Genomic DNA, 115,343 nt, shown 5'->3' with positions numbered 1-115,343 from the left:
GCGTATCGCGCTGCCGAAAACCATACCATTCCATCAGATCGCCATATTTTGGGCGACCCAGCTTTTCGGATTCGGCAACCAACCCTGCGGCACTCAGCCCTTCGCCCTCCATAAAGCGCACATATGCGTCCGCAATGCTGCCTTTCTGCATGTGCGACAGGGCATCGTGATCGTCCAGTATCGATGGAAGGTAAGGTTCTGCAGCGCGCAACTCATCGCCCTGCCCGCTCAACGTGAAACTATGCGCTCGCGAACGAAAATTTCGCGATGGTAGCGCGTCGTAAATCTCGAAGACGTGACAGGTATCCTCTTTGTCTTTGATCAGTTCACGAAAATGGTGAATGGCCTTCGCGATGTCACGCCTCGGCTCCGGCCGTCGCGGATTGCAGAACAGGGTGCCATCCGATGCCCGATCACCGCCAGGGATAAGCTTCGAAATTGGCTGGTGCTGTGTCATCGTGCATCGTTCTCCGCAGCAATATCAGCACCATAACATTGCAATTAGCAACTGAAAAGATCAACCATGAGAGGGCGCAACCCATTCATCGCGCGGGATACCCAGAAGATCGAGAATCGCGGTCAAATCCCCCCGATTGATAGCGCCATCCGCTGCAGCGCGCGCCTTGGGCTTCGCACGATACGCTATGCCCCATGTAGCCGCGCGCAGCATCGGGATATCGTTCGCCCCGTCCCCGGCAGAAAGACTGACCGCACCCTCTCCAATCTTCGCAGACTCATCACGCAAAACACGTTCTTTTACCGAACTATCGACAATAGGCCCGGCCAGCTCACCCGTCAGCCTGCAATCGGTCACTGCCAGACGATTGCCAACAACATGATCGAACCCAAGCTGCGCAGCGATCGGGTCAGCAAAATGATGAAAGCCCCCGGTTACCAGCACAGTGCGGCACCCTTTGGCGCGCAAGGTGGCCACCAGTTGCTGCGCCCCTGCCATCGGGCGGATACGATCCGCCAGACAGGTATCGATTGTGGCCTCCGGCATTCCCGCGAGAAGGCCCACCCGTTCCACAAGGGCACTGGCGAAATCGAGTTCGCCCTGCATCGCCCGCTCCGTGATGGCGGAAACCTGATCTTTCAGCCCTGCAAAATCGGCCAGTTCATCAATGCACTCCTGCCCGATCATGGTCGAATCCATATCGGATACGAACAACTGCGGGATACGAAAGTTGACTTGCGAAACCAGTACATCCGCCGGGGCGAAATGTTCGTCTATCAGCCTTCTCACGACCCCGGCATCGCCGGCTGGCAACGCGATCTGAAGAACGTCGCCGCAAAAATCGGTCATTTGCGCCAGCGCGACATGCATCCCCTCGCGCTCCAGCGCGGCGGTTACTGCATCGAGACGTGTTTCCAGTCCGTCAGGGTCTGCTATCAGTCGAGCGATGAGCAACGAGAATTCTCCGCAAATGTTCGGTTCAGGTCCGCCGGTCGCGCTCATTGCAGGGCCAACCGCCAGCGGCAAGAGCGATCTCGCCGTTCAACTGGCCAAAACGCGCGAAAGTCGCGGATTGCCATCGATCATCATCAACGCCGACAGCGCTCAAGTCTATGCCGATTTATCCATATTGAGCGCCCGCCCCACCGAAGAGGAGATGGCAGGTATCCCTCACCGTCTGTTTGGCGCGTGGGATGGTGCAAGTGCATGTTCGGCAGCTGACTGGGCCGTGGCCGCAAAAGCGGAAATCGCGCATGCTCACATAGCAGGCGCATTGCCGATTTTGGTGGGCGGCACAGGACTGTATATTCGCACCTTGCTCGATGGGATCGCCCCAATTCCCCCTATCGATCCGGTAGTACGGGAAGCCGTTCGCGCTTTGCCCGTCGCGGAAAGTTACGCGATGTTGCAGGTGGAGGATCCGGGCCGCGCTGCCACGCTTGCCCCAAACGATGCCTCGCGCATTGCGCGCGCGCTTGAAGTGATCCGCTCGACAGGAAAGCCGCTCGCTCACTGGCAGGCTCACAAAACGGGAGGAATCGCGGGTGATGTTTCGCTCGCTCCGGTTATCCTCACGGCCGACCGCGCATGGCTCTATGAACGATGCGATCGGCGGTTCGTGCATATGATGGAAAACGGCGCGATCGATGAAGTGTCGGCGCTGTTAGCCAGATCGATCGATCCGGCAATGCCGGTCATGCGCGCAATTGGTGTCCCGGAAATTGCCGCGTTTCTGCGCGGGGAGACAGGCCACGCAGACGCCGTGGCATCCGGACAGCAGGCCACGCGAAACTACGCGAAGCGACAGTTCACTTGGTTCCGTCATCAGCCCCCCACGCAATGGCCACGCACGCCATCAAATCATTCCGAAATACCGCATCAATTTGAAATATTATTCCCCAAATTGCTATTGACATGATATTTCATAATTCATAGGAGCCTATCAACGCAATATGAGAGGAGACCCGGCGCGCCTGATCGCGCCGGGTCGATTTTTTGAAGCAAGACGCTTAGTGCCATTTCAGGCACCGAATGCAGAAGGATGAATGACGTGGAAGAGCGCAGCGGCGCAAACATACTAGTCGAATGCCTTGTGAAGCAGGGAGTCGAATTCGTTTTCGGCTATCCCGGCGGTGCAGTGCTGCCAATTTACGATGAACTGTTTTCGGACCAGCGCATTCGTCACATTCTGGTACGTCACGAAGCAGGCGCGGCCCACGCGGCAGAAGGGTATGCCCGCTCAACGGGTAAGCCGGGCGTTGTGCTCGTCACCAGCGGTCCGGGCGCGACCAATGCGGTGACGGGAATTGCCGATGCCTTCATGGATTCGATCCCGATGGTGGTCATCACCGGGCAAGTTGCGACGCCGCTGATCGGCACTGACGCCTTTCAGGAAGCGGATACCATTGGCATCACGCGCCATTGCACAAAGCATAATTATCTCGTGAAAGACCCCTCTAAGTTGCGTGGGATTATCGAAGAGGCATTTCGTATCGCGACCAGCGGGCGCCCCGGCCCCGTGTTGATCGATATACCTAAAGATGTGCAGGTCGCTCTCGCATCGTGGGACGCACAGCCAGATACAAAGCCGGCCTCTGCGCGCTACGCACCGCCTTCGGTCGCGCCGCTCGATAATATTCTCGAAGCAGTCGAAATGCTGGCAGGTGCCGATTGCCCGATCTTTTACACGGGCGGCGGCGTCATCAATTCCGGCCCGCGCGCCACTGAACTAATGAGGCAACTGCAATCGCTGACCGGGGCGCCGGTGACCAGCACACTCATGGGTCTGGGCGCGTTTCCGGCGGATCATCCCGATTGGCTGGGTATGCTGGGAATGCACGGGACATTCGAAGCCAATATGGCGATGAACCGTTGCGACGTGATGGTTTGCATCGGAGCGCGGTTCGATGACCGGGTGACCGGCCGGCTTGATGCGTTCAGCCCGGACTCGAAGAAGATTCATATCGATATCGATCGGGCCAGCATTAACAAGACGGTGGCGGTCGATCTGCCGATCATCGGTGATTGCGCTGCCGTTCTTGAACAAATCATCTCGGTATGGGGCGATCGCAAGGTCAGGGATCTGAGCGAGTGGAAAGCACGCATCACCGGCTGGAAGGCTCGCGAAAGCCTCGCTTATCCCGAAAGCGACTCTGAAATCATGCCTCAGAAGGCGATTGAACGGCTGTTCGCGCTGACCAAAGATGCTGATCCGGTTGTCACAACCGAGGTTGGCCAGCACCAGATGTGGGCCGCGCAATACTTCGGCTTTTTCGGCCCTAATCGCTGGCTCACAAGCGGCGGATTGGGCACGATGGGATATGGCCTGCCTGCGGCAATCGGCGCGCAACTGGGCAACCCCGGCCGACTGGTGATCGATATCGCAGGCGAAGCCAGCATCCAGATGAACATCCAGGAACTAGGCACCGCCAGTCAGTACAGGCTGCCTGTCAAGATATTCATTCTGAACAATGAATTCATGGGAATGGTGCGTCAGTGGCAGGAATTGACGTATGAGAGCCGCTATTCCAACTCATATTCCGAAAGTTTGCCTGACTTTGTGCGTCTGGCGGAAGCATATGGGTGGAAGGGCATTCGTATCGAAGACGAGAGGCAGCTCGATGCAGGTATTCAGGCCATGATTGATTACGACGGCCCAGTGATCGTCGACTGCCGTGTCGCTAAGGAAGCGAATTGCTTCCCAATGATCCCAAGCGGTGCGGCGCATACCGACATGCTGCTGTATGGCGATATGGTCAGTGGCACGCTCGACGATGAAGCCAAGGCACTGGTGTAAGGGCATATGGACATGAAAATTCGTCAAGCCGATCCTGAGCGTCACGTTCTGGCAATCACTGTCGACAACGAAGCGGGAATTCTCGCCAAGATCGCAGGCCTGTTCACAGCACGTGGATACAATATCGATAGCCTGACAGTGGCTGACATTTCCGAAGATCACGCGGTCAGCCGGATCACAATCGTCACCAACGGTCCTCCGCCGGTAATCGATCAGATCCATGCACAGCTTGAACGCCTTATCCCTGTCCACAAGGTAACCGATCTCACCGCGGAAGGGCCCCATGTGGAGCGCGAACTGGCGCTGGTGAAGGTCGCTGGTACCGGCGAAAAACGGGTTGAAGCCCTGCGTCTGGCCGACATCTTTCGCGCACGCCCGGTCGACACGACAACAGAGAGCTTCGTTTTTGAGATCACCGGCCCGCCGGACAAAGTCGATAGCTTCATCGTGTTGATGCGCGAGCTTGGCCTGGTCGAAGTTGGGCGCACCGGCATCGTCGGTATGATGCGTGGGGCCGCAGCAGCTTAAGGCGACCTTAGAAAAATTCCGTCGCCCCTGTGTGGCGAGGGGCCTACGGGCCGGATATTCACTTTGAGGCAACTACATTTCTACTCCGTGCTTTGGCCGGGGATGAAGAGGGAACAAACATGAAGGTTTATTACGACGCCGATGCCGACCTCAATCTGGTCACCGACAAGAAAATCGCGATCGTCGGTTATGGCAGTCAGGGCCATGCCCATGCCCAGAACCTGCGCGACAGCGGCGTAAAGGAAGTCGCCATCGCGCTGCGCGACGGTTCATCCACGCGGAAAAAGGCGGAAGAGGCTGGCTTCAAAGTGATGACCAACACCGAAGCTGCCGAATGGGCCGACGTTCTGATGATCCTCGCGCCGGACGAACATCAGGCCGCAATCTGGAGCGACGATCTGGCTGGCCACATGAAGCCAGGCAGCGCGCTCGCCTTCGCGCACGGTCTTAATGTCCATTTCGGCCTGATCGAACCGCCGGCGGATATCGACGTTATCATGATCGCGCCCAAGGGTCCCGGCCATACTGTGCGTAGCGAATATCAGCGTGGCGGGGGCGTGCCTTGTCTGATTGCCGTGCATCAGGATGCCACTGGCAATGCTCACGATGTCGCCCTCGCCTATGCCAGCGGCGTTGGTGGCGGACGTTCAGGCATTATCGAAACCAATTTCAAGGAAGAATGCGAAACCGATCTGTTCGGCGAGCAGGCCGTGCTCTGCGGCGGGATCACTCACCTGATTCAGGCTGGCTTCGAAACGCTGGTCGATGCCGGATATGCACCCGAAATGGCCTATTTCGAATGTCTGCACGAAACCAAGCTGATCGTCGATCTGCTTTACGAAGGCGGCATCGCCAATATGCGCTATTCCATCAGCAACACCGCGGAATATGGTGACATCACCACCGGTCCGCGGATCATCAGCGATGAAACTAAAGCGGAAATGAAGCGCGTTCTGGCGGATATTCAATCGGGCCGCTTCGTGAAAAACTTCGTGCTCGATAACCGCGCGGGCCAGCCCGAACTGAAGGCAAGCCGCAAGGCGGCCGAAGCGCACCCGATCGAACAGACCGGCGCCCGCCTGCGTGCAATGATGCCATGGATCGGCGCAAACAAGCTGGTCGACAAAGAGAAAAATTGACCTTCCGCTGTTGGGCGGGCACCAGCATCGCGTGCCCGCCCAACGCATCCTGATCCCGTTTCACGATTTCTCCGCTGGCGGGACGGAGCTGATTGCTTTTCGCCTGGCGAACGCGTGGGTCGAAGCAGGCCGTACCGTCAGCTTTCTGGTCGGTGCAGATAATGGTCTGATGCGTGAGAAAGTGCCCGATGGCGTCTCGGTCAGAATCCTTTCGCCGGAGCGCCCACGATCGACATTTTCGCGGATACATCTTGGGCACCACATGGTTGCCGATGCAGTTGCCTTGGCTCCCGATGTAATCTTCATTCCCGGCAATTTCCATTTCGGCCTTGCACGCGCGATGAAGCAGGCTTTGCCGCGCACCAGAATCGTCGCGAAAATCAGCAATCCATTGATCGGCCCACCGTTCGATCACGGGCTGGGGGCAAGGATAGCCCGCCCTGTGTTACAGGGCATAACGCGAGGCATCGATTGGTTTGCCGCAATGTCGCAAGGGCTTACGCATGAGGCGCGGCTCCAGCTCGGCCATGACCGTGTAGCGACGCTTTACGATCCCAATATTGCCGACGACGTAACGCTGGATTTCGAACAACGACCGCCCCTAGCGCCCGACGCCCCCATCCACTTAATTGGAGTGGGCAGACTGGAGCCGCAGAAAAACTGGCCCCTCGCTTTTCAGACCGTGGCCGAAATACAAAAAAAGCGCACCGCCCGCCTCACTATCTATGGCGAGGGTTGGCAGCGTGCCGAATTACAGAAAAAAATCTGCGATCTGGGTTTGAACGACAGTATTACTCTGGCCGGTTTTTCCAAAGATCTGGCTCACACGATGAACGATGCTGACTTGATGTTGATCTCATCCCGTTATGAAGGGGGCCCGGCTGTTGCAGTAGAGGCACTGGCGCAGGGATTGCCATTCGTCAGCACCGATTGCTCGCACTTCCTGCGAGAGTTCACGATAGATCAAACCTTTGGGACTCTTGTCAAAAATGCTGATCCAGCCATTCTCGCGAGAGCAGTGCTTAAACAGCTATCAAGATCTGGCCCGGCACCTTCCACCGTTGCGAGCGCGTTGGCACCGGTACGCATAAATGGTGCGGCAAATGCCTATCTTGAATTATTCGATCGCCAGTTCGGCACCCATTCATCATTTCCCGAAACGGGTAGATGAAATGAGCGGGTGGACAAAAGCGGCGCCGACGCCCATATCGCTTGGACAATGATGAATTGGCTCGCCCTACAGCTTATTCGACTTACGCGCCCTTAGGCGCGACCTTCGCCGTGCGTCGTTTGACGGCACGGCACCCGCCTAAGGGCTTCAATCGAAAATTTGACATCCCCAAGACGTGCAGCGGTTGCGCTGCACGCATCAGGCGATAAGGCACCAGCCATCATGACAATGCTCTCCGACCCGAGCCGCAAGTACCGCCCTTTCCCGCAAGTCGATCTGCCCGATCGAAAATGGCCGGGCCGCACGATCACAACCCCGCCCCGCTGGCTCAGCACAGACCTGCGCGATGGCAACCAGTCGATCATCGATCCGATGGATGCGGTAAAGAAAAACCGGTTCTTCGACATGCTGGTGGAAATCGGCGTGAAGGAAATCGAAGTCGGCTTCCCCAGCGCAGGTGCAACCGAGTTCGATTTCATCACCGGCTTGGTCAAATCGGGCCGTATTCCCGATGATGTTCTGGTCCAGGTTCTGACGCAAAGTCGGGAAGATCTGATCCGCACGAGTTTCGAAAGCCTTGAAGGCGCACGGGCAGCCATCGTCCATCTCTACAACGCAGTCAGCCCGGCATGGCGGGACATCGTATTCCGCATGAGCCGGGACGAAGTGCGCGAAATCGCCATCGCCGGTGCCAAAATCATGCGTGACGAGGCCGGAAAACGCCCCGACACCGACTGGCATTTCCAGTACAGCCCGGAAACCTTCTCCACTGCTGAACTCGATTTCAGTCTGGAGGTGTGCAGCGCAGTGATGGATGTGCTGCAACCGACGCCCGACCATCCAATTATCTTCAACCTCCCCGCTACAGTTGAGGCGGCAACACCCAATATCTACGCCGATCAGATCGAGTATTTCTGCCGCAACATTCCCAATCGCGACAGTGTGGTGGTAAGCCTGCACACACATAACGATCGCGGCACCGGGGTCGCCGCAGCAGAACTGGGCATGATGGCCGGGGCCGACCGTGTGGAAGGGTGTCTGTTCGGGAACGGCGAACGCACCGGCAACTGTTGCCTCGTGACAGTAGCGCTCAATATGTACACGCAAGGGGTCGATCCTGGCATAGACTTTTCCGATATCGACCGGATCATCGAGACAGTGGAATACTGCAACCAGATACCCGTGCATCAGCGCCACCCATATGGCGGTGAACTGGTGTTCACGGCCTTCTCCGGCAGCCATCAGGACGCCATTAAGAAAGGTTTTGAAGCGCACGGCAGGCAGAACAACGAGCAGTGGCGCGTACCCTATTTGCCGATCGATCCCGCCGACCTCGGTCGCAATTACGAGGCGGTGATCCGCGTGAATAGCCAGTCGGGCAAAGGTGGCTTCGCATGGGTTCTTGAGCAAGATCAGGGCCTGAAACTGCCCAAGAAAATGCAGGCCGATTTCAGTCGCCACGTACAGCGCGTAGCCGACGAAATGAGCCGCGAGCTGAACGCCACGGATATCTGGGAAACCTTTCGTCAGGCCTACCATGTGCAAATCCGGCCCAAACACTTCCAACTGGTCGATTACGAGGAAGGTAAGGCAGCCGACGGCACCCGTGTATTTGCCGGGACGATCGAAGTGGATGGGAAAGCGCAATCGGTTTCCGGGCGCGGCAACGGTCTGATCTCATCGGTCCTCGCGACATTGAAAGAGGCATTCGGCGTCGATCTTGAGGTGACCGATTATACCGAGCACGCACTGGGCACTGGCACCAACGCGCGCGCCGCCGCCTATCTCGAATGTCAGGACAGTGCCGGTACCACTATCTGGGGCTGCGGCATCGACGAAGACATCGCAACTGCCAGTGTGCGCGCTGTGCTGAGCGCGGCGAACACCGCCGTTTCGAAGGCAGGATAGGCAGCAAATATCTCCCGATTGAGAGCTGCGTCTCCCCCCTCTCCTTTTCACGATGTGTTAGTGGGGAGGGGGTGTGAAAACAGGTGAGTAGATAGCTACAGCCGCGCAACGCGAATCTCCGTAGATTTCAGTTGCAGTCCGCCACTCTATATGGTCCACCTTCCGGTAAAATTCCGGAGAGAGCCAATGCCTGCTGAAGATATCCTCGAACCCGATCTGCCGATTATCGATCCCCACCATCACCTGTGGGATTTGCGGCCACTTCTCGCGGTGTTCCCTCAGCCTTACCATCCATTCATCGCTGCGCTGGTCGATGCGGCGTACTACACATTCGACCAGCTACACGCCGACACGCACACCGGCCATAACGTGATCGGCACTGTATTTATGGAATGTGGCGCTTTCTACGACGCAGCGCGCGATGACGCGACCAAATCGGTGGGCGAAGTGGAATTCGTCAACGGCGTCGCCGCGCAAGGGGCCAGTGGCATTTACGGCAATTACCGCCCCTGCGCCTCCATCGTCGGTCACGCCGATCTGCGATTGGGGGCGGCAGCGGGAGATGTGCTTGATGCTCTGATGGCTGCTTCGTCGCGCTTTGTCGGAATTCGCCATGCGGGTGCGTGGGATAGCGATCCCGAAACGCTCGGCCCTCCGTTCCATCATCCCGAAGAGCTCTATCGCGACAGCGCTTTTCGCGAAGGATTTGCCGAACTGGGCAAGCGTGGTCTTACGTTCGACGCATGGGTGCTCGAACCGCAGCTGGGCGACGTGATCGATCTGGCGCGGACGTTCCCTGATCAGACCATCGTGCTGGACCATTGTGGCACCCCGCTCAACATCGGGCGATGGAAAGGTACATTGGGCGATCATTTCGGGCGCTGGCGGGACAATATCCGGGCCTTGGCAGAATGTCCTAATGTGTCTGTGAAGCTTGGCGGTCTGGCGATGGCCTTCTGCATGATGCCGGAAAAAGGCCCCGCCGCCGGGATCGGATCGGAAACGTTGGCGGAAATGTGGCGCCCCTATATCGAAACCTGTATTGAGGCGTTTGGCCCTGCGCGGGCCATGTTCGAAAGCAATTATCCTGTCGACCGGTGGGGGGCAAGTTATCCCGTTTTGTGGAATGCCTTCAAACGCATCACCGCTGGCGCATCGGATATGGAAAAGCGCCAACTCTATGCCGGGACCGCAGCGAAGGTCTATCGCCTCGAACATCTGTTGGACGCGGGCTGACCACCCCCTCTCGACACCTGCCTTCCCGCTCGCTAGGCGAACCTAAAGTTTTCAACTGCCACGGAGTTTCGTATGGCCCTTCCCGCCCCGTTCGACCGCCTGCGCCTGCCGGTGATCGGATCGCCGCTGTTCATCGTATCCAGCCCGGAGCTGGTTATTGCACAGTGCAAGGCGGGTATCGTCGGATCGTTCCCCGCACTCAACGCCCGCCCCTCCGGCGTATTGGACGAATGGCTGCATCAGATCACTGAGGAGCTGGCCGTTCACAATCGCGACAATCCCGACCGCCCGGCCGCGCCGTTTGCTGTGAACCAGATCGTCCACCGGTCCAACAACCGGTTGGAAGAAGACATGAGCGTCTGCGAAAAATGGCAGGTTCCTCTCGTCATCACGTCACTCGGCGCGCAGGAAGACGTTTTCAAAGCCGTTAAGAACTGGGGCGGCATCACGATGCACGATGTCATCAACCAGCGCTTCGCCCATAAGGCGATCGAAAAAGGCGCGACTGGACTTATTCCTGTCGCTGCCGGTGCAGGTGGCCATGCGGGCACCCAGTCACCATTCGCGCTGATGCAGGAAATCCGTGGCTGGTTCGATGGTCCGGTGGCATTGTCGGGCTCGATCGCGCACGGACGCTCCGTTCTCGCGGCACAGGCACTGGGGGCGGATTTTGCCTATATCGGCTCGGCGTGGATTGCGACGAAGGAAGCCAATGCCGATACGGCGTACAAGCAATCGATTGTCGATTCGCAGGCGGCGGATATCATTTATTCCAACCTCTTCACCGGGGTGCACGGTAACTATCTGCGTAGCTCCATCGAAAATGCCGGGCTCAACCCTGACGATCTGCCAGTCAGCGATCCCAGCAAGATGAACTTCGGATCGGGCGGCAACACCAAGGCGAAGGCGTGGAAAGACATCTGGGGCTCTGGTCAGGGTGTCGGCGCTATCGACGCGGTAGAAACAGTTGCCCAGCGCGTGAATCGGCTCGAACAGCAGTATCAGGATGCAAGAGTCGCACTCGAAGCAGCGATGTTCTGAGTAGCACCCCAGAGACTTTCCGCCATTGCATCGAGATCGGTAAAATCGAATCCGGTGCCGACCGGATCGTGCCGATTAAGGCGGAAAGGCTTGCCAGCTGGGTTGAGCAGACGGCGCCGTAACGCACGCTGAAGCAGGGCAAGCCGCATTGCGGCTTCCGCATCTGCCGCGTTTTCCGACCGCATGCGATGTGCGGACCAACGCGCTTCGATCTGCCCCACGCGCTCCATCACCAGAGTATTGTATTGGCGATGGGGTCCGCGATGAAGCGGCAAGGAAAGCCGCAGTGCCGCGCTATCACGCGCGGGTAGCAGTAAGCCATTGCGTCGGAAATCATCAAAGCCGATCAGCGCATACCCAAGACGCTCAAGCATCTCTGCGAATGGGCGAAGAGAAAGCACTTGCAACGGCAACAGATGATGTCGTTGCAACGAAGGGTCGTAGTCTGGCGATTGCGGACGATTTACACGACGAAATGGGATAGAGGGCCGACGGCAAAATGAATTTTTACAATCGGCAAAAAGCCGTTCACGCACGCCGAACGCGAATAAATCGCTTGTTGATCGAAGGCTCCATCAGCAACCGCATTCCATCGGGGGCAACAATTTGCTGACGCGCTTCCATTCTCCCTTCATATACCAACTGATTGATCAGTCGAACCGCCAGTTGAGCAGCCAGCATCCTGTCTTCAGCCAGTTCGGGCTCGACCCGTAATTCTTGCCCGATGAAGTAAGCCAGCCCTTCGGAATGAAGGCCGCCATCGGGGGCAGTCGCCAAACCGGTTAAACCCAACGCGGGAAAAGGACCGCCGCCTATCCAGTGGGAAATTGTGTTGCAGAAGAATTCGACTCCCACCAGGCTGGATGCAGGTCGCCATGCAAGCGCGCACAAATCATCCAATTCGCGCGCTAAAGCGCATGCGAGGTCCATCATCACCCTCACAACCGGCAAGCTATAGGCCCCACCCTCCAGATGCGGTCCCGGCCGAAGAATCAGCGCCGCTTTTCGGGTTTCAATCAGATCATCAGGAACGCCGTAACGATGGCGGGATTGTGGCGGCTCTGGTGATGGCCCCGGAGCCATCCCGATCAGATCAAACGTCATGCCATCGCGCAACAATTCAAACCCAGCGGCGCGCCCACCAACAGCAGGCATTTCGTGAGTAACGGCGATCCGCTCTGCATTATCGCACTTAGCCCGAATCGTAGCTGAATCGGGCTCCCTGCCCCTGGGAAAGAGCAAAAAAAGGTCTCCGATCCGTGACCAGCGATCTTTTTGTGTGCGGTTAACTATGTTCGACCCTTTCGATCAGGCCCTTTCTCCATGTAATTGCTCGAAAATCAAGCAATACTTGCTTGAGCAAACAATCATGCCACATGTTAATTCAGTAATGTTCAGAATATCCCGTCAGCCACCCCTCGCGACAGCGCTGCACCGATTTCTTCCGCCTGACGCAGTTGCTCTCCGGTCAGAACTTTCCGGGCGAGAATTTTTTCCGCTGTCTGAGCGTGCGTCAGAACAATAATCGGTTCTGCTACGCGACGGAGCCTCCATCCGGTCGCGATTCTATCTATCTGGCGTTGAGCGCCCTCCCCATCCGAGCCGGCAGTAATAATGCTGGCGTAAGGACGCCCTTCAATCTGGCCAAGCACCGGATAATAGCACCGATCGAACATCTCTTTCATCATCCCGCTCATGGATGCGAGATTTTCTGGACAGACGAACAGATAGCCTGCGGCATCCAGCAGATCCTCCGGATCGATTGCCTCCGCAGCGATGAGTTGCACCGAGCGGCCTGCGCTATTGTATGCAGCACGAGCCAACGCCTCGCTTGATCCCGTTCTGCTGTGCCAGATGATGAGCAAATGTGGAGCCATGGCAACGTAGCATCGGGGGCAATGCCGGAATGTCAATCGAGAGGGCTTTGCGAGGTTGCCTGTACGCAGCTATGGCAACGTCATGGCCTCCAGATCGTTATCTCCCGTTTTTGGCGTCACCCAGTCGCTTGCCGGGCGCACATGGCAATGGCGCGGCGGGAATATGGAACTGAACGACCCATCTGGCGCAATGGATGACATTGTCACGCAGTTACTGCTCTCTCGCGGTGTCGCTCGCGACGATCTTACAAGGCATCGCAATCCGACCCTGCGCGAATTCCTGCCCGATCCATCCACTTTCCGGGATATGGACAATGCGGCGGAACGGATTGCTCATGCGATTCTCGCTAGCGAAACCATAACGATATATGGCGACTACGATGTAGATGGCGCGACCAGCGCAGCGCTATTAGTGCGTTTGCTACGCATGTTGGGGCACGAGGCGCAGTATTACATCCCCGACCGCCTGCTCGAAGGGTATGGCCCGAGCGGCGAGGCATTGGTCCGCCTCGCAGAAGAAGGTTCGAGCCTGATCGTCACAGTCGATTGCGGTGCAATGGCGTTCGACGCGCTCGAACAGGCGCGCAAGGCCGGTGTGGATGTCATCGTTGTCGACCATCACAAATGCGCTGCGGAACTGCCGTGTGCGCTGGCACTGGTAAATCCAAACCGGCTTGATGAAAGCGACGAAGGGGCCGCGCATGGCCATCTGGCTGCGGTTGGGGTGGCGTTCCTGCTGGCCGTTGCGCTGGTGCGAACCTTACGTCAGCGCGGGTACTTTGCCCACCGTAAGGAGCCGGACCTGATGGGGCTGCTCGATTTGGTGGCACTGGGCACGGTGGCCGATGTTGCACAGATCAAAGGACTTAACCGAGCGTTTGTGGCGCAAGGATTGAAAGTCATGGCGCACCGCGCGAATATCGGCATGGCCGCGCTGATCGATGCCAGTCGGCTGAAGCGCAGCCCGCGATGCAGTGATCTGGGCTTTGCGCTGGGTCCGCGAATCAACGCAGGAGGCCGCGTGGGAGAATCGACGCTGGGGGTACGCCTGCTCACCACCGAAGATCACGATGAAGCCGCTAGCATTGCCGCTCAGCTATCGGCTTTGAACGAAGAGCGCCGGGCAATCGAAGCGGAGGTGCAGGCAGAGGCCGAATTGCAAATCGACAGCCAGCATAACCGCGCAGTGCTCGTTCTTGCCGGGCGTGGATGGCATCCGGGTGTAATCGGGATAGTTGCCGGGCGCGTGAAGGAGAAGACCGGCAAGCCCGCGCTGGTGATCGCGCTCGATGACGACACAGGCAAAGGTTCGGGCCGTTCGATCACCGGGGTCGATCTGGGGGCCGCGATCATTGCCGCGCGGGAAAGCGGGCTGTTGGTGGCGGGCGGTGGCCATGCCATGGCCGCTGGCCTGACGATCGAACCCGACAAAGTCGATGCATTGGCCGAATGGCTTGACGCGCGACTTTCGCGGGCGGTGGCTCAGGCGAAGGAAAACGAAGTTTTGCCGCTCGATCTTGCATTGGCTCCGGGCGGCCTAACCCCAGACTTGATCGAAACACTCGACAGTGCCGGGCCGTTCGGCGTTGGCTGGCCCGGCCCGAAACTGGCGGTCGGCCCCGTGCGCCTGATAAAATGCGATGTTGTCGGCAACGATCATGTTCGCCTGATTGCGGCGGGTCAGGACGGGCGCAGTTTCAAGGCCATTGCCTTCCGCGCCGCAGAGACTCCGATGGGACAGGCCCTGCTTCACGGATCGCGTGGACGACGCTTATGGCTGGCTGGCCGTGCCAAGGTCGACGACTGGGGCGCCCACCCTGCGGCGGAGCTTCATCTGGAGGATGCAGCATGGGCGGATTGATCGGTGAATTGCGATTTAGCGAAAAATAGCATCGCGTCAGGCTTGACCGCATCACAATGCCCCCGTAAGTGCGCCGCCACGCTTCCGGACGTGGCCCCATCGTCTAGCGGTTAGGACGCGGCCCTTTCACGGCTGAAACACGGGTTCGATTCCCGTTGGGGTCACCACCGGAAGCAGCGCCAAGCACACAGGCGCGGCCCCATCGTCTAGCGGTTAGGACGCGGCCCTTTCACGGCTGAAACACGGGTTCGATTCCCGTTGGGGTCACCATCACGGTGGCAATTGCTTCTCCTCTTTTCATTTTTACACATCGCACAACAGTGGCAGTCTTCCGTGCGAAGCCATGGCGAAAGCGGGAACCCGCCTTGACGCGACCGCGCGCTATACCTCCCACCGGATCATACCGTGCACACCCGATCTCACCACATTGCAGCCTTACCGCTACGCAACAATACTGACATCGATAGCTGCCAGAGTGAAAAACATCATGCAGGCACTGGCGCTTGCAGAGAGGCATAGCTAAGCGCGCGAAGCATGAGGCAGGAACGCCCCATCCCCTGGCCCGGATTCGTTCTGGCACTAGTCGGCACGTTGCTTGTCGTTATCGGCGGTGTAACGCCGTGGCTTGGCGGTGCCTTGCTCCTGCTGTGGCTCGGATCATTGTGGTTGGCCAGCGATCGGCCACCGCCACCTCCACCGCGGCAGGTTTCCGGCACGTTCAGCCGGGAAAAGCTCGGTGAAATGATCGAGCATTCGGGCACCCCCCTGATGATGACGGAACGCAATCGCGTGATCATCGCCAATGAAGCGGCGCGCGCGGTTTTCGGGGCGCATATTCTGGGACAGGATGTTCGTGTCGCCCTGCGCCAACCAGAAGCGATTGCCCTGATCGACCGCGACGAAGGTGGTGCAACCTCAGTGCGTGGCCTCGCCCGTAGGCGCGACATCTGGCGCATCAGCCGTCACCCGATGGATGGCGAAATTGCGATGATCGAATTGATCAATCGCACGGCAGAGGCCGACATCAGCCGGGCGCACACCGATTTCGTCGCTAACGCCAGCCACGAACTTCGCACTCCGCTGGCATCGATTATCGGTTATGTCGAAACTCTGGCCGATGGCGATGCGGATAAAGCCACAACGACCCGGTTCTACGACACAATTCTGCGCGAAGCACGACGGCTGCAACACCTTGTGGAAGATCTGATGTCGCTTTCGCGGGTGGAAGCGGAAAAGCACGATCAGCCAGCTGCTTTGATTGCATTTTCCGCGCTGGTCGAACGCGCCGCGCGCGATGCGGCGGGGCCGGATCGAACCGATCGTATCGCGCTCGAATGCGCGCCCGATATTGCCATCAAGGGCGAGCAGCATCAACTCGAGCAGCTTGTCCGCAATCTGGTGGATAATGCCCTGAAATATGGTGCTGCCGACGAAGTTGTTCAGGTCACCCTTGACCGCACCCTCAACCACGAAGCACGGCTGACTGTGACAGATCGCGGAGAAGGAATCTCGGCCGAACATTTGCCGCATCTCACTCGCCGGTTCTATCGCACCGATCCAAGCCGCAGCCGTGCATCGGGCGGAACCGGGCTCGGCCTTGCAATCGTCAAACATATTGTCGAACGCCATCGCGGGCGTCTCGACATTGCCAGCAAAGTCGGACAGGGCACTACCGTGACTGTGCGTGTCCCCCTTACGGAGGAAACGCCACCTCTGGAACATACCGGTCCGCTGGAAAACAGGCAGACAAAAACGTCATGAAAGTGTCACAAAACTTACGCATTGGCCCGTTCGACCGAGCGGCGGGAGAGTGTTTGCGCCGCGATATGCCCCTCCAGACGGATACGTTTGCCTGATGTCGATGGCTCTGCTGCTATTACTTGCAATCGGCCTCGGGCTTGCCGGATGGCTGGCTGCCCGCGCCCGTGCGTGGAGCTTTCGCCGCTCCGGAACGGAACGGCTTGCCGCCCTGCCCAGCTATCATGGCTGGTACGTCGCGCTTTGGATTGTAGTGCCGGTGCTGATCTTCATCATGATCTGGAGCGCGATCGAGCCCGGCCTCGTTCTGCAATCGGTATTGGCCGATCCGGCCGCGGCCAATCTGCCAACCTTCGATTTTCAGCGTAACGCTCTGTTGGCAGAGGCGCGGAATGTGGCGACCGGCGCGGCGGCTGGAGTTTACAATCCCGCCGCACAACCGCTGGTCGAACCGTTCCGCACCGCTCTGGCCGAATTCCGCTGGATCGGAGCGATTGGAACATTGCTGATCGGCTTTGCCGGCGGGGCATGGGCTTTTTTGAAAGTGAAGCCCGACTTCGCCGCCCGCACCAAGGTGGAACGCATTGTCATGGCAATGCTGTTGCTGGCGTCGCTGGTGGCTATCCTGACCACGCTTGGCATCGTGGCCAGCCTCGTGTTCGAAACCGTGCGGTTCTTTGGCATGGTTTCCCCGATCGATTTCCTGTTCGGGCTTCATTGGGGGCCGGATCCGATGGCAAATGCCGCCAATCCCGATCCCACGCGCTATGGCGCGCTGCCGTTGTTCTGGGGCACGATCTTCATCGGGGCGATTATTGCCATGATCGTGGCGATCCCGCTGGGCCTGATGAGCGCGATCTACCTCACACAATACGCTCACCCGACATGGCGCAAATGGCTGAAGCCGCTGCTAGAAATTCTCGCCGGGGTTCCCACTGTCGTTTACGGATATTTCGCTGCGCTGACGGTGGCCCCGTGGATCCGCGACGTGGCGCAGGCAGTGGGCATTACCAACGCCAGTTCGGAAAGCGCGCTTGCCGCGGGTCTTGTAATGGGCGTGATGATTATTCCATTCGTGTCCTCGATGGCAGACGATTCCATTGCCGCTGTTCCGCAGGCCATGCGCGATGGGAGCCTGGCGATGGGCGCGACCAAATCCGAAACGATCCGCAAAGTGTTGGTTCCCGCTGCGCTGCCGGGGATTGTTGGCGGTGTCATGCTGGCGATCAGCCGCGCCATCGGTGAAACGATGATCGTCGTTATGGCCGCGGGCGCAACCGCTAATCTGACGGTGAACCCGCTGGAAACGATGACCACGGTTACGTATCAGATCGTTGCCATGTTGACGGGCGAAGGCAGCTTCGATCATCCTGCTACTCTGAGTGCGTTTGCCCTCGGGTTCGTTCTGTTCCTCGTAACGCTGGCGCTGAATATCATCGCGCTGCGCGTCGTAAAACGGTTCCGCGAAGCTTATGAGTAACACGCCCCTCATCGATAGTGCCGCCACCCAGGCATCCCTCGGTCCGACCCGTTCGGCCGCGTTCGAAGCGCGCCTGAAACGGCGTTACCGTGCTGAGAAGCGGTTCAAGGCCATGGGACTGGGGGCGATCCTGTTCTCCGTCGCGATGCTGCTGATCCTGCTGGTCACGATGGTTGGCAACGGCATTGGTGGGTTCAAGCGCGCCGAAGTTCAGGTGCCGGTCGATTTTGCTGCAGTTGGCATTTCCGCGACACCTGAAATGCTCAACCAACCAGGGGCGATGGAACTGCTCCGCGCGCAAGGCCTGCCAGAACTGGTTGAGTTTTCAGCAGAGCAGGCGCTTGGCCCGGTCGCAGCAGCCGATCTCTCGCCAAATGCATGGCAGGATGTGGGCAATGCCATTATTGCCGACCCGTCCCGCGCGCAGGGCAAGCAGACATTCTGGATTCCCGCCGGGGGCGATCTGGCCAAGGCATATTCCGGCGACGGTTCGACAGAGGAAAAGGCGCTCGCCGCCAAGCTCTCCGACGAAGGCAAACTGGCTCAGCATTTCGACGGTGGGTTCCTGACCCGCTCTGACGCAACCGACCCGCAGGAAGTGGGGATCTGGGGCGCGCTCAAGGGATCGATACTGACGATGATCGTCACGCTCGCGCTGGCGTTTCCCATCGGTGTGCTAGCCGCGCTTTATCTGGAAGAATACGCGCCGAAGAACCGCTGGACCGATCTGATCGAAGTATCGATCAACAACCTTGCCGCGGTGCCCTCGATCATTTTCGGGCTGCTGGGGCTGGCGGTGTTCCTGTGGCTATTTCCCGATATGCGCTCAGCCCCGTTGATCGGCGGCATGACGCTGGCTCTAATGACGATGCCGGTAATCGTGATCGCCGGGCGCAACGCGATCAAGGCCGTACCGCCCAGCATTCGCGATGGTGCTCTGGCCGTCGGCGCATCGCCGGTACAGGTGGTGTTCCATCATGTCCTGCCGCTTGCCCTGCCCGGAATTTTGACGGGCACGATCATCGGCATGGCCCGCGCACTGGGTGAAACCGCTCCGCTGCTAATGATCGGCATGCGGGCTTTCGTCGCCTCGCCGCCCGATGGCCTGACATCGCCCGCCACAGTTTTGCCAGTGCAGATTTTCCTCTGGTCCGACGAAATCGACCGTGGCTTCGTGGAACGGACATCTGCCGCGATTATCGTGCTATTGCTGTTCCTGCTGGCGATGAACGGCCTGGCAATTTATCTTCGTAACAAATTCGAGAAAACCTGGTGACCGTAGTCCATCCCAACCTCGACGAAACCAAGGCCAAGATCAGCGCACGCGATGTGTCGGTGTTCTATGGGGACAAGAAAGCGATCGACGGTGTGTCGATCGACATTCCCACGGAATATGTCACTGCGTTCATCGGCCCTTCCGGCTGCGGCAAATCGACCTTCCTTCGCACGCTCAATCGTATGAACGACACGATTGCCGCCGCTCGGGTAGAAGGCGAAATCATGCTCGACGGGGAAGACATCTATCGCTCCAAAATGGATGTTGTGCAGCTCCGCGCCCGTGTCGGCATGGTGTTTCAGAAGCCAAACCCGTTTCCGAAATCGATTTACGAAAACGTCGCCTACGGCCCCCGCATTCATGGGTTTGCCGAAAGCAAGCACGATCTCGATGCCATCGTCGAAAAATCGTTGCAGCGCGCTGGTTTGTGGAACGAAGTGAAAGACCGGCTGAGCGACAGCGGCACCGCGCTTTCCGGCGGGCAGCAACAGCGGCTGTGCATCGCCCGCGCCATTGCGGTCGACCCAGAAGTGATCCTGATGGACGAGCCGTGTTCGGCACTTGATCCGATTGCCACCGCAAAAATCGAAGAACTGATCGCGGAACTGCACGGGCGCTATGCCATTGTCATCGTGACACACTCGATGCAGCAGGCCGCGCGTGTCAGCCAGCGAACGGCCTTTTTCCACCTCGGCAAAATGGTAGAGTACGGTCGGACCACCGATATATTCACCAATCCGCTGGAAGAGCGGACCAAGGATTATATCACCGGACGGTACGGCTAAGGATATGAATATGGGTGCAGAACACACCGTAAAGGCATTTGACGAGGACATTACCCGTCTGCGCGGGCTGATCGCGGAAATGGGCGGTCTGGCCGAAGCCGCCGTGACCAACGCGATGGACGCGCTCGTCAAAGGGGATGACGCGCTGGCCGATCAGGTTATCAAAGGCGACAAGCGTATCGACGCGCTTGAATCCGAAGTGGACAAGCTCGCCGTTCGGATCATTGCTCTACGCGCGCCGATGGCGGATGATTTGCGCGAAGTGATCGCTGCTCTGAAAATTGCCGGCGTGGTGGAACGGATCGGCGATTATTCGAAAGCCATCGCCAAGGCGGCGCGCAAGATAGACAATCGCAAGAAATTCGAACCGCTTACCCTGCTGCCGGCGATGGGTGAACTGGCGGCGGAAATGGTCCACGATGTGCTGACCGCCTATGCCGCGCGCGATGCCGGGCTGGCCCGCGAAGTGATCGTGGCCGATACCAAAGTGGACAATTTCTACGATTCGATTTTCCGCAATTTCGTCAGCCATATGGTGGAAAATCCTGCGACCATTTCTACATCGGCCCAGCTGCTGTTCGTGGCCCGCAATATAGAACGGATTGGTGACCACGCGACCAACGTGGCCGAAATGGTCCACTTCGCCGCCACCGGCACTTATCCGGCAGACGACGATGGCGAGCCTTTGCATCAAACTGGCGATTGACACGTTTTTGTCGTGAAAATGTAACTTTGGCGGTGTCATAGAGGCGCAACAAGGGAAACATTGTCATGCCTGCTGCCAAATTACTGCTCGTGGAAGACGATCAGGCGCTCTCGGAGCTGCTTGAATATCGCTTCCACAACGAAGGCTATAACGTGCGCGTCACCGCCGATGGCGACGAAGCGCTGGAAATGGCGGCGGAAGAGGTGCCTGATCTCGTCATCCTCGACTGGATGATCGAAGGCACCAGCGGGATCGAAGTTTGTCGCCGGCTGAGGCGCGACAAATCGACTGCTCACGTTCCGATCATCATGCTCACGGCGCGCGAAGCGGAAGACGATCGCATTCGCGGGCTGGAAACCGGGGCAGACGATTATCTGACCAAGCCATTCTCCCCGCGAGAGCTTCTTGCCCGTGTGGCGGCCGTGATGCGGCGTATCCGCCCTGCCTTGGCGGGTGAATCGATTACCGTGGGCGACCTGACGCTGGACCCGGTCGCTCACCGGGTGGAACGTCGCGGACGCGCGCTGCAGCTTGGCCCGACCGAATATCGCCTGCTCAAATTTCTGATGGAAAATCCGGGCCGGGTGTTCAGTCGCAACCAGTTGCTCGACGGAGTGTGGGGTACTGGCAGCGATATCGAGTTGCGGACAGTCGACGTGCATATTCGGCGACTTCGCAAAGCAATCGAAATGGAAAACACCAAAGATCCCGTGCGAACCGTGCGCGGGGCGGGTTACTCCATCGAATCTTAGACCGGATACCTCAACTCCAACCCCAAAGAATATCGGCCAGAATGCCGGTCGCGATCATGATATAGATCACGCCGGCAGCGCGATCGATGCGACGCCGCGATTCCGGGCTTGCCATAACCCGCGCAAGGCGTTGCCCCGCGATCACATACAGCGCACCGATCAGCATATCGAAAGGCGTTGCGACGACCATCAGCAAGCCGATCTGTGGCAGGACAGCCTCTGCCTGATCGACGAACGGTGGCAGGAGGGCCACGATATAGACCAGCGATTTCGGGTTGCCGATGGCGACGAACGCACCATGGCGGAAGCAGTGTGTGGTGAGTGAAGCCTGATCCGTCACCTCGTCAGCCCCCTCGCCCGCATGGCGGATACCCGCAATGCCCAACCACGCGAGAAAGAGAGCACCGCCGATCGCCAGCAGATAAAATGCAACCGGAAAGGCTTTCGCCAAAGCCCCCAAGCCGAGCGCGGCGAGCAACCACCACAACAGATAGCCGAGCTGTAACCCCCACAGCGCCGCCATCCCAGCCCGCCAACCGCGCCGAATTGTCTGCCCCATTACGAACAGCATCGAAACGCCGGGCACGATGCTGGTGACAGCGGTCATCAGGGCAAATGCCGCCAGGCGTTCGGGATCGATCATTGCGATTTGCTGTAATGGGCAACAGGACAATGTGGCAGGTGGAAAATTCTGATACGCCATGACTGTTGCGGGGGCCCCTATGGACAATCTTCTGCATGGAGTTCTTGCGGTCGACAAGCCCGTATCCTTCATCGCGCATCCCCCTTCCCACCGGAACGATCTGACGACCCTGCCCGTTGAAAAAGGGAAGGAGATCAACATGAAATACAAATCTGGAAACGCCGACGAGTTGAAACATAAGTTCTGGAATGCTTTGGCTGATTCACCTTTCGTCTTTGTTGCGCTGGAAAACATGCCTGGCGAAGCCGTGCCTATGACCGCACAGCTCGATAAAGATGCTGACAGCGCGATTTGGTTTTTCACTTCGAAGGGCAGTCATCTTGCGCAACTGGGCAGTGCCCACTGTATCTTCACAGGGAAAGGGCACGATCTGTTCGCTCACTTCAACGGAACTCTAAGCATTGAATCAAGCCGGGAGCGGCTTGACAAACAGTGGTCGAACTTTGTCGAAGCATGGTTTCCCCGCGGGAAGAGCGATCCCAATCTGCTTATGCTAAGGATGGATCTGGGTGAGGCCGAAATTTGGAGCGGCGATCTCAGCCTGCTCACCACTGCAAAGATGGCGCTAGGTATGGATGTCCGACAGGATGCTACGGACAAACACACGGAAACCACCCTCTAAGGCCATTACCCAGCGATCAAAAAAAGGGCCGCCCATAAAGAGCGGCCCTTTCCGTATCGAACCTGTCAACCTCAGCCCTTGGGTGGGTTGATCGGAATGGATGTTTCATCGCCTTCGATATCGTCCACCACCTCGACAATGCCGCGGCCCAGATGGCTGTTGTGACGGCTATAGAGGAAATAGACAATAATCCCCAATGCACCCCACCCCGGCAGGAAAAGCATCGCGTCGATCGGCAGGTTAAGGAACAAAAATACGCAACCCACGATTGTGATCGGTGCGACTAACCAAACCGCAGGCACACGGAACGCCCGCTGCCGCTGAGGATCACGTTTACGCAGGATCAACACGGCAAATGCCACCATCATAAAGGCATAGAGTGTTCCGGCATTCGAGATATCGGCCAGCTTACCCACCGGAAAAAACGCTGCCCCCAAGGCGACTACACCACCAGTTAACAGCGTAACGACATGCGGTGTCTTATATTTGGGATGCACCGAGCTGAGCTTTTCAGGCAGCAACCCATCACGCGCCATCACAAAGAAAATGCGCGTCTGTCCGAAGATCAGGACGAGGATAACCGAAGGCAGCGCGAGGAAAGCTGCGATACCGAGCATATTGCCGATACCGGAGAAGCCGATTTCCCGCAGAACGTGAGCCAGCGCCTCATTCGAACAAACCAGCGCTCCGGCATGTTGCGGCATGGCGCACTGACGGGCGAGCTCTTCCGACCCCGCCGGGAACGGAACCCCGCCTGGCCCCATAATCGGTTGACCGCCGATGGTGCCAACTGCACCGGCAGCCACCAGAATGTAGAACACCGTGCAAAACAGCAGCGATCCGACCAGCCCGATCGGTACGTTGCGCTGTGGGTTTTTGGTTTCTTCGGCGGCTGTCGAAACAGCATCGAAGCCGACATAAGCGAAAAAAATCGTCGCAGCGGCACCAACCGCACCTACGCCAGTCCCCCAACCGCCAAAAACACCGGCAGGAAGAAAAGGATTGAAGCGCGCAGTATCGAAATGCGGGCTTGTCAGCGTCAAGGCAACGAATGCCGTCAGCGCAGTCACTTTGATGGCAACGAGAATGGCGTTGAACTTGGCGCTCTCGCTCGTTCCGATAATAAGCAGACCAGTCACCAGCAATGCAATCAGCAACGCGGGAAGATTAATCAAACCACCTGGCGCGCCCCCAAGCGCAAGCGGACCTGCTGCCAGCCAGGGCGGCAACTGCACCCCGAACAATTCATTCAGGAAAGTACCACTGAAATAGCCGGACCAACCGACCGACACCGCCGCCGCAGCGATGGCATATTCCATGATAAGTGCCCAACCCACAGTCCACGCGAGGAATTCCCCCATTGTCGCGTAACTGTAAGTATATGCCGACCCGGCAACAGGCACCATTGCGGCAATTTCTGCATAGCAGAGCGCCGCAACGATACACACCGCGCCAGCAATGGCGAAAGCAAGCATGAGCCCGGGCCCGGCCTTTTGAGCCCCGGCAGACGTAAGTACAAAAATACCCGTGCCGATAACGCAGCCGATGCCGAACAGCATCAGCTGGAACCAGCCAAGAGTACGATTAAGCGATTTCTTTTCCGCCGTCGCCAAAATGGCGTCCAGCGGTTTGATGCGATCTAGGATCATTGATCCGAATCCCCTTAGCAGCGGAGGTGCGCCCTGCCCCTCACCTGTCATGGAACTGAAAGCTAACGCCGCACCGCTTCAAGGCAAGAAATAATCTCAAGGCTTCCCCCGCTAATCTTGCCCGGCTAGGAACCTTTCGTATGTCCACTACCTTCCAGCTCGACACCGCGACCAGTCGCGCCAACCCCACACCGCAACCGATGCGGCGCCTGACTGTGCCCAAAATTCAGGCACGTAAGGCTGACGGCAAAACCAAAGAACCCCTTGTCATGTTGACCGCTTACACCGCGCGCATGGCGCAGTTGCTGGATGAACATTGCGACATTTTATTAGTCGGGGATTCTCTTGGGCAAGTGATTTATGGCCTGCCATCAACCCTGCAGGTAACCCTCGACATGATGATCGCCCATGGCGCCGCCGTAGTACGTGGATCATATCATTCGGTCGTGATCGTCGATATGCCGTTCGGATCGTACGAAGCATCTCCGCAACAAGCTTTCGAAAACGCCAGTAGGATCATGGCAGAAACCGGCTGTGCCGCAGTCAAGCTGGAAGGCGGCGAAGCAATGGCCGAAACGATCTCATTCCTGTGTCAGCGCGGCATCCCGGTTATGGGCCATGTCGGCCTGACTCCTCAGGCGGTCAACGCTCTGGGTGGCTATGGCGCCCGTGGCCGCAGTCAGGAAGAACATGCAAAGATCTTGGCCGATGGGCAGGCTGTGCAGAATGCAGGTGCATTTGGTGTGGTCGTCGAAGGCGTGATCGAACCAATTGCCATCGCCCTTAGCCAGTCCCTTGAAATTCCTACCATCGGAATCGGTGGATCGGACCAATGTGATGGTCAGGTACTGGTTACCGAAGATATGCTCGGCCTGTTCGACCGCGTACCACGCTTCGTCAAACGCTATGAAAACATGGCCGAGGTGATCACCGATGCCGTAGCTCAATACGCTGCAGAAGTTCGCGACAGGACTTTTCCCGGCGAAGATCAGACCTACCAGCCCAAATCATAATGACCTTTGGACGACTGATTCAATGATGCGCTATTTCAAGGGCTCTGCAGTCTTCACCTTTGTCTGCATGGCAATCGGTATATGGTATGGGTGGGAAAGTACGGGCAGCGTGGCTGGCGTCGCTCAGATCCTATGGATCATCGCAGTTCTCTCCGTCCTCGAGGTCTCGCTGAGCTTCGATAACGCAGTGGTCAATGCGACCGTCCTCGAAGACATGGACGAAATCTGGCAGAGACGTTTCCTCACGTGGGGCATGGCGATCGCCGTCTTCGGTATGCGTGTGGCGTTTCCGCTGGCAATTGTCGCTATTGCAGCAGGCCTCGGCCCTGTCGATGCGATCAAACTATCGCTGGGGCAACCTGCCGAATACGAACGGATCGTTTCCAGCGCCCATGTCGGCATAGCGGGTTTTGGCGGCGCATTCCTGTGCCTGGTTGGCTCAAAGTTCTTTTTCGACAAGGACAAGGACATCCACTGGATTCGACAGGTAGAAGAGTGGCTTTCCCGGTTTTCCCATATTCCTGCGGTCGAAATCGCGCTGCTCCTGCTTACGATGTTTGGCATTTCGTTGCTGCTACCCGACAGTGACGCTCTGACTTTCCTGACTGCGGGCATTTTCGGCACCATCGCATTTGTCGTGGTGGAAGGGATAAGCACCTGGCTGGAAATGCGCGAGGAGGCTGCCCGCTTACGGGGTGTGACCGTTGCATCCGGTCTTGGGGGTTTTCTCTATCTGCAGGTGCTCGACAGTTCGTTCAGCTTCGATGGAGTGATTGGCGCGTTTGCTCTATCCAACAATATGGTGATCATCGCGTTGGGCCTGTCGATTGGCGCAATGTTCGTCCGCTCGATGACGATTATGCTGGTTCAGAAAGGAACTCTGGCCGAATACCGGTATCTCGAACACGGAGCGTTCTGGGCCATTCTGGCACTGGGCGTCATTATGTTGGCGTCAGCCCGTTTCCATATCCCGGAAGCGGTAACGGGTTTGATCGGAGCGATCCTGATCGGCCTGTCATTGTGGTGGTCGATCCGTTTTAACCGACATTCGGATCATGCGACAGGAGATTAGCCAGCGGCGCGGACACCACAAGTTGCAGAAGATGGTACGCCAGCAACGGCAGCAGAACCATTCCTGCAATGGCAGGCGGAAATAACACCGCTGCCAGCGGCGCTCCCATCGCCACGCTTTTGTGGGCACCTGCGAACAGAAAGGCGATCCGGTCCGGCCTGCTCAGCCCCAACATTCGCCCACAAAGCCATGACCCGCCAAAACCGAAGAGCAGAAAGCCAGTCACCAGCGCAAGCAGGACCGCCCAATCGCCAACGCTGACTTTACCCCACAGCCCTTGCGATACCGCGCCAGAAAACGCGACATAAACTGCCACCGCAATGGAAAGCCGGTCCATCCAGGTCACGATTTCGCGATGTTCGACAATCCAGCCTTTCGCTCGGGCCTGAAAAAGCTGCCCAATGATAAAAGGCAGAACCAGAATCAGCATGACTTTCAACAACCCGTCCGCGCCGAGCGAAATGCCCTCTCCTCCTCCGAGCAAGGAGATAATCGGAACAGTGACGAACACCCCCAGGATATTGAGCAGTGCCGCGGCGATCACCGAATTCGCAACATTTCCGCCAGCGAGCGACGAATATGCTGTGGCAGACTGAACGGTAGAGGGGAGCGCCCCGAGATAGAGCAATCCCAATGCGACTGTCGATGGGAGAGTGCTGTCAGCCAGACTGGCGAATCCTTTTCCTGCCACCGCCATCGCGCCGAAGCACCAGAGTGTCAGTGGCAAGAGAAATTGCCAGTGCGATATGCCTCGCAACACTTCGGTTCGTGGCAAACGCAGACCGTTGAGCAGGAAAAGCAGGAAGATCGCAGCATTCGACACACCTTGCGCGATCACATACCCGCGCCCAGTCGCAGGCAGAACACTCGCCAACACGATGGCAAGCACCAGCAGGCGCACCATCAGATCGATATGAGAGAAAAGCCGCCGGATCATAGCAAAGCCCTCTGCCCAGCCACCCCGTACTTGTCGATAGCTTACGGTTGTTTCGCGAGCTTCGCCCGCAATTCACGTAATTGCGAATCGCTCGCCAAACCTTGTTGAAAGGCATGCCTAATCAACGACTGCGAATGGATTTTATCCCCGCCAAGATAATACCATCGCCCCAGCAGCGCCGCCGCTTCGGCGTTGTTTGGCTCGCCCCGAAGATGATCTGCAATCAATTTAGCAGCGTCCGCCTCGCGCCCCTGCCCGATGAAGGCGTAGGCCATACGTTGTGTCAGTGGCCAAGGTTGGCGGACTGTCGCAGCCTTATCGTAAAAGCTGGTGGCTTGTGAATAATCTCCCGCAGCCAGTGCTACATCGCCCGCCAGTGCCATTGCATCGGATGATTGCGGAAACAGTTGGAGAAACGCGTTTGCTTGCGACCGAGCGCCATCCACCTGCCCCGCAGCCAGCATCGCCCGAACCCGAGAGACGGTTGATGGGCCATCAGTAACAGACGTCAGGTCGTCGGCAAAGATATCGCGATCGGTCGGCAATATCCGAACGATCATGGCATATGGGCGGTTTGCGCGATCAAGAAATACCGCGGCTTTTTCGCGCTGGCCCAATGCCTCGTATGCCCGCCCGACGACCATCGCCATATACGGTGCATCCGCGTGATCTGCGAAGCGGGCGACCAGCTCGCGATCGCGCCCTCCAAGCTTCAGTGACCGCGCCAGCAGAAATTGTACCCGCTGATTGTTGGGTTGCATCCGCAATAATCGGTCGAAGCCTTGTGCAGCGCTTGCATAATTGCCGTTCTCAAGGTCGATAATGCCAAGCAAAAGGATCGCTGCCGACATCTGACGATCCAGATCGCCGCTGCGTTGAAGCAGAGTTCTAGCCAGTTCATAGTTTTCTGCTCTCGCTGCAAGCACAGCCTGAAGATAAAACATATGCGGGTTGGTGGGGTCAGTTAAAGCAAGTCGATGAAGCACTGCGATCATTTCCCGCGCCCGACCAAGTTCCCCCAGAGTGGCCGCATATTCGGACAATAATTGACTATCCTCAGGGGCGGCCTTCAGTCCCCGCTCCAACAACGGGAGTGCAGCGGCCATCCCGTGGGCATCCCGCACGAGTTGTGCTCGGAAAAGCAATGCTGCGGGATCATTCGGCCCGACCCGGAGCGCCTCTTCCGACGCTGCGATAGCACCTGTTTGCTGCCCGGCTTGATAGCGTAATCGCCCAAAATCAACCCACAGTGCTGCGTCTTGCGGATGGCCGTCCACCGCCTGAGAAAATGCGCGGTTCGCCAGATTGAGGTTGCCCTCCATCATCGCAAGTCGGCCCAGCATATGAAGCCCGTGGGTTCGCGATTCCGGCGCAAAGTCTTCGCTATCCAGCCACTGATGAGCTTCGGGCAAATTGCCCTGCAAAATCTCCGCCTCCCCGAAATATGGGGCCAGCAAAGATTTGGGCGCGCCTTCATTAAGAGCTTCGCGCAGAGCGGTTTCGGCCGCCACTCCATCCCCATCTTTCAGCGCGATCAGGGCCTTTTCACGCAAATCCGGCTCTGGCGGATTTGCAGTGCACCCAGCGAGTGTCAGGGCAATGCTCAGGACAACGCCTGACGCGTTGTTATGGTTGCAGATCATACTGCTTCAGGAGATCGTACAAAGTTGGCCTGCTGATCCCCAATAGCTTCGCGCTTGTCGATATATTCCCTTCACTGCGAGCCAGCGCATGGCGGATCATCGCGCGGTCGGAACGTTCCCGCGCACTCTTGAGGTTCAGTGCCTCTGCCATATCGTCATCCGCCTGATTTAGGTCCATATCCTCCGCGCTGATGAGCTTATCGTCAGCCATAATGATTGCGCGTTTCACGCGATTTTCCAGCTCACGCACGTTTCCGGGCCAGTTCCAGGTATCAATCGCCTCCAATGCATCAGGAGCAAAGCCCTTGATCGTAGGGTTCATTTCGCGTGCAAACCGCATCAGGAAATGCTTGGCGAGCAAGACCGCATCACCTGTCCGTTCGGCTAGCGGCGGTATTTTTACGACAATTTCAGCGAGGCGATAGAACAGGTCTTCACGAAAAGTACCCGCGGCAATCATCTTTTCGAGATCCTGATGGGTGGCGCAAACGATACGCGTATCGACGGCAATCGCCTTGCGCCCCCCAATGCGTTCAATCGTTCGCTCTTGCAGGAAACGCAGCAGCTTGACCTGTAGAGGCAGCGGAATATCCCCCACCTCATCCAGAAAGAGGGTGCCACCCTGGGCCTGTTCGATCTTGCCTTCGGTGGTCTTGACCGCGCCGGTAAAGGCACCTTTTTCATGACCGAACAGCTCCGCTTCGAGCAAGGTCTCAGGAATTGCAGCGCAGTTGATTGCCACGAATGCGCGGCCCTTGCGGCCGCTGGAATCATGCAATCCGCGCGCCAACAGCTCCTTACCTGTTCCGCTCGCTCCCAGCAGCATTACCGAAACACCAGTATTGCCGACCCGCTCGATCATGCGGGCAACCTTAGTCATTTCAGGTGCGGCAGTTATGATATTGCCGAGCACTGTCGCGTTCTCGCTCACCCGGGAAGCGAGGCGACGGTTTTCCGCTTCAATCCTGTGTAGGTTGAACGCTCGGCGCACGACCAGTCCAAGTGAGTCGATATCGACCGGTTTATGGTAGAAATCGTATGCGCCACGTTCGATTGCCTGCAATGCGCTCTCGCGGGCTCCATGACCGCTAGCGACGATCACCTTTGTATCTGGCTTTAGCGCCATAATGGCGTCCAGAATGGCGAAACCCTCAGTGGTTCCATCGGGATCCGGTGGCAAGCCCAGATCAAGCGTGACAACTGCAGGTTCCGCTGAACGGAGAGCAGCCAGTGCACTATCTCGGTCACTCGCCGCAATCACATCAAAATCTTCGTACGCCCATTTGAGTTGCGCCTGCAGCCCTTGATCGTCTTCGACGACCAATAGAGGGGGTTTTGGGCGACCCATCACGCGACCTCCCGCCCGCTATAAGCATCGGCTGGACTCAAAGCTGTCATTATGGAAAGAGGAAACGTTATTACGAAGCGCGTGCCTAGCCCTTCGCGCGATTCAACTTCGAGCAGACCGCCCATCGCCCGCACCAACTCACGTGCTTCGTAGGCCCCAATGCCGAATCCGCCTTCTTTTGACGACACAAATGGCTTGAAGAGACCATTGCGGATAAACTGCGCGCTCATCCCCGATCCTGAATCGATTATCTCGACCTGCCCCTTCAATCCATCTGACAAAACGCTGGCTATCACTGGCGCGTTTTTCGGACTGGCATCAATGGCATTCTGGATGAGATGCACCATTGCCTGCTCCAGCGCTTCATGATTAGCCAGAATACAACAATCCTGCACCTGAGCGAGTTGAACAGGATGAATGTCGCCGAACTGTCGCGCTAATGCGCGTGTTAGCTGCATAACATCCACTTGTTCTTTTTTTGCCGTTCCCACAGATCCATAGCGGCCAAGGCGGGCCAGAAGGGCATTTAACTTGCTGGAACTACTCGTCAATGTCACCAGCATATCGGCCCGAAACTCAGGATTATCCGCATGCTTTTCTGCATTACGTGCCAGTAATGATAGCTGGCTGGCCAGGTTTTTGATGTCGTGCATCACGAACGCAATGCGACGATTGAAATCATCGAAGCGCTCCACTTCTGCCAACGCTTCTTGTCCGACCTGCTCAGCAATGTAACTGGCAAGCTGCCCACCGACGACTTTGAGCAGATCGAAATCCTCCCAATCGAGCTTGCGCGCAATTGGCGGACGAGCCAGTAAAGCGAGACCGACAAGTCGTTCGAAATGCATCAGTGGCACCAGAACCCATGCGCGCTCTTCATTCAGGAACCAGTCGGGAACGAACGAGATTTCAGGCTCAATGGCCGCGCCTGACCGGGTCTCGTCCAGTTCGAGGATAAAGCCACTCCGCTCTACGGATGCAATAAATCGATCATCGAATTTCGATAAGTGATGCCTGTACGTCGGCCAATTCCAATGCCCGGCGAATTGATAGTCACCATTCGTGTCAGGAAGAAACAGCACAGCCCCGTCGCTGTCCGTAATATCTGCGAGCGCCTGAGATGCGCGTTCAGGCAATGCTCGCGCACCTCCCTGACCGATCGTATCAGCAAAGCGCAGCCACTCCGCGCGATAGTCATACCGATGCTGAAACAAATGCTTCAGGACTTTCACCCGTAGCCAGCCTCGCAAGCGTCTCGAAGGAAGCCAGAGAACTGCCACGGCAATTGCCGCAAAAACGAATCCGACCTGCGTCAGTCGCGCAAAACCTTCACCCAGCAGTTCCAGCGATTGCGCCGCAACGAGCATCGTGAGCAGATATCCGCCTATGATAAGGAGAGACAGCGATTGAAAGGCTACCGTTCGCGAAGGTGCCAGTTGTAACTGTGCTGCGCGGGCGTTGCTTCCCAAGGCAAATAGTCCCGCAGACACCCCGATGAAAAGGCCCTGTACAGCGATCAACTCCGGGGAGACAGCGCCGGTCAGATATGTAGCGACATAAAGATTGAGCTGAAAGGCCCAGAGGATTGCCAGCCCTCCGGCGCTCCATCGCAATATCTGACGGTAGGCCGCAGAGGCACCTGCATATAAGTTATGCGTCAGAACCAGAGCGCCGACAGCAACCAACAGGTGGAGGAGCGACGACGCGGACAACAAAATCGCACCAACGTGTGAATCGCTTTGCAGGCGAAGGTCGACGATCAGCAGCAAAGTCTGCATGCACTCCACCGCCGCCAGCACAACTACCAATGGCCTGATCGGAGTGAGACTGTGATCGCGACCATCGTTGGCGAACAGCCGATAAAGCAGGAATATCCACGCGAGATTACGAACGGTCTCAAACCACCCGGAAAGCTGGCTTTGCCCACCGAACGCAGCCGCGATGACACACCAGGCGCTTGTCGTCAGCAACGCCAATATCATTGCGGGCCGTTCCTGTCGGCTGGTGTCGGTGGGTCGTCGCGCCAGCCACACAGAAACGACAACGCACACGACTGCAGCGAGCAAATTTAGAAAAAATCCGACCAAGGCCCAGATTGAATCGCTAATCATCTCAGCGCGCTCCCTCCGGCCACAGGACCACACGAACAGTCTGAAGCAAGATCAGCAGATCGAGAAAAGGCGTATAGTTTTTCGCATAATAAAGATCGTATTCCAGTTTGGCGCGCGCGTCCTCAACCGATGCGCCATATGGATAGTTGATCTGCGCCCAGCCGGTTATGCCGGGTTTCACCATATGCCGTTCAGCGTAATATGGGAGTTTGTCATCAAGATCGGCGACGAATTGCGGCACTTCAGGCCGCGGGCCGACGAAGCTCATCTCTCCTTTTAACACCGTCCACACCTGAGGCAGTTCGTCGATGCGAACTTTACGGATGAACCTGCCTAAACGGGTTATTCGAGGATCGTCTTTCTCCGCCCATTTGGCCCCATCTTTTTCCGCATCGATACGCATCGATCGTAGTTTGACGAGTTCAATTTTCTGGCCATACAAACCCACACGGGTCTGGCGAAAAAACGCTGGCCCCTTGCTGTCAAGTTTTACGAGAAGCGCAAAAATGAGGATAATTGGTAAAGTCAGTATCAGCAGCATTCCGCTAGCCAGCACATCGAACATCCGCTTCGCGGCGCTCGACAACATGCGGCCTGAAGAAAACCCGTCAGAGAAAATCAGCCAGCTTGGATTGAGAGTATCGAGATCGACACGACCCGTCTCACGCTCCATGAAACTGGAGAATTCATTGATATGAACCCCCATAGTTTTCATCCGTAGGAGATCCTTTAAAGGAAGAGAGTTGCGTCGCTCTTCCAAGGCCAGAACAACTTCGCTCGCACCGATATTTTCAACGAACTTTCCGAGATCGTGAATAGCTGCACGTGGAATCGCCTCGTCCAGCACCTGAGTGCCTTCATTCATTGCGACAAAGCTGACGATGGCAAATCCACTGCCTGGATCTTCCGCCAGATCGCGCAAACGCTTGGCGCGCTTCCCTGCTCCCAGAACCAATACTCTCCGGCGGAAAGCATGGGCGCCGATCACGCTACCCACCAGCAGGCGGTTTAACACCAACATGCCGATGGCGATAAACATCGCGTAAAACAGCGTTGAACGCCAAAATGTATGTCCAGGTAGTGCAAAGTCGATGACCGACAGGACGATGATGCCAAGGCTCACCGCAACCAACAATCGAGCGCAAGCATAGCGCATCGAACGCAGCGCGTCGGAACCGTATGTCCCGACCGCGATCATAGCGAGCCAGACGACGCCAGCGAAGAGTGCCAGCATTCCGGCTCGATCGACGATATGGCCGGGGTCCATATCGATCTGGCTTGATCGGATTAACCAAGCCAATTCGCCGCTGACCACCAGCAAAGCCAGATCGAACAGGCCCAACAGCATGACCGCATGCGGGATATAGTGTTTGAACAGTCGGATCATCTCTCGGCCCGGTCAGAATGGAATTCCATGCGTCTGACTAAGGCCGAGAGGTGAAATGTCGGTAAATTTTACAGCGATTGGTTAATGCAGGCCCGCTGCAATGGCTCTTTCGATTTACTTGGCTGGATCGGTCGCATCTTTGACCGCGTCACCAACGTTCTGCGCCGCATCGCCAACCTGATTGGCCGCCTCAGCCACAGCATTGTTTTTAGCAACTTCAGAATCGCTCATGTTGGAGAACAGGAAAAAGCCTGCCACCGCAACAATCACAAGAACCATCAGGATCATCCACCCGGCACCGCCACCCGACCTCCGCGGCTCCTCACGATCAGTGATGATAGTATGAGTTGTATGCGTTTCCCCCGCCGGGCCTTCGGTTTCCGTAATGCGTTCTTCTGTCATGGAAAATCCCCTTTCAATGGCCCACAAAACGTGCGGCACGGCGTTGGGGTTCCCGGTCCGGCGGATGGGGCGGACACGCACGGCGCATCCACACATCTAGCCGCCAAATTCGAACGGGATGCTACCGCGCGTTAACGGAGAGAAACGCAGTTGCGCGCCGTTAGGGGGCAATGATCGCTGAGCGCATTGCGCGATGTGGCACCGGGCACAGCCAGCGCCGATCGGCTGTGCATCTTCCGGTCGCAAAGACACCTGCCGCGCCATCGCGAGATCGATTGCCAAGCGCACCTCGACACCCAGAACAATGGCAAACCTGGCTGCACCGGCTGCCCCACGCCCGTCCACTGTGCGCGCCATCGTAAGCCAATGAGCCGGTGCCGCCCCCGCCCCGTCGAGCATGACTGGCTGAACACACAACGTTCCCGGACGTTCGAACGCCAGATGAACATTCCACAGCGGGCAGCTATCCTCTGCTTCCAGCATGCTCGCCCCGCTCGCCCCGGCAAACCGTTTGGAAAACTGCCCGGCCCGGTCGATCCGCGCCATGAAGAACGGCAACCCCCGCTGCCCCACGCGCTGCAACGTAGTCAAGCGATGGGCGAGCTGTTCGAAGCCGACGCCAAACCGCCGCATCAACACCGCGAAATCGTAACCGGTTGCCTCGCATGCCCGTAAGAACCGACCATAAGGCATGATCAGCGCAGCGGCGACATAGCCATAGATGTGCCGTTCATACAGCGTTCGCGCGGTGTCGTCCGTGAAGGACGCGCCAGCGGCGAGAGTGGTCACATCCTCGCGATACTCAAGCGTTGCGATCTGATAGGCCAGCTGAAATGTCCGGCTTGCCGGGTCGAGCATCTCGTTGATCTGCAACTGGCGGGCGTGCAGGTCGAGCCTCCGCAAGCTGTCGGGCATCACTTCGCGCGGCAGGATACGGATGGCGAGTTGATGGCGATCACGCAGACGTTCGGCCAGTGCGGCATAGGTGTCGCCGCGCGAAAGGCGCAAATCGTCGGCCAGCGCTTCCGCCGCGGTATCGAGGGCAGCGAAGTGGTTGCGCCAACGTTCAATCTCGCGACGGGCTGCGACAATCGGATCGTCCTTGCGGTCCTGAGGCGTCGCGGAATCGTACAGGCGGGCAAACGCGGCCGCAGCTTGTGGTGCGGCTCCGAGAAATTCCGCCAGTTCGTCACGGTCGATTCCCAGATCCGCGAACCGTTCATCAGCCATTCGCCGGGCCAACCCGTCCAGACCGCCAATCGCTTCATCCTCTCGCAATGCGCGCGGATCGAAGTCGAATTCATCGACTATCTTGATGACCACCCTGCCCGACAGCGGGCGCTGATTTCGTTCTATCAGGTTGAGGTAGCTGGGTGATATGGACAGACGCGCCGCCATCGCGGCCTGCGTCAGCCCCTCCCGCTTACGCAGGCGACGCAAAGCGGGGCCGGCGAACAATGCAGCGCTTTCCATTGTAAATATCCTTACATATTTACACGCATCATTGGCGAATTCAGCGCATACAGACAAGATAGTTTGTAACTTTTCCTATCAAACTCCCGATTCCAAGGCGATACCGGGTGCCGACCACACAATTCCTCTCTGGAGAAAATCCATGACCTATCAGACCGAGATCAACCAGCTAGGCCAGACCATTGGCGCCCAAGGTGCCCCGTGGAACGCAATCGACGCTGAGAGCGCCGCACGTATGCGCTTGCAGAACCGCTTCCCCACCGGGCTGGATATCGCACGCTACACCGCGAAGATCATGCGTGAGGATATGGCCGCATACGATACCGATCCGGCGCAATACACCCAGTCGCTTGGCTGCTGGCACGGGTTCATCGGTCAACAGAAGATGATCGCCATCAAAAAGCATTTCGGTTCGACCAAACGCAGATACCTGTATCTTTCGGGCTGGATGGTCGCCGCTCTGCGTAGCGATTTCGGCCCCCTGCCCGACCAGTCGATGCACGAAAAAACGTCGGTTCCTGCACTGATCGAAGAACTGTACACCTTTCTTCGTCAGGCAGATGCCCGCGAACTGGGCGGCCTGTTCCGTGAACTCGACGCAGCGCGTGAACGCGGCGACGCTGTCGAAGCCAAGCGGATCGAACATGCGATCGAAAGCCATGAAACCCATGTCGTTCCGATCATTGCCGATATCGATGCCGGGTTCGGCAACGCCGAAGCGACTTATCTGCTCGCCAAGAAAATGATCGAAGCCGGTGCCTGCGCGCTGCAGATCGAAAATCAGGTGTCGGATGAAAAGCAGTGCGGCCATCAGGATGGGAAAGTCACCGTTCCACACGAAGATTTCCTTCAGAAAATCCGCGCCATTCGTTATGCCTTCCTCGAACTGGGCGTGGAAGATGGGATCATCGTTGCTCGCACCGACTCGCTTGGCGCAGGATTGACCAAGCAAATCGCGTATAGCACCGAAGCAGGCGATCTGGGCGACCAGTACAACAGCTTCCTCGACTGTGACGAAGTCGCGGCAGAGCAGATTGGCAATGGCGATGTCCTGATTACGCGCAATGGCAAGCTGCTGCGCCCCAAGCGTCTGCCCAGCAACCTTTATCAGTTCCGCTCGGGAACAGGCGAAGACCGCTGCGTTCTCGACTGCATCACAGCGCTGCAGAACGGCGCGGACTTGCTGTGGATCGAAACAGAAAAGCCACACATCGGCCAGATCGGCGGAATGGTCAGCCGCATCCGCGAAGTCATCCCGAACGCCAAGCTGGTGTACAATAACTCGCCCAGCTTTAACTGGACACTCAATTTCCGTCAGCAGGTGTTCGATGCATGGGAAGCCGAAGGCAAGGATGTGTCGGATTATGATCGCGCCAAGCTGATGAGCGTGGATTACGACGGCAGCGATCTGGCCACTGAAGCCGATGAACGTATCCGAACGTTTCAGGCCGACGCGGCGCGGGAAGCAGGCATCTTCCATCACCTCATCACCCTGCCGACATATCACACGGCAGCGCTGAGCACCGACAACCTCGCGAAGCGCTATTTTGGTGACGATGGCATGCTGGGTTACGTCAAACAGGTTCAGCGCGAGGAAATTCGCCAGGGTATCGCCTGTGTGAAGCATCAGAATATGGCCGGTTCCGACATCGGAGACGACCACAAGGAATACTTCGCCGGTGAAGCCGCCCTCAAGGCTGGCGGCAAAGACAACACCATGAACCAGTTCGCAGCAGCGTAACCCGGAGAGAAAAGGATGACCGTCATGACAGAAGAACGTCCCACCAGCGCCGAACCGCAACGCGCGCGCGCGCTGTTCTCTACCGCCGATTTTCGACTGCTGCGGACTGCGCTCACTTCTTATGCCCGCACCATCGAAGATCGGGAGGAACTGGCAAAGATCAATGCTTTGCACCACCGTCTGGGTACTTACTGCTAGCTGCTAATTTCTCCGGGAGGGAGGAGCGATGGCCGTCGAGGGGAAACCTTCGGCGGCCGTCTGTCGTATGGCCCCACAGGTTGCACCTGAGCCGCGCCTAACGACGGCCGAATATGCCGGATTACATCCCGTAAGTGCTGACCAGCAAAATGGACAGCGTGGCGACCATCAGCAATACCAGCGGAACCCCGGTGCGAATGTAATCCCGAAACTCATAGCTGCCTTCGGCCATGATAAGCATATTGGTCTGGTAAGCGATCGGCGTGGCGTAACAAAGATTGCAACCGAACAGGACCGCCAGGATCAGTGGCTCCGCAGGCAAGCCCAGCTTTTCAGCGATGCTAAAGGCGATCGGTGTGCCAACCGTTGCTGCGGTCGCGTTCGATGCGAAGTTCGTCAGCAGCGTGACGAACAGCATGATTGCCGCCAGTACCGCGGCAGGCGGCAAGAACTGCAGGCCCAGCGATAACGTTTGCCCCAGCCAATCGGCCGCCCCGGATTCGAGTACGAGACGTCCCAACGCAATCGACGCCGCGACCAGAACAATCACTTTGGCTGACAGCGCCCGTCCCACCCTGTCGAACCGCACACAACCGGTCACGAACATCAGGATCGCTCCAGCCAGCGCGGAAATGGCGATGGGCAGCAGGCCGATCGATGCCAGGCCAACCGAACCCAGCATTATGCCCCCTGCCAAGGCCGCCTTCGAGCGACGCGGCATTTCCCGTTTACCTGCAAGGATGAGCAAACTATCTGCGCGGGCGAACTCCTCGATTGCGGGGAGAAGCCCCATCACCAGCATTACATCCCCTTCGGATATCCGAAGGTCACCACCTTCGCTATACTGATCGCGTTCACCCAACAGAGTATGCGGACGGTGAATTCCCAATACCGCGACGCCATATAAATCGGCCACGCCAGAACTTGGCAATGTTCGTCCGATCAGACGCGAATCTGCCGTAACGCTCACCTCTACGACATTGATATCAGCACCGATCTCGGACGACTGTTGCCGGATTCGATCAATCACCCAGGCGGGCGCGATCTCCCCTTTCAGGGTTCGCATCGCTTCTTCCAGTGCCTCGTGCGTACCGGAAATCGCCAGTCGCTGCTGCGGCTGGAGCGGGCCTATAGGCGCTTCATGAAATTCAAGATCGGCCGGCAGGCGCGGTAAAACGGTGGATAGCTCCTGACCGGTCAGGATGCTATCTTCGCCTAGCCTGAGGCGCGCATGAAAGCGCCGCTTTTCCGCTATGTCGGCAACGCGATTATCCCCCAACAGACGCGGCATTACCAGCCAGAGGTATGGCAAGGCGACCAAGGCAGCCATCAAAACGATAGGGGTAAAATGAAACACGTTCATGTGCGGCATACCGAGATCGCGCGCGATCGACACAACCAGCAGGTTAGTCGACGTCCCTATTGTGGTCCCCATTCCGCCGATCAGGACTGCGGCATTGAGTGGAATAAGCGTTTTGGAAGCCGGCATCGCACCACGCGCAGCCAGGCTGACGAAGATCGGCAGCAACAGCACCAGAACCGGCGTGTCGTTGACCACCATCGAAAGGCAGAAAGCCATGACCAGCGACAGCAACAGCCCAAGTTGCAGATTAAACTTGAACACCCGCTCCAGAACGCGAGCGACCGGATCAAGCGCACCAGTCACTACGAGACCGCGCCCCATAATCATAAGCGCGCAAATAGTAATCAGCGCGTAGTGCCCGAAACCGGAGAAAGCGAGAGCCAGCCCTTCTGTCGGCTGGCTGTCCGGAAGCGGGAAGAAATAGAGCCCCACCGCAATCACCGCGATTGTCATTAGCGAAACAATTTCAGTCGACATTTTCGCCCGGGCGAAAGCGACGAACATTCCGATCGTGACAATAATTGCAGCGATGGCATGGGGAGAGGGAGTTGGGAGCATCAGCTCCTGAAATCACAGACTGACAACCCGAATACAAGCACTTTGGTTGCCGTCTGTTGTGGTGCCCCCGGCCGGACTCGAACCGGCACTTCCGTAGAAAAACGATTTTGAGTCGTTCGCGTCTACCAATTCCGCCACGGAGGCTCCGGGCGCGCGCGGCCTAGCGTGGTCGCGACGCGCCTGCAAGCAATGTCGTTAAGTCTTCAACGCCCCAGTCAAAACTTTGTGCAGTTTGGAGTGTAGCCCGTCATTGCCAGCCAGCACCTGCTTATCGCAAATGGGCAAGCTACGTCCCCGGAAATCCGTCACAAATCCGCCAGCCTCGCGCACCAGAAGGCACCCCGCGGCTGTGTCCCACGGGCTCAAGTCGCTTTCCCAGAAACCGTCATAGCGACCGGCAGCCAACCATGCGAGATCGAGCGAAGCCGCGCCATAACGGCGAATACCGGCAATTTGCGGCCCGATTGCCGCGAATATCTTGACCCATTCCGCGAAGTCGCCGTGCCCTTGAAACGGAGTGCCTGTGGCAACCAATGCTTCGTGCAGACGGGAGCGCGACGATACCCGCAGGCGCCCGTCATGAAGCCAGGCGCCACGGGTCTTTTCCGCCCAGAACGTCTCGTCGGTTATCGGTTGATAGACGACTGCAGCGGTCACTTCGCCCCAGCCCGAGCCGTCCAGCTTAGGCTCCTGCACGGCAATCGAGATTGCAAAGTGCGGAATCCCGTGGAGAAAATTGCTTGTTCCATCCAGCGGATCGATGATCCAACGCGGCTTGTTCGGATCACCTTCGATGATCCCAGCTTCCTCCAGCACAAAACCCCAATCGGGCCGTGCGTGAAGCAGTTCATCATAGATTGTCCGTTCAGCGATCTGGTCGGCCTTGGAAACGAAGTCGCTCGGCCCCTTGCGGCTCACCTGCAAATGCTCAACTTCACCGAAGTCGCGGCGCAAGCGGCCACCCGCCTTGCGGGCGGCCTTTTCCATAACGCGGATTATGCCAGGTACGGCTGCCATTACTGCCTCAGTTCGCCTTGCCGATGTAGGCTTGTTCGTAAACGTCGACAACGATCCGCGTACCGCTTTCGATATGGGGCGGAACCATGATCCGCACGCCATTGTCGAGAATCGCGGGCTTGTAACTGGAAGAAGCGGTCTGCCCCTTCACAACCGCATCCGCTTCCACAATCGTTGCTTCAACTTGTTGCGGCAATTCCACGCTGATGGGCTTTTCTTCCCACAGTTCGAGCTTCACCTGCATGCCATCTTGCAAAAACGGACGCGCATCGCCCAACAGGTCGCTTGGCAGGTTGATCTGCTCGTAGCTTTCCTGATCCATGAACACGAGCATGTCGCCATCTTCATAGAGGAACTGATAGTCCTTCGTATCGAGACGGACTTTCTCAACCGTGTCGGCGCTGCGGAAGCGGACGTTTGTTTTGCGGCCATCCTGCAGGTTCTTCATTTCGACCTGCATGTAGGCGCCGCCCTTCCCCGGCTGGGTGTGCTGGATCTTGGCAACTTTCCAAATGCCGCCTTCATATTCGAGAATATTACCGGGACGAATGTCCACACCGCTGATTTTCATGGGAGTGTTGCGCCTTCTGTAATGGGAGGACGGGCGGCATGTATGCCAGCGTCTGCGCCGCGCGCCTTAGCCGCAAGCAAGCGTATGAGCAAGGAGGGTGGCACAGGGATGTCTACAATGCTAGCGTAAGAGGTGATGAAACTTCTTGCGATCCTGCCTGTCATTGCCGCGATGCTGGGCACCGCAGCACCTGCATCTGATAAATCAGACCCCCTGAATGGCAAGCTCGACACTCTGCCTCATGGTCGCTGGATTTGTGAGGTGCCGGGGGATGCCGCTGGCCCGGCAGTATTGCCCATCCCTGACAGTTGGTTCGAGACGATCAATAACTCCAGCTATGAAAACCCAAATGGTCACGGCACTTATCTGCTGACGGGCGATCAGGTGCATTTTACGCGGGGGCCGATGCTGGGCGCGCGGTTCGAACGCACCAGCGCCAATACCCTCAGCCTGCTAAACGTATCGGGAGAACTGAGCAGCGTGCGATGCGTACGGGGCCCGATTCCAATTACTTTGAACGCTTCCCGGTCAAAATCGGATACGGATTAACCGCAGCGGCGGCTTCCCACCATTTCGCATCCGGTGTCGTTCGCATAATGGCAAAATGAAGGTGAGGCGCTTCTTCACTGGCATTTCCCGTATGTCCCACCGCGCCCAGCCTTTGGCCGCGACGTATTTTCTGCCCTTCTTTCAAGCCCGGCGCATATTCGGCCAGATGAGCGTAATAGTAGATGGTGCGCCCATCTGCCGACCGGACATAGAGCGTATTCCCGCCGACCTGCGACCTGAACATTTTTTCGATCTTGCCTGGGGCAGCGGCGACAACCGTCGTCCCTTCGGGAGCCATGATGTCGAGCGCATGATGGATTTGTTTTCCCCCTTCACGTTCGTCAACAAAGGTGTCGCTTAAATCACTGGGCCGAACATTTAGGACCGGCACGATAATCTGCTGTGCCTCGGTGTCATTCGGAGCCGTCAGATCCTCTGTCTCCAGAGGGGGAGCGCTCATTTTCTCGCCAGAGGCATTCTCAACAGCGGGGACGTCGCTCGATTTCGGACTAGGTTGGGCATCCGCAGGCCGGGTACGTGCAATCTGACTGGACGAGCCTGCCAGATCGAGCACACTGCCCCCGGCAACGATCCACGCCGCCGAAGTGACGGTTGCCGTGATGAGAATGGTTGCAATGCGATCAAGGACAGTCATCGCTGCTTCTTTACGCGATAACTGCCGCATTTGTCGATTGCGACACAACCAGCACGAGCGCGCTCCGCCCGATCAGATATAGATCATCGTGGGCGTCTGCTGCTCCGACATCTCACAGCCTACTCAGGGGTGTTACAGACGGTTATGCCACGCGTTCAGCACCGGCCCGGGTGCCCGCGTAACCCCACCAGACAATTGCAATCAGCACCAACGGTGCAAGTATTTGCGCCGCTGGAGCGAATCCTTCGCCCACCACAGCCAAAGGATCGCTCCCAAGCCCCGCGACTGCCGCAGCATAGCCGAGGCCAAATAAACTATCGCCGACGATCATGCCTGTCACCAGAAGCACACCACTGCGCTTCATGAATTCGGGCCGGGCACTTTTTTCTGCGCGACTATCCCACCGATGGCCAAGAATGGCACCGGTTGCAGTCGGAACGATAAGGGAGATTGGCAAATACATCCCCATGGCCACAGCCAATGGGGGCAGGCGGAAAGGCTTTGCACCGTCTTTCGCCGGGCGTTTCCCCAACAGCTCATCGATAACGATGAATCCAGCGATAATTGCGCCACCTAAACCAACTAGGTCCCAACGCAGCGTCCCGCCGAGAACGCCTTGGGCCAGGCTGGAAATGAGCGAGGCTTGCGGCGCGGGTAAGGCATCCGGACCTGCACCGGGCGCGCCGGCGAACCCCATCGTTGCGCTCAACAAATTGAGCACCGGTGGGATAACGAGACTACCCGCCGCAACTCCCAGCACGAGCGCCAACTGCTGCTTCCATGGAGTCGAACCAACCAGTTGGCCAGTTTTCAAATCCTGAAGGTTGTCATTGGAAATCAGCGCGATTCCAAACACAAATGCCGTCGTAAACAACGCATAGGCGACGAGCGCCTGCGCGTCTTCCGCACTATGCTGCCCTGGAAATAGCAGTGCAATCATCACCGCCGCTATGATGATCGACAGGATGCCCACCCCGGATACAGGACTGTTCGATGTGCCAACCAACCCGGCCATATACCCTGTCACAGCGGCCACCACCGCCCCAACAACGAAGATGAACGCCAGCGACGCACCGAGCGCGAGCGGCAGAATGTCCATCACCGGGCCGCCTTCTGCAAAGCGCCACAGCAACCAAACTATCGGCAGAGCAGACAGTACAACTGTGCCAAGCACGACGCTCCCCGGCAAATCGCGTTCGACCAATGGCACCTCAACCCCTGACCTCCGCGCACGGTTTGACGCAACAATCCCAGCAAGACCTTCTGCAATCGGCTTCACCAGTTTGAGAAGAGTCCATAGCGATGCCACCGCGATAGCACCTGCGCCTATAAATCTTACATCACTGGAGAACACGGCCCCGACCAGCGTATCGATCGCCCCACCTCCTCCATCGATAGCGGTTCGCCAGGGTAGCAACACACCCCACGACACGAACGTCCCGACAAGCAAGGCGATACCCGCTGACAGGCCAATCAGATGCCCGATCGCCAGCAGACCCAGCGAAACAGTGAACGACACACCCGTGGCGCCGTCGCCCACACGGAACGTTCGCCCGATTTCGTCAGCAGCCAGCTTGAGCGCGATCAAAGTGGACATCACCACACTCAGCGCTCCGCCAAACAGCATTGTCCGCAGACCGAAGCGATTTTCTTCCGCGCCTTCTTCGCTGCGGCCGCCCACGCGCAGGACTTCGGCCCCCGCGATCCCCTCCGGGTATGGGAGCGGCGAATTGACCACCAGCGCCCTCCGCAGCGGGACCGACATCATCACTCCCAACGTTCCGCCGACGAAGCTGACCGCTACAGTCGTCCAGTATGGAAAGTCGCTCCACCAGCCGACCATGACGAGGCCAGGGAGAATGAAAATCATCGTCGCAACAGCGCCCGCCGCACTGGCAAGGGTTTGCGTAATGTTGTTTTCGACCAGTGAATTGTCTTTAAAACCGCGTAGCAGGGCCATCGAAATGACTGCCGCCGGCAAAGCGGTCGAGAACGTCAATCCGACCCTCAGGCCGAAATAGACGTTTGCTGCCGTGAATATAAATGTCAGCGCTCCCCCGAGTAACAAGGCACGCCAGGTCAGTTCGCGTGGCGGTTTCCCGGCGGGAGGCGGAGTGTCAGGCAATGATCGAACCCTCTATCCTGGGCTAATATTGCATGTTCCTTACACCTAATCTTCAGGTTGAAAAGCATACTCCTGCATAGCGCGGTGGAACGCACGTACAGCATCAGCTTCGTTGCCTCCCCACACCGCCTGCGACACCGCAAGAAAGTCAGCACCGGCCTGTATGATCGGGCCACAATTCTGCGGCGTTATGCCGCCAATTGCGACGCAGGGAATTTCGACCATTGTCTGCCACCAGGTCAGCAGTTCCAGTTCCGGGCGGTGTTCGCTGGTCTTGGTGGTCGATGGGAAAAAGCTGCCGAAGGCGACGTAATCCGCACCCGCATCCCCGGCTTCGAGGGCGAGGTGGCGGCTCGCATGGCATGTCACACCGATCTGCGCCTCGCGGCCCAATTCTTCGCGCGCTTCGCGGGGATCGCCATCGCCCTGTCCCAGATGGACACCATCGGCACCCAATCGCTTTGCCAAAGCGATGGAATCGTTGACAATAAAGGCGCAACCTTTCGCCGCGCAAATCTCTTGCAGCGGGCCTGCAAGGGTTGCCGCAGTATGCTGATCAACGTCCTTTACCCGAAACTGAAACGCCGCCACGTCACCCGCGGACAGAGCGGACGCCAGACGGTCGGGAAACGAGCCGCCAACGTCAAGCGGCGATATCAGATAGAGTTGGCAATCGGTCATGCTGCGGGTGTTAGTCGCTTGCGCGGCATTCGTCACCATTCAGAGATGCGAAAGCGGCAAGCTGCTCATCTGATTACATGAAGACGTTCGCAATTCTCGTTTTCGTAAGCGCCACACTGGGCGCCTGCGCGGTCATCCCCAACGCACCCAATGTAGATCGCCCACCTCAACCTGCAGGCTACGCAGTGCCGTTCGATCAGCCTGCTCAGGTTGGCGATCTGGTCCTGACATCCAAATCCGTGGTCGAAGACAGCCGCTGCCCGGCCAATGCCCGGTGTATGTGGGCCGGGCGCATGGTTGTCAGGACGCGGATCGATGGAGCTGGCTGGCGCGAAACCAAAGATCTGACCCTTGGCGAAACCTATGGCACCCACGATCGCAAGTTTGCTCTGGTACAGGTGTTGCCAGAGAAGATGACGGGGGATGAAATTGCGAGCGATACCTATCGCTTCCGCTATGAAGCCCGCTGAGCAATGATCCCGTGGAACTTAGGATACCCAAAGCGGCAACAGCCAAACTGAGTATCCAAGTATCCTAAGGTATTCTGCTAGCGAAAAATTAAGCCACTGAAGCAGCGTGAATTTGGTCGATTGCGCTGCCTAGCGTGCCATCGAATTCCGCATCCGATTGCCCATGGCGCAAATCCTGCAGCAGACCACGGCTGAAGCTTGCAATCATTCCAGCGTTCTGCGCCAGTTTTTCACATGCCTCATCGGTCGAATATCCGCCCGACAGTGCCACAACCCGCAACACCTTGGGATGTGCGATCAAAGGCGCGTAAAGATTGGCCTCAACAGGGATCGACAGCTTGAGCATCACTTTCTGCCCGTCGGGCAACGCATCGAGATGCGACAGGATTTCATCACGCAGGATCACCTCACCTTCTGCCCGGTCCGTCGCAGTGATATCGTATTCCGGCTCAAGCATGGGCACCAGCCCGGTCGAAAGAATGCGCGCGCCCTCAGCGAACTGCTGATCGACGATCTGGCGAATACCCACGGGGTTGACCGCCTTGATGACCGAACGCATCTTGGTGCCGAACACGCCAAGTGCCCTGGCCCGGTTACAAAGGTCTTCAAGGCCCGGATTCGGTTTCATCAGCTGAACGCCGTTTGCTTCTTCTTCCAGCCCCTTGTCGACCTTGATGAACGGCACAACGCCGCGTTCGGCCAGACGTGTCGGCACCGGCTTGCCACCACTCACCCCATCCATCGTTTTCTCGAACAGGATCGCGCCGATCACCTTACCGTTTCCGAAACACGGACTCTCGATGATCCGGCTCCGCATTTCATGGATCGCTGCAAACATCTCATCGTCGCCATTCCAGGATTCGTCAGTAATGCCGTAACCGCGCAATGCCTTTGGTGTGGACCCGCCAGACTGGTCGAGTGCGGCAATAAATCCCTGCCCATTGGCAATGCGATCGGTCATTTCCTGATGATTCATCTGACTGCTCCGGGTATTGTGCATACGAATGCAGAAGGTGGCGCGAGGCCTTTAGCCAGCACAGCCCCGCAGGGCAACAGCAGTGTCAGCTACGTGTGCCGACCTTGCGGATAATGCCATTGAAAGTTAGCGCAGGCGCCCCATCCGCCGTTATCATTCCCCGGACAAACACAGTTTTGCCTCCACCGCGCGTCACTGCACCGCGCGCCTCGACGAGTTGGCCCACAGCTACGGGAGCGAGGAAATCCCCCGCGAGTTGCAGCGTAACACCGCGCGCGCCCGCCATTTCGTCAGTGGCGATGGTGAACAACGCGGAATCCGCGAATGTCATCAGGCAGCCGCCGTGCATGAATCCAGCACCGTTCATGTGCCGCTTTTCAGCGCGGAAGGCGCTGACCATGCCGCCATTTTCCTCACGGCGTTCGTAGAACGGCCCGGCGCGCTGCTCGAAAGCGTCTCCCGACCAGGTTTGCCACCCGGCCCATTCGCCCTCGTTCACGTCGGACAGATTGCTGCCCGCGCCAATAACTGTCGGTTCTTCGCTCATGCTTCCAATGCCGCTACGCCCGGCAGAACTTTGCCTTCCATCCATTCGAGGAAAGCGCCACCAGCAGTTGAAATATAGGTGAAATCACGCGCAACGCCGGCGTGGTTTAGCGCTGCGACCGTATCCCCGCCACCGGCGACCGATACCAGCGAACCATCCTGCGTCAGTGCCGCCGCAGTCCGCGCCAGAGCCACAGTGGCTGCATCGAACGGTTCGGTTTCAAATGCCCCCATCGGGCCATTCCACACCAGAGTGCGACAGGTTTTCAGCACATCTCCCAACGCTTCCACTGCGAGCGGCCCTACGTCGAGGATCATCTCGTCAGCTGCCACCTCGTGCACGTTACATGTACGCAGGCTCGCTGGATTAGCGGCAAATTCTTTCGCGACGACTACATCATACGGCAAATGAACGGTGCATCCGGCATGGCAAGCGGTATCCAGAATTGTGTTTGCCGTGCCAGTCAGATCGTGCTCACACAAACTCTTGCCGACATCGACACCGCGCGCGGCAAGAAACGTGTTCGCCATTCCCCCGCCGATGATCAGATGCTGCACTTTGCCGACGAGATGTTCGAGAACAGCAAGCTTTGAACTGACTTTCGCGCCGCCAACCACCGCGGCAACAGGCGTTTCCGGGTTACCAAGCGCCTTGTCCAACGCGGTCAGCTCCGCTTCCATCGCGCGGCCGGCATAGGCGGGCAGAAGATGCGCCAGCCCTTCCGTGCTTGCGTGTGCCCGGTGCGCCGCCGAAAACGCATCGTTAACATAAAAATCGCCATGGGCAGCAATCGCCTCAGCGAATTCGGGATCGTTGGCTTCCTCGCCCGGCCAGAAGCGGACGTTATCCAGCAAGCCGATATCGCCATCGCGCAAAATGCCGATCGCCTGTTCCACCACCGGCCCGGCGACCTCTGGAATGAACATGATTTCGCGATCGAGCACACGCTCCACATCGCCCTGCACCATACTGGTGCTCATCGTCGAATGCCGCTGCCCCTTGGGGCGTCCGAAGTGCGCCAGCAGCAGCACCTTGGCCCCCTTGTCGGCCAGTTCAAGAATGGTCGGGGCGCTTGCCTGAACCCGGGTCACATCGGTTGCGCGACCGTCTTTCATCGGCAGGTTGAGATCGACCCTCACCAGCGCGACCTTGCCACGCACATCACCGATATCGTCGAGCGTCTTGAACTTGGGCATTTTCGACTCCCATTCTCCCCGCCAGGAGAGAGGAACCCCGCAAGGCGCGGGATGAAGGGGCGCCCGCGGATAATTCGGACCGTGGCAGGCGCCCCTCCACCACGGTCGGTCGCTCCCCTCCCCGCTTTCGGGAGGAAGGCAGTGCTCAGATCAGCTTCGCCATCACGCCAGCGGTGTCGATCATGCGGTTGGAGAAGCCCCACTCGTTGTCGTACCAGCTCACCACGCGGGCCAGCTTGCCTTCGAGCACCGCGGTCTCCAGCGAATCGACGGTCGAGCTGGCGGGGTAGTGATTGAAGTCACTCGAAACCAGCGGTTGATCGGTGTAGGCCAGAACACCTTTCATCGCGCCTTCCGAGGCAGCCTTCAACGCAGCGTTCAGCTCTTCCGCTGTTACATCGCGCTTGGGCGTGAACACCAGATCGATCAGCGAAACATTCGGTGTCGGTACGCGCACCGACGACCCATCGAGCTTGCCCTTGAGCTGGGGAAGCACAAGGCCAACCGCACGGGCCGCGCCGGTCGTGGTCGGGATCATATTCTGTGCGCCACCACGGGCACGGCGCATATCGCTGTGCATCTGGTCGAGCATGCGCTGATCATTGGTGTAGGAGTGGATCGTGGTCATGAAGCCACGTTCGATGCCCACCGCATCGTCGAGAACCTTGGCCACCGGTGCGAGACAGTTGGTCGTGCAGCTTGCATTCGACACGATCACATCGTCAGCTGTCAGTGTATCCTGATTCACGCCATAGACAATCGTGGCCGACACACCGGTAGCCGGGGCCGAGATCAGCACACGCTTGGCACCTGCAGCGAGGTGTGGGCGGCTTTTCTCATCCGACTGGAAGAATCCTGTGCATTCGAGCGCAATGTCGATGCCATTTGCCTTATGCGGCAAATTGCCCGGATCACGCTCGCTGGTTACGTGAATGCGCTTGCCATTGACGATCAGATCGTTGCCATCAACCTCAACCGTACCAGGGAAACGGCCGTGGGTGCTGTCATACTGGAACAGCAGGGCATTGGATTTGGTGTCTGCGAGATCGTTGATCGAAACGAGTTCCAGATCGTGATCATCGCGCTCCAGCAGAGCGCGCGCGACAAGCCGCCCGATACGTCCGAAACCGTTGATCGCAACTTTGGTCGCCATGAGAAGAGCTCCTGCTTATCCGTTGAGTTTATTTGTGATTTGCGGGACGATTGCATCCACAGTGAAACCGAACTTGGTGAACAATTCCTCGGCGGGGGCCGACGCACCAAACCGGTTGAGGCCGATCTGCAAGCCATCGCAACCGGTGTAGCGTTCCCAACCCATTGTTACCCCGGCTTCGATCGAAACCTTCAGAGCATCAGTCGGAAGAATATCCGCCTGATACGCCGCATCCTGTTGCTCGAACAGTTCCATGCTAGGCATCGAAACCACGTCGGCACCAATGCCCTGCGCTTCGAGAGCGTCCGCCACGTTGCACGCCAGCTCGACCTCGGAACCGGTGCCGATCAGCACGACTTTACGCCCCGCCTTTGCCGCCCGCAGGCGGTAAGCACCGCGCGCGCTCAACATATCGCCCTCGTGACGCAGTTGCGGGAGATTCTGACGGCTGAGCGCGAGAACCGAAGGCGTTCCCTTATCTTGCAAGGCAAGTTGCCAGCATTCAGCCGTTTCAATGATGTCACACGGACGGAATACATTGAGATTCGGTATCATCCGCAGGCTCATAACCTGCTCCACCGGCTGATGGGTCGGTCCATCTTCGCCCAGTCCGATGCTGTCATGCGTGAACACGTAGATCGCGCGAATCTGCTGCAAGGCTGAAAGACGCACGGCATTTCGGCAATAATCGCTGAAGATCAGGAACGTGCCACCATACGGGATCACCCCGCCATGCAGCGCCATACCGTTCATCGCCGCAGCCATGCCGAATTCGCGAATGCCGTAATAGACATAGCGCCCGGTATAATCGCTGGCGGTCAGCGGCGTTGTCGCCTTGGTTTTCGTGTTGTTCGACCCGGTGAGATCCGCCGATCCGCCAACCATTTCCGGCAAAAGCGGAGTCAAAACATCGAGAGCAAGTTCGGATGCCTTGCGGGTTGCGACCTTTTTATCGCCCGAAAGCCAGGCGGAGAACGCGGCGGCCACCACGTCGCCTTCTGGCAGATCGCCTGCCATGCGACGCTCAAACTCGGCCTTGTCGGACGAGGCATCGAGACGCGCATTCCATTCCTGACGCGAAGTGGCACCGCGCTCACCTGTCTTGCACCAGTCTGCGGCGATTTCAGCAGGAATTTCGAACGGCGCAGCGGTCCATCCCAGTTCGGCACGTGCCGCGGCAATTTCCTCTGCTCCAAGCGGCGCGCCGTGTGTTGCACTCGTGCCCTGTTTGTTGGGTGCGCCCTTCCCGATCACGGTCCGGCACACCACCAGCGTGGGCTTGGCCGTTTCAGCTTTCGCTGCACCAAGGGCACGGTCGATATCGGTAAAATCGTGCCCGTCACATTCGACGACATTCCAGCCGGTGTCTCGGTAACGCGCAGGGATATCTTCGCAGGTCGACAGATCGGTAGATCCGTCGATTGTGATCGCGTTGGAATCCCACAGCACCTTGAGATGCCCGAGGCGGAGATTGCCCGCCAGCCCGATTGCCTCGTGATTGATGCCTTCCATCAGGCAACCGTCGCCTGCAACGACCCAGGTATCGTGATCGACGAGATCGTCTCCGAACACACCGTTCAGATGGCGTTCGGCAATCGCCATGCCGACGGCCATCGCCAACCCCTGACCGAGCGGGCCGGTCGTGCATTCGACGCCGGGCAACAGAAAGTTTTCCGGGTGTCCGGCGCACGGGCTGCCGAGTTGACGGAAATTGCGGATATCGTCCATCGTCGGCGCATCGTATCCGCTCAGGTGCAGCAGGCTGTAGATCAGCATCGATCCATGTCCAGCACTCAGCACGAAGCGATCACGATCGGCCCAATCAGGTGCCTTCGGGTCGAATTTCAGATATCTGGACCACAGGACTGTGGCGACATCGGCCATGCCCATGGGCATTCCTGGATGCCCGGAATTAGCGGCCTGAACCGCGTCCATCGACAGGGCGCGAATGGCGTTCGCCATCGGCGCGAGACGGGACGGGTCGATGGTCATGGGCAATGCTCCGGCAGAGAGAAAACAAGGCGATTCGTCGCGCGCGCATCCCTCTTGCGGACAGGCGGAGGAAGGTCAAGCGACCCCTCCCCCGCTTCCCCGGCCCACCCGACCGAAACCGCGCCCGCTTCGCCTCACGCGAGTTATCAACAGCCCACCCCAACCCTTTGCGTAGAGGCGCTAATTTGCGTATCTAAAGCGCATGAGCGGCGATCGTATCGAAGCAGCAACCCGGCGGATCGAATCCGCACTGACGCGGATCGCGGCAGCGTCGGAGGAAGTGCACACTCAACCGCTTTCGGTGTCCAGACTCGTGGACGAACACGAAACCATGCGTGAAACCGTGATCGCCGCACTGAAAGAACTCGACACGCTCATTGCAGATATCGAACAATGAGCGAGGTATCCGTCACCGTTGGCGGGCGCGTCTATCGCGTCGCTTGCGCTCAGGGAGAAGAGGACCGCGTTCGCAATCTTGCCACGCTGGTTAATGCCAAACTTGAATCGATGGGGCACCTTGGCACCCAAGATGCACAAAATCTGCTCTTCGCATCCCTGATGCTGGCTGACGAAGCGCATGAGGCAAAGGAAAATGCCAGCAAGGCGATCACCGCTAAAGAGCAGGCCGAGTGCACCGCGCAATTCACCGAAGTCGAACTGAACGCACTTAGTAGCACTATTGCAGACCTCGAATCCGAGATCGTTCGTCTGAAAGGCAGCAGCTCTCAACCCACCGGTGAAATGGAGGGTGCGGGCAGCCAGATCGAAGCGTTGACTCAGCAGATTGCCGAACACGAAACGCAACGCGCTGCATTAAGCGCGCAAATCACCGACCTTATTGAAGAGAACAAGGCACATAAGAGCGCGGCCGCATCGGGAAAATCGCCCTTGCCTGATGCAGATGACCCAAATCTTGCCGTGGCATTGGAAAGATTTGCCGAACAGCTCGAAATCTGTGCCGACCGGCTTGAGGGTAAGGAAACCACATCCTAAATAGGCAGCGGCGGGACTGCCCGGCACGAACCTGCAGAAAATCCCTGGGGCTATAAGCAATCCAAGGGAGCCGTCCCTGTCCGGGGTGCGGGGCCTGAAATAGGGCCCGGCCCCGAGGCACATGGCGCCCACCTGACACCTTAGGCGTCAGAGGATTTCCCGGAAACCGACCCATGGTGGTTCCGCCACTCACCTTATAACAGGGCAAATGTCCGGGAGATAAGTGCCTGCGTGACCGATAAGCCAACCCTCCGCAAACGATTGCGATCCGAACGCAAGATACATGTGGCCGCCCTGCCCGCTGTTACGCGTGCACTGTTGTTCCGTACACCGCCCGCCCCTTTGGCGGCATTGGTTCCAGATGATGCAATCATCGGTCTTTATCGGGCAACCCCGCTCGAAGCACCGGCAGGGAATTACGCGAAATACTACATCGAACGTGGCCACCGAATCGCACTTCCCCGATTTGCCGCTGACGATGCGCCGATGGAATTTGCCACCCACTGCGATCCGTTCGGGGAAACCGATCTGGAAAACGGTCCTTTCGGGCTAAAACAACCGGGATCGGAGGCGCCGGTTCTGGTGCCCGACGTGGTGTTCGTACCCTTGGTGGGCTTTACGGACAGTGGCCACCGCCTTGGTCAGGGGGGCGGCCATTATGACCGCTGGTTGGCCCGACATCCTGGCTCCACTGCCATCGGGCTGGCATGGGACTGTCAGCTTGCCGATTCTCTGCCGACGGAAGAACACGACATCCCCCTGTCAGCAGTCGTCACCCCCACACGCCTTTACGGACCATTTGCATGAGAACCGAACCAACGCTGCGTATCTCGCTTGGTATTCTAGGTATGTTGCTGGGGGTGGCTGCCTATGCGCTGGTTATTGCGCGGTATGTGCCCGATCTGATCGCGGGCTGGCACACGCTGTTGCAGACAATGGTCTATATCGTGCTGGGGATCGTCTGGATCCTGCCACTCAAACGATTTCTGGCATGGATGGAAACAGGGCGCTGGCGCTAAGCACCAACGCCCCGATTTTCATCGTTTCCGAAGAAAGATTCCCAAGTGGCGCGAGTGACGGGACTTGAACCCGCGACCCTCGGCGTGACAGGCCGATACTCTAACCAACTGAGCTACACCCGCGCATTCAAGCGGCAGCGCCTCTTGGGAGACGCGCCACTACGGCCTGCAGCACGGGCTGTCAACCGGTCGTAACAGGCATTTTTGAAGGTTTTTTGCACCGCCTTCAGTCTACGGGATATTAACCATATTCCGGCAGTCATCCGCTGTCCTCATCGGGGGATCAGGCGGAGCAAATGACATGCGTGGAGTTATCGGACTGGGCGTCATCGCCTGTGCCCTGTCGACAGCAGCCGTGGCGCAAACCCCGGTCACAATAGATCGAGCCGTTTATGTCGAGCGGGCAATAAACGGTTCACGCTCGATCGAGCCGGCCACCACCCTGCAACGTGGCGATAAAGTGGTTCTCGTCCTCGCATGGCAGGCCCACAACGCGAATCGCAGGTTTACCGTATCGAGCAGAATCCCTCCCACTCTGCTGTTCCAGCGAGCAGGAAACGATATGATCGAGGTATCTGTCGATGGTGGGCGCAGCTGGGGCGCACTCGATAATCTGCGGGTGGGCAGCCGGGTGGCGGCCCCCGAAGATGTGACCGATCTGCGATGGAAAGCCAACGCGCCCACGGGACGGATGACGTTCAGCGCCATAGTGCGATAACGTCACCCCTCCGCCGATATATCGGCGGCAGAGGGGGGCGCTTTAATCCACCAGCAACAGCGCGGGAGTTTCGAGTAGCTTCTTCAACTGCTGGATGAAGCTTGCCGCATCCCAGCCATCGACAACCCGATGATCGCAACTGATCGAGATATTCATCAGCTTACGCTTTTCGATCCGTTCGCCGCCATTGCCATCGGGCACGAACATAGGCCGTTCAACGATCCGATTGGGGCCGATAATCGCCACTTCAGGACGATTGATCACGGGGGTCGTCGCCACACCACCCAGAGGGCCGAGCGATGTCACCGTGAGTGTGGAGCCGGACAATTCGTTCGATTTGGCCGAACCATCCCGTGCGGCATTTGCCAGTCGCACGATCTCCGCAGCAAGCTGCCATAAGTTCTGCCGCTGGGCATTGCGGATCACCGGCACCATCAGCCCGCCATCGGTTTGCGTCGCCATGCCCAGATGAACTGCGCCGTGGCGAGTCACTACTCCCGCTTCATCATCGTAACGCGCATTGATCATCGGGAAATCCGGCAAAGTCTTGCAGATCCCCGTGATCAGCAGCGGCAGCATGGTGAGCTTGGGACGCTCCCCACGCGCTTCGTTCAGCTGAGCCCTAAGTCGCTCCAGTTCGGTCACATCGCATTCTTCGACATAAGTGAAGTGCGGAATGTTCCGCTTCGCCGCCGCCATATTTTCGGCAATCCGGCGGCGCAGGCCGATCACCTTCACGGTCTCATCAGGCCGGGTCGCGGCAGCCGGGGCATGTCCGGATTTGGCGCCATACGAAATGAACGCATCCAGATCGGCATGGCGGATGCGCCCTTCCTCACTCGGCCGCACTTCGTTCAGATCGATACCGAGATCAGTGGCACGCTTGCGGACGGCAGGGGTCGCGAGTACTTTGGCTGCCTCTCCCGCACCGGCCTGACTTACCGCCGGATTAGGTTGAGCCTTAGGCGTCGGGCGCGGCTTCGGGGTTTCGACTGGCGGTGATTCTGGTGGCGGAGCACTCTTAGAGCCGTGTACTATCGCATCGTCAGCGTCCGATGCATCGGACACTTCGGTTTCAATCCGCTCTGCAGCTTGATCTGCCTTGGGGGCCGGCGCTCCAGCATCCTCGCTGTCCGTCAGAACGTCGTCGGGCACTTCACCGTCGGTTTCGATCACCACGAGCATCGAGCCGATGGAAATCGTATCTCCCACCTCGCCTGCGACTTCGATCACTGTACCCGAAACAGGGCTTTCCATTTCGACCGTCGCCTTATCGGTCATCATGTCGGCCAGACGACCATCTTCTTCGACCGTATCACCTACTTTGACATGCCAGTCGACGATTTCCGCTTCGGCGATGCCTTCCCCGATATCGGGCAAGCTGAATGTAAAACGAGCCATACCGATCAGACCTCCAAAATCTTATCCATTGCCTCACCGATACGGATCGGCCCGGGGAAGAATGCCCATTCGAGGCTGTGCGGATACGGCGTATCGAACCCCGTCACTCGCTCCACCGGTGCTTCCAAGTGGTAGAAGCACCGTTCTGTGACCAAAGCGGAAAGCTCTGCACCAAACCCGCTGGTGCGGGTTGCTTCGTGAACGATCAGGCAGCGCCCAGTCTTTTCCACCGACTCCTCGATCGCTTCGATATCGAGCGGAACAAGTGTCCGCAGATCGAGGATATCTGCATCGACGCCTTTTTCTTTCGCCACCGCTTCAACCACATGCACCATTGTGCCGTAAGCGAGGATGGTCATCGCTTCGCCATCACGCACTTTGCGCGCCTTTCCCAAGGGAATGGAATAATAGCCTTCAGGCACCCTGCTTTGCGGAAATTTTTTCCACGGCTGCACGGGTTTGTCGTAAAATCCATCGAAGGGGCCGTTATATATCCGCTTCGGCTCGAAAAAGATCACCGGGTCATCGTCTTCTATCGCGGCAATCAACAGCCCTTTAGCGTCGTGCGGGGTGCTGGGGATAACAGTCTTGAGTCCAGAGACATGCGTAAACAGCGCTTCCGGGCTCTGGCTATGAGTCTGCCCACCGAAAATACCGCCGCCAAACGGAGAGCGCACTGTCATCGGCGCGATAAATTCCCCTGCTGAACGATAGCGTAGCCGCGCCGCTTCAGAAATGAGCTGATCCAGACCGGGATAGATATAATCCGCGAACTGGATTTCCGGCACCGGACGCAAGCCATAGGCACCCATCCCCACGGCGGCACCGATAATGCCGCATTCATTGATCGGCGTATCGAACACCCGCGTCTTGCCGTACTTTTCCTGCAAGCCTGCAGTGCAGCGGAACACGCCGCCGAAATAGCCCACGTCTTCCCCCATGATGACAACCGATGGATCACGGCTCATCATGATATCGAGCGCATCGTTGATCGCTTCGATCATATTGAGGTTGCGCGTCGGCGCATCCCCGATCCCATAGGGGGTGTCGTCCTCGATCACGCTTGAGGCCATTTAATCTTCCTTTCGCGGATCGCCTGCGCGGCCTGTTCTTCCAGATGCCAGGGCAGGTCTTGGTAAACATCTTCGAACATGGTGTGGAACGGATGATGAAGCCCGTGCCCGAGAATGCCGTTCTTTTCGGCCTCTTTGGTGGCGGCCTTCACCTTTTCGGCACATTCAAGGTCGAGCGCCGTCTGGCGATCTTCGTCCCATTCACCGATGGCGATCAGGTGATCTTTCAGACGCATGATCGGATCGCCCAGAGGCCATTCATTGCGTTCCTGCGCCGAACGATAGGCACTCGGATCGTCGGATGTGGAGTGCCCTTCTGCGCGATAGGTGAAGTGTTCGATCAGCGTCGGACCGCCGTTGGCACGGGCTCGGTTCGCGGCCCACTGCGATGCGGCATAGACAGCCAGCGGATCATTGCCATCCACCCGCAGCCCGGCAATGCCATACCCAACGGCACGCGCGGCGAACGTAGTCCGCTCACCACCGGCAAAGCCCGAGAAGCTGGAAATCGCCCACTGATTGTTCACTACGTTGAGGATTACCGGCGCATTATAAACAGCGGCGAAAATACAGGCCGAATGGAAATCTCCTTCGGCCGTACTGCCTTCACCCAGCCAGGTCGCCGCGATCCGGCTGTCCCCGCGAATAGCACTGGCCATCGCCCAGCCAACCGCCTGAGGAGTTTGCGTCGCCAGATTGCCACTGATGGTGAAGAACGAATGCGCGCGGCTGGAGTACATGATCGGGAGCTGGCGCCCCTTCAGCTTGTCCCCCCGGTTGGAGTAGATCTGGTTGATCATTTCAACCAACGGATAGCCGCGGGTAATCAGAATGCCTTGCTGGCGATAGCTGGGGAACACCATATCGTCGCTCGCCAATGCCATGGCGGGGGCGACACTGGTCGCCTCTTCCCCAGTGCATTTCATGTAAAAGCTGGTCTTGCCCTGACGCTGGCCGCGATACATTCGTTCGTCGAACGCACGGGTCAGCGCCATTTGCTCCAGCATGGCACGCAGAGTATCCGGGCCGAGACGCGGATCCCACGGGCCATGCGCCTGATTGTCGTCGCCCAATACACGCACCAGATCGGTGGCCAGCGGGTTGGTTTCTTTCGCTTCACAACTTTCATCGGGCCGGGGTTGAGCGCCCGGTTCGGTGACTGCGAGATGTGAGAAATCAACGTCATCGCCGGGACGAAACTTCGGTTCGGGTACGTGAAGCCTGAGCGATGGGCGATTATGCCCCACCTGCCCGTTTCCAGTCGGCCCATTGACCATATCCTTCTCTCCCGTTCGGTCGGACGCCATCAGCAATGCCAGCAGCAATCTTTTACGATTGAGACATAATATTTCAAACGGCGGAAGCGGTCAAGAAGCCCCTATTCTACACCGCCACGGGAGCCTTTATCGCACCGTGCGGGGTGTAGTCGGAAACCTGGAAATCCTCGATCCGATAATCGAAGATCGTTTCTGGACGCCGCAGTAATTCAAGTCGTGGATGTCCGCGTGGTTCCCGCTCAAGCTGTTCTTCGATCAGATGCACGTGGTTGAGGTATAGATGCGTATCTCCGCCCATCCACACCAGTTCGCCGGGCTCCAGGTCGACTTGCTGCGCCAGCATCCGTGCCAGCAACGCCGCCGACCACAAGTTGAACGGCAGGCCCAGCGCCACATCGCAGCTGCGTTGATAGAGCAGCGCGTTCAGCTTCCCATCGGCCACGTGAAACTGATATGTCTTGTGGCATGGGGGCAATGCCATCCGATCCAGCTCTGCCACATTCCAGCCTTCGATAATGTGCCGCCTGCTACCGGGATTGCTCTGCAGCGATTCGACCACTTCGGCTACCTGATTGATCCCCGGCCCCGGCTCATACGCTCCATCCTTGCGATAGCGGTAGGTCGGCCAATCGACCCATTGCTTGCCATAAACCGGCCCCAGATCGCCCCAGCGAGCGGCGAATTCCTCATTGTCCGCAATTCGCTGCACGAAATCATCGAGCGTAATCTCGTCTCCTGTCTCGCGAACATATTTCGCATGGGGCCACTCGTTCCAGATACCGACACCCTGCAGCACCAGCGCCCGAATGTTGGTATCGCCTGTCAGGAACCACAGCAGTTCGCGAGTCGCGGTTTTCCAATAGACGCGCTTGGTGGTCAGCAACGGCATCGCCCCGCCCGACAGATCAAATCGCAGAGTCGCCCCAAAGACCGACCGAGTCCCGATCCCCGTCCGGTCGACCCGCTCGGAGCCATGCCGCCAGATGTGCCGCATGAGGTCGAGATACTGCTGTTCCGGGTGAACAGCGGTGAGAGAATCGGTCGTTTGCTGTGAACTGGCCATACGAAATACCTAGCGGTGCAAATGCCCGCTTGCCACCCCGGCCCATGCTGCCTATAGGGCGCGCCTTGCCTCGGCCCGTATGGGCATTCGTCCACACGGGAACGACACGGTCGGGGAGTAGCTCAGCCTGGTAGAGCACTGTCTTCGGGAGGCAGGGGCCGGAGGTTCGAATCCTCTCTCCCCGACCAGAATTTTCAAGCATCTAGACGATAGCCAAACAGCGACTGTCTGAGCGGATGGCGCTCGATCGCGCCCGCAAATCTCGGGGCGCTGGCTCTTATTGTACGCAAGCCCGCGATTGTTACCACACCGAGTCGGATGCTGCCCCGGTTCAGGTTCCTCCGCAAAATTGCGGCGCGAAACTGAGAACAGTCCCGCGCCGCCAATATCGTCGGCCCGACAGTGTGGCCGGGCCGTGCCACGCGCCAGATATCAGCGCGCGGCCAGTTCCTTCACCAGTGCGGGTGCCGGATAGATATTTTCCAACGCTTCCTGCACGGAAGCGGTCGAGACCACCACCGTCCGATTAAGTGTCGGATCGTAACCGTAATTGCCGCCCAACGAATGGATATTGCCGTCGAAGGCGGCGCCGATCACCGTGCCATTCCGGTCGATTACCGGCGAGCCGGAGTTGCCGCCGATAATGTCGTTCGTGGTTACAAAATCATAAGCCGCACTCATATCGATTTTGGCTTTGTTGGCGGCGAACGCAGGAGCCACATCGAACGGCGGGCTACCAGTCGCCCGATCGAAAGTGCCGCCCAGCGTGGTGGCAATCGGCACCTGATTGCCACGCTCGACCCAGCCCTTCACCTGACCATAACTGATGCGGAGCGTGAACGTCGCGTCGGGATAGAGCGAGTCACCATAAGCGGCGAACCGGGCGTCGGCCAGTTTGCCACCCGCGACAGCCAGCGGACCGACATAGGCCTCGTCCACCTGCTTCTTCAGTTCGCGTTGGCGCGGGTTCAGCTTGAGCGCGTACTGGATCATCGGATCGTCCGATGCCTTCACCGCGTCCAAACCACCATCCCACAGCTTCTGGCGATAGGCGGGATCGGCAAGCTTGCTGCCTTCGACCAGACGCTTAGCCAGTTCTTCCGGGCTTTCCTTGCCCAGCAGAAGCTTCGAATCCTGATCGTCGACGCCAAGATATTCGCGCGCTTTCGACAGGCTCCATTCCAGCGTCAGTTCGTCCAGCCAGTTATACACCGGCTTTTCATCGAGGATGCGCTTCTTGGTCAGCGGCAGAGCGCTGTCGGTATAGCCCGGCAGGCGTTCGGCGTTGGGCTTGGCGCGTTCCTGTGCGGCGAACACCAGCGCTTCGGCATAACCATAGAGATCGCTCGACGGCGACACGAAGCGGTACGGGAGATAGAGCGAACGATAAGCCGTCACTGCGCTGTCAACCGCCGACCACGGGTCACCGATGGCGGCATTGCCTGCGCTCTTTTCCTTCAGGTCGGCCTCTTTAGCGGCCAGCGTTGCGGTGAAGGCTGGATCGTTCAGTGCTTTCTGACGGCCGATATAGACCTTGAGGCTGTTTTCCACTCCATTGAGCATATCCAGCCCTTCCCGCGCATGGTCGGGGTTTTCCTCCATTCCCCGAATCAGGCGACCGCGCAGTTCAGACATTGTCGTGACCGTGATCGGCAGTCGCACCTCACGCTCAAAGGCGAGCTGGCTGGAGGTGTAAAGGCGGCTGGTCGAACCGGGATTGCCGACGACGAAAGTGATTTCCCCTTCCTTCGGCGCACGAGGGCTCCAGTCCAGGTGATTGGGCGTCGTCACCGGCTTGCCGTTTTCGTATGCGCGCAAGAAGCTGGCATCGAGCGAATAGCGCGGGAAATTGAAGTTATCCGGATCGCCGCCAAAGGTCGCGGCGCGATCTTCCGGGGCCCAGACAAGCCGGACATCGGAATACTTGCGGTAGGTATACAGCTTATACTGCCCGCCCCCGAAAAGGGTCACGACCTGGCAACGGTTGGTATCCGTATCGGGGCAGCTATCCTTTTCGATCTGCGCGATTTTCGCATCGCGCGCCTTGGTCAGCGCCTCACCCGAGAGCGAGCCCATTGCGGCCTTCACAGCACCGGTGACATCGGTGATCTTGGTAACAACTTCAGCTTGCTGGCCAGGGCATTTGAGTTCGGCATCGCGACGATCGGCCACATATCCATCGTTGAGATAGTCGCTGCCCTGCTTCGAGTTATCGAACAGGCACGAGGCGACGCAGTGATGGTTTGTCAGGATCAGGCCCGATCCCGATACGAAACTGGCAGAACAGCCGCCGGTCAAACGAACCGCGGCAGCCTGCACTTTCCCTAACCACGCCTGATCCGGCGACCAGCCATACGCCTCCTTTACTTGCGCGGTCGGGAAATTATCGAAGGTCCACATTCCCTCATCAGCGGCGGCGGGCCGCGATGCCAGAGCGCAGATAGCGACTGCCGCAAAAAGGCTGGCGCGATTGATTTGCATACGTACTTGTCTCTCATAAGTGGTTGAGACCGCAATGGCCCCCGAATTGCGCGATCGGAATATGTCGTCGCTTAATTGCGGCAACACGCCAGACCACATTCTTGAACCGACGGAGGAAGAACGCAAGCACACACCACCCGTCAGCGACAGGGCAGTGATATGTTATATCTCAGAATATGCAACTCTGTGGGTATTTACGCCGCAAAGATAGGTGGCGCGTTTAGCAAGCACCTGAGATCCGGTTGCAGAAGACGAATCCGGCCATTTGCGTCACGCAAACTGCCGGGTCATCGGTCAACCACAGCTACGGACTAACCGGAGTATCGTCAGATTTATCTGCGAGAAGAACGATCCCAACCGCTGCTGCGATAAAGCCCACAAGGATCAGCAAGCGATCCCGTTTGTTCACACCCTTTTCCTGAACAGCGGTATCTTGCTTCGCCCGGGCCTGCGCCGCCACCGGTGCAGCAACGAGAGACGACAATGCAAGACTTAGCATCACATTGCGAAACAACTTCATAATTCACCCTTCACAACAATCCGCAATTCAATGAAATGTCTTGCAGTTTAAAATAGACGAAAGGGGTATTTAATTTCCAGAAATATTACAATCAAATCAATATTTTATATACATATTTATCTGTTGTTGCAATAAGCGCCTTTAACTTGATTAAAGCTCTTATGTAATTGATTAGCCCGACCCTATCCTGCCTAGCCTAACGCTGAAATGTCGGCAGTCTGTCGAAATCGCCACGAACATCACGCCCCACCCAGCCCCTGGCCGACCATGTCGCCCGGACGTATCAGCCGGTCATATTCATTTTCGCTCACCTTACCGGATCGAATTGCTTCGGCGCGCAAGCTGGTTCCGTTAGCGGCGGCGGCCTCCGCGATATGCGCCGCCGCCTGATAGCCGATATGCGGTGCCAGCGCGGTCACCAGCATGAGCGAATTTTCGACGTACCCGGCGATTGCTTCGCGATCCAGTTCAGTGCCTTCCACCGAATGCAATCGGAACATTTCGCAGCCATCGCTCAGAATGGCGATGGAATGCAGCAGGTTATTCACCACGATCGGCCGCATCGCATTAAGCTCAAAATTGCCCTGACTGCCGGCAAAGGCCGTGGCAGTATCTTCCCCGATCACCTGAATCGCGATCATCACCATCGCTTCGCACTGCGTCGGATTGACTTTCCCCGGCATGATCGAGGAGCCCGGCTCGTTATCCGGCAACTTCAGTTCCCCGATCCCGCAGCGCGGCCCGCTGGCGAGCCAACGCATATCGTTGGCGATCTTCATCACCGCCACCGCCACACCGCGCAAAGCGGCCGATACGCGCACCAGCGGATCGAGCGAACCCTGCGCCGCGAACTTGTTGGGCGCGGTGACGAAGGGGCGCCCGGTCAGTTGCGCGATCACTTCGGCGGATCGCGTTGAGAACCCCTTCGGAGCGTTGATCCCTGTGCCCGTGGCGGTTCCCCCCAAGGCGAGGTCATAGAGCCCCTCCCGCTCGCGTTCGACGGCGGCAATGGCATCGCGCATCTGGCCGACCCAACCCATCCATTCCTGACCCACGGTGACGGGAACGGCATCCTGCAAATGGGTGCGGCCGATCTTGACCACATCCATCCACCCGCTGGCCTTCACCGCCATGACATCGGCCAGCGCGGTGAGTTCCGGGATCAACCTTGCGGTCAGGTCATGTTCGACTGCGATATGCATGGCGGTGGGGAACGTGTCGTTCGACGACTGGCTCATATTCACATCATCGTTCGGCCCCACTGGCTGCTGACTGCCCAGCTCTCCTCCAAGCAACTGGATCGCGCGATTGGAGACGACTTCGTTGACGTTCATGTTGGACTGGGTGCCAGAGCCGGTTTGCCACACGAACAGCGGGAATTGCGAGTCCAGATCGCCCGCAATCACTTCGTCGCAGGCGCGAACGATGGCGTCGGCTTTCCATTGCGGCAGTCGCCCCATTTCCGCGTTGACCAGCGCGCAGGCCTTCTTGACCACGCCATAGGCGCGATAGACAGCAATCGGCATGCGGTCCCCGCCGATTGAGAAGTGCGCCAGCGAACGCTGTGTCTGTGCACCCCAGTACTTGTCTGCGGGCACCTCCACCTGCCCCATCGAATCGAACTCGGTCCGTGTGCCGGTCGCATCGATCCCGATGGGGATATCGCGCATCGTCGGGTGATCGGGATTGGACTCAGTCATGATTTGCCTCGCGGTGGTATCGGAACAGAGAGGTAGGCTCTGCCCCTTCGTTCTTGCAACAGACCGCAGCCACAAAGGTGCCCTTTCCATTTGCGCCCCTGCGCGGCAAGGGAAGATCATGACACGTGCCAGCCCATCGATACTGTTCGTCTGTCTCGGCAATATCTGCCGCTCTCCAATGGCGGAGGGAGCCTTGCGGCAGGCTGCCGATGCCGCCGGGCTGGCGCTGACTATCGATAGCGCAGGCACATCGGCATATCACATCGGTTCCCCGCCCGATGGCCGCGCCATTCGCACTGCCGCATTGCACGATGCGAACATCGCGGGCCTGCGCGGGGGGCAGGTTGCGGATGAGGATTTCGAGCGGTTCGACCTGATCTTCGCGCTCGACGAAGCCAACCTTGCCGACCTGAGAGAACGCGCACCAGCCGATTGTCATGCAGAGATAGCGCTGCTGATGGACTGCGTGCCGGGCCGCGCGGGTGAAGCGGTCGCAGATCCGTATTACGGCGGTGAGGAAGGGTTCGCAGAGACATGGACCGATGTCGCCGCCGCCGCGCAGGCATTGGTGAAACAGTTCGGCGGGTAGCGCACCGGCGGCATTCTCCCGCTTTCTCGCGGCGAGACATGGACCGCATGTTACACTGTCCAGAACAGGAAAAACGGCCCTCGCCCGAAAAATGTAATCAGAGCGATTTTCGTTCAGGCTGAGTATGTTGCTCATCGCCGCATAATGGCGCCCGTGCTGTGTGTAGGACAGCGGGAAATGTTCGCGGTTCGCAGGCAGAGTAATATGTCGGACCTGTGAAGAGGCGAAGAAACGGTGAGTGCTTTCGTCAGCGTCAGACCTCCCCCTCCCCGTCGCCCCGGACTTGATCCGGGGCCCAGCTTCCTTCTGGCGCGGTGCTGAAGGATAAACGGGACGCCGGATCGAGTCCGGCGTGACGGATTTGCTAAGGCAGCTCCGGCCCCACCTGCGTTGAGGGATGCGCCCCAACTCACGCCTTCGCCTGGCCCGCCACTCCAGCCATGCCCACAACCTGCTCTGGCGGCTTAACAAACCTGCCCCGAAACCCACGTCGCCCCGGGCCTGATCCGGGGTCCAGCTTTCTTTCTGGCGCGGTGCTGAAGGATAAGCGGGACGCCGGATCAAGTCCGGCGTGACGGATTTGCTAAGGCAGCTCCGGCCCCTCCTGCGTTGAGGGATGCGCGCCCACTCGCGTCTTCGTCTGGCCCGCCACTCCAGCCATGCCTACAACCTGCTCTGGCGGCTTAACAAACCTGCCCCGAAACCCACGTCGCCCCGAACCTGATCCGGGGCCCAGCTTTCCGGGCGATGCCGAAGGTTCCGAAGGACGAGCGACATGCCGTATATCACCGCACCGCAGTTCCGCGCCACTCGCCGCCGAAGCCCGTAACCCCGTCAGGCCGCCTTCTTCTTCCCCTTTCGCGCGACGGCGCTGAGGCCTTTAGTCAGTTGGAACAGGCCGTTCAGGCGGCTCTGCGGGTCGCCCCATGCGCGACTGAGCACCAGCTTCATATCAGGGCGTAGCTTGGCGGTTTCGCCCACCCGTTCGACCCAGCCGATCAGGCCCGCCGGATCGGGGAAGTCGTCGTTGTGGAACGTCACCAGCGTGCCGCGCGCGCCGACATCGATCTTGGCGATATGGGCGTCGATCGCCTGTTGCTTGATTTCTATCAGCCGCACGAGGTTGGCGGTCGGCTGCGGCAGCGGGCCGAAGCGGTCGATCATTTCGGCCGCCAGCGCCTCGATCTCGGCCTTACCCTTGGCATCGTTGAGGCGGCGATAGAGCGCCATCCGCACAGCGAGGTCGGGCACATAATCGTCGGGGATCATAATCGGCGCATCGACGGTGATCTGCGGGGAGAACGCATCCTTCGCCGGTTCCAGCCCCATCGCACCGGCCTTTGCCGCGACAATCGCGTCTTCCAGCATCGACTGATACAGTTCGAACCCGACTTCGCGGATATGGCCCGATTGTTCGTCGCCCAGCAGGTTGCCCGCGCCGCGAATATCGAGATCGTGGCTGGCGAGCTGGAATCCCGCGCCCAGACTGTCGAGATCGCCAAGCACTTTCAGGCGCTTCTCCGCCACTTCGCTCAGCGCTGTGTCGGCGGGCGTGGTCAGGTAAGCATAGGCACGCAGCTTGCTGCGCCCCACACGCCCGCGCAGCTGGTATAGCTGCGCCAGCCCGAAACGGTCTGCGCGGTGGATCACGATGGTATTGGCGCTGGGAATATCCAGCCCGCTTTCGACGATAGTGGTCGACAGCAGAACTTCGTATTTCCCTTCGTAGAACGCGCTCATCCGTTCTTCGACTTCGGTGGGGGACATCTGACCGTGCGCGGCGATCGGCTTCACTTCGGGCACGTGTTCGCGCAGCCAGTCTTCCACTTCGGCCATGTCGGAAATCCGCGGAACGACGATGAAGCTCTGTCCTCCGCGATGGTGTTCGCGCAGCAGAGCCTCGCGCATCACCATATCGTCCCACTCCATCACATAGGTCCGCACGGCGAGGCGGTCGACCGGCGGGGTCTGAATGGTGGAGAGTTCGCGCAGACCGCTCATCGCCATCTGCAAGGTGCGCGGGATCGGCGTGGCGGTGAGCGTCAGCACGTGCACATCGGCACGTAACTGCTTCAGCTTTTCCTTATGCGTAACCCCGAACCGCTGTTCCTCGTCGACGATTACCAGACCGAGATCGCGAAATTCGGTCGATTTGGAAAGGATTGCGTGCGTGCCGACCACGACATCGACATCCCCTTTCCGCAAACCTTCACGGGTATCGCCCATCTCCTTCGCCCCGACCAGTCGACTGAGCCGTCCGACTTTCAGCGGGAATCCGGAAAAGCGCGCGGAAAAGTTCTCGTAATGCTGGCGTGCGAGCAGCGTGGTCGGGGCGACGACCGCGACTTGCTTGCCCGCCATCGCCGCGACGAAGGCGGCGCGCAGCGCGACTTCGGTCTTGCCGAAACCGACATCGCCGCACACCAGCCGGTCCATCGGCTTGCCCGACGCCAGATCGCCCAGCACATCGCTAATGGCGCGATCCTGATCGTCGGTTTCTTCCCACGGGAACCGTTCGACAAACTGGTTGAAGCTGTCGCCATCCGCCTCCAGCGCCGGTGCCGTGCGGAGCGCGCGTTCGGCGGCGGTAATCATCAGCTCGCCAGCGATCTCGCGAATGCGCTCTTTCAGGCGGGCGCGGCGTTTCTGCCATGCTTCGCCGCCCAGCCGGTCGAGCGGAACCGTCTGTTCCGCCGCGCCATACCGGCTGAGCACTTCGAGGTTTTCGACCGGGACATAAAGCTTGTCGCCCCCGGCATATTCCAGCATCGCGCAATCGTGGTGGCTCTTCCCTACCGGGATCGCTTCCAGCCCGCGATAGCGGCCGATACCGTGTTCGACATGGACCACCAGATCGCCAGCGTTGAGCGCGGCGAGTTCGGCCAGGAAGGCGTCGGCATCCTTGCGCCGCTTCTTACGCCGCACCATCCGATCGCCCAGCATATCCTGCTCGGTAATCAGGTCGATCTGATCGTTGGTGAACCCGGTATCGAGCGGCAGGATAAGCGCGACCGGCTTCCCCTTGGCCGCCAGCCCCAGCGCTTCCTGCCAAGAATCGGCCAGTTGCGTCGGTGCGCCCGCTTCGGTCAGGATAGATGACAGGCGCGCGCGGCTACCCTTGGAATAAGCGGCCAGCATGGGGCGCTTGCCCGCCTTGCCCACTGCCTTCAGATGATCGGCGGCGGCGGCATAGACGTTATCCCCCCGCGCCCGTTCCGGTGCGAAGTCGCGGCCCGAATGGAACCCGAAATCGATCACATGATCGCTCTCCGGTTCGGCAAAGATCGATGCGCGGTGGATCGGGCGATTTTTCAGCGCATCCCCGAATTCGTCGCCCGTCAGATAAAGCGAATCGACCGCCAGCGGACGATAACTGCCTTCGGAATGTTCGACACGCTGACGGTGATAATCGACCACATCGGCCAGCCGTTCTTCGCCCGCCTGCAACGCACCTGCATCGATGACCAGCAGATCGTCCTGCCCCAGATGATCGAACAGCGTCGCCATCCGATCTTCGAACAACGGCAGCCAGTGCTCCATCCCTGCCAGCCGCCGCCCATCGCTGATCGCCTGATAGAGCGGATCCTGCGTAGCGTTCGCGCCGAACATTTCGCGATAGCGGCTGCGGAAGCGCTTGATCGAATTTTCGTCCAGCAACGCCTCGCTCGCCGGGAGCAGCAGGTGGCTGTCGAGCACACCGGTGCTCATCTGCGTGGAAGGATCGAAGGTTCGCAGCGATTCCAGATCATCTCCGAAGAAATCGAGCCGCAGGCCCTGATCCAGCCCCGAAGGGAACACATCGAAAATCGAACCGCGCACCGCGAACTCGCCGTGGTCGATCACGGTATCGGTGCGCGAATAGCCCTGCCGCATCAGCATCGCGGTCAGCTTATCATGCGGGATCACCGCACCGGGGCGAAATTCCTGCACCGCCTCGCGAATACGGAACGGGGTCAGCACCCGTTGCAGCAGGGCATTGACTGTCGTGACCAGCAACTGGCTGGCCGCCTTGCCCGCTTGCAGGCGATGCAGCGCCGCCAGCCGCCCGGCACTGATCGACAGCGCGGGGCTGGCACGATCATACGGCAGACAATCCCATGCCGGAAACTCGATCACGTCCAGTTCGGGTGCGAAGTACTGCGCCGCTTCGGCCACAGCGTGCATCGCGGCATCGTCGGGCGCGATGAACACCGCGCGCCCTTTCGCCACCCGCGCCAGATCGCCCAGCACCAGCGGCTGACTGCCGCGCGGCAGCGAAGCCAGAGTTAGCGGTGTGCGGGCGTCGAGTAAGCGGTGAAGATCGGGCATGAAGGCACTACAGGCTTAAGGAATCGGGAGTTATTCGTCGGCAAGACGTGCTCCCTGCCGCATCAGTCGCCTGCGCGCCACCCCCCGAGCATACGATTGACCAGCGCACCGACGACAAGCCCGACCAAAGCGGCGGCGACATCGATCTTGAAATCGACCATCTGCATATCGCGACCGGCGTGCATCGTTCCCTGCAACACTTCGATTGCGCCACCGAACAGCGCCAGCAACGCCAGCAACACGATCATATACCATCGCGGAAACGCCAACCGCGACAGGAAGCCGAGCGTCACGAAAGCAATCGCATGATCCACGTTGCCACCCCGTCCGCCAAGATCGACGGGGGCCAAAGCGAGATAAGCTATCGCGACAACAGCAATCAGCAGAGCGAGGCGGACGATCCAGGCGAGCGCGCGCGGCGGATGCATGTTATTGGAACTCATGTACAATTGGGTAGCCTTGAATGGATGCTGTCGGTTCGTCAGCGTTCCTAACGGATCAAATCTGAACGTAATCCAGCCGTTTCATCGCGGTCATCTGATCCCCGACAAACTCGTCAGGCACGGATTGCGTTCCCAGCGCCCATGCCATGATGTCCACATCCTCTTCTTCCAGCAGCGCTTCGAACCACGCCATTTCGGCTTCGCCCCATTGGGCATGGAACCGGTCGAAGAAACCGCCGATCATGTAGTCCGCTTCGCGCGTACCGCGATGCCAGGCCCGAAACTTCGCACGGGCTAGGCGGGTGGCAAAAGCGGGCATATCTACTGGCGACGTCCTGGACATGGCCAGCGCGGTAGAACCGCACCCGGCCAATGGCAAGCAGAGGGATACGGGAACCGATCTGTCAAAAAGCGCGTGACCGACCATTCAATACCTCCGATAACCACCGATGGAGCCATCGGCATAATGCTCCTTCCACACGGTGTCGTAGATCCGCAGATTGACCGGCTGAGGCCGCAGACCGGCGGTATCCAGCGGACAGCCGCTGCCGTTCACTCTTTCAACCACTTGCGGCAATGTCGCCCCGCTGCCCGCCTGATATCCTCGCAGGAGATAGAGGTGCAGTTCATTCCATTGGTCGAATGCCCACAGATCGTGCCATTCGAATTGCTTCGGTCGCCAGATCGAGTTGTGGCAACCGAAGAACCCCGGCCCGGCAAACATCGGCATCGCATCGGGCGTGATCACCAGAATGTAAGCCGCCCGATAGACAAGGAATTGCAGCAGATCCAATCCATCGGATGCCCGCATATGTTCGATCACGTCCCCCATGATCACGAGGTCGGCACTGCGAAACGGATTGTCGAACAGCGATTCTGCAGGCGCCTGAACCACCGAATTATAGAGGCCGAGCGAACGCAGCCGTTCGGCGGCAGACTGGCCCGGTTCGATAGCGGTCAGGTGCGGCGATTCCGGCAAATCCGCGCGCGCCACCAATCCGGCGTACTTTCCCGACCCGGCACCAATATCGATAATGCTTCGCGGGGCAATCGCGCGGAGCAGTTCGACCACCGCATCATCGAATGTGTTCCACGAAGTATGCTGATTTTCCACAAATTCGGCGGCAGCCATCGCAAACTCCGGTGATAAATGAGTCATTTACAAATTAATAAGTCATTGTTATTATTAGTTTTATAGCTACATTTATCGGAATCTCAAGAGGCAGAACGGCGCCGGCGAACGCCATCACAGACCGGGTTCGCATTCGCCCCCAAACGCGATAGGGCAGACGCGATGCGCCCCGATATTCTCAACCCCCTGTTTGCAGAGGTCGAAACACTCGACGGTGTCGGGCCGAAGCTGAAGAAACCGCTCGATAAACTGGGTCTGACGCGGGTGCGCGATGTCGCCTATCACCTGCCCGATCGGTTCGTGACCCGGCGCCCGGTCGCGAACCTCGATGAAGCGAGCGTTGGCGAACAGATCGTCGTCGCCCTTACCCCCACCGAACATCGCGCCAGCGGCACGGGGCGTGGCCCGTATCGAGTGCTGGCCTCCGATGCGGTGGGGAATATCTGTGCACTGACTTACTTTGGGCGCGCCAGCTATTCAGCGAAAAAGCTGCTCCCGGTTGGCGAACAGCGCTGGATTGCCGGACGCCTCGATGAATACGGGCAAATGCTCCAGATCGTGCATCCCGATCATGTAGCGGAAACCAGCGAGGGATTGCTCGCCACTCTGAACGAGCCGGTCTATCCGCTTGCCGCCGGGCTGACTCAGCCCAAAGTGGCCGGACTGGTCGATCAGGCGCTGGCCCGGTTGCCCGATTTGCCTGAGTGGATCGAACCGGGGCAGTTTACCAAGACGCAATGGCCCGCGTGGGCAGATGCGTTGAAGCTGGCACACAAGGGGCATCACCCGGCTGCGCGCGACCGGCTGGCGTATGACGAATTGCTGGCCAACAGTCTGGCGCTGATGCTGGTGCGGGCCGATAACCGACGGCGAAAAGGGCAGGCACTGCACGGGGACGGGCGGTTGCGGAACAAGCTTGCCCTGCCCTTCCCGCTCACCGGCGCACAGCAGCGCTCCATTCGCGAAATCGAAGGCGATCTGGCGCAGGACACGCCTATGCTGCGTTTGCTGCAAGGCGATGTCGGTGCGGGCAAGACAGTGGTTGCTCTGGAAGCGATGCTGGTGGCGATCGAGGCCGGGTGCCAGTCCGCCCTGCTGGCGCCGACCGAAATCCTCGCGCGGCAGCATTACGAAACGCTCCGCACGCTGGCCGCGCCAACCGGCATCGAAATTGCCCTGCTTACCGGGCGCGACAAGGGGCGCGCACGCGAAGCGATTCTGATGGGGCTGTACGATGGCTCCATCGATATGATCGTGGGCACCCACGCCATTTTTCAGGACACTGTGACCTATCGCAACCTGGGGCTGGTAGTGATCGACGAACAGCACCGCTTTGGCGTGTCGCAGCGCCTGATGCTGGCGCAGAAAGGGCGTGTCACGCCGCATACTTTGGCGATGACCGCAACGCCGATCCCACGCACGCTGACACTGGCGCAATATGGCGAGATGGATGTCAGCCGGCTCGACGAATTGCCACCCGGGCGACAGGCGATCGATACCGTGGTGGTTTCCGCCGAACGGATGGGCGAAGTGGTCGATCGGCTGGGTGCGGCGATTGCGGGCGGCGCGCAGGCCTATTGGGTGTGCCCGATGGTCCGCGAGCTGGAGAGCGAGGATATCGCCGCTGCGGAGGCCCGCTTTGCTGCCCTGCGCGCGCGGTTCGGGGATGATGTCGTGCTGGTCCACGGCCAGCTCAAACCCGAACTGAAAGATGCGGCGATGGAACGCTTTGCATCGGGGCAAGCCAGGTTACTGGTCGCAACGACAGTGATCGAAGTGGGCGTCGATGTGCCCAACGCCACGCTGATGGTGATCGAACAGGCAGAGCGATTCGGGCTGGCGCAGCTTCACCAGTTACGCGGGCGGGTCGGGCGCGGCACAGCAAAGTCGGTATGCGTGCTGATGCGCGGCGGCGAACTGAGCGAAACCGGCAAGGCGCGCCTCGCTCTGATGCGCGAAACGCAGGACGGGTTCCGGCTGGCGGAGGAAGACCTGCGGCTGCGGGGTGGCGGCGAACTGCTGGGCACCCGGCAATCGGGCGACACCCCGTTCCGCATTGCCGAACTGGAGCAGATCGAACGCCTGCTCCCCCTCGCCCATGACGACGCGCGTTTGTTGATGGAGCGGGATGGCGGACTTGCCAGCGAACGCGGTCAGGCCGCGCGCACTATGCTCTATCTGTTCGAACGCGACTGGGGCGTACAGTTACTGCGCGGGGGATAGAGCCCCTGCCGAATAGCCCCGCCCGGCGAAATTTGCCTCAGCTCGCCTTGGCGTCTGGCGCGTACTTTTCCATCAGCTTGTACGCCTTGGCATACCACTCGCTGCCCGGATAGTTGGCACCCAGCACAGCGGCGTATTTCTTCGCCTCTTCGGGAATGCCGAGCGCCAGATTGGTTTCGGTCAGGCGGAACAGGGCCTCCGGCGCGTGGCTGGTGGTCTGGAAATTATCGACCACGTTGCGGAACCGCAGCGACGCCGCCAGCCATTTGCCGCTCTTTTCATAATAGCGGCCGATTTCCATTTCCTTGCCCGCAAGGTGATCTTCCACCAGATCGAGCTTCAGCCGCGCGTCGGTGGCATAGTCGGTCGCCGGATAGCGGCGGACCACTTCGCGCAAGGCAGCGCGGGCCTGTTCGGTGGTTTTCTGATCGCGGGTTACGTCGCTGATCTGTTCGTAATAGCTCAGCGCGATCAGGTAATACGCGTACGGCGCATCCTTGTTGCCCGGATGGATCGAGAGGAATCGCTGCGCGCTGCCGATCGCCTTGTTGTAATCGCTGGCGACGTAGTAGCTGAACGCACTCATCAACTGTGCCTGCCGCGCCCACGGTGAATAGGGGTGCTGGCGCTCCACCTCGTCGAACAGGGCGGCGGCGAGCTTGGGCTGGCCGCGGTCGAGGCGATCCTTCGCCGAATTATACAACGTCTCCACATCGCGGGCGACGTAGGCGGTATCCTTGGGCTTGCCCCCGCTCCCGGCACACCCGGTTACGACCAGCGAAGAACCGACCACTGCGGCGACGAGAGCGAGCTTGAGCGGGCTGCGTGAAACGATCTGCATAGGGCCACGCCTATAGCCAGCGCGTACGTGAACGCAAAGTGAAGTTATTGCCATCACCCACCGTTCATTTTCCTACACGGTGTAAAATGTGCATCAGACCGCCCCGCCACCTTCGCCCAGTCGCAATAAAGGAGCCTGCCATCATGACCCGCCGCGCTGACAATCGCACCATCCGCGTCCCCGGCAATCACGACGATCTGCCTGCGTTCGATCCCGTCCCCCGCAAATCGAAACGGCACGACGGATGGACGCCCGAACGCCAGCGCGCATTCATCGGTGCGCTGGCCGATACCGGCAGCGTCAAACGCGCCGCGATGCACGTCAACATGAGCGCGGAGGGCGCCTACTACCTCCGCCGCCAGCCCGGCGCGGAGGGTTTTCGCCGCGCTTGGGAATGCGCGCTCGACTTCGGCGTACAGCGGTTGCAGGACGAAGCCTTCGAACGCGCGCTCAACGGACAGCTTTCCCCGGTATTCGTCGGCGGCAAGCTCAAAGGGTTTCGCCGGGTGAAGAACGACCGGCTGCTGATGTTCTGCCTGCGGATGAACATGCGCGCGCAGGACGGCCGCCGCCTGGCCGCCAGCTATTTCGACCCCGGCGCAGACCGCCTGTCAGGAAATCCCCTCTCGCCCTCAGGCAGCGAGGCGACAGGGCGACAAGGTGTCTCCATCACTGTGCCGGCATTGAGCCGCGCGGAGAAGGACGACATGAACGCCGCGATGATCGAACACTTCGATCCGGTGCAGATGACCCTGCCCGAAATCGAGGCGATGCAGGCCAAACTGGCCGAACTCGCCGCCTGGCGCCGCGCCGAAGAAAACGGCCCGCCCGATGGCCATATGGAGCCCCATTTCATGATCCTGGGCAAAGGCAAGGACTGGGCCGACGCAGGCGAACTGGAAGGAATCGTCGAGGCCGACGATGAACTGGAACCGTTCAACCCGGACGAGGATGACTGGTGGGATCTGGATGAGGGGGAGTAGAGGTTTAGCTTTCGGAGAAAGCCACGCACTGGGAGGTGGTGAATTTTCATCGAACTTTCGAGCCAGGCACCTATCTTGACCATATGGTGGATAACCGCACGAAAGATAGTCGCAGTAGGTTGATGTCGCGGATCGGCTCAAAGCATACTAAGCCCGAACTCGCTGTACGCACTCTGCTTCACCGCATGGGATATCGTTTTAGACTGCACCGAAGGGAGCTACCGGGCAAACCGGACATTGTTTTCATCGGTCGCAAGAAAGCGATCTTTGTGCACGGATGTTACTGGCATGGTCACGGCTGCAAAATTGGAAAACCGCCAAAATCGAATCTGGAATTCTGGCTTCCCAAGATTGAGCGAAACCGTGAGCGCGATGTTAGAAATAGGTTCGAATTGGAGAGGATTGGCTGGCAAGTCGAAGAAGTTTGGCAGTGTGAACTCAAGGATTTTCAAATTCTTGCAGAAAAATTGCGGAATTTTCTCGGACCCCAGAAAGCGATCGACAGCCACTAAATGTTCTGCTAACGTTCCGGCGTCGTGCAGGCAGAGGAACTAATTATGCGCCCTATCGCAATTGACTTATTTGCCGGTGCTGGCGGAATGAGCCTAGGCTTCGAACAGGCAGGTTTCGACGTGAAAGCTGCTGTGGAAATCGACCCTGTCCATTGCGCCACCCACAAGTTTAATTTCCCCAAATGCTCCGTAATCCCACGCTCGGTCGAAGGGTTGAAGGGTAGCGAAATCCGCGTTGCAGCAGGTTTGGGCAACCGCACAGTCGACGTGGTTTTCGGAGGCGCACCTTGCCAAGGCTTCTCAATGATCGGGCAGCGTGTACTCGACGATCCGCGCAATCGCCTCGTGGGCGACTTCCTACGCATAGTGTCAGAACTAGACGCTACTTATTTCGTATTTGAGAACGTGAAAGGGCTAACGGTCGGGAAACACCGAAAATTCCTCGATGAATTTATCGAATACGCCGATGAACTTGGCTATGAAGTTCGGAAACCGTGGCAGGTTCTCGATGCTGCGAATTACTCGGTTCCCCAACATCGAGAGCGCCTAATCTTATTCGGTGCGCAAAAAGGGGAGAATCTACCGGATTATCCAGCGCCTTGGACCAATCCGGCTGATGGAAAGCGGAAAGTATTTAAGGGCCTGCCCAAAGGCCCTACTGTCTCCGATGCCTTGAGCGACATTCCAGACGCGGAGGGATTTGAAGAGCTTCGAAGCACTGATGAAGTGACTTTTACAAAGTGGGGCGCGGGCTCGACTTACGCGTTTGAAATGCGCTGCCGAACGAATTCGGCTTGGCATCGCGGAGAAGTCCGAGAGTGGAACCCAAACTTGCTGACTTCGAGTGCAAGGACCGAACACACCGAAATTTCTCGCCGCCGCTTTTCGAAAACGGCAGGCGGAGAAACCGAACCAATTTCGCGGTTTTACAAGCTCCACCCTGAGGGCTTGAGTAACACCCTTCGTGCCGGCACTGACGGAGCAAGGGGTGCATTTACAAGCCCCCGCCCAATCCATCCAGAGCACAATCGTTGCGTAACCGTTCGGGAAATGGCGCGCTTACATGGTTATCCCGACTGGTTTCGTTTTAACGAAACGAAATGGCACGGCGCTAGGCAGATCGGCAATTCGGTGCCACCTCCATTGGCGCGTGCCATCGCAAGCGAGGTATGGCGTTGCGGCGGATACATTCTCAATTCTTCGGCACAATCAGTTCCTTTAGGGGACGAAAAACTTCTCCGTATGACCGTAAGGGATGCGGCCACATATTTTGGAATCGAGGCTCCACCATCCAAGAGAAATATGAAAAGTGGATCAAAGAAACGAAAACAAGAAGAGATAGAAAAAGAAATAGAACTGAGAAGGTCAAATGGCTAAAGACAAAGGCGCTTACGACCGCATCATAGAGAAAATATTTCTCGATCATTACCAAAACGACCATGCCGAATTTGTATTCATTCGTCGAGAAATCATAGCAGCCAAGGAGCAACTTGCTCCCGATCTAGATCTTAATCCAGGCGATGTTCCATATTCATATCGCTACCGGCGGGCACTACCCGAGAAAATTCAAGCAACGCAGCCGACAGGGAAAGAATGGATTATTGAAGGCGCAGGCAGATCGAAATACCGGTTCAAGTTGGTCCCGGCCACAAGGATATTACCCAATCCAAATTTAGCCGAGATCGCAATACCGGATGCTACTCCTGAAATAATTCGCGCCTACGCCCTTGATGACGAGCAAGCTTTGCTTGCAATACTTCGCTACAATAGATTGCTCGACACCTTCCTCAGCCTAACAACTTACAGTTTACAGAATCATCTCCGCACCTCTGTAAAAGGCATCGGCCAAATTGAGATCGACGAGCTATATATTGGAATTGATACGTATGGCTGCCATTATATCATTCCCGTGCAAGCCAAAGGCGGAAAAGATCAAATTGGCGTTGTGCAAACCACACAGGATATCAGGTTTGCGGAAAGTAAGTTTCCCGAAATGCGTTGCAAAGCAGTTTCAGCGCAATTCATGGATAATGGTGCCGTCGCATTATTCGACCTGACCATTCAGAGAGAAGAAGTTAAGATAGTTGACGAGCGTCATTATCGACTCATTCCTGCAAACGAGTTGGACCAGAAGGCCATACGGGATTACCGACCCGACTAACTATTCCTCGCCCATCCGCAGCGCGGCAATAAACGCCTCCTGCGGGATGCTGACATTGCCGTATTCGCGCATCCGGGCTTTACCCTTCTTCTGCTTTTCCAGAAGTTTCTTCTTGCGGGTGATGTCGCCCCCGTAACACTTCGCCGTCACGTCTTTGCGCAAGGCGGCGATGGTTTCGCGGGCGATGACTTTGCCGCCGATGGCCGCCTGAATCGGGATTTTGAACAGGTGGCGCGGGATCAGGTCTTTCAGGCGTTCGCACATGCCGCGCCCGCGCGCCTCGGCCACGCTGCGGTGGACGATCAGGCTCAGCGCGTCGACCGGTTCGTTGTTGACCAGAATGTTCATCTTCACCAGATCGCCTTCGCGCAGGCCGATCTGTTCGTAATCGAAGCTGGCATAGCCGCGGCTGATGCTCTTCAACCGGTCGTAGAAATCGAACACTACTTCGTTGAGCGGCAATTCGTACATCACTTGCGCGCGGCCGCCGACATAGGTCAGCTCGGTCTGGATGCCGCGGCGATCCTGACACAGTTTGAGGATGGCGCCGAGGTATTCGTCGGGGGTGTAGATCGTCGCCTTGATCCACGGTTCCTCGATCGTTTCGATCCGGCTGGGATCGGGATAATCGGCCGGGTTGTGGAGGTAGATTTCGCCCGCCGCCTCGTTCTTGCTGGCGCGCAATTCGATGCGATAAACCACGCTGGGCGCGGTGGTGATCAGATCGAGATCGTACTCCCGGCTCAGCCGTTCCTGAATAATCTCAAGATGTAACAGGCCGAGGAACCCGCAGCGGAAGCCGAAGCCGAGCGCCGCGCTGCTTTCCATTTCATAGCTGAAGCTGGCATCGTTGAGCCGCAGGCGGGCAATCGATTCGCGCAGTTTCTCGAAATCGGCGGCGTCCACCGGGAACAGGCCGCAGAACACCACCGGCTGCACTTCCTTGTACCCCGGCAGCGCGGCGGTCGCCCCGCCCTTCACCGTGGTGATCGTGTCGCCCACGCGGGCCTGTTCGACTTCCTTGATCTGCGCTGTGACGAAGCCGATTTCGCCCGGCCCGATTTCGGGCAGGTCCACCCGTTTGGGGGTGAACGCGCCGACCCGGTCGATCAGGTGATCGGTGCCGCCCTGCATGAATTTGACATTCAGCCCCTTGCGGATGACCCCGTCGATCACACGGACGAGGATGACCACGCCGAGGTATGGGTCGTACCAGGAATCGACCAGCATCGCCTTCAGCGGCGCATCGCGGTCGCCCTTGGGGGCGGGGATTTTGGCGACGACCGCTTCCAGCACGTCTTCGATGCCGATGCCCGATTTGGCACTGGTGAGCACCGCTTCGCTCGCGTCGAGGCCGATGATGTCCTCGATCTCCGCCTTGACCTTCTCCGGCTCTGCAGCGGGCAAATCGATCTTGTTGATAACCGGCACGATTTCGTGATCGTGCTCAATCGACTGATAGACATTGGCCAGCGTCTGCGCCTCAACCCCCTGCGCCGCGTCCACCACCAGCAACGCACCCTCGCACGCCGCGAGGCTGCGGCTGACCTCATACGCGAAGTCGACGTGCCCGGGGGTGTCCATCAGATTGAGCTCATACGTCTCGCCGTCGTGCGCGGTGTAGTTCAGGCGAACGGTCTGCGCCTTGATCGTAATCCCCCGCTCGCGCTCAATGTCCATATTATCAAGGACTTGTTCGCTCATTTCACGATCAGTCAGCCCCCCGCAAAACTGGATAAGCCGATCCGCAAGGGTCGATTTACCATGGTCGATGTGGGCGATTATGGAAAAGTTGCGGATGCGGGAAAGCTCAGTCATCCGCCGCCCTTAGCCGCGCCGAAGCGACCTGTCAGCAGGGGAAGATCAGGCGCATGTCATTCGCTACTGAAGATCGGTCTGCGGGAAGGCCGTTCGCTCTCACCTTGCCAGACATCTCATGTCGCATCATCGAACATCACCGTCGTTGCTTGCAACAGGATTGGCAGAAGCGCATTGTTCAGCGCTGGGATATCCGCCGGAAAGAAACTTGACGGCGCCCTTTCACAACGTGCAAATCAGCATCCCGACAACGGGCAGCCGGTAGAAGGAAACGTTTTTGTCCGATCCCATGCAATTCGCCGATGTCTCCATCATGCGAGCGGGCGGGCGCGATTTGCGGGTTGCTCATTGGCGATTGAACCAACCATCCGATCGCTTTCCGGTACTGTTTTTCAACGGCATTGGTGCAAGCCTGGAAATCGTCGCCCCCTTGGCGGAGGCGCTCTCCAGCCGCGCATTCATAACCTTCGACATGCCCGGCATCGGTGAATCACCCGAACCGATTGTACCATATACCCCTCAGACCATGGCATGGACTGCGGCAAGATTGCTCGACCGGCTTGGCATCTCTCAGGTCGATATCATGGGCTTCAGTTGGGGCGGTGTGATCGCGCAGCAACTTGCATTGCAGTATGGTGCGCGCGTGCGGCGGGTCATTTTGGCAGGCACCACTGCAGGGTTGCTGGCTGTTCCGGGCAGCCCGCTGGCTCTCGCCCGGTTAGGGGATGCACCACGCCTCGCCGGCCGCAACGAAGGGGGACGTATAGCGGCACGGATCGTGCCCCCAACAATACGCGGATATGCCTATCAACTGATGGCAATGGCTGGCTGGACCAGCGCGGCCGCCCTGCCCTTTTTGAAGAAGCCGGTACTGATAATGGCGGGCGAATGCGACGATGTGGTTCCGCTGGCCAACGCCCATATTCTGAAAGGCCTGATCCCCGAAGCGAAGATGGAAATTTTCGCAGACGGAGGACACCTGTTCCTCGCTACACACCGTGAACAGGCGCAGACGGCAATCCGCACGTTTCTCGATGCGCCGGATTTGGAGGGAGAAGTCTGATGCGACATATCGCAATCGTCGGCTCCGGGCCCGCTGGATACTACACTGCGGAGGCAGCTCAGAAGCAGTGGGGCGACGATGTTCGGGTCGATGTTATCGACATGTTGCCCGTGCCGTATGGCCTTATTCGCACAGGGGTCGCCCCGGATCATCAATCGATCAAAGCTGTCAGCCAACGGTATGAAAAAACGGCTCTTACCGAAAATGTGCGGTTTGTCGGCAACGTTATGATCGGGCGCGATATTTCCGCGAAGGAGCTAAAGGCACTGTATGACGCGGTTGTATTCGCTACCGGAGCGCCCAATGACCGCGCGTTGGGCTTGCCCGGTGAAGACCTCCGCAATGTCTTTGGCAGTGCAGCCTTTGTTGGATGGTATAATGGCCACCCGCAATTTGCCGATCTCGATCCAGACTTGTCAGGCAGGAACGCTGTGGTGATCGGAATGGGGAATGTCGCACTCGACGTCGCGCGCATCCTGTCAAAGACCGACAGCGAGTTCGAAGGAAGCGACATCGTCGCACACGCACTCGATCTGCTGCGGAATTCCCGGATTTCGACGATCACAATTGTCGGCCGACGCGGGCCCCATCAGATTATGATGACGCCCAAAGAACTGAGTGAGCTGATGGACCTCGCTCGTGCCAGTCCGCGAGTTGATCCGGCGGACTTACCGGAGCCAGAGGAAGACGCATTTCTGGAACCGGGGGTGCGAAAGTCGGTCGGGCTGCTACGCAGTTTCGCGGCGATTCCCGAAAGTGAACGCGCCGACAAGAGGATAGAAATCGATTTCGACATGTTTGCCAGCCCGGTGCGGTTCATCGGTAAGAATCAGGTTTCCGCGCTGAAGATAGAACGCACACGGGTGGAGTCTGGCCGTGCAGTGGGCACCGGCGAAACCTATACGATCCCCGCCGATTTGGTTGTCTCCTGCATCGGTTATCGTAGTTCTCCGATCCCGGACGTGCCATTCGATGAACGCGCCGGCCGGTTTGCAAACGATGGCGGGCGGATCGAGTCCGGCTTGTATTGCGTGGGTTGGGCCCGGCGCGGACCAACCGGCACGATTGGCACAAACCGGCCCGACGGCTTCTCGGTTATTGAAAAGATCGCCGAAGATTTCGACACGGGTGCGATCGCCAACGTCCCGCATGAAGGGCGCTCTGGCCTCGACAAACTGATCGCCGAACGCGGCGTAGATGTCGTCACTTTCCGGGACTGGAAGAAAATCGAAGAGGCGGAGGAACAGGCCGCGCGCAAAGGTGCCCCTCGCGAAAAATTCGTCGATGTCGAGGCAATGATCCGCGCGCGTCTCTGATCTGGTACCAGCCACGCTCCAACTCGAATACGCTACATCGGCCTATAGACACATCGGTTGCGATGTGAGACTTTCCTCTCCAATAATACAAAGAAAGAGAGAGGATTGGCGGGCATGGCCACTTATGATCTGATTATCCGCAGGGGGACCGTTGTCGATGGAACCGGCGAAGAACGGTTCACCGCCGACATCGCAGTGAAAGATGGCCTGATCGCACAAGTTGGCACGATAACCGGTGATGCCACGCAAGAAATTGACGCCAGCGGAATGATTGTAACGCCCGGGTTTGTCGATGTGCACACCCACTACGATGGGCAGGCGACCTGGGATCAGGAAATGGCCCCAAGTAGCTGGCACGGGGTGACAACCGTCATCATGGGCAACTGCGGAGTTGGCTTTGCCCCCGCCGCCCCTGACCGGCATGAATGGCTGATCGGCCTGATGGAAGGGGTGGAGGATATTCCCGGTACAGCGCTGACCGAAGGCATGAAGTGGGACTGGGAAACCTTCCCTCAGTATCTCGATGCATTGGAGAAACTTCCGCGTACAGTCGATGTCGGCACCCACGTACCTCACGGCGCGGTTCGCGCTTACGTTCTGGGCGATCGGGAAAAACCCGGTGCAGTGCCCACTGATGACGATATCGCCAAGATGGGCAACATCGTGGAAGAAGGCGTACGCGCCGGCGCGCTGGGCTTTTCAACCAGTCGCACGGTGATCCACAAATCGGTCGATGGCGAGCTAGTCCCCGGCACGACTGCCACAGCAGAAGAGCTGATTTCGATTGGCAAGGCGATGGCACGGGCCGGGCACGGCGTATTTGAACTGGCCAGCGACCTGAAGCGCGAATGGAATGAATTCGACTGGATGGGAAAGCTGAGCCGCGACACCGGCTTGCCCGTTACGTTTGCGGCGCTGCAATCGATTGCCAAGGAAATGCCGCTGGACGAACAGATTGCTGCGATGCGCGCGGAGAATGACAACGGCGCGAACATCGTCGCTCAGATTGCCCTGCGCGGTAACGGGATCGTAATGGCGTGGCAGGGCACGGTTCACCCATTCCGTTTCCGCCCAAGCTGGATGGCGATTTCCGATCTTGGATGGGCAGAGCAAAAGGCGAAGCTGCTCGATCCTGTATTCAAGGATCAACTGCTGGCGGAAGAAAACGACTTCACGGGAGCCCCTCAAGATCTCATCCATCTGTTCATGGTGATTGTGAACGGCTGGTCCGCCCAGTTCGAAATGGACCCAGATTTCGATTACGAACCGTCAGCTGAATCCTCCATTCAAGCACGAGCTGAGAAGGCTGGCATCGATCCACAGGAATATGCCTACGACCTGTTATGTCGTGACGATGGCAAAGGGTTTATCTATCTGCCAATTCTCAATTATCAGGATGGCAATCTCGACTTTCTCGAAGCGTTGCAGGCAAGCGACGACACCGTCAATTCCTTAAGTGACGGCGGCGCCCATTGTGGCACAATCTGCGATGCCGCCAGCCCTACTTTCATGCTCCAACATTGGGTCCGCGATCGGAAGCGCGCCGCTGCGCGTAACAGTGGCAAGGTCAGCCTGGAACATGCGATCAAGCGTCAATGTCGTGATACCGCCCTACTTTATGGGCTGGAGGACCGCGGACTGATCGCGCCCGGATATCTCGCAGATCTCAACATCATCGACTTTGACCGCCTAAAGCTCGGCAAACCTTGGCTGGCATTCGACTTACCTGCGGGTGGTAAGCGATTGTTGCAAAAAGCTGATGGCTATGTCGCCACAATCAAAGGCGGCGTTGTGACGTTCCGCGAAGGAGAATGGACGGGAGCAACACCGGGCAACCTTATCCGTGGGCCACAGCAAGTCGCGATGCTCGAAGCTGCGGAGTAAAGAAGGGTAATCATAGTCCGTGCCGTCATTTCACACACAGAAACGACGGTACGGATAGAATCGCCATTCAATTCCGTTGATCTGTGAAGATTGTTCTTTCCGAGCAGCAGACAAGCTGATTGGCGACAAGTTTAGCAGCGCAGAGGCCCTTGCCTCCCCTTTTGGCTAATATACCATCATCGGTTGGGCGCAGGGACCAAAGACACCGCTTCGCATTCAAACCCGATCAAACCCGCATCGGCATCAGCACGTAAAGCGCCGGGCTTTTTTCATCCTCACGGATCAGTGTAGGCGCGCCCGCGTCGGCAAGGTGCAATTCCACTGTATCACTGTCGATCTGATGAAGAATGTCCTTCAAGTAATTGGCATTAAAGCCAATCTCCATCCCTTCGGCACGATAATCGGCAGGTACTTCTTCCGCTGCCGTTCCGTTATCCGGGCTTGTCACAGACAAAGTGACGCGATCGTTCTCCAGCCCCATCTTCACAGCACGTGTTTTCTCAGTGGCGATGGTCGCAACACGATCTACGCCAGCGTAAAGGCTCTTGGGATCGAGCTTGAGGAGTTTATCGTTCCCGGTGGGGATCACCCGGCTGTAGTCTGGAAAAGTGCCGTCGATCAGCTTGCTGGTGAGCACGACTCCGCCCTCCCCACCTAAAGTGAAGCGAATCTTGCTGGCGGAAAGGTCGATCTGGACGTTGCCGTCCATTGATTCATCCAGCAACTTACGCAATTCGGCCACCGCTTTGCGCGGTACGATCACGTCAGGCATCCCTTCGGCACCTTCAGGGCGAGCGATCGTGAACCTTGCCAGTCGATGACCATCGGTCGCTGCCGCTTTCAGAACCGGCTGTTCATCATCCGAAACATGGAAGAAAATGCCATTCAGGTAATAGCGGGTTTCTTCAGTGCTGATCGCGAAGCGTGTGCGATCGATCAGTTCAGCCAATGTTTTGGCGGGAAGTTCGAAGCGCGTCGGCAAGTCGCCTTCAACGATCACCGGGAAATCGTCGCGCGGCAAAGTCGGAAGCTGGAACCGGCTACGTCCCGCTTTCACGATCATGCGATTATCGGTAGTTTCCAGACTGACCTGACTACCATCGGGCAGCTTCCGGGCGATGTCGAACAGCAAGTGCGCCGAAACGGTGATCGCTCCGCTATCTTCCACCGATGCCGCGGCAATATTTTCCACCACCTGCAAATCGAGGTCGGTCGCCATCACTTTCAGCGAACCACCGTCCGACGCATCAAGCAGGACGTTTGACAGGATCGGGATCGTATTGCGTCGTTCAACAACCGATTGGACATGGGAGAGACACCGCAGCAGTGTCGCGCGTTCGATAGTGGCCTTCATCGGTCCTACTTTCAGCCTTCTGTGCGCGCTAGCGACCGGAATCGCCCACCAGCGCCGAAATATGTCGAAACAACCTTAGCGATGGCAGGAGATGGGACAAGGGTGCGATGCACTACTGCGCCCTGTCATAACCGATTCCTTGGGGATAATTGCCCCCAATCTTCCGCCAAAACCCGCAGAGCGACAAAATCACCCTGCTGGCCCGGTCACCCCAGCATCGCCATCCCACCATTGACGTGCAGCGTCTGGCCCGTGACATAACCTGCCTCTTTCGAGGCGAGGTAAGCCACCGCAGCACCGATATCACTGCCTTCCCCCATACGAGCCATCGGAATTTTCGCGTTGATTGCTTCCTTTTGCGCGTCATTCAGTGCTTCGGTCATCGCAGTGCGGATGAAACCGGGGGCCACACAGTTCACTGTGATCCCACGGCTAGCCAGTTCCTGTGCCAGGCTCTTGCTCATCGCGGTCAGCCCGCCTTTAGCAGCAGTGTAGTTCATCTGGCCCGGATTGCCCGTCGTTCCCACTACACTGGTGATCGAAATCATACGACCAAAACGTGCCTTCATCATTGGCCGGGCGGCGGCCCGCATCAGGCGGAACGATGCCTCCAGATTGACGCGGATGACGTCATCCCATTCGTCATCCTTCATTCGCATCGCGAGATTGTCGCGTGTAATACCGGCGTTGTTTACGAGGATATCGAGCTGCCCCAGCGTATCCACGGCGGCGGGGATCAGTTTCTCCACGCTTTCCGCGTTGGAAAGATCGCACGTAATTTCAACGTGGTCACCGCCAAGCTCGTCGTTCAACTGCTCCCGAAACACGCGCAGCTTATCGGCGTTCGAACCTGACAGGGCCAGGCGTGCGCCCTGGCTGGCAAGTGCACGTGCGATTTCCGATCCGATACCCCCACTGGCACCGGTCACGAGCGCAGTCATTCCTTTGAGCGAAAACATCATCCGATCTCCTTTGCCAGCGCTTCCAGGTCTTCCATCGAAACCACGCTGATAGCGACAGCTTCCTTATCTATGCGCCCAATCATCGGGCCCAGAACTTTTCCGCCAAGCTCAATAAACTGTTCGACGCCCGCTGCGCGCATGGCCAGCACACTTTCCCGCCAGCGAACCCGCCCGCAAACCTGCTGCACCAGCAAGCCCAACTCTTCCATGGGATCAGTGACGGGAGCAGCGGTCACATTGGCATACAATGGCAGCGCAAGCGGGCCCGGCGGGGTCGTGTTGAGAGCTTCTGCCATCGTATCGGCGGCAGGTTGCATCAGGTCGCAATGAAACGGAGCAGACACCGGCAACAACACGCCACGTTTGATGCCAAAATCCTTTACCTGAGCCACGGCACGTTCGATCGCGCCCTTGTTGCCCGACAGGACGACCTGCCCCGGATCGTTATCGTTCGCGACCTGGCACACCTGCCCTTCGGCGGATGCGTCTGCCAATGCCTGAGCCTTGTCCAAATCGGCACCCAGCAGCGCACACATCGCGCCGTTGCCAACCGGCACCGCTGCCTGCATCGCCTGCCCACGCAACTTCAACAGTCGAGCGGTATCGGCCAAGCTAAATGCGCCCACGGCGCACAGGGCGGTATATTCCCCAAGACTGTGGCCGGCGACACAATCGCCCTTCTCCACAAGCGAAACGCCAAATTCGCTTTCCAGAACCCGGAGCGTGGCAATCGCATTGGCCATAATTGCAGGCTGAGCGTTCTCGGTTAGCGTTAGCTGATCGTCGGACCCTTCGGCCATGATAGTCGACAGCTTCTGTCCCAGAGCATCGTCAACTTCTTCAAAAACCGCGCGCGCCGCTGCGCTGGCTGCGGCAAGGCCGGTGCCCATGCCGACCTTCTGGCTCCCCTGCCCGGGAAATACGAACGCTCTCATCTTGCTCTCCAGTGAAAGAATGGCCCCGCGCCTATGCGCCTGGAGGCGGTACGGCAAGACCGAAGGGGACGATCTTGTTGTCTATCGTGTGCCCAATCTCCGCTCGTCCCAGATAAGGTACTCCGGCCCGCGTACACCAATATTGTGCGATTTCTTCCGCTGTCGAACCGAAGGGGCGATCATTTTCCGGTACATCTGAAACGGCCCCCAATCGCAATCCCGCCACCCCTGCCAGATATGGCATCAGAGCGAAGAACAGGCGATCCACGGCATAGAGATGCTCGCCCACTTCCTCGACCATCACAATATGGCCGCTCAGATCGGGCATCAGATCGGTACCGCAAAGCATTGCGAGCGTTATCAGATTGAAGGCGACAGCTGGCTGCACGCCATCGAGCGTTGGCTCAATCTCTTCTCTGCTCCCAGATAACCACGATAGAGTGCGACAGGCAGAGATTCCTTCGCTTGCCCCCTCCCCCCGCCTCACGTCAGCTACCACAGGCGCATGAACAGGTTGCCCAATACGATGCCTGTACAATGCGCCAAGCAGATAGCCGCAGTCGGAATAGCCCAGATAGGCCTTTTCATGCGCCGCCCGATTCATTCCCGCAATCGCCTCAGCGGCAATTCGGTTTGAACCATAACCGCCACGTGCGAACCACACCGCGTCCACTGCTGGATCGTTGGCGCAATCTAGCAGTGCAGAAAGACGAACATCGTCGTCTCCTGCAAAATGCCCATGTGAGGCAAAACATTGTGGATGAAAATCCAGCGTTAGCGCGGGAAAGCTGGACTCGGCCAGCACAGTGACCTTTGCCGCGATATCCGGGGTTATGGGTGTGGCGGGCGCGCAGATTGCGATGCGGGTCATCCGCGCTTCATATCAGCCGGTTCACATTTGACGAGTCCCGCACTAGCCAGAGAGCTATATGACTGACACGATCGACCTGACATCCATTCCATGGTATTTCTGCGGCATTGGCGGCTCCGGCATGTTGCCACTGGCGCAAATTCTGCACGGAATGGGCGCGCATGTTTCCGGGTCGGATCGCAGCAACGATCAGGGGCGCACCCCGGAAAAATTCGACTGGCTGGAAGATCACGATTTCACTCTGTTCCCGCAAGATGGCAGCGGCGTGACTTCATCCGAACAGGTGATTGTCGCCAGCGCCGCCGTGGAAGATACCGTGCCGGAAATTGTCCGCGCGAAGGAGCTGGGCTGCAAACGAGTGACCCGCGCCGATTTGTTGTCCTCGTTATTTAACGACGAGGACGCAGGGATAGCGATCGCCGGCACCAGTGGTAAATCGACCACCACCGCCATGCTCGGTTGGATCCTGTATGATAATGGGCGCGATCCCACGATCATGAATGGCGCAGTGATGAAAAATTTTGCCACTGCTGCCTCCCCTTATGCCAGCGCACACGTAGGCAGAGGCAGCGTTTTCGTTAGCGAGGTGGATGAAAGCGACGGTTCGATTGCGCTCTATCGCCCAACGGTAGGGTTGTTGCTCAATGTGAGCCTCGACCACAAATCGATGGAAGAACTATGCCAGTTATTCGGTGATTTCCTGCGCGTGTCGCGCACCCGCGCTGTCAATCTGGACGACGAGGAAGTGCGCCAACTGGCCGACGGATTGGACAATACCGTCAGCTTTGCCATCGAAACGGACACAGCAGACATTACGGTCGATCCCGCATCGATTGAGAGCAATCCTTTATCGATTGCAGCCACAGTAATCGACAACCGCGACCGTTCGCACCACCAATTGCATGTAGCGATGCCGGGCAGACACAACCTGTCGAACGCATTGGCAGCGATTGCTGCAGCGAGCGCTGCGGGCGTCCCCGTAGAAAAGGCGGTAGCGTCACTGGGTAGTTTCAAGGGGCTGGCCCGGCGTTTCGATGTCATCGGCACTACACCTGGCGCTGTCAGCGTGATTGACGATTTCGGGCACAACCCGGAAAAATGCGCGGCGACCTTGCGGACATTGAAAGCACATCCGGGACGGATCATCGCTTTCTTCCAGCCACACGGATATGGTCCTCTGCGCCAGATGGGGCACGAACTGGCGGAAACATTTGCCCGCGAACTGGGGGACGGCGATCGTGTCCTGTTTTCCGATCCGGTCTATTTCGGAGGCACGGTTGACCGTAGCGAGGGCTCTGAACGGATCATCCGGCTGATAGAGCAGCTATCGGAAGCTACGGGTAAAGACATCCGTGCCGACTATATCCCTACGCGCAAGGCGATTGCAGACCGGATTATTCAACTGGCGCGGCCGGGCGATCGCATAATCGTAATGGGAGCGCGCGACGACACTTTGACCGAGTTCGCGGAAAAGCTGTTACCTTTCCTGCCATGATGGCGGGAGGTAGCGTAGCATGCTGGCTCAATGCACGCTGCCCCCCTTCCCCAGCAGCGTCTGTCCCCAATGCACGATCAGGGCAAGTAGTACGCCAATTACCAGGCCGAACACCGCGGAACTGACCGCATAAGTCAGCCATCCGAAGATGCCACCCAGTGCATGTGTCGCACCTTCGACAGAGTGGCGGATTCCTTCCATGAAATGCTCGGGCGCAGAGAATCCCACTTGCGCCAACCCATGCAGGATGATTCCCCCACCAACCCACAGCATCGCAACCGTACCAATCGTCGATAGGGCGTTCAGCAACCACGGCATTGCACGAAGCAAGAAGCGACCGGTTGCCTGCAAGGTTGCAGAAGGCTTCTTCGCTAGATGCAGACCAACGTCATCCATCTTCACGATCATACCAACCGCGCCATAGACGAGAAAAGTTATACCAACCCCGACGATAGCGAGCACTGCCGCCCGCACGAAGAAGCTTTCCGCCGAAACCGATGCAAGCGTTATCGCCATGATCTCTGCCGACAGGATCAGATCGGTCCTGACCGCCCCGTTCACACGCCCTTTCTCGAATGCCACCGGGTCTTCGATTGTATCATCAAGCGTTTCACCATGTTTGGCACCACCTACTTTCTCGATAATCTTTTCTGCGCCTTCGAAAGAAAGGTAGCAACCGCCCGCCATCAAAATGAACACAATCGCGGTGGGAAGGATCAGGCTGAGAATCAGCGCGCCGGGGAGCAGGATCAGCAATTTGTTCCGCAAACTGCCCTTGGTGATTTTCCAGATGATCGGCAGTTCACGCGCAGGGGACAGACCTGTGACATATCCCGGCGTCACGGCCGCATCGTCAACTACGACACCGGCCGCCTTCGTTCCCGCCTTGCTTGCCGCGACACCTACATCGTCGATCGATGCCGCCGCCGCTCTCGCAATTATGGAAACATCGTCAAGCAGTGCAACCAGTCCACCAGGCAAATTCGTGCTCCCCTAAAAGCAATCGAGCCATTCAATCTCCGGTTGCTCCTCCCGTTCCCGACGCACAAGACTTGCATTTATCGACGATGCCGCTATGTGCGCGCCTTCCGCATCCACGGGTGCCGAAGAAGAAGAAGGCCGGAGGGGCCCCGTCATTCGGACGGACAAGCCAGCGATCGGCATTATGAAAGGACCGCGAAATGGCTCTGTACGAGCACATCTTTCTCGCGCGCCAGGATCTGAGCCAGGCTCAGGTCGATGCACTGGCGGCGACGGCCACTGAGATCGTCGAAAAGCTCGACGGCAAGGTGACCAAGACTGAGACCTGGGGTCTCAAGAATCTTGCTTACAAGATCGACCGCAACCGCAAAGCGCATTTCGTTCTGCTCAACATCGAAGCGCCGGGTACGGTGGTTGAAGAGCTCGAACGCCAGACACGCATCAACGAAGACGTCATCCGTTATATGACGATTCGTGTCGATGAACATGAAAATGGCCCTAGCGTGATGATGCGTAAGGGCGACCGCGAGCGTAAGCGTCGCGACCGTGAGGAGCGCGACTGATGGCCCGCCCGTTTTTCCGCCGCCGCAAGTCTTGCCCGTTCTCGGCCAAGAATGCGCCGAAGATCGACTATAAGGACGTTCGTTTGCTGCAGGGCTTCATGTCCGAACGTGGCAAGATCGTTCCCAGCCGTATCACCGCCGTTTCGGCCAAGAAGCAGCGCGAGCTGGCCAAGGCCATCAAGCGAGCACGCCACATCGGCCTGCTGCCCTACATCGTTAAGTAAGGAGGGCAGAACCAATGGATATCATCCTGCTCGAACGTATCGCCAACCTCGGCGGCATGGGCGATGTCGTAACCGTAAAAGACGGTTACGCCCGCAACTTCCTGCTGCCGCAAAAGAAGGCGCTGCGCGCCAACGAAGCGAACAAGAAGGTTTTCGAAGCCAACCGTGATCGGCTGGAAAAAGAAAACGCTGACCGCCGCACCGAAGCAGAAAAGGCCGGTGAAAAGCTCGACGGTGCCGAAATCGTTCTGATCCGCGCGTCTTCGAACGCTGGCCACCTTTACGGTTCGGTCAACGTACGTGACGTGGTCCTCGGACTTGAAGATCAGGGCCATTCGGTTGACAAGCGTCAAGTCGTTATGGGCCACCCGATCAAATACTTGGGCATCCACGACGTCACCATCGCGCTGCACCCCGAAGTGCATGTGACGGTGAAGGCCAACGTTGCCCGTTCGGATGATGAAGCCGAACTGCAGCGTCAGGGCGTCGATGTCATCGGCCAGATGGCCGAAGACGAGCGTTCGGAAAGCGAAGGCTTCACCGAGTCAGTCGATCCCACACTGGAGCCGGGCGAAATTCCGGCCGATATGATGGGCGAAGGCGAACAGGCAGACAACGCCGAAGCCTGATCGGTTCTGCACCGCAGACAAAAAGGCCCGCTTTCCGTTATGGAAAGCGGGCCTTTTGCTATCCGGAGACTGTTCTCCGGATCCGTTTGGCGATCAGCGCAACGTTTTAGCCAGAATAACCAGATGAGCATCCCCTTCGCATGCACGCGGCACAAAACCACGTTCGCGTTCAAGGGCAATCGCTTCGTGATTGTCGCGATCTTCGATTGAGATCACTTCACGCACACCACGTTTTTTCGCTTCTTCAGCCAGCAAGCCAAGAACGGCCCAAGCCACGCCCTTGCCCTTATAATCGGCCCGCACCGATATAGCGACTTCGGCCGTATCCAGATCGTTGTCGCACGCCAGCATACCAGTTGCCACCAGTTCTTTGTTTGCATCGTCGAATGCAAGGAACGTTTCCGAACGGAAGTGATCGACTTCCACCATCGGCTTAAGCTGTTCATGGCCAACATGCCGATGAGCAGTCAGGAATCGAAAGCGACGATCTTCATCCGAAACCTTGTCGAAAAATGTTTCCAGAGCTGCCTCGTCACCCGGCACAGCAGGCCGTGCATCGATGACCACCCCCGAACGCGTATTCAGCCTGTAAGCGATATCCTGGATCTGGTCATTCATGGTAAATCCTCGCGTTTGCGCCCCTTATCGAGCCAGCCAATTGCTGCACTGCAACATGAGCTTCCGGGATCAATAATGCTAACTGATTTGCAGCAAATCAAGTTGCATTAATCGCAACCACCGGTTCTCATCTGGAATAGTCCGTGAACCGGGCTTAGATCGCAGGCTATGCAATCAATCGAATCAGCTATCGCCCAACTCATCGCCATCCACGAAGAATCGGTGATGACTTTGCGCGCAGATATCCTCGCCTATGGGCGAAGCGGCACTCTCCCTGCCCCTGAAAAGCGGCTTGACGGCAGCTATGCCTATCCCGAATTGCGGATGCGATATGACGGAGGTGAGCCGCGTTCGACCAAGGCGCGCTCTTACGGCAAGCTCAACGAAGCGGGTGTGTACGCAACCACGGTGACACGACCGGCTATGTTCGCTGATTACCTGCGGGAGCAAATTGAGCTCATCGCGGCGGATTATCCGATCGAACTGGAAGTTGTGCGGTCACGGCAGGAAATTCCGTTTCCATATGTTCTTGATGGGGAAGCCGGGGCCGAACTGGCCGGTATCGCCCCACAGGAACTGGCACGGCATTTTCCCTCAACCGAGCTCGCGCTGATCGGGGATGAACTGGCCGACGGGATCGAGATCGACGACCCGGGCGATACGATCCCCCTGTCGCTGTTCGACGGATTGCGAACCGATTTCAGTCTGGCGCGTCTCGCACACTATACCGGCACCGCGCCCGAACATTTCCAGCGCTTCGTGCTCTTCACGAATTACCATCGCTACGTTGACGAGTTCGTCGATTGGGCGGGCGAGCAACTGGGAAGAGATGGTTATACCGCTCTTGCCGGGGCGGGAGGACTGATGCTGACCGAACGGCACAGCAACGCGCGCGAACATCTATCCGATACAGCATGGCGGCGGCACCAAATGCCCGCATATCACCTCCTCAGCGATGACGGGAACGGCATCACACTGGTCAATATCGGAGTTGGGCCGTCCAACGCCAAAACGATCACCGATCACCTTGCCGTGTTGCGACCGGAAGCATGGTTGATGATCGGTCATTGTGGCGGCCTGCGCCCGACGCAAAAGATCGGGGACTATGTGCTGGCCCACGCCTATCTGCGCGACGATCACGTGCTCGATCATGTGCTGCCGCCCGAAATCCCGCTCCCCGCTATTGCCGAAGTTCAGCAGGCACTGGCAGCGGCGGCGGAACATGTGTCCGGCACGGGCGGCTCCGATCTGAAAGAACGGATGCGGACAGGAACGGTAGTCACTATCGATGATCGCAACTGGGAACTGCGCTACACCGATTCTGCTCATCGATTCTCTTTGAGCCGTGCAGTCGGGATAGACATGGAAAGCGCCACCATCGCGGCGCAAGGTTATCGCTTCCGTGTGCCATACGGGACACTACTCTGCGTGTCGGACAAACCATTGCACGGGGAAATCAAGCTTCCCGGCCAGGCCAACAAATTCTACGAAGAAGCCATCGCGGCCCATCTGCAAATCGGCATTTCGGCCTGTCACAAGATGCGCGCCGAAGGGGACCGGTTGCACAGCCGCAAGCTACGCGCATTCAATGAACCGCCGTTCCGGTAATTCTGCCGACATGGCCATTTCGCGATGATGAAATAAGTTGACAAGGCAGGGGGCGAATTTCACCCCTTCCCTTTCGTCTTCGTCTTCCCGGCAACAGCGTGGGTTGCGATAAAGTCGATAATCATCCCGGCGATATCCTTGCCCGTCGCAGTTTCAATTCCTTCCAGCCCAGGGGAGGAATTCACTTCCATAATGACCGGGCCATGATTGCTGCGAAGCATATCCACACCGCATACGTTCAGGCCCATACGCCGGGCTGCGCGAACCGCCGTGCTGCGCTCCTCCGGGGTGATTTTGATAAGCTGGGCACTGCCTCCACGATGGAGGTTTGAGCGGAAATCGTCAGGCGCCCCTGTACGTTGCATAGCCGCAACCACCTTACCCCCGACGACAAGAGCGCGGATGTCCGTGCCTCCCGCTTCCTTGATGAACTCCTGCACCAATATATTGACGTTGGCCCCGCGAAACGCCTCGATAACCGATTTTGCGCTCGCTTCGGTTTCGGCCAGAACCACGCCAATACCTTGCGTCCCCTCCAGCAATTTGATGACCACTGGCGGACCGTTGACCGCTTTGATGATCTGACTGGTCTGTTTCGGGTCGTGTGCAAACGCTGTGAGCGGCAGACCCAGCCCATATTTGGCAAGGATCTGCATCGACCGCAGCTTGTCCCTGCTACGTCCGATAGCGACGCTCTCGTTCAGCGGCCACACCCCGGCCATTTCGAACTGGCGTAAAATGGCGAGGCCATAGTGCGTTATCGATGCCCCGATCCGCGGGATCACCGCATCGTAGCCCGTAATCGTCTCACCTTCATATGCCACAGTGGGCCGATGGCTGGCGATCTGCACGGTGCAGCGCAAAGTATTGAGCACATCGAGGGTGTGCCCGCGCGCCTCGGCTGCTTCCATCAGCCGACGGTGCGAATAGAGTGACGCGTTACGCGCCAACATCGCGATCTTCATTTGAGAAGCTTTCTGCGTTCATCTGCGTCCGATTGCAGGTACGAACGCCCGCTATCGACGAGAAAGCGGCCCCTTAATGCGCTCCGGCCGATAAGGATAGGGAATTTCATATCTGAACGATCCCTCAAGCTGAATTCTGCCGCAAATACCTGACTACCAAGGCGAAGTTGCGTCTTGATGATAGGCCGCTGCTCTGCCTCGCCATTCGAACTGGTGATCGTCCGCCGGTCTGCGCGCGGCACCTCAACAACCACCGGCTCGCTCAGCCCGTGCCCGACATCAAGCAGGAAACGCAGCCAGCGATGTCCATCGCGGTCGAACCGCTCAATATCACTCGCATGCAAGCTGGAGGTACGCGCCCCGGTATCAATTTTGGCCGGTATGCGCGCAGCAGACAGATCGGGCAGCGCAATCATTTCGCGCCACCCGACCGTATCCAATGCCCGCTTCGGGGCGGTTACCACCCCTTTGGCTTGCCCTTGTTCTGCTCGTCGAGCCACTTCTGCAGCGGCGCAAAGTACTCAAGCATCGGCTTTGCACTCATTTCGCTGGTGCCGGTGAATGCCTTCAGTGCCTCAGGCCAAGGTTTGCTGGCGCCCATTTCCAGCATCGCGTTGAGGTTTTCCCCGACCTTCTTGTTGCCGTAGAAGCTGCAACGGTGCAGCGGCCCCTTCCACCCGGCCTGATCGCACGCAGCCTTGTAGAATTGAAACTGCAATATACGCGCAAGGAAATAACGCATGTACGGGGTATTGCCGGGAATGTGATACTTCGCACCCGGATCGAAGGCGTCGTCAGGCCTCGCAACCGGCGGAGTGATGCCCTGATACTCGCGCTTCAGATCGACCCATGCCTTGTTGTAATCGGCAGGTTTGATCGATCCGTCAAATACGCCCCAACGCCACTTATCGACCAGCAGACCGAATGGCAGAAACGCGACCTTATCCATTGCCTGCCGAAGGAGCAAACCGGTGTCCTTATCGGCACCTGGCACATCCTTCTTATCCAGTAGGCCAATATCTACCAGATATTGCGGCGTGATCGACAGCGCGATGAAATCGCCGATAGCTTCGTGGAAACCATCGTTTGCACCGTTGAGATAGAAATACGGCTGCTTGTTGTAGGCACGCTGATAATAGTTGTGACCAAGCTCATGGTGGATCGTGACGAAATCGTCTGCATTCACCTTGATGCACATCTTGATGCGGATATCGTCCTTGTTGTCGATATCCCACGCGCTTGCATGGCACACCACTTCACGATCGGCGGGCTTGGTGAACAGACTGCGCTGCCAGAACGTCTCCGGCAATTTCTTGAATCCGAGTGAGGAATAGAAGTTCTCGCCATAGTGAACCATGTCGAGCGGCCCCTTGCCCTTGGCTTTGAGCAAGTCACCAATATCGTATCCCAGATCGCCCGCCCCCTTCGGAGCAACCAGCGGATAGATATTGCCCCATTCCTGCGCCCACATATTGCCCAGCAGGTCGGCACGGATCGGGCCGGTCTTAGGCTGGACCGCATCGCCATATTTTTCGTTCAGCTTCCAACGGACATATGTATGCAGAGCTTCATACAGCGGCTTGGTTTCCTGCCACAAACGCTCTGTCATAGCTGCAAATTCCGTCGGGCTCATATCGTAACCCGAACGCCACATCGCTCCGACATCGGAAAAGCCAAGCTCTTTCGCGCCATCATTGGCGATGGCAACCATGCGGGCGTAGTCACCCTTCATCGGCTTGCCGACTTGATCATGCCAGCTTTGCCACATCTCGGCATATTCGGCCGGGGTATGATCGAGATTGCCCATTTCCGCTTCGATGTCGGAACCGTTGATCGGCTTCCCGTCCAGTGTGCCCTGCCCTTTGCCATATTGGCTGGACAATCGCGTGGCGATTTCGTTTAGTTCTGTAGCTGCGCCCGCCGTTGTCGGGGCCGGTAACACCAGACCATTCCGCATGATGTTCAGCTTGCGATTCACATCGTAGCTAAGCCCGGCAATATCGGCATAGCGGGCCGCTTCCAGCGCATACTTCACACTCTTTTCGGTACCAATCGCGTTGATCCGCGCGGCCATCGCATCGGTATCGGGGGTGATGAAATTGTAGTTGACCCAGTTCACCTGGCTAGCTTCGACGGAATAGTCGAAGATGTCCTTTTCCGCAGCAGCCACGAAATCGCCCGCCCCTTCCGCGGTGTGTGGATATTCAGCTGCGTCACCTGTGGTCACAGTATCGTCGGCATAAGCCGGAGCGGCAAGAGCGACCGACAGCGCGGCCAGCGCAGTGGATGCGTATTTCATAACGTGTTGTCCCCCAAGGACTGCTGAAGTGTAACAGGTTTCTAGCGTTACCGGTTTGAACCTGTGCCGCGACTTAATCAAGCCGACAGGAAGCGCACCAGTTCCTCGCCCAATGCGCTTTCTGCGACCGAGCTCATATGTGTGCCCGGAATCTCCGCCAGACGGGCGTCGGGCAGAGCTTCGACCAGTTTTTCAGGCGAACCGTTATCGCGATCGTCAACACCGCATAGCACCAATGTCGGCATGGTAATCTTCGCCAATTCTTCCGGCGTCGTGTCACCCACCGACCGGAGAAGCAATCGGGCGGCAACGCGGTCAACCTTTTGCGTTTTCATAAAGCTGACGGCAAAAAACGCCGGATCGCCGTGCTTCACCTCGTCAAAGCGGTCGATAGCATCGAGGAAGAATGCTGCGCGGCGGTTCCACCCGGCAAGCCCCTCCAGCCCCATGCCCGAAAGCACCAGCCTCCGCGGATCAAGACCAGCGATCACGCCACGCGCAGCCGTTCGTGAACCGAGCGAGAAGCCGACAAGGTCGTATTCCTCCAGTCCGATTTCCTCAACCAATGCGAACAGATCACGCACCAGCACGTCGACCGGATATGCAGCCGGATCGTGCGGCTTTGCGCTGTGTCCATGCGCCCGCAAATCGGGCATGATCGCTTCGAAACCCGCGTCAGCCAGCCTACGCGCATGTCCGAAACGCATCCAATTGGTGTTCGCGTCCGAAAACAGGCCATGCAGCAGCAAAACCGGTCGCCCACTCCCCATACGATGAACTGCGAGATCGGCGCCGCCAAAACCGGGAACAGTCTCTGTGCGAAGATCGGGTTCGAGATTCGTCATGGCCGCCTTCTATCGATCAGCAAAGCCTTCGCAAGCCGGATTGAACTTCATAAGCACACTTATTATAACTACACGTATGGAAAATTCGACGGCATACCTTTTGTCCGACAGCGCCCGATTGCTGCGACGGGAATTCAATGTCCGGGTTCGATCATTGGGTATTACATCGGCGCAGGCGCGATTGCTGCTCTTGCTGGATCGAAAACCGGGTGAAAATCAGGCCTTTTACGCCGACCGACTTGAGATCGAGCCGATAACCCTCTGCCGAATGGTTGACCGAATGGAAGATGCCGGCCTTGTCGAAAGGCAAGCCAACCCCAGCGACCGAAGAGCAAGATTACTTTTCCTGACCGAGAAGAGCCGGAAAGAGATTGCGCGTATCAGGCAAGCCCTTAAAGTATTGATGGAAACCATGCTGGCGGGTTTCAGTGGGGAAGAGGAATCTCAGCTTATGGGCCTGTTGCAACGGGTATCCGTGAACCTTGGCAGTACGTCGAATGGAGAGCCGCGTCATGGCTGAAGCAGACGCGGCCCGTCCTCTTGAAACTACAGACCAGATCGCCACAACCGACGAAGATTTTCCCGCCACTGAGAACAGGAAGCCTCGTTCATTCGGCAAACTGGCATTAATGCTTTCGCTCCCAATCTTGCTGATCGGCGGCGCGGTTTTCTATTGGTTAAGCCTGCAAGGCAAAGTTTCGACCGACAATGCTTACGTTCAACAAGACAAAGTGTCGGTTAGTGCCGAAGTGGGCGGCAAAATCGTGGAAGTCGCGGTTAAAGACGGACAGATGGTGAAGGCTGGGCAGTTGCTGTTCCGGATCGATCCCGAACCTTTCCGTCTTCAGGTCGATCAGGCTAATGCTCAGATCGCTCTGGCTCAATCGAATATCACCGCTCTCGAAAATTCACCCGACCTAAGCGGGACAGATATCTCTGCCGCCCGCGAGGACATCGGCTTTGCAGAGGCTAAACTGGCGCGACAGCAGGCGTTATGGAAACGCGGATTTACAACAAAGGCCGATCTGGAGGCAGCTGAACATGCAGTCGCTCAAGCCCGTGAATCGCTGAGAGCGGCACAGGCCCGCCAGGTGGAAGCGCGCGCTAAGCTGGCACATGGGCCACAGGTTCCGGGCGAGAATCCCCAGATCGCGGCTGCGAAGGCGCAGCGCGGTGTGGCGGAACTCAATCTGGATCGAACCGAAGTGCGCGCTCCTGAAAGTGGACGGGTAGCGCAGGCAGATCGGCTACAGTTAGGCCAGATGGTTCTGCAGGGGCTGCCCGTTCTGACAATCGTGGAAACCGCAAGCTCGTATGTCACTGCCAACTACAAAGAAACCGATCTAGCGGACATGAAGGTCGGGCAACCGGCGGAAATCACTTTCGATGCATACCCCGGCCTCAAACTCAAAGGGCACGTTGCTTTTATCGGGGCGGGAACCGGATCGGAGTTTTCGGTCCTTCCTGCTCAAAATGCCACTGGCAACTGGGTTAAAGTGACTCAGCGTGTTCCTGTGCGGATCGCCATCGAAGGGAAGACTCCGCGCCAGTTGATCGCTGGTCAGTCGGCATTCGTCACTGTCTTCACTGACGGACGCAAGTAAGCCCCGGCATGGCGAGCACGGCAAATCCTGCGCGCCCTGAAAAGCGCACTCGTGCGCCTGCCACGCCTATCGAAGATGTAGCGGCAAACCCATCCGATAATTTCCCTGCGCTCGTAGTGGGGGCGATGATGGCCTCGTTGCTGCAAGTGCTCGACGGGACCATCGCTAACGTTGCCCTTCCCCATATGCAGGCTGCGCTGGGTGCCACAGCCGACACCGTGACATGGGTGCTCACCAGTTACATCATTGCATCGGCGGTTGCGATGCCAATCACTGGCTGGCTAGCGGATAAGGTCGGTGCTCGGCGCCTATTTATGACGGCGGTCGTGGGTTTTGTCGGCTCTTCAATGTTGTGCGGACTAGCACAGAATCTTGAACAGATGGTGTTCTTCCGCATCCTGCAGGGAATTTCCGGCGCTTTCATCGCACCGATGAGCCAGAGTTTTATGCTCGACAGTTCCAGACCGAGCAAGCAGCCGACGATGATGGCAATCTGGTCGGCAGGCATCATGATTGGGCCCATCGTCGGCCCGGTCCTTGGCGGCATACTAACCGAAAGCGGCAACTGGCGCTGGGTTTTCTATGTCAATGTTCCGGTCGGTGCCCTTGCATTTTCAATGCTGGCGATTGGTTTGCCCGAACGCGAACGGCGAAATCGCTCGATTGATCTGGCCGGTTTCGCAATGATCGGAATTGGGCTGACCTCGTTGCAACTCCTGCTCGACCGAGGCACCCAGATCGACTGGTTCGCATCGGTGGAGGCGTGGATCTATGCCATCACCCTCGCTTCGGCGATTTGGTTTGCCGTTATCCATTTTGTCACGGTGAAACATCCGCTGTTCGATCTGGAGCTGTTCGAAGATCGCAATTTCCTGATCGGCATGGTGCTGATATTCATGGTCGGGCTGGTTCTGTTCGCTTCGATCGCATTGTTGCCCCCGATGATGCAACATCTGCTCGGATATGACGTCGTCGATACCGGCCTCGTGCTGGCTCCTCGCGGAATCGGGGTGCTGATATCGATGCAGATTGGCGGAATCCTCCTCCGTAAGAGAATCGACCCGCGTATTCCGGTAGGCATTGGATTTATGATCTGTGCTTACTCTCTGTTCGAGATGTCGCACTGGTCCTTGGCCGTTGATCGGTGGCACATCATATCGGCAGGGTTCGTGCAGGGCCTGGGGGTCGGCCTGGCGTTTATGCCGCTAAACTTCACATCCTTTGCTACACTGCCTGCACATTTGCGGACTGATGGAGCGAGCCTGCTCAATCTGGCTCGTAACGTAGGCTCTTCGGTCGGCATTTCGGTGGTGACGGTGTTTCTCGCAAGAAATATACAAATCGCGCACTCTGATATTGGTGGCCATGTCACCTCTGTCACCACCGACATGGTCGATGTTACGACTATCGACCGATACCAAAGCCTTGGGGACACCGCATTGCGGATCGTCGATGCCGAAGTGAATCGGCAAGCAGCCATGATCGGATATATCGACGACTTTTATCTGATGGGCTGGCTCACTCTGGCCACTTTGCCATTGGTTCTGATTATGCGGAAAGCGGTGCCGCCTAAGTCGGAAGAAGCACCACCACCTTTATCTGAGTGAGCCACTCCACCGCCACCCTGCCCTGTTCTGCCCTGCCGGCTTAGCCTTTCTTGAGGCAGCGGCGGCCAAGCAGTTCCGCGATTTGCACCGCGTTCAGAGCCGCACCTTTCCGCAAATTGTCCGAAACGCACCAGATGTTAAGACCGTTTTCGACAGTCGGATCTTCTCGCACACGGCTAATAAAGGTCGCACCGTCGCCGACACACTCAACCGGAGTGACATAGCCACCGTCCTCACGCTTATCGACCAGCATCACGCCAGGTGCTTCGCGGAGAATGTCCATTGCCGCTTCGGCCGAGAGTTCGCGTTCGAATTCGAGATTGATCGATTCCGCATGACCAACAAACACCGGCACACGCACGCAGGTCGCCGAAACCTTTACCTTCGGATCGAGGATCTTCTTGGTTTCGACCACCATCTTCCATTCTTCTTTGGTCGATCCATCGTCGAGGAAGACATCGATGTGCGGGATCACGTTGAACGCGATCTGTTTGGTAAACTTCTTGGCGTTGACCGGATCGCCCACGAAGATAGCGCGGCTTTGTTCGAACAGTTCGTCCATCCCCTGCTTTCCGGCACCGGAAACAGACTGATAAGTCGAAACAACGCAGCGCTTGATCCCGGCGGCATCGTGCAACGGCTTGAGCGCGACGACCATCTGGGCGGTCGAGCAGTTCGGGTTCGCAATGATGTTCTTCTTCGAATACCCGTCGATCGCGTCGGGGTTCACTTCGGGGACGATCAACGGAACGTCCGGGTCCATGCGAAAATAGGAACTGTTGTCGATGACCACACAGCCAGCTGCCGCCGCCTTAGGCGCGTATTCCTTGGCAGGGCCACCGCCTGCACTGAACAGAGCAATGTCGTAGCCGCTAAAATCGAAATGCTCGATATTCTTACACTTCAGCATCTTGCCGGTATCGCCGAACTCAACCTCAGAACCGGTCGAACGGCTGCTGGCGACGGCTGCAATCTCATCAATCGGGAATTCGCGTTCAGCCAAAACGGCGAGCATTTCCCGCCCCACATTACCTGTCGCACCAACGACTGCCACCCGGTATCCCACTATCGATAACTCCAATTACATCGGCTGATCTCGGCGCCTCCAATACGCGCCGCAGGGCAAAGAGCAAAGTGATCGTTATTGCGGCGCACAAAGCAGGGGTTGTCTCCCACCTCAGGCAATGCCTAGAAGGTGGAGAATCAGCATTGCGGCCGCTCCGCAAGAACCTGTCAACCCTATCGCGGCGATCCAGCGTTGTCCGGCCCGGCGTATAATCGCGAGCCAATTGACCAGCCCAAACACGATCAGAAAAACGAAGCTGCCACCTTCAACAAGCTGTTCGATTCCGCCGACCAACACCAGTACGATGGCAACGGCCGAGATAACAATCGTGCCGAACCACGGGACATTTCGTTCATCACGACTGGCGAATAGCGCAGGCATTTCGCCATCCTGCGCTGCCTGTTCAGCCAATCGCGCAGTCGCAAACACCGTAGCATTGATGGCCGATCCGGCGGAGAAAGTGGCTGCAACGGACACAGCAATGAATCCTGCAACCCCTAACGCCTCCCGTCCGGCAATCGCCAGCGCCACCTCTTTGTTGGCAACAATCGCATCCGCCCCGGCCAGCATTCCGGCGCCCAGCGATACAACGATATAGGTGATCGTGGTGACAATAATTGCCAGCGGCATCGCCACCGCTATCGTGCGTGGCGCGTCGCGCATTTCCTCGTAATCATAGCTCAAAAGCTGGAAGCCTTCGTATGCCATGAATACGACGCCCATGCCGATCAATGCGCTGCCAAATCCCACCGGATCGCCTGCCTCCAGCATCAATCTTTCAGGCGCCCAGTGCCACAACCCAACACCGGCAAGCAGCAGCAGAATGGCAAGCTTGCCCCAGACCGCGACCTTTTCCAGCAAAGTCGCCTCTGCCGCTCCCAGCAAGTTGACCCCTGCAAGAATGACAATCGCAGCGATCCCTGCAAGTAATGCAACCCACTGCGGCATTCCAAAAACGAATGCTGCATATGCACCGAATGTCACTGCATAGACTGACACCGTGAGGGTATATCCCGCAACGAGCACCCACACAGCGATGCGCGAGGCTGTTTTCCAACCCATCTCACGCAGATAGGCATAGGAACCACCTGACTGTCCGACCTGCCTGGTCAGCGCCGAATAGGAATGTCCCGATGCAAGGGCGACGATACCTCCCAGCAGGAAGCTGACCCAGGTCCACTCACCTGCGACGGAAATCACCACTCCGAGCGTGGAAAAAATCCCGCCGCCTATCATCCCGCCGACAGCCATCGCCCATGCCCCGCCGGGGCCAAGCACACGCTCGCTGCCAGACGGAGCGGAGACGTTACTGTCCACCAGCAGGCACTCTATTCTTCTCGAGGAAATCGAAAATCGTATTCCACAAGTGAACGCCGATCTTCGGCCCGCTCACACGGTGAGTGTAGCCAGGGTAAAGCATCATATCGAACGGCACCGCATTTGCCTGAAGTTCCGCAATCAGGGCGCTCGAATTTTCGAACACCACATTATCGTCGCTCATTCCATGAATCAGCAGCAAAGGATCTGCGATCTTCGTCGCGTCCTGCAATGCGTCGGATTTTTGATATGCTAGGGCATCGAACTCTGGCGCAGGCAAGCCCATATAGCGCTCGGTATAGGCCGTATCGTACAATTCCCATTTCGTCACAGGGGCCCCGGCGATCCCGGCGGCATAGAAGCCCTGATCGGCCTCCAGCATCTTGAGCGTCATATACCCGCCATAGGACCAGCCATAAGTCGCGATGCGATCCGGGTCGACATAGTCGAGGTTCTTCAGAAACTGCGCCCCGGCTTTCTGGTCCTGAACCTCGACCCCGCCCATCGCCCGCCAAATCGGTTTCTCGAAAGCGACTCCCCGATTTGCGCTTCCCCGGTTATCGATCTGAAACCAGATATAACCTTTATCGACGATGGCTTGCTCCAGCGCGCCGCCCCAACCCCGCGTCACTGTTTGTGAGTGCGGACCGCCGTAATGGCTGAAAAATACCGGATAGCGTTTCCCCGGCTCCATCTCGGGCACGATCATCTTCCAATGGAGCGTCGCACCATCGGTTGTCTTGATCGTGCCGAACTGCGGCGCACGATGCCGAGCCAGATATCGGGTGTACGGATGATCGTCATCGAGCGCGTTCTGCTCGATCCAGGTAATTCGTTGCCCTTCCGAGTCAGCGAGATAGCTTTGCGCCGGTCGATCGGTGGCCGATCGCGTAACAATCAGCGAGCGCCCCTTTCCATCCATCGACGCGCGGTTGGAGAATTTCGCATCGGTCAGTCGTACCGGTTCGGCACCAGGCCTATCCAGAAGGACCGAATAGACTTGCGGAGCCAGCACATCATCTTTCGTGCCGGTAAAAAACACCGTTCCGCTCGTCTGATCGACTCCGTCAAGGCCAGTGACGACCCACTCCCCTTGGGTCAATTGCGTCCACTTTCCGGCAGCATAGCGATAGAGATGGCCATAGCCGTCGCGTTCCGATCGCCAGATCAGACTGCCATCATCGAGCCACTTGTAATCGTCGGTCAGATTGATCCAATGCTGCGGCGCCGCCTTTTCGCTGAACAGCACTTCGCTTTTGCCGGTCGCGGGATCGACTTTGAGCATATCGAGCCGGGTCTGCAAACGGTCGAACCGCTGAACATACAGCGTCTTGCCATCGGGCGCCCAGTCCACCCGCGCGAGATAGATGTCGCGGTCGGCACCCAGATCCACTTCGACCCGGTTTGTTCCATACGGGTCCATAACGAACAGTTGCACCAGCGCGTTCGGTGTTCCGGCAGCGGGATAGCGTTGATCGTATGTCCGGGTGCCCTCCGCGCCGATAGCCGCACGGGTGACAACGCCAACGGGCGATTCGTCAAACCGTTGCACAGCAATGCGTTTGTCGTGCGGCGACCACCAGTAACCGGTATGGCGACCCAACTCCTCCTGCGCGACGAACTCCGCTTCACCCCAGTGCACCGTGTCAGCGGTTTCCTGCGGGGTGATAGCCTTCGGCGCTGCGCCACTGACTGTACCGGTCCACAGCCGTCGATCGCTGACAAACGAGATATAGGCGCCTTCCGGACTGAGCGATGCGTTCAGTTCGTCAGCTTCGCTGTCGGTCAGGCGGGCAACACTTCCGTCGATACCAGCCAGAAACAGATCGCCATCGAGCGGGACCAGCAAATTACGTGAATCCTTCGCCCAATCATAAGCGACGATTCCTTTGAGATTGCCGATCCGCTTGCGCTCGCGTTGCATTTTTTCCGCTTCGGATAGTGCGCGCCCAGTGCCGAGCTGTTCGGAATCGACCAGCATAGTCCATTGACCGCTCTCCCGGTCGAATGCCCACAGGTCATAACGCTCGCGATCGTCGTCGCGATTGCGGAGCAAAGTCAGCCACCGACCGTCGGGAGAGAGCTTTACCCCGCGCGGGCTCTTCCCATCCAGAGCAGGACTGGCAAACACACGTTGCAGCGTCAGCGTGTCGCCGGTTGTCGTGCTGGGCACTGAAGAGGGCTTCTCAGTCATGTAGGGTGCACTTTCACCGGCAAAGGCAGGAAACGGCAGGGCAGCGGTGCATGCAGCAAAACTCGCCGTTGCGACCAGATGTTTGATGGGCATTGAAATAGGGCCTCGGCTCTCTTGCTGTCATCGACTGACTGCCTAGGGCGCTCACCATGGCAGGCGCAAGCTTTCGCTGCCCATTCGCAGGAATAGAGGCACTACAAACGAAAAGGGCGCCCCGGCCGATTGCCGGAACGCCCTCCTTCGGTGACTGTAAAAGTCGGTAAGCAGTATCGCTTAGGCGTTCTCGCGCCGCTCTGCGATACGGGCGCGCTTGCCGGTGCGGCCGCGCAGATAATAAAGCTTCGCCCGGCGCACGACACCGCGGCGAACCACGGTGATGCTTTCGATGTTCGGCGAATAGAGCGGAAAAACACGCTCCACACCTTCGCCGAAGCTCATCTTACGGACGGTGAAATTACTGTTGATGCCCCGGTTCGAACGCGCGATGCACACGCCTTCGAAGTTCTGGGTACGTGTGCGTGTGCCTTCGACAACGCGCACACCCACGCGGACGGTATCGCCGGCGCGGAATTCGGGAATGTCCTTGCCTTCGGCAAGGCTTTCGATGGCTTCCGCCTCGAGCTGCTGGATCAGGTTCACTGGTCCGGTTCCTTCATTTCTCGCTGCGCACCAGAGGCAGGGCGGCCCCGAGCGTTACCATAACGCTCCCAAAGGTCCGGCCTGCGTAGCCGTGTATCTTCCTCGCTGCGTTGCTTGCGCCACGCTGCGATTTTCGCATGATCCCCCGATCGCAGCACTTCAGGGATCGTGCGCCCTTCCCATTCATTAGGTCGGGTATAGTGCGGATATTCGAGCAATCCTTCTTCGAAAGATTCCTCGGCCCCACTCGAAGCCGCGCCCATTACGCCCGGAAGCAAGCGAATGCAAGCGTCGAGCAGGGCCAGCGCGGCAGGTTCTCCGCCGGACAGGACTATATCGCCCAAACTCACCTGCTCGACCGGGCGGGTTTCGAAAATCCGTTCGTCAAACCCTTCAAATCGGCCGCACAGGATTGTAACCCCCGGCCCGGCTGCCAGCGCCCGTATGCGTTCCTGCGTCAGCGGGACACCACGCGGAGTCATGGCCAGAACCGGGCAATCGGGCTGCTGCGCCAGCGCGTGATCGACCGCTGCGGCCAGCACATCGACTTTCAGCACCATCCCGGCCCCGCCACCGGCAGGCGTATCGTCCACCGTGCGATGCTTGTCCGTCGCGAAGTCGCGGACCTGCACCGGATCGCACGACCATTTCCCCTGCTCCAACGCCCGGCCTGCGAGCGACACGCCCAACGGGCCGGGAAACATCTCCGGGTACAGCGTGAGAATGGTCGCGGCGAAGGTCACGTGACGACGAACTCTGCCACGATCACCACCCGCTCGCTGTCCCATTCGGGCACCGCTTCATCGGTAAGAGGGACCATAAACCGTTTGCCATCGGGCCGCTTCACTTCGAGAATATCGGTCGCACCGAAATTTTCGACCGCCACAACTTCACCGAGCGGATCGCCGGTGTGAGAAACCGCAGGCAAGCCCAGCAGATCGGAGTGATAGAACTCGCCGTCTTCCAGCGGCGGCATTTCGGCGCGAGAAATCGTGAGCTGCGTCCCCCGCAACTTCTCCGCTGCAGTACGGTCGGTCACTTCGGCAAAACGCGCGATAGCACCGCCTTTGTTATCGCTCCGCACTTTGCTGAGTGTCAGCGTGCCATCATTGAAGCTGCGGTAGCGGGAGAGCGCAGCAACGCCCTCCCCAAACAGCTTCAGGCGGACTTCGCCCGTCACCCCGTGCGCGCCTGCGATGGCGGCAAGCATGACGGGCTTGTCCGAGACCAAGGATCAGCCCTCAGCCTTTTCCTCGCCAGCAGCTTCGGCGGGCGCTTCGGCAGCGGCTTCTTCGGTTGCAGCTTCTTCAGCCGGTGCATTGGCTTCTGCTTCAGCTGCCTTGGCAGCTTCAGCGGCTTCCGCAGCCTTCTCAGCCTTTTCTTCTGCACGAGCCTTGGCAGCTTCGCCCGGCTCACCCTTCTTCGGGTTGTTGCGGGCAGCGCGCTCACGAATGCCGGCAGCATCAAGGAAACGAGCAACGCGGTCGCTCGGCTGGGCACCAACCGAAAGCCAGTGCTTCGCACGGTCGCTGTCAATCTTCACGCGGTTTTCGTCGCCCTTGGCGATCAACGGATTGTAGGTGCCGATCTGTTCCAGATACTTACCGTCACGCGGCGAACGCGAGTCCGACACGACGATGCGGTAATAAGGACGCTTCTTCGCGCCACCGCGCGACAGACGGATTGCAATTGCCATTGTTGGTTACCTTTCCAATATAAACTCTTAGAATTACTTCTTTTTCATCAAATCCTGCAGGTTAGACGGCATATTGCCGCCCATCCCGCCCAGTCCGGGGAGCGAAGGTGGCGCACCTGCACCGCCAGGGCCACCAAGCCCGCCCATGCCGCCTGCCCCGCCGCCACCAGCGCCGAACATGGCAGCCAGCCCCTTGAGGCCGCCCATCTTCTTGATCTGCTTCATCGCCCGCGCCATTTCCTGGTGCATCTTGAGCAGCTTGTTCACATCCTGAACCTGCGTACCCGATCCGGCGGCCACACGCTTCTTGCGCTTGGCATTCATCAGTTCGGGGCGGGCGCGTTCCTTCGCGGTCATCGAACCGATGATGGCATCCATGTGGACGAGCACTTTGTCGTCCATCCCGCTTTCCGCCATTGCTGCCTTGGCTTTCTTCATGCCCGGCATCATCCCGGCGAGCATACCCAAACCGCCCATGTTCTGCATCTGGCGCAGCTGCATTCTCAGATCGTTAAGATCGAACTGCCCCTTCGCCATACGTTTGGCGAGGTGTTCGGCCTCTTCTTCCTTGACCGTCGCCGCCGCCTTTTCGACCAGGCTGACAACGTCGCCCATGCCGAGGATACGGTCCGCAACACGCCCGGCATGGAATGCTTCGATCGCGTCGAGTTTCTCACCGGTACCGGCGAACTTGATCGGCTTGCCGGTAACGGCCCGCATCGACAGCGCCGCACCGCCACGCGCATCGCCATCCATCCGGGTCAGCACCACGCCGGTCAGCGGAACTTCGCCGCTGAAGCTCTGCGCGACGTTGACGGCGTCCTGCCCGGTCAGCGAATCGACCACCAGCAGCACTTCGGTCGGACTGGAAACGGCAGCGACCGCCTTCATCTCGTCCATCAACGCCTGATCGACGTGGAGACGACCGGCGGTGTCGAGCATCAGGACATCGACTGCCTGCAACTTTGCCGATTCGATCGCCCGGCGCGCGATGTCGACCGGTTGCTGCCCTTTGACAATCGGCAGAGTGGCGACATCGACCTGCTCACCCAAAACAGCGAGCTGTTCCTGCGCGGCAGGCCGGGCAACGTCGAGCGATGCCATCATCGCTTTCTTGCCGTGGCGTTCGCGAATGTATTTGGCCAGCTTGGCAGTCGTGGTCGTCTTACCCGAACCCTGCAGGCCGACCATCATCACCACAACCGGGGGCTTCGCCTCCAGCAACAGCCCCTGATGTTCTTGCCCGCCGAGCATTTCGACCAGTTCGTCATGGACAATCTTGACGACCTGCTGCCCCGGAGTGACCGAGCGGAGCACATCCTGCCCCACGGCCTTTTCCGTCACCGCATCGATAAACCGTCGTGCCACCGGCAGCGCCACGTCCGCTTCCAGCAAGGCGACGCGAATCTCGCGCATCGCTTCGCGAACGTCGGCTTCGTTCAGCGAGCCACGGCCGCGCAGGCGGTCGAATACGTTACCGAGGCGGTCGGACAGGTTGTCGAACATGCGCTCGTTCACTCCACTCGCGGCGACGGAATATCGCCAAATGCCAAAAACGCCGGCGGACGAAACCTCGTCGGCCAGCGTGCGGACCCTGAAACGGAACCGACTTTTTCAAACCTTGAATGGTGGAGCCTAGCGGGATCGAACCGCTGACCTCCTGCATGCCATGCAGGCGCTCTCCCAGCTGAGCTAAGGCCCCGTACCATTCATCTACCGACCAAAGTCGGCCTGCCCATCAAATCCGCAACCGCGGGTGACTGGCAGGACGCGCCCTTTATGAGCCACGCCCCACCAATGCAAGGGCGAAATCAATTATCGTCGTCATCATCGTCCGAAGAGGTCTGAACACCAAGGTCGTCATCGCCGCCCAGATCGACGTCATTATCCGGCGAATCATCATCTTCGTCGATGTCTTCCAGATCGTCGTCCGCAAGGTCGCTATCGGCTTCCTTGTCCTTCTTCTCTTTTTCTTCCTCGAACGGAATCGGCTGCTTGGATTTGAGCACCGGCTCAGGGAACCATTCCTCGCCGCATTCGATGCACGTCACCGGCTCGTCCTTGCCGAGATCGTAGAAGCGTTCACCGCACTTGGGGCACGAACGCTTGGTGCCCCACTCTGGCTTGACCATTGTCTGTCCTTGGCTTGGCCTCGATACCTTATGGCATCAGGCGTTTAATTCCGTGGCTGCTTGATGGGTGCGAATAGACCCTGAATCAAGTGGCACCGTGAAAAGCGCGCGCGCCTTGCCACACGGCATGGGCGCTGTCAAAGAGCCGCGCGCATTGCAAATATTCAATACAGTCGGATCATCCGTGAACGAAAACCCCACACCACGCCGCTTCACAGCCACTGCCCCCCTGACAGGCCGCCTCCGTGTCCCCGGAGACAAATCGATCAGTCATCGCTCGGTTATGCTGGGCGCGATGGCCGTTGGCGAAACGCGGGTAACCGGCCTGCTCGAAGGCGAGGACGTGATGGCCACCGCCGCCGCGATGCGGGCAATGGGTGCACATGTCGAGAAAACCGGCGCTGAATGGCGTATTCACGGTGTTGGCGTTGGCGGCCTGCTGCAACCCGATTCGGCGCTGGAGATGGGCAATTCCGGTACATCGACCCGACTGCTGATAGGCCTGATTGCCAGCCACGCAATTACTGCGAATTTCACTGGAGACGCCAGCCTTTCAAAACGTCCGATGGGCCGCGTAATTGATCCACTGTCTGCGATGGGGGCCACGTTCACCACCTCTCCCGGCGGCACTTTGCCACTGATGATGACCGGAGCGGAACCGGCCGTCCCGATTTCATACCAGCTGCCCGTTGCCAGCGCACAGGTGAAAAGCGCGATTATGCTTGCGGGGCTGAATACGCTCGGAATTACGACCGTGATCGAACCAGTACCAACCCGCGATCATTCCGAACGCATGTTGCGTGGCTTTGGCGCGCAGGTTGATGTTGGGGAAGAAGCGGGCGAACGCGTGATTCGCGTTCACGGTCAGGCAGAGTTGACGCCCCAGCGAATAGAGGTTCCGGGCGACCCCAGCTCGGCCGCATTTTTCATGGTCGCCGCCAGCCTGATCGAAGGTAGCGACCTGCTGATAGAAAACGTTGGCCTCAACCCCACCCGCGCCGGACTGGTCGAAGTGCTCCGCGAAATGGGGGCCAACATCGAAGAAACAAACGCCCGCGAAGTTGGCGGGGAGCCGGTTGCTGACTTGCGTGTCCGCCACGCTGAATTGCGTGGCATCGATGTCGATCCGGCAGTGGCGCCATCAATGATAGATGAGTTCCCGGTACTGTTCGTGGCCGCCGCATTGGCGAACGGACGCACCGTTACCCGTGGTCTCGACGAGTTGCGCGTAAAGGAAAGCGATCGTCTTTCCGCAATGGCCACCGCCCTCACCGCCGCAGGCGCACGGGTGGAAGAAACCGCAGATGGATTGATTATCGACGGGTCAGGCGGGGAACCATTGCGCGGCACGATCGGCGCACCGGTTATCACCCATCTCGACCATCGCATCGCCATGAGCATGGCAATCGCCGGATTGGTCACGAAAGAAGGGGTAGAGATCGACGATACCCGACCCATCGCCACCAGCTTCCCGGCATTCGAAGCTCTGCTCGATGAGGCGATGACTTGACCGGGCTCGATATCTATTCGCTGGTCGGATTCGCAGGTATGGCCTGCATTATCGGCGCATATGCATATCTGACCCTGCGCCCCGGACACAATCCGTTCATCCTGCACGGCACCAATCTGCTCGGCGCAGCATTGCTGACGGTGTCCCTGTTGGTTCACACCAACTGGCCCAGTCTCGTGCTTGAAGGATTCTGGGCGGCAATCGCGATTTACGGCTTGGTCAAAGCTTTGATGAAACGGCAGCGACGTACATGATTATCGCCATCGATGGCCCTACCGCCTCCGGCAAAGGCACGCTCGCGAAAGCTCTGGCGGCTCACTATGACTTACCGCACCTCGACACCGGATTGCTATATCGTGCTGTCGGCCGACAAGTATTCCTTGATGGAGGAGATCCGGACGATCCCGTCGATGCTCTCGCCGCGACGACTTTTGCTGATGAATTGCTAAGCGACCCCCATTTGCGAACAGAAGAATGCGGCGGTCTGGCAAGCCGGGTGTCGATCCACCCGACGGTGCGCCAGGCGTTGTTCGAAAGACAGCGCGCATTCGCCGAACAGCCCGGCGGCGCAGTGCTAGATGGCCGCGACATCGGCACTGTGATCGCCCCGGATGCCGACGTTAAACTGTTCATCACTGCCACTGTCGATGCCCGCGCCATGCGGCGGTGGAAAGAAATGCAGACACGCGGCAACAGGATTACTCTCGACGAAATCGCAGAAGAACTCCGTCGCCGTGATGAGCGTGACTTGGGGCGAAAAGATGCCCCTTTGCGGGTCGCCGATGGCGCTTATTTGATCGACACAAGCGAACTGACTGTTGATCAGGCGTTGGCTGCGGCCATCGACGCCACCGAAGAGGCATTGAAAAGCCACCTATAGGGGCCAATCCCGTTATGGGGAATTGCCTTCAGTATCGATATAGCAAGAATGAGAACGCTCTCGCCCAGACTGGATAGACCAAGTCAATCAGACTGTGGACACCCGATCAGCTTCTCAATGCCCGGTAAACCCATTCTGTCAGCAGTATGCATCAGTTCGGCATTACTGAACACAGAAAGCGCGATTGGAAACCAAATATAATTGAGCAAACATCAGAAGCCTAGGCCCTGTTGACAAAAGCTTGGTAGGGGATTCCCAAAACCGCCCTGGGCTGATTCAAGACTGCTTTTTGCGGGAGCAGCCATGGCGCGCGGGGATTTGTCGGAGGAAGAATGGGAAGTAATCGGACCGCTGCTGCCGTCTGAGCGGGGCCGTTGGGCACGGCCAGCAGGGGATAACCGGCACGTCCTCAATGGGATGCTGCATGTTTTGCGGGTCGGTTGTCCCTGGCGCGACATGCATGAGCGTTACGGCAAGTGGAACTCGGTCTATGTCCGGTTCCGGCGATGGGCCGAGCAGGGTGTCTGGGATGCCTTGCTGCAAACGCTGGTTGATCTGGGGCTGACCGATGACTGGCAGCACATGATCGATAGCACGAGCGTCCGGGGCCATTCGCAGGCCGCCGGCCCAAGGGGGGGACTCATAAGGAGGCTTTTGGTCGATCACGCGGCGGCTTTACGTGCAAGATCCACGCCCGATGTGACAATCAGGGACGCCCTCTCTGCTTCGTCCTGACCGGCGGCGAAGCATCCGATTACACCGCAGCCGAGCCGCTGATGGCAATCCCGGTCGCCACGCCCAAGGCGCTGCTCGCGGACAAGGGCTATGACGGTGACCGCTTCCGTGAAAGCCTGCTGATCCGGGGCATCCTGCCCATTATCCCGCCCCGCTCGAACCGCAAAGTGCCCGAGCATCCCGACTATCGTCGTTACAAGGATCGCAATCGCATCGAACGCATGTTCAACAAGCTCAAGCAGTCCAACCGCATCGCAACCCGCTACGACAAGACCGCGCTATCCTTCGCCAGCTTCCTCAACCTCGCAAGCATCCGCCTATGGCTGAAGGCTTTTGTCAACAGAACCTAAGATGTTTTTGGCAAATGCTATTGAATACCTGTTCCGCTGACATATTCCTGGAATTTTGGTTCGGCTTTGACACAGCGAACGCCGACCAAAGTTCAGTTCACTAACATTAACTCCCACATGTTTCGTCGATGAACAGTAGCCAACCCATTCTCGCACTCGATATCCCTCGATCATCTCGCGGTTTCCGGAATGAACCCAGCTAAATTTCGAACACATGGTCACCCGTATGTAGCTTGAGACAAACAAATCCCGCCCGAGCTCTGCCCGGGCGGGACTGTCTGTTGACTTTACCGACTTCGGTAAGCCGATCAGAGGAGAGAGCTTAGAACTCGATCCCCAGACCCAGCGAAGCCGTTGTTGCCCCGCGATCCGTTGCGATACGTCCCTGAACAGTGCCGCGATCGTCTTCGGTACGGTAGCTTACACCGAACGCAAGGCCGACCTCACCACTCCTCAAGCCAGAGCCGATTGCGAGAGCAACCTTGCCCGGATTAATCGCCTGCGGGAGAGTGCCAATCGCTGCCGCACTGGCGATACCGGCGTTGGTATCGTTACGCAGCGCATTCAGGTCGAACCGCAGTTCCTGATTGCTCGCGAAAAGCTGGCTTCCGTTGATCGCGTCAGTGGATGTGGCCGAAACCTCACCCGCTGCGACGTTGGTGATCCGACGCTCAGCACCAGCAGCACCGACCGACACTGTGTTTGGACCACTGGCGACACTGCCGTTGCCAAGCACAACCGAATTGGAGCTGTTTGCATCCACCGTAATGTTGTTGCCCATGACGTAGGTATTGTTGGCAGCGACAGAGTTACCACTACCAACCGCACCCGAGTTGGCGCCCGATACGACGTTGTTGTAGCCAACAGCAGTCGACTGATCACCACTTGCCTGGTTGCGATAGCCCAAGGCAGTCGCCTCTTTGCCTGCCAGCGAACTATAACCAATGGCGGTGCCATTGTTGCCTGTTACTTGCGACCACGAGCCAAAAGCTGAGCCCCCCGTCACCCCTTCATCGGTTTTCGCGAAGAAGCCGGTTGCCAGCGAGTCCCGTCCGCCGACCGAAGCGATGGCATCGAAATCAGCATAGTTGCCAGCGCCCTCCCCAGTGTTGGCATTCCCATCGGTGGCAATCATGCCGGATGGAGCGCCGCCACTTCCGCCAACGCTGGTTGCCAGCTTCTGATCGGAATCGGTCGAAGCTTCAGCGACTTTCAGCAATGGAGCAAGTGAACTGGTTGCAGTCGAAACAGCTGTACTGAGAGAACCCATGCTGCTGTTGGTGGTCGACAATCCAGTGCTCAACGAACCGACCGATTCGGTATTGCTGGACACTGTCGTGCTCAGCGAACCAACTGTGCTGTTAGTGCTCGAAAGGCCGGTGCTCAGCGAACCAACGGCCTGCGTGTTGCTCGATACCGTGGTGCTCAGCGAGCCGACCGTGCTGTTAGTGCTCGAAAGGCCGGTGCTCAGCGAGCCAACTGTGCTGTTGGTGCTCGAAAGGCCGGTGCTCAGCGAGCCAACACTGCTGTTCGTCGCGGACAGCCCTGTGCTCAACGAACCAACGGCCTGTGTGTTGCTGGACACTGTCGTGCTCAGCGAACCAACAGTGCTGTTGGTGCTCGAAAGACCAGTGCTGAGCGAGCCAACACTGCTGTTCGTCGCGGACAGACCTGTGCTCAACGAGCCAACGGCCTGTGTGTTGCTCGACACCGTCGTGCTCAGCGAACCGACCGTGCTGTTGGTGCTCGAAAGGCCGGTGCTCAGCGAACCAACAGCCTGTGTGTTGCTCGACACCGTCGTGCTGAGCGAACCAACTGTGCTG

The 115,343-nt window shown here is 58.3% G+C and carries 106 protein-coding genes, 6 tRNA genes, 1 other RNA gene and 2 pseudogenes (1 of these 115 only partly in view); 54 read left to right on the top strand and 61 right to left on the bottom strand.

All coding sequences use genetic code 11. The features are described from left to right. Positions 1 to 232: the 5' portion of a Coq4 family protein gene (locus D6858_RS11070; RefSeq protein WP_338067297.1), read on the bottom strand. Its footprint begins 365 nt before the window's first position; 232 of the gene's 597 nt are visible here — the first part of the coding sequence; it begins with the start codon at positions 230 to 232; its stop codon lies off the left edge, out of view. A 285-nt stretch (positions 233 to 517) separates the two neighbouring features. Continuing rightward, positions 518 to 1,411, bottom strand: coding sequence for a phosphoserine phosphatase SerB (gene serB, locus D6858_RS11065; protein ID WP_120110157.1), 894 nt, complete (start codon positions 1,409 to 1,411; stop codon positions 518 to 520). Here serB and miaA point away from each other — a divergent pair. The 8 genes and pseudogenes from miaA (at position 1,404) to D6858_RS11025 (ending at position 11,276) form a co-directional block, all read left to right on the top strand. Next, complete coding sequence (miaA, locus tag D6858_RS11060) at positions 1,404 to 2,375, top strand: tRNA (adenosine(37)-N6)-dimethylallyltransferase MiaA (RefSeq protein WP_120110154.1); 972 nt, start codon at positions 1,404 to 1,406, stop codon at positions 2,373 to 2,375. The two genes, serB and miaA, sit on opposite strands and share 8 nt — an antisense overlap. Positions 2,376 to 2,498: 123 nt before the next feature. Next, entirely contained in the window at positions 2,499 to 4,253 is a 1,755-nt protein-coding gene (gene ilvB, locus D6858_RS11055; RefSeq protein ID WP_120110152.1) for a biosynthetic-type acetolactate synthase large subunit, read from the top strand. A 12-nt stretch (positions 4,254 to 4,265) separates the two neighbouring features. Then, a complete protein-coding gene (gene ilvN, locus D6858_RS11050; RefSeq protein WP_120110149.1) occupies positions 4,266 to 4,781 on the top strand; it encodes an acetolactate synthase small subunit in 516 nt (171 codons plus the stop codon). Between the two features lie 119 nt (positions 4,782 to 4,900). Beyond that, complete coding sequence (gene ilvC / locus D6858_RS11045) at positions 4,901 to 5,920, top strand: ketol-acid reductoisomerase (protein ID WP_120110146.1); 1,020 nt, start codon at positions 4,901 to 4,903, stop codon at positions 5,918 to 5,920. A gap of 169 nt (positions 5,921 to 6,089) precedes the next feature. After that, positions 6,090 to 6,944, top strand: a pseudogene (locus D6858_RS11040) (glycosyltransferase); the annotation flags it as partial. A 369-nt stretch (positions 6,945 to 7,313) separates the two neighbouring features. Continuing rightward, a complete protein-coding gene (gene leuA / locus D6858_RS11035) occupies positions 7,314 to 8,999 on the top strand; it encodes a 2-isopropylmalate synthase (RefSeq protein ID WP_120110140.1) in 1,686 nt (561 codons plus the stop codon). A gap of 186 nt (positions 9,000 to 9,185) precedes the next feature. Further along, a complete protein-coding gene (locus D6858_RS11030) occupies positions 9,186 to 10,235 on the top strand; it encodes an amidohydrolase family protein (RefSeq protein ID WP_120110137.1) in 1,050 nt (349 codons plus the stop codon). A gap of 72 nt (positions 10,236 to 10,307) precedes the next feature. Further along, complete coding sequence (locus D6858_RS11025) at positions 10,308 to 11,276, top strand: NAD(P)H-dependent flavin oxidoreductase (protein ID WP_120110135.1); 969 nt, start codon at positions 10,308 to 10,310, stop codon at positions 11,274 to 11,276. Here D6858_RS11025 and D6858_RS11020 read toward each other — a convergent pair. The 3 genes from D6858_RS11020 to D6858_RS11010 all read right to left on the bottom strand — a co-directional run bounded on the left by D6858_RS11020 (position 11,237) and on the right by D6858_RS11010 (position 13,153). Continuing rightward, positions 11,237 to 11,812 carry an AHH domain-containing protein gene (locus D6858_RS11020; protein ID WP_225081524.1) on the bottom strand — a complete coding sequence of 192 codons (576 nt, stop codon included), beginning with the start codon at positions 11,810 to 11,812 and terminating at the stop codon, positions 11,237 to 11,239. The two genes, D6858_RS11025 and D6858_RS11020, sit on opposite strands and share 40 nt — an antisense overlap. Further along, positions 11,805 to 12,380: a hypothetical protein gene (locus tag D6858_RS11015; RefSeq protein WP_165859693.1), complete on the bottom strand. Its 576-nt coding sequence runs from the start codon at positions 12,378 to 12,380 to the stop codon at positions 11,805 to 11,807. The genes D6858_RS11020 and D6858_RS11015 overlap by 8 nt, the downstream gene beginning before the upstream one ends. Positions 12,381 to 12,670: 290 nt before the next feature. Continuing rightward, the gene (locus D6858_RS11010; RefSeq protein WP_120110131.1) at positions 12,671 to 13,153 is read right to left on the bottom strand and encodes a flavodoxin family protein; all 483 of its coding nucleotides are present in this window, start codon (positions 13,151 to 13,153) and stop codon (positions 12,671 to 12,673) included. Between the two features lie 82 nt (positions 13,154 to 13,235). Between D6858_RS11010 and recJ the strand changes: the two genes are divergently transcribed. The 10 genes from recJ to phoB all read left to right on the top strand — a co-directional run bounded on the left by recJ (position 13,236) and on the right by phoB (position 21,771). Then, on the top strand, positions 13,236 to 15,014 hold the full coding sequence (gene recJ / locus D6858_RS11005) for a single-stranded-DNA-specific exonuclease RecJ (RefSeq protein ID WP_120110129.1): 1,779 nt from the start codon (positions 13,236 to 13,238) through the stop codon (positions 15,012 to 15,014). 92 nt (positions 15,015 to 15,106) lie between these two features. Next, positions 15,107 to 15,181 (top strand) — tRNA-Glu (locus tag D6858_RS11000). A 28-nt stretch (positions 15,182 to 15,209) separates the two neighbouring features. After that, a tRNA-Glu gene (locus D6858_RS10995) sits at positions 15,210 to 15,284 on the top strand. 73 nt (positions 15,285 to 15,357) lie between these two features. Then, positions 15,358 to 15,537, top strand: a complete 180-nt coding sequence (locus tag D6858_RS15865; RefSeq protein ID WP_165859692.1) for a hypothetical protein — start codon at positions 15,358 to 15,360, stop codon at positions 15,535 to 15,537. 11 nt (positions 15,538 to 15,548) lie between these two features. Then, complete coding sequence (locus D6858_RS10990; protein WP_120110127.1) at positions 15,549 to 16,775, top strand: ATP-binding protein; 1,227 nt, start codon at positions 15,549 to 15,551, stop codon at positions 16,773 to 16,775. Between the two features lie 94 nt (positions 16,776 to 16,869). After that, positions 16,870 to 18,252: a phosphate ABC transporter permease subunit PstC gene (gene pstC, locus D6858_RS10985; RefSeq protein WP_205664928.1), complete on the top strand. Its 1,383-nt coding sequence runs from the start codon at positions 16,870 to 16,872 to the stop codon at positions 18,250 to 18,252. Then, positions 18,245 to 19,528, top strand: a complete 1,284-nt coding sequence (gene pstA, locus D6858_RS10980) for a phosphate ABC transporter permease PstA (protein WP_120110124.1) — start codon at positions 18,245 to 18,247, stop codon at positions 19,526 to 19,528. Before pstC ends, pstA begins: the two co-directional genes overlap by 8 nt. Then, a complete protein-coding gene (pstB, locus tag D6858_RS10975) occupies positions 19,525 to 20,313 on the top strand; it encodes a phosphate ABC transporter ATP-binding protein PstB (RefSeq protein ID WP_120110122.1) in 789 nt (262 codons plus the stop codon). Before pstA ends, pstB begins: the two co-directional genes overlap by 4 nt. 10 nt (positions 20,314 to 20,323) lie before the next feature. Beyond that, the gene (phoU, locus tag D6858_RS10970) at positions 20,324 to 21,019 is read left to right on the top strand and encodes a phosphate signaling complex protein PhoU (protein WP_102154034.1); all 696 of its coding nucleotides are present in this window, start codon (positions 20,324 to 20,326) and stop codon (positions 21,017 to 21,019) included. A gap of 65 nt (positions 21,020 to 21,084) precedes the next feature. Then, the gene (gene phoB, locus D6858_RS10965; RefSeq protein ID WP_120110119.1) at positions 21,085 to 21,771 is read left to right on the top strand and encodes a phosphate regulon transcriptional regulator PhoB; all 687 of its coding nucleotides are present in this window, start codon (positions 21,085 to 21,087) and stop codon (positions 21,769 to 21,771) included. A 10-nt stretch (positions 21,772 to 21,781) separates the two neighbouring features. Here the strand turns inward: phoB and D6858_RS10960 are convergent, their stop codons facing one another. Then, positions 21,782 to 22,414 carry a LysE family translocator gene (locus D6858_RS10960; protein WP_165859691.1) on the bottom strand — a complete coding sequence of 211 codons (633 nt, stop codon included), beginning with the start codon at positions 22,412 to 22,414 and terminating at the stop codon, positions 21,782 to 21,784. A 79-nt stretch (positions 22,415 to 22,493) separates the two neighbouring features. Here D6858_RS10960 and D6858_RS10955 point away from each other — a divergent pair, with 79 nt between their 5' ends. Then, positions 22,494 to 23,096 carry a pyridoxamine 5'-phosphate oxidase family protein gene (locus D6858_RS10955; RefSeq protein ID WP_318286435.1) on the top strand — a complete coding sequence of 201 codons (603 nt, stop codon included), beginning with the start codon at positions 22,494 to 22,496 and terminating at the stop codon, positions 23,094 to 23,096. A 71-nt stretch (positions 23,097 to 23,167) separates the two neighbouring features. Here D6858_RS10955 and D6858_RS10950 read toward each other — a convergent pair whose 3' ends face one another. Continuing rightward, positions 23,168 to 24,745, bottom strand: coding sequence for an amino acid permease (locus D6858_RS10950; RefSeq protein ID WP_120110115.1), 1,578 nt, complete (start codon positions 24,743 to 24,745; stop codon positions 23,168 to 23,170). 140 nt (positions 24,746 to 24,885) lie between these two features. On the opposite strand from D6858_RS10950, the gene panB reads away from it, so the two are divergent. Both panB and D6858_RS10940 read left to right on the top strand, forming a co-directional pair. After that, positions 24,886 to 25,758, top strand: a complete 873-nt coding sequence (gene panB, locus D6858_RS10945; protein ID WP_120110113.1) for a 3-methyl-2-oxobutanoate hydroxymethyltransferase — start codon at positions 24,886 to 24,888, stop codon at positions 25,756 to 25,758. Positions 25,759 to 25,780: 22 nt separating this feature from the next. Next, positions 25,781 to 26,830 carry a DUF475 domain-containing protein gene (locus D6858_RS10940; RefSeq protein ID WP_120110110.1) on the top strand — a complete coding sequence of 350 codons (1,050 nt, stop codon included), beginning with the start codon at positions 25,781 to 25,783 and terminating at the stop codon, positions 26,828 to 26,830. On the opposite strand, the gene D6858_RS10935 is transcribed toward D6858_RS10940, so the two are convergent. From D6858_RS10935 to D6858_RS10905, 7 genes are all read right to left on the bottom strand, one after another. Further along, on the bottom strand, positions 26,796 to 27,767 hold the full coding sequence (locus D6858_RS10935) for a bile acid:sodium symporter (RefSeq protein ID WP_120110107.1): 972 nt from the start codon (positions 27,765 to 27,767) through the stop codon (positions 26,796 to 26,798). The two genes, D6858_RS10940 and D6858_RS10935, sit on opposite strands and share 35 nt — an antisense overlap. 41 nt (positions 27,768 to 27,808) lie before the next feature. Continuing rightward, positions 27,809 to 29,320: a tetratricopeptide repeat protein gene (locus D6858_RS10930; RefSeq protein ID WP_165859690.1), complete on the bottom strand. Its 1,512-nt coding sequence runs from the start codon at positions 29,318 to 29,320 to the stop codon at positions 27,809 to 27,811. A gap of 73 nt (positions 29,321 to 29,393) precedes the next feature. After that, positions 29,394 to 30,758 (bottom strand): PEP-CTERM-box response regulator transcription factor, encoded by a 1,365-nt coding sequence (gene prsR / locus D6858_RS10925; RefSeq protein ID WP_120110102.1) that lies wholly within the window; start codon positions 30,756 to 30,758, stop codon positions 29,394 to 29,396. Next, positions 30,758 to 32,869, bottom strand: a complete 2,112-nt coding sequence (gene prsK, locus D6858_RS10920) for an XrtA/PEP-CTERM system histidine kinase PrsK (protein WP_120110099.1) — start codon at positions 32,867 to 32,869, stop codon at positions 30,758 to 30,760. The genes prsR and prsK overlap by 1 nt, the downstream gene beginning before the upstream one ends. Position 32,870: 1 nt before the next feature. Beyond that, on the bottom strand, positions 32,871 to 34,256 hold the full coding sequence (locus D6858_RS10915) for a TIGR03013 family XrtA/PEP-CTERM system glycosyltransferase (protein ID WP_120110097.1): 1,386 nt from the start codon (positions 34,254 to 34,256) through the stop codon (positions 32,871 to 32,873). Positions 34,257 to 34,370: 114 nt separating this feature from the next. Continuing rightward, complete coding sequence (locus tag D6858_RS10910; RefSeq protein WP_120110094.1) at positions 34,371 to 34,658, bottom strand: hypothetical protein; 288 nt, start codon at positions 34,656 to 34,658, stop codon at positions 34,371 to 34,373. Between the two features lie 96 nt (positions 34,659 to 34,754). After that, the gene (locus tag D6858_RS10905) at positions 34,755 to 36,131 is read right to left on the bottom strand and encodes a helix-turn-helix domain-containing protein (RefSeq protein ID WP_120110092.1); all 1,377 of its coding nucleotides are present in this window, start codon (positions 36,129 to 36,131) and stop codon (positions 34,755 to 34,757) included. 142 nt (positions 36,132 to 36,273) lie between these two features. On the opposite strand from D6858_RS10905, the gene D6858_RS10900 reads away from it, so the two are divergent. Continuing rightward, entirely contained in the window at positions 36,274 to 37,872 is a 1,599-nt protein-coding gene (locus tag D6858_RS10900) for an isocitrate lyase (RefSeq protein WP_120110090.1), read from the top strand. Between the two features lie 24 nt (positions 37,873 to 37,896). Then, positions 37,897 to 38,070, top strand: a complete 174-nt coding sequence (locus D6858_RS15860; protein WP_165859689.1) for a hypothetical protein — start codon at positions 37,897 to 37,899, stop codon at positions 38,068 to 38,070. 121 nt (positions 38,071 to 38,191) lie between these two features. On the opposite strand, the gene D6858_RS10890 is transcribed toward D6858_RS15860, so the two are convergent. From D6858_RS10890 to efp, 4 genes are all read right to left on the bottom strand, one after another. After that, a complete protein-coding gene (locus D6858_RS10890; RefSeq protein WP_120110083.1) occupies positions 38,192 to 39,991 on the bottom strand; it encodes an SLC13 family permease in 1,800 nt (599 codons plus the stop codon). Between the two features lie 59 nt (positions 39,992 to 40,050). Next, a tRNA-Leu gene (locus D6858_RS10885) sits at positions 40,051 to 40,135 on the bottom strand. Positions 40,136 to 40,186: 51 nt separating this feature from the next. Next, on the bottom strand, positions 40,187 to 41,008 hold the full coding sequence (locus D6858_RS10880) for an inositol monophosphatase family protein (RefSeq protein ID WP_120110081.1): 822 nt from the start codon (positions 41,006 to 41,008) through the stop codon (positions 40,187 to 40,189). Positions 41,009 to 41,015: 7 nt separating this feature from the next. After that, on the bottom strand, positions 41,016 to 41,579 hold the full coding sequence (gene efp / locus D6858_RS10875; protein ID WP_120110079.1) for an elongation factor P: 564 nt from the start codon (positions 41,577 to 41,579) through the stop codon (positions 41,016 to 41,018). A gap of 135 nt (positions 41,580 to 41,714) precedes the next feature. Between efp and D6858_RS15640 the strand changes: the two genes are divergently transcribed. Next, positions 41,715 to 42,128 carry an elongation factor P gene (locus tag D6858_RS15640; RefSeq protein WP_133305279.1) on the top strand — a complete coding sequence of 138 codons (414 nt, stop codon included), beginning with the start codon at positions 41,715 to 41,717 and terminating at the stop codon, positions 42,126 to 42,128. Here the strand turns inward: D6858_RS15640 and D6858_RS10865 are convergent. The 3 genes from D6858_RS10865 to thiE all read right to left on the bottom strand — a co-directional run bounded on the left by D6858_RS10865 (position 42,088) and on the right by thiE (position 45,628). Continuing rightward, positions 42,088 to 42,831 carry a M23 family metallopeptidase gene (locus tag D6858_RS10865; RefSeq protein WP_240623818.1) on the bottom strand — a complete coding sequence of 248 codons (744 nt, stop codon included), beginning with the start codon at positions 42,829 to 42,831 and terminating at the stop codon, positions 42,088 to 42,090. The genes D6858_RS15640 and D6858_RS10865 overlap by 41 nt on opposite strands. A 94-nt stretch (positions 42,832 to 42,925) precedes the next feature. Then, positions 42,926 to 44,908 (bottom strand): OPT family oligopeptide transporter, encoded by a 1,983-nt coding sequence (locus D6858_RS10860; RefSeq protein ID WP_276308689.1) that lies wholly within the window; start codon positions 44,906 to 44,908, stop codon positions 42,926 to 42,928. Between the two features lie 45 nt (positions 44,909 to 44,953). Further along, positions 44,954 to 45,628 carry a thiamine phosphate synthase gene (gene thiE / locus D6858_RS10855; protein ID WP_120110074.1) on the bottom strand — a complete coding sequence of 225 codons (675 nt, stop codon included), beginning with the start codon at positions 45,626 to 45,628 and terminating at the stop codon, positions 44,954 to 44,956. Between the two features lie 38 nt (positions 45,629 to 45,666). Between thiE and D6858_RS10850 the strand changes: the two genes are divergently transcribed. Then, positions 45,667 to 46,059: a hypothetical protein gene (locus D6858_RS10850; RefSeq protein WP_120110072.1), complete on the top strand. Its 393-nt coding sequence runs from the start codon at positions 45,667 to 45,669 to the stop codon at positions 46,057 to 46,059. A gap of 88 nt (positions 46,060 to 46,147) precedes the next feature. On the opposite strand, the gene D6858_RS10845 is transcribed toward D6858_RS10850, so the two are convergent. From D6858_RS10845 to tkt, 5 genes are all read right to left on the bottom strand, one after another. Continuing rightward, the gene (locus D6858_RS10845) at positions 46,148 to 47,035 is read right to left on the bottom strand and encodes a fructose bisphosphate aldolase (RefSeq protein WP_120110070.1); all 888 of its coding nucleotides are present in this window, start codon (positions 47,033 to 47,035) and stop codon (positions 46,148 to 46,150) included. Between the two features lie 85 nt (positions 47,036 to 47,120). Beyond that, positions 47,121 to 47,582, bottom strand: a complete 462-nt coding sequence (locus tag D6858_RS10840) for a PaaI family thioesterase (protein WP_120110068.1) — start codon at positions 47,580 to 47,582, stop codon at positions 47,121 to 47,123. Then, positions 47,579 to 48,778, bottom strand: coding sequence for a phosphoglycerate kinase (locus D6858_RS10835; protein ID WP_120110066.1), 1,200 nt, complete (start codon positions 48,776 to 48,778; stop codon positions 47,579 to 47,581). The genes D6858_RS10840 and D6858_RS10835 overlap by 4 nt, the downstream gene beginning before the upstream one ends. A gap of 145 nt (positions 48,779 to 48,923) precedes the next feature. Then, positions 48,924 to 49,931 (bottom strand): type I glyceraldehyde-3-phosphate dehydrogenase, encoded by a 1,008-nt coding sequence (gap, locus tag D6858_RS10830; protein ID WP_120110063.1) that lies wholly within the window; start codon positions 49,929 to 49,931, stop codon positions 48,924 to 48,926. Positions 49,932 to 49,946: 15 nt separating this feature from the next. Further along, positions 49,947 to 51,923 (bottom strand): transketolase, encoded by a 1,977-nt coding sequence (tkt, locus tag D6858_RS10825; protein ID WP_120110061.1) that lies wholly within the window; start codon positions 51,921 to 51,923, stop codon positions 49,947 to 49,949. A gap of 202 nt (positions 51,924 to 52,125) precedes the next feature. Between tkt and D6858_RS10820 the strand changes: the two genes are divergently transcribed. The 5 genes from D6858_RS10820 (at position 52,126) to D6858_RS10805 (ending at position 53,935) form a co-directional block, all read left to right on the top strand. Then, positions 52,126 to 52,320 (top strand): hypothetical protein, encoded by a 195-nt coding sequence (locus tag D6858_RS10820; protein WP_120110058.1) that lies wholly within the window; start codon positions 52,126 to 52,128, stop codon positions 52,318 to 52,320. Further along, positions 52,317 to 52,916 carry a cell division protein ZapA gene (locus D6858_RS10815; protein ID WP_120110056.1) on the top strand — a complete coding sequence of 200 codons (600 nt, stop codon included), beginning with the start codon at positions 52,317 to 52,319 and terminating at the stop codon, positions 52,914 to 52,916. The genes D6858_RS10820 and D6858_RS10815 overlap by 4 nt, the downstream gene beginning before the upstream one ends. A 10-nt stretch (positions 52,917 to 52,926) precedes the next feature. Further along, a non-coding RNA gene (gene ssrS / locus D6858_RS16360) (6S RNA) lies at positions 52,927 to 53,103 on the top strand. 44 nt (positions 53,104 to 53,147) lie between these two features. Next, a complete protein-coding gene (locus tag D6858_RS10810; RefSeq protein WP_225081538.1) occupies positions 53,148 to 53,723 on the top strand; it encodes a 5-formyltetrahydrofolate cyclo-ligase in 576 nt (191 codons plus the stop codon). Further along, positions 53,720 to 53,935, top strand: a complete 216-nt coding sequence (locus D6858_RS10805; RefSeq protein ID WP_120110054.1) for a DUF2842 domain-containing protein — start codon at positions 53,720 to 53,722, stop codon at positions 53,933 to 53,935. The genes D6858_RS10810 and D6858_RS10805 overlap by 4 nt, the downstream gene beginning before the upstream one ends. A 46-nt stretch (positions 53,936 to 53,981) precedes the next feature. Here the strand turns inward: D6858_RS10805 and D6858_RS10800 are convergent. Next, positions 53,982 to 54,058, bottom strand: a tRNA-Asp gene (locus D6858_RS10800). 178 nt (positions 54,059 to 54,236) lie between these two features. On the opposite strand from D6858_RS10800, the gene D6858_RS10795 reads away from it, so the two are divergent. Then, complete coding sequence (locus D6858_RS10795) at positions 54,237 to 54,653, top strand: hypothetical protein (protein WP_120110052.1); 417 nt, start codon at positions 54,237 to 54,239, stop codon at positions 54,651 to 54,653. Positions 54,654 to 54,695: 42 nt separating this feature from the next. Here the strand turns inward: D6858_RS10795 and D6858_RS10790 are convergent, their stop codons facing one another. From D6858_RS10790 to thyA, 4 genes are all read right to left on the bottom strand, one after another. Continuing rightward, entirely contained in the window at positions 54,696 to 56,054 is a 1,359-nt protein-coding gene (locus D6858_RS10790) for a dihydrolipoamide acetyltransferase family protein (protein ID WP_120110049.1), read from the bottom strand. Positions 56,055 to 56,059: 5 nt separating this feature from the next. Further along, the gene (locus tag D6858_RS10785; protein WP_205664926.1) at positions 56,060 to 57,127 is read right to left on the bottom strand and encodes an alpha-ketoacid dehydrogenase subunit beta; all 1,068 of its coding nucleotides are present in this window, start codon (positions 57,125 to 57,127) and stop codon (positions 56,060 to 56,062) included. Continuing rightward, positions 57,112 to 58,404 carry a 3-methyl-2-oxobutanoate dehydrogenase (2-methylpropanoyl-transferring) subunit alpha gene (locus tag D6858_RS10780; RefSeq protein WP_120110708.1) on the bottom strand — a complete coding sequence of 431 codons (1,293 nt, stop codon included), beginning with the start codon at positions 58,402 to 58,404 and terminating at the stop codon, positions 57,112 to 57,114. The genes D6858_RS10785 and D6858_RS10780 overlap by 16 nt, the downstream gene beginning before the upstream one ends. A gap of 106 nt (positions 58,405 to 58,510) precedes the next feature. Next, positions 58,511 to 59,467, bottom strand: a complete 957-nt coding sequence (gene thyA / locus D6858_RS10775; RefSeq protein ID WP_120110046.1) for a thymidylate synthase — start codon at positions 59,465 to 59,467, stop codon at positions 58,511 to 58,513. Between the two features lie 111 nt (positions 59,468 to 59,578). Here thyA and D6858_RS10770 point away from each other — a divergent pair. Then, a tRNA-Pro gene (locus D6858_RS10770) sits at positions 59,579 to 59,655 on the top strand. Between the two features lie 244 nt (positions 59,656 to 59,899). Here the strand turns inward: D6858_RS10770 and D6858_RS10765 are convergent. The 3 genes from D6858_RS10765 to fumC all read right to left on the bottom strand — a co-directional run bounded on the left by D6858_RS10765 (position 59,900) and on the right by fumC (position 64,168). After that, a complete protein-coding gene (locus D6858_RS10765) occupies positions 59,900 to 61,948 on the bottom strand; it encodes a S46 family peptidase (RefSeq protein ID WP_120110044.1) in 2,049 nt (682 codons plus the stop codon). Positions 61,949 to 62,252: 304 nt separating this feature from the next. Further along, positions 62,253 to 62,468, bottom strand: coding sequence for a hypothetical protein (locus tag D6858_RS10760; protein WP_120110041.1), 216 nt, complete (start codon positions 62,466 to 62,468; stop codon positions 62,253 to 62,255). 239 nt (positions 62,469 to 62,707) lie between these two features. After that, complete coding sequence (gene fumC, locus D6858_RS10755; protein WP_120110039.1) at positions 62,708 to 64,168, bottom strand: class II fumarate hydratase; 1,461 nt, start codon at positions 64,166 to 64,168, stop codon at positions 62,708 to 62,710. A 118-nt stretch (positions 64,169 to 64,286) separates the two neighbouring features. Between fumC and D6858_RS10750 the strand changes: the two genes are divergently transcribed. Next, positions 64,287 to 64,757 carry a low molecular weight protein-tyrosine-phosphatase gene (locus D6858_RS10750; protein ID WP_120110036.1) on the top strand — a complete coding sequence of 157 codons (471 nt, stop codon included), beginning with the start codon at positions 64,287 to 64,289 and terminating at the stop codon, positions 64,755 to 64,757. An 834-nt stretch (positions 64,758 to 65,591) separates the two neighbouring features. Here D6858_RS10750 and mfd read toward each other — a convergent pair. The 4 genes from mfd to D6858_RS10730 all read right to left on the bottom strand — a co-directional run bounded on the left by mfd (position 65,592) and on the right by D6858_RS10730 (position 70,640). Continuing rightward, positions 65,592 to 69,065 carry a transcription-repair coupling factor gene (mfd, locus tag D6858_RS10745; RefSeq protein ID WP_120110034.1) on the bottom strand — a complete coding sequence of 1,158 codons (3,474 nt, stop codon included), beginning with the start codon at positions 69,063 to 69,065 and terminating at the stop codon, positions 65,592 to 65,594. 62 nt (positions 69,066 to 69,127) lie between these two features. After that, positions 69,128 to 69,508 carry a VanZ family protein gene (locus D6858_RS10740; RefSeq protein WP_133305278.1) on the bottom strand — a complete coding sequence of 127 codons (381 nt, stop codon included), beginning with the start codon at positions 69,506 to 69,508 and terminating at the stop codon, positions 69,128 to 69,130. Positions 69,509 to 69,563: 55 nt separating this feature from the next. After that, on the bottom strand, positions 69,564 to 69,851 hold the full coding sequence (locus D6858_RS10735) for an FAD assembly factor SdhE (RefSeq protein WP_240623817.1): 288 nt from the start codon (positions 69,849 to 69,851) through the stop codon (positions 69,564 to 69,566). 84 nt (positions 69,852 to 69,935) lie between these two features. Further along, a complete protein-coding gene (locus D6858_RS10730) occupies positions 69,936 to 70,640 on the bottom strand; it encodes a class I SAM-dependent methyltransferase (RefSeq protein WP_120110025.1) in 705 nt (234 codons plus the stop codon). A gap of 162 nt (positions 70,641 to 70,802) precedes the next feature. On the opposite strand from D6858_RS10730, the gene recG reads away from it, so the two are divergent. After that, positions 70,803 to 72,863 carry an ATP-dependent DNA helicase RecG gene (gene recG / locus D6858_RS10725; RefSeq protein ID WP_120110022.1) on the top strand — a complete coding sequence of 687 codons (2,061 nt, stop codon included), beginning with the start codon at positions 70,803 to 70,805 and terminating at the stop codon, positions 72,861 to 72,863. A gap of 37 nt (positions 72,864 to 72,900) precedes the next feature. On the opposite strand, the gene D6858_RS10720 is transcribed toward recG, so the two are convergent. Continuing rightward, entirely contained in the window at positions 72,901 to 73,698 is a 798-nt protein-coding gene (locus tag D6858_RS10720; RefSeq protein WP_120110704.1) for an outer membrane protein assembly factor BamD, read from the bottom strand. Positions 73,699 to 73,847: 149 nt separating this feature from the next. Here D6858_RS10720 and D6858_RS16145 point away from each other — a divergent pair, with 149 nt between their 5' ends. From D6858_RS16145 to D6858_RS10700, 4 genes are all read left to right on the top strand, one after another. Next, a complete protein-coding gene (locus tag D6858_RS16145; protein WP_240623816.1) occupies positions 73,848 to 74,687 on the top strand; it encodes a hypothetical protein in 840 nt (279 codons plus the stop codon). Positions 74,688 to 74,770: 83 nt separating this feature from the next. Continuing rightward, positions 74,771 to 75,199, top strand: coding sequence for a very short patch repair endonuclease (locus D6858_RS10710; protein WP_120110019.1), 429 nt, complete (start codon positions 74,771 to 74,773; stop codon positions 75,197 to 75,199). A 45-nt stretch (positions 75,200 to 75,244) separates the two neighbouring features. Next, positions 75,245 to 76,576, top strand: coding sequence for a DNA cytosine methyltransferase (locus D6858_RS10705; RefSeq protein ID WP_120110701.1), 1,332 nt, complete (start codon positions 75,245 to 75,247; stop codon positions 76,574 to 76,576). Next, the gene (locus D6858_RS10700) at positions 76,569 to 77,360 is read left to right on the top strand and encodes an endonuclease (RefSeq protein ID WP_120110017.1); all 792 of its coding nucleotides are present in this window, start codon (positions 76,569 to 76,571) and stop codon (positions 77,358 to 77,360) included. The genes D6858_RS10705 and D6858_RS10700 overlap by 8 nt, the downstream gene beginning before the upstream one ends. Here D6858_RS10700 and lepA read toward each other — a convergent pair whose 3' ends face one another. Beyond that, on the bottom strand, positions 77,361 to 79,178 hold the full coding sequence (lepA, locus tag D6858_RS10695) for a translation elongation factor 4 (protein WP_120110015.1): 1,818 nt from the start codon (positions 79,176 to 79,178) through the stop codon (positions 77,361 to 77,363). Between the two features lie 277 nt (positions 79,179 to 79,455). Here lepA and D6858_RS10690 point away from each other — a divergent pair, with 277 nt between their 5' ends. From D6858_RS10690 to D6858_RS10680, 3 genes are all read left to right on the top strand, one after another. Continuing rightward, positions 79,456 to 80,241 carry an alpha/beta fold hydrolase gene (locus D6858_RS10690; RefSeq protein ID WP_240623814.1) on the top strand — a complete coding sequence of 262 codons (786 nt, stop codon included), beginning with the start codon at positions 79,456 to 79,458 and terminating at the stop codon, positions 80,239 to 80,241. Further along, positions 80,241 to 81,557 carry an FAD-dependent oxidoreductase gene (locus D6858_RS10685; protein WP_120110011.1) on the top strand — a complete coding sequence of 439 codons (1,317 nt, stop codon included), beginning with the start codon at positions 80,241 to 80,243 and terminating at the stop codon, positions 81,555 to 81,557. Before D6858_RS10690 ends, D6858_RS10685 begins: the two co-directional genes overlap by 1 nt. 114 nt (positions 81,558 to 81,671) lie before the next feature. After that, a complete protein-coding gene (locus D6858_RS10680) occupies positions 81,672 to 83,441 on the top strand; it encodes an N-acyl-D-amino-acid deacylase family protein (RefSeq protein WP_120110009.1) in 1,770 nt (589 codons plus the stop codon). A gap of 226 nt (positions 83,442 to 83,667) precedes the next feature. On the opposite strand, the gene dnaN is transcribed toward D6858_RS10680, so the two are convergent. The 4 genes from dnaN to D6858_RS10660 form a co-directional block, all read right to left on the bottom strand. Then, entirely contained in the window at positions 83,668 to 84,795 is a 1,128-nt protein-coding gene (gene dnaN / locus D6858_RS10675) for a DNA polymerase III subunit beta (RefSeq protein ID WP_102154149.1), read from the bottom strand. Between the two features lie 206 nt (positions 84,796 to 85,001). After that, a complete protein-coding gene (fabG, locus tag D6858_RS10670) occupies positions 85,002 to 85,754 on the bottom strand; it encodes a 3-oxoacyl-[acyl-carrier-protein] reductase (protein WP_120110699.1) in 753 nt (250 codons plus the stop codon). Beyond that, positions 85,754 to 86,692 (bottom strand): ACP S-malonyltransferase, encoded by a 939-nt coding sequence (gene fabD / locus D6858_RS10665; RefSeq protein WP_120110007.1) that lies wholly within the window; start codon positions 86,690 to 86,692, stop codon positions 85,754 to 85,756. The genes fabG and fabD overlap by 1 nt, the downstream gene beginning before the upstream one ends. A 31-nt stretch (positions 86,693 to 86,723) precedes the next feature. Continuing rightward, positions 86,724 to 87,563, bottom strand: a complete 840-nt coding sequence (locus tag D6858_RS10660) for an LD-carboxypeptidase (protein WP_120110004.1) — start codon at positions 87,561 to 87,563, stop codon at positions 86,724 to 86,726. A gap of 58 nt (positions 87,564 to 87,621) precedes the next feature. Here D6858_RS10660 and D6858_RS10655 point away from each other — a divergent pair, with 58 nt between their 5' ends. After that, entirely contained in the window at positions 87,622 to 89,058 is a 1,437-nt protein-coding gene (locus D6858_RS10655) for a glutamate ligase domain-containing protein (RefSeq protein ID WP_120110002.1), read from the top strand. A gap of 27 nt (positions 89,059 to 89,085) precedes the next feature. Here D6858_RS10655 and D6858_RS10650 read toward each other — a convergent pair whose 3' ends face one another. After that, positions 89,086 to 90,039, bottom strand: coding sequence for a DUF808 domain-containing protein (locus D6858_RS10650; protein ID WP_120109999.1), 954 nt, complete (start codon positions 90,037 to 90,039; stop codon positions 89,086 to 89,088). A 200-nt stretch (positions 90,040 to 90,239) separates the two neighbouring features. Between D6858_RS10650 and rpsF the strand changes: the two genes are divergently transcribed. The 3 genes from rpsF to rplI are packed head-to-tail and all read left to right on the top strand — an operon-like array spanning position 90,240 to position 91,455. Continuing rightward, positions 90,240 to 90,602 carry a 30S ribosomal protein S6 gene (rpsF, locus tag D6858_RS10645; RefSeq protein ID WP_102154154.1) on the top strand — a complete coding sequence of 121 codons (363 nt, stop codon included), beginning with the start codon at positions 90,240 to 90,242 and terminating at the stop codon, positions 90,600 to 90,602. Further along, positions 90,602 to 90,826 (top strand): 30S ribosomal protein S18, encoded by a 225-nt coding sequence (rpsR, locus tag D6858_RS10640; RefSeq protein WP_102154155.1) that lies wholly within the window; start codon positions 90,602 to 90,604, stop codon positions 90,824 to 90,826. The genes rpsF and rpsR overlap by 1 nt, the downstream gene beginning before the upstream one ends. 14 nt (positions 90,827 to 90,840) lie before the next feature. After that, complete coding sequence (gene rplI, locus D6858_RS10635; protein WP_120109996.1) at positions 90,841 to 91,455, top strand: 50S ribosomal protein L9; 615 nt, start codon at positions 90,841 to 90,843, stop codon at positions 91,453 to 91,455. Positions 91,456 to 91,548: 93 nt separating this feature from the next. Here rplI and D6858_RS10630 read toward each other — a convergent pair whose 3' ends face one another. Beyond that, on the bottom strand, positions 91,549 to 92,073 hold the full coding sequence (locus D6858_RS10630) for a GNAT family N-acetyltransferase (RefSeq protein WP_120109993.1): 525 nt from the start codon (positions 92,071 to 92,073) through the stop codon (positions 91,549 to 91,551). A gap of 168 nt (positions 92,074 to 92,241) precedes the next feature. Here D6858_RS10630 and D6858_RS10625 point away from each other — a divergent pair, with 168 nt between their 5' ends. Continuing rightward, entirely contained in the window at positions 92,242 to 93,681 is a 1,440-nt protein-coding gene (locus D6858_RS10625) for an AMP nucleosidase (protein WP_120109991.1), read from the top strand. 59 nt (positions 93,682 to 93,740) lie between these two features. Here D6858_RS10625 and rimK read toward each other — a convergent pair whose 3' ends face one another. The 4 genes from rimK to D6858_RS10605 all read right to left on the bottom strand — a co-directional run bounded on the left by rimK (position 93,741) and on the right by D6858_RS10605 (position 97,790). Further along, on the bottom strand, positions 93,741 to 94,646 hold the full coding sequence (gene rimK / locus D6858_RS10620) for a 30S ribosomal protein S6--L-glutamate ligase (protein ID WP_120109988.1): 906 nt from the start codon (positions 94,644 to 94,646) through the stop codon (positions 93,741 to 93,743). Continuing rightward, positions 94,643 to 95,110: an ATP-dependent zinc protease family protein gene (locus tag D6858_RS10615; protein ID WP_223805286.1), complete on the bottom strand. Its 468-nt coding sequence runs from the start codon at positions 95,108 to 95,110 to the stop codon at positions 94,643 to 94,645. The genes rimK and D6858_RS10615 overlap by 4 nt, the downstream gene beginning before the upstream one ends. Beyond that, positions 95,104 to 96,945, bottom strand: coding sequence for a M2 family metallopeptidase (locus tag D6858_RS10610; RefSeq protein WP_120109986.1), 1,842 nt, complete (start codon positions 96,943 to 96,945; stop codon positions 95,104 to 95,106). Before D6858_RS10610 ends, D6858_RS10615 begins: the two co-directional genes overlap by 7 nt. Positions 96,946 to 97,022: 77 nt before the next feature. Then, the gene (locus tag D6858_RS10605) at positions 97,023 to 97,790 is read right to left on the bottom strand and encodes an alpha/beta fold hydrolase (RefSeq protein ID WP_120109984.1); all 768 of its coding nucleotides are present in this window, start codon (positions 97,788 to 97,790) and stop codon (positions 97,023 to 97,025) included. 76 nt (positions 97,791 to 97,866) lie between these two features. Here D6858_RS10605 and D6858_RS10600 point away from each other — a divergent pair, with 76 nt between their 5' ends. Genes D6858_RS10600 through D6858_RS10590 form a run of 3 tightly spaced genes read left to right on the top strand, consistent with a single transcriptional unit; the run spans position 97,867 to position 101,001 of the window. Beyond that, on the top strand, positions 97,867 to 98,310 hold the full coding sequence (locus tag D6858_RS10600) for a MarR family winged helix-turn-helix transcriptional regulator (RefSeq protein ID WP_120109981.1): 444 nt from the start codon (positions 97,867 to 97,869) through the stop codon (positions 98,308 to 98,310). After that, entirely contained in the window at positions 98,303 to 99,394 is a 1,092-nt protein-coding gene (locus tag D6858_RS10595; protein WP_120109978.1) for an HlyD family secretion protein, read from the top strand. Before D6858_RS10600 ends, D6858_RS10595 begins: the two co-directional genes overlap by 8 nt. An 8-nt stretch (positions 99,395 to 99,402) precedes the next feature. Next, on the top strand, positions 99,403 to 101,001 hold the full coding sequence (locus D6858_RS10590; RefSeq protein WP_120109975.1) for a DHA2 family efflux MFS transporter permease subunit: 1,599 nt from the start codon (positions 99,403 to 99,405) through the stop codon (positions 100,999 to 101,001). Positions 101,002 to 101,041: 40 nt separating this feature from the next. Here D6858_RS10590 and D6858_RS10585 read toward each other — a convergent pair whose 3' ends face one another. From D6858_RS10585 to D6858_RS10540, 10 genes are all read right to left on the bottom strand, one after another. Continuing rightward, on the bottom strand, positions 101,042 to 102,067 hold the full coding sequence (locus tag D6858_RS10585) for an aspartate-semialdehyde dehydrogenase (protein ID WP_120109972.1): 1,026 nt from the start codon (positions 102,065 to 102,067) through the stop codon (positions 101,042 to 101,044). A gap of 111 nt (positions 102,068 to 102,178) precedes the next feature. Next, positions 102,179 to 103,384: an APC family permease gene (locus D6858_RS10580; RefSeq protein WP_133305277.1), complete on the bottom strand. Its 1,206-nt coding sequence runs from the start codon at positions 103,382 to 103,384 to the stop codon at positions 102,179 to 102,181. Beyond that, positions 103,374 to 105,671 (bottom strand): S9 family peptidase, encoded by a 2,298-nt coding sequence (locus D6858_RS10575; protein ID WP_420823832.1) that lies wholly within the window; start codon positions 105,669 to 105,671, stop codon positions 103,374 to 103,376. Before D6858_RS10575 ends, D6858_RS10580 begins: the two co-directional genes overlap by 11 nt. Before the next feature lie 180 nt (positions 105,672 to 105,851). Beyond that, positions 105,852 to 106,217 (bottom strand): 50S ribosomal protein L19, encoded by a 366-nt coding sequence (gene rplS, locus D6858_RS10570; RefSeq protein WP_102154166.1) that lies wholly within the window; start codon positions 106,215 to 106,217, stop codon positions 105,852 to 105,854. Beyond that, a complete protein-coding gene (gene trmD, locus D6858_RS10565; protein ID WP_120109968.1) occupies positions 106,214 to 106,960 on the bottom strand; it encodes a tRNA (guanosine(37)-N1)-methyltransferase TrmD in 747 nt (248 codons plus the stop codon). Before trmD ends, rplS begins: the two co-directional genes overlap by 4 nt. Continuing rightward, positions 106,957 to 107,427 (bottom strand): ribosome maturation factor RimM, encoded by a 471-nt coding sequence (rimM, locus tag D6858_RS10560; RefSeq protein WP_120109966.1) that lies wholly within the window; start codon positions 107,425 to 107,427, stop codon positions 106,957 to 106,959. Before rimM ends, trmD begins: the two co-directional genes overlap by 4 nt. A gap of 24 nt (positions 107,428 to 107,451) precedes the next feature. Further along, positions 107,452 to 107,913 carry a 30S ribosomal protein S16 gene (gene rpsP / locus D6858_RS10555; RefSeq protein ID WP_120109964.1) on the bottom strand — a complete coding sequence of 154 codons (462 nt, stop codon included), beginning with the start codon at positions 107,911 to 107,913 and terminating at the stop codon, positions 107,452 to 107,454. A gap of 33 nt (positions 107,914 to 107,946) precedes the next feature. After that, positions 107,947 to 109,419, bottom strand: coding sequence for a signal recognition particle protein (ffh, locus tag D6858_RS10550; RefSeq protein ID WP_120110695.1), 1,473 nt, complete (start codon positions 109,417 to 109,419; stop codon positions 107,947 to 107,949). Positions 109,420 to 109,539: 120 nt separating this feature from the next. Then, a tRNA-Ala gene (locus D6858_RS10545) sits at positions 109,540 to 109,615 on the bottom strand. A 109-nt stretch (positions 109,616 to 109,724) separates the two neighbouring features. Next, positions 109,725 to 110,045 (bottom strand): TIGR02300 family protein, encoded by a 321-nt coding sequence (locus tag D6858_RS10540; protein ID WP_120109962.1) that lies wholly within the window; start codon positions 110,043 to 110,045, stop codon positions 109,725 to 109,727. Positions 110,046 to 110,172: 127 nt separating this feature from the next. On the opposite strand from D6858_RS10540, the gene aroA reads away from it, so the two are divergent. The 4 genes and pseudogenes from aroA (at position 110,173) to D6858_RS16335 (ending at position 113,520) form a co-directional block, all read left to right on the top strand. Further along, on the top strand, positions 110,173 to 111,555 hold the full coding sequence (gene aroA, locus D6858_RS10535) for a 3-phosphoshikimate 1-carboxyvinyltransferase (protein ID WP_120109960.1): 1,383 nt from the start codon (positions 110,173 to 110,175) through the stop codon (positions 111,553 to 111,555). Beyond that, positions 111,552 to 111,809: a CBU_0592 family membrane protein gene (locus D6858_RS10530; RefSeq protein WP_420823831.1), complete on the top strand. Its 258-nt coding sequence runs from the start codon at positions 111,552 to 111,554 to the stop codon at positions 111,807 to 111,809. The genes aroA and D6858_RS10530 overlap by 4 nt, the downstream gene beginning before the upstream one ends. After that, the gene (locus D6858_RS10525) at positions 111,806 to 112,435 is read left to right on the top strand and encodes a (d)CMP kinase (RefSeq protein ID WP_120109958.1); all 630 of its coding nucleotides are present in this window, start codon (positions 111,806 to 111,808) and stop codon (positions 112,433 to 112,435) included. Before D6858_RS10530 ends, D6858_RS10525 begins: the two co-directional genes overlap by 4 nt. Positions 112,436 to 112,738: 303 nt before the next feature. After that, a pseudogene (locus D6858_RS16335) lies at positions 112,739 to 113,520 on the top strand (IS5 family transposase). Between the two features lie 322 nt (positions 113,521 to 113,842). Here the strand turns inward: D6858_RS16335 and D6858_RS15855 are convergent. Then, entirely contained in the window at positions 113,843 to 114,790 is a 948-nt protein-coding gene (locus D6858_RS15855; RefSeq protein WP_120109955.1) for a YadA family autotransporter adhesin, read from the bottom strand. On the opposite strand from D6858_RS15855, the gene D6858_RS15850 reads away from it, so the two are divergent. Next, a partial coding sequence (locus D6858_RS15850; RefSeq protein ID WP_165859688.1) for a hypothetical protein occupies positions 114,789 to 115,343 on the top strand: 555 nt, incomplete at its 3' end. The genes D6858_RS15855 and D6858_RS15850 overlap by 2 nt on opposite strands.

The organism is Tsuneonella suprasediminis (genome assembly GCF_003605755.1).
Classification (GTDB): Bacteria; Pseudomonadota; Alphaproteobacteria; order Sphingomonadales; family Sphingomonadaceae; genus Tsuneonella; species Tsuneonella suprasediminis.
The sequence above is the reverse complement of the archived record's forward strand: the minus strand, read 5'-3'. Positions and strand labels throughout refer to the sequence as shown.

Bases quoted from the DNA above. Each gene is read 5' to 3' on its own strand.
- miaA (WP_120110154.1), top strand. From the start codon at position 1,404: ATGAGCAACGAGAATTCTCCGCAAATGTTCGGTTCAGGTCCGCCGGTC.
- ilvB (WP_120110152.1), top strand. From the start codon at position 2,499: ATGAATGACGTGGAAGAGCGCAGCGGCGCAAACATACTAGTCGAATGC.
- ilvN (WP_120110149.1), top strand. From the start codon at position 4,266: ATGAAAATTCGTCAAGCCGATCCTGAGCGTCACGTTCTGGCAATCACT.
- ilvC (WP_120110146.1), top strand. From the start codon at position 4,901: ATGAAGGTTTATTACGACGCCGATGCCGACCTCAATCTGGTCACCGAC.
- leuA (WP_120110140.1), top strand. From the start codon at position 7,314: ATGACAATGCTCTCCGACCCGAGCCGCAAGTACCGCCCTTTCCCGCAA.
- D6858_RS11030 (WP_120110137.1), top strand. From the start codon at position 9,186: ATGCCTGCTGAAGATATCCTCGAACCCGATCTGCCGATTATCGATCCC.
- D6858_RS11025 (WP_120110135.1), top strand. From the start codon at position 10,308: ATGGCCCTTCCCGCCCCGTTCGACCGCCTGCGCCTGCCGGTGATCGGA.
- D6858_RS11015 (WP_165859693.1), bottom strand. From the start codon at position 12,380: ATGACGTTTGATCTGATCGGGATGGCTCCGGGGCCATCACCAGAGCCG.
- D6858_RS11010 (WP_120110131.1), bottom strand. From the start codon at position 13,153: ATGGCTCCACATTTGCTCATCATCTGGCACAGCAGAACGGGATCAAGC.
- recJ (WP_120110129.1), top strand. From the start codon at position 13,236: ATGGCCTCCAGATCGTTATCTCCCGTTTTTGGCGTCACCCAGTCGCTT.
- D6858_RS15865 (WP_165859692.1), top strand. From the start codon at position 15,358: ATGGCGAAAGCGGGAACCCGCCTTGACGCGACCGCGCGCTATACCTCC.
- D6858_RS10990 (WP_120110127.1), top strand. From the start codon at position 15,549: ATGAGGCAGGAACGCCCCATCCCCTGGCCCGGATTCGTTCTGGCACTA.
- pstC (WP_205664928.1), top strand. From the start codon at position 16,870: ATGTCGATGGCTCTGCTGCTATTACTTGCAATCGGCCTCGGGCTTGCC.
- pstA (WP_120110124.1), top strand. From the start codon at position 18,245: ATGAGTAACACGCCCCTCATCGATAGTGCCGCCACCCAGGCATCCCTC.
- phoU (WP_102154034.1), top strand. From the start codon at position 20,324: ATGGGTGCAGAACACACCGTAAAGGCATTTGACGAGGACATTACCCGT.
- phoB (WP_120110119.1), top strand. From the start codon at position 21,085: ATGCCTGCTGCCAAATTACTGCTCGTGGAAGACGATCAGGCGCTCTCG.
- D6858_RS10960 (WP_165859691.1), bottom strand. From the start codon at position 22,414: ATGATCGATCCCGAACGCCTGGCGGCATTTGCCCTGATGACCGCTGTC.
- D6858_RS10955 (WP_318286435.1), top strand. From the start codon at position 22,494: ATGGACAATCTTCTGCATGGAGTTCTTGCGGTCGACAAGCCCGTATCC.
- D6858_RS10950 (WP_120110115.1), bottom strand. From the start codon at position 24,745: ATGATCCTAGATCGCATCAAACCGCTGGACGCCATTTTGGCGACGGCG.
- panB (WP_120110113.1), top strand. From the start codon at position 24,886: ATGTCCACTACCTTCCAGCTCGACACCGCGACCAGTCGCGCCAACCCC.
- D6858_RS10940 (WP_120110110.1), top strand. From the start codon at position 25,781: ATGATGCGCTATTTCAAGGGCTCTGCAGTCTTCACCTTTGTCTGCATG.
- D6858_RS10935 (WP_120110107.1), bottom strand. From the start codon at position 27,767: ATGATCCGGCGGCTTTTCTCTCATATCGATCTGATGGTGCGCCTGCTG.
- prsR (WP_120110102.1), bottom strand. From the start codon at position 30,758: ATGGGTCGCCCAAAACCCCCTCTATTGGTCGTCGAAGACGATCAAGGG.
- prsK (WP_120110099.1), bottom strand. From the start codon at position 32,869: ATGATTAGCGATTCAATCTGGGCCTTGGTCGGATTTTTTCTAAATTTG.
- D6858_RS10915 (WP_120110097.1), bottom strand. From the start codon at position 34,256: ATGATCCGACTGTTCAAACACTATATCCCGCATGCGGTCATGCTGTTG.
- D6858_RS10910 (WP_120110094.1), bottom strand. From the start codon at position 34,658: ATGACAGAAGAACGCATTACGGAAACCGAAGGCCCGGCGGGGGAAACG.
- D6858_RS10905 (WP_120110092.1), bottom strand. From the start codon at position 36,131: ATGGAAAGCGCTGCATTGTTCGCCGGCCCCGCTTTGCGTCGCCTGCGT.
- D6858_RS10900 (WP_120110090.1), top strand. From the start codon at position 36,274: ATGACCTATCAGACCGAGATCAACCAGCTAGGCCAGACCATTGGCGCC.
- D6858_RS15860 (WP_165859689.1), top strand. From the start codon at position 37,897: ATGACAGAAGAACGTCCCACCAGCGCCGAACCGCAACGCGCGCGCGCG.
- D6858_RS10890 (WP_120110083.1), bottom strand. From the start codon at position 39,991: ATGCTCCCAACTCCCTCTCCCCATGCCATCGCTGCAATTATTGTCACG.
- D6858_RS10880 (WP_120110081.1), bottom strand. From the start codon at position 41,008: ATGGCAGCCGTACCTGGCATAATCCGCGTTATGGAAAAGGCCGCCCGC.
- efp (WP_120110079.1), bottom strand. From the start codon at position 41,579: ATGAAAATCAGCGGTGTGGACATTCGTCCCGGTAATATTCTCGAATAT.
- D6858_RS15640 (WP_133305279.1), top strand. From the start codon at position 41,715: ATGAAACTTCTTGCGATCCTGCCTGTCATTGCCGCGATGCTGGGCACC.
- thiE (WP_120110074.1), bottom strand. From the start codon at position 45,628: ATGGTGACGAATGCCGCGCAAGCGACTAACACCCGCAGCATGACCGAT.
- D6858_RS10850 (WP_120110072.1), top strand. From the start codon at position 45,667: ATGAAGACGTTCGCAATTCTCGTTTTCGTAAGCGCCACACTGGGCGCC.
- D6858_RS10845 (WP_120110070.1), bottom strand. From the start codon at position 47,035: ATGAATCATCAGGAAATGACCGATCGCATTGCCAATGGGCAGGGATTT.
- D6858_RS10840 (WP_120110068.1), bottom strand. From the start codon at position 47,582: ATGAGCGAAGAACCGACAGTTATTGGCGCGGGCAGCAATCTGTCCGAC.
- D6858_RS10835 (WP_120110066.1), bottom strand. From the start codon at position 48,778: ATGCCCAAGTTCAAGACGCTCGACGATATCGGTGATGTGCGTGGCAAG.
- gap (WP_120110063.1), bottom strand. From the start codon at position 49,931: ATGGCGACCAAAGTTGCGATCAACGGTTTCGGACGTATCGGGCGGCTT.
- tkt (WP_120110061.1), bottom strand. From the start codon at position 51,923: ATGACCATCGACCCGTCCCGTCTCGCGCCGATGGCGAACGCCATTCGC.
- D6858_RS10820 (WP_120110058.1), top strand. From the start codon at position 52,126: ATGAGCGGCGATCGTATCGAAGCAGCAACCCGGCGGATCGAATCCGCA.
- D6858_RS10815 (WP_120110056.1), top strand. From the start codon at position 52,317: ATGAGCGAGGTATCCGTCACCGTTGGCGGGCGCGTCTATCGCGTCGCT.
- D6858_RS10805 (WP_120110054.1), top strand. From the start codon at position 53,720: ATGAGAACCGAACCAACGCTGCGTATCTCGCTTGGTATTCTAGGTATG.
- D6858_RS10795 (WP_120110052.1), top strand. From the start codon at position 54,237: ATGCGTGGAGTTATCGGACTGGGCGTCATCGCCTGTGCCCTGTCGACA.
- D6858_RS10790 (WP_120110049.1), bottom strand. From the start codon at position 56,054: ATGGCTCGTTTTACATTCAGCTTGCCCGATATCGGGGAAGGCATCGCC.
- D6858_RS10785 (WP_205664926.1), bottom strand. From the start codon at position 57,127: ATGGCCTCAAGCGTGATCGAGGACGACACCCCCTATGGGATCGGGGAT.
- D6858_RS10780 (WP_120110708.1), bottom strand. From the start codon at position 58,404: ATGGTCAATGGGCCGACTGGAAACGGGCAGGTGGGGCATAATCGCCCA.
- thyA (WP_120110046.1), bottom strand. From the start codon at position 59,467: ATGGCCAGTTCACAGCAAACGACCGATTCTCTCACCGCTGTTCACCCG.
- D6858_RS10765 (WP_120110044.1), bottom strand. From the start codon at position 61,948: ATGCAAATCAATCGCGCCAGCCTTTTTGCGGCAGTCGCTATCTGCGCT.
- D6858_RS10760 (WP_120110041.1), bottom strand. From the start codon at position 62,468: ATGAAGTTGTTTCGCAATGTGATGCTAAGTCTTGCATTGTCGTCTCTC.
- fumC (WP_120110039.1), bottom strand. From the start codon at position 64,168: ATGACTGAGTCCAATCCCGATCACCCGACGATGCGCGATATCCCCATC.
- D6858_RS10750 (WP_120110036.1), top strand. From the start codon at position 64,287: ATGACACGTGCCAGCCCATCGATACTGTTCGTCTGTCTCGGCAATATC.
- mfd (WP_120110034.1), bottom strand. From the start codon at position 69,065: ATGCCCGATCTTCACCGCTTACTCGACGCCCGCACACCGCTAACTCTG.
- D6858_RS10740 (WP_133305278.1), bottom strand. From the start codon at position 69,508: ATGAGTTCCAATAACATGCATCCGCCGCGCGCGCTCGCCTGGATCGTC.
- D6858_RS10735 (WP_240623817.1), bottom strand. From the start codon at position 69,851: ATGTCCAGGACGTCGCCAGTAGATATGCCCGCTTTTGCCACCCGCCTA.
- D6858_RS10730 (WP_120110025.1), bottom strand. From the start codon at position 70,640: ATGGCTGCCGCCGAATTTGTGGAAAATCAGCATACTTCGTGGAACACA.
- recG (WP_120110022.1), top strand. From the start codon at position 70,803: ATGCGCCCCGATATTCTCAACCCCCTGTTTGCAGAGGTCGAAACACTC.
- D6858_RS16145 (WP_240623816.1), top strand. From the start codon at position 73,848: ATGACCCGCCGCGCTGACAATCGCACCATCCGCGTCCCCGGCAATCAC.
- D6858_RS10710 (WP_120110019.1), top strand. From the start codon at position 74,771: ATGGTGGATAACCGCACGAAAGATAGTCGCAGTAGGTTGATGTCGCGG.
- D6858_RS10705 (WP_120110701.1), top strand. From the start codon at position 75,245: ATGCGCCCTATCGCAATTGACTTATTTGCCGGTGCTGGCGGAATGAGC.
- D6858_RS10700 (WP_120110017.1), top strand. From the start codon at position 76,569: ATGGCTAAAGACAAAGGCGCTTACGACCGCATCATAGAGAAAATATTT.
- lepA (WP_120110015.1), bottom strand. From the start codon at position 79,178: ATGACTGAGCTTTCCCGCATCCGCAACTTTTCCATAATCGCCCACATC.
- D6858_RS10685 (WP_120110011.1), top strand. From the start codon at position 80,241: ATGCGACATATCGCAATCGTCGGCTCCGGGCCCGCTGGATACTACACT.
- D6858_RS10680 (WP_120110009.1), top strand. From the start codon at position 81,672: ATGGCCACTTATGATCTGATTATCCGCAGGGGGACCGTTGTCGATGGA.
- dnaN (WP_102154149.1), bottom strand. From the start codon at position 84,795: ATGAAGGCCACTATCGAACGCGCGACACTGCTGCGGTGTCTCTCCCAT.
- fabG (WP_120110699.1), bottom strand. From the start codon at position 85,754: ATGTTTTCGCTCAAAGGAATGACTGCGCTCGTGACCGGTGCCAGTGGG.
- fabD (WP_120110007.1), bottom strand. From the start codon at position 86,692: ATGAGAGCGTTCGTATTTCCCGGGCAGGGGAGCCAGAAGGTCGGCATG.
- D6858_RS10660 (WP_120110004.1), bottom strand. From the start codon at position 87,563: ATGACCCGCATCGCAATCTGCGCGCCCGCCACACCCATAACCCCGGAT.
- D6858_RS10655 (WP_120110002.1), top strand. From the start codon at position 87,622: ATGACTGACACGATCGACCTGACATCCATTCCATGGTATTTCTGCGGC.
- rpsF (WP_102154154.1), top strand. From the start codon at position 90,240: ATGGCTCTGTACGAGCACATCTTTCTCGCGCGCCAGGATCTGAGCCAG.
- rpsR (WP_102154155.1), top strand. From the start codon at position 90,602: ATGGCCCGCCCGTTTTTCCGCCGCCGCAAGTCTTGCCCGTTCTCGGCC.
- rplI (WP_120109996.1), top strand. From the start codon at position 90,841: ATGGATATCATCCTGCTCGAACGTATCGCCAACCTCGGCGGCATGGGC.
- D6858_RS10630 (WP_120109993.1), bottom strand. From the start codon at position 92,073: ATGAATGACCAGATCCAGGATATCGCTTACAGGCTGAATACGCGTTCG.
- D6858_RS10625 (WP_120109991.1), top strand. From the start codon at position 92,242: ATGCAATCAATCGAATCAGCTATCGCCCAACTCATCGCCATCCACGAA.
- rimK (WP_120109988.1), bottom strand. From the start codon at position 94,646: ATGAAGATCGCGATGTTGGCGCGTAACGCGTCACTCTATTCGCACCGT.
- D6858_RS10610 (WP_120109986.1), bottom strand. From the start codon at position 96,945: ATGAAATACGCATCCACTGCGCTGGCCGCGCTGTCGGTCGCTCTTGCC.
- D6858_RS10605 (WP_120109984.1), bottom strand. From the start codon at position 97,790: ATGACGAATCTCGAACCCGATCTTCGCACAGAGACTGTTCCCGGTTTT.
- D6858_RS10600 (WP_120109981.1), top strand. From the start codon at position 97,867: ATGGAAAATTCGACGGCATACCTTTTGTCCGACAGCGCCCGATTGCTG.
- D6858_RS10595 (WP_120109978.1), top strand. From the start codon at position 98,303: ATGGCTGAAGCAGACGCGGCCCGTCCTCTTGAAACTACAGACCAGATC.
- D6858_RS10590 (WP_120109975.1), top strand. From the start codon at position 99,403: ATGGCGAGCACGGCAAATCCTGCGCGCCCTGAAAAGCGCACTCGTGCG.
- D6858_RS10575 (WP_420823832.1), bottom strand. From the start codon at position 105,671: ATGCCCATCAAACATCTGGTCGCAACGGCGAGTTTTGCTGCATGCACC.
- rimM (WP_120109966.1), bottom strand. From the start codon at position 107,427: ATGCTTGCCGCCATCGCAGGCGCGCACGGGGTGACGGGCGAAGTCCGC.
- rpsP (WP_120109964.1), bottom strand. From the start codon at position 107,913: ATGGCAATTGCAATCCGTCTGTCGCGCGGTGGCGCGAAGAAGCGTCCT.
- ffh (WP_120110695.1), bottom strand. From the start codon at position 109,419: ATGTTCGACAACCTGTCCGACCGCCTCGGTAACGTATTCGACCGCCTG.
- D6858_RS10540 (WP_120109962.1), bottom strand. From the start codon at position 110,045: ATGGTCAAGCCAGAGTGGGGCACCAAGCGTTCGTGCCCCAAGTGCGGT.
- aroA (WP_120109960.1), top strand. From the start codon at position 110,173: ATGGGCGCTGTCAAAGAGCCGCGCGCATTGCAAATATTCAATACAGTC.
- D6858_RS10525 (WP_120109958.1), top strand. From the start codon at position 111,806: ATGATTATCGCCATCGATGGCCCTACCGCCTCCGGCAAAGGCACGCTC.
- D6858_RS15855 (WP_120109955.1), bottom strand. From the start codon at position 114,790: ATGGGTTCTCTCAGTACAGCTGTTTCGACTGCAACCAGTTCACTTGCT.